Genomic DNA, 115343 nt, shown 5'->3' on the forward strand with positions numbered 1-115343 from the left:
TGGTGCCGTTCCTATCCCTAGTAATGCACAACCCAGGACAATAAATCCCATAGTCTGCGTTAAAGCAATAATACTCACAGCTCCAAAAGTAATGATGAGGCCAAGCATAATGGTGATCCGAAATCCAATACGTTCAATAAGCCATCCCGCAGGACTACGAAATACATTGTCCCCTATGTATTGGAGTGAAAAGGACAAGCCAATTGCAAATGCGCTTAATTTTAGAACCTCTCCCATATAGACAGGTAGGATGGCTACGATCAGCGCCCCCTTTACGAATTCCACCAAAAACATGATGATCCACAAACATATGAAGGTCGGAGTCAACAGTTTTCTACTTACTAGCGAGGAAGTCAATTCCATGGAAGTCACCCTCTCCTTCTTTTTTTGAGATCAGACCAACTCTATATAGTCTGTCCCTTTTTATCTGCCAACTTACACTTATTTACTATTAATTCTCGTTACTCTTCTGATTCTTTACTTGCATTCCGGTCTCTTTTTGCTATACTCAACCTTGTTTGTAAATTTAACCTAAGGAAGGGGACGGCCATTATGGACCATCAGCTCACCCCGTTATTTACCGCCCTCAAGCAGCATGCAGCTAGTAATCCCGTGCAATTTCATATTCCTGGACACAAAAAAGGTCTTGGTGCAGATCAAGAGTTTCATGATTTTTTGGGCGATAACGCTCTTTCTATCGATCTGATCAATATTGCACCACTAGATGACCTCCATCAGCCCTCAGGAGTGATTGAAGAGGCTCAGAAGCTCGCAGCGGATGCATTTGGTGCAGATCATACCTATTTCTCCGTTCAAGGCACAAGCGGAGCCATCATGACAATGATACTATCCATTTGTTCTCCCGGTGATAAAATTATTATCCCAAGAAATATTCATAAATCTATTATGTCTGCGATTATTTTTGCGGGTGCCAAACCTGTATTTGTGTCCCCAACGCAGGACGTCAATCTTGGCATCGACCATGGCATTACAACCTCCTCTGTAAGGAGAGCTTTGCAACGCCATCCGGATGCTAAAGCCGTATTAGTCATTAACCCAACTTATTTCGGAGTATGTGCCAATCTCAAAGAAATTGTTGATCTAGCACATAGTTTCCATGTCCCTGTCCTTGTTGACGAGGCTCACGGGGTGCATATTCATTTCCATGAAGATTTGCCTATGTCGGCGATGCAGGCCGGCGCTGATATGGCGGCCACCAGTGTACATAAATTAGGTGGTTCGATGACTCAAAGCTCAGTGCTCAACCTCAACACTAAAAACGGCTTTGTTAATCCACAACGGGTGCAGACCATCATCAGTATGTTAACGACAACATCAACTTCATATTTGCTCCTTGCATCACTCGATACCGCTCGTAGAAACCTCGCCCTTCATGGTCGGGAGCTCGCAAATCAGGTTATCGAGCTAGCACAATATACAAGAAGCGAAATTAATAAAATTGATGGCTTGTACTGTTTTGGCTCTGAAATACTAGGTAGCGAAGCCACCTTTGCTTATGATCCTACGAAAGTGACGATTCACGTCCGTCATTTGGCCATTACAGGGTACGAAACAGAGAATTGGCTAAGAGATCATTACAATATCGAAGTTGAACTTAGTGACATGTATAACATTCTCTGTATTATTACCCCAGGAGATTCCAAAGAAACTGTGGATACACTCCTATCAGCTTTGCGTGAACTATCCGCACTAAATTATATAGAGAATAACGCCAATGAACTTATTGTAAAAGTTCCAGAAATCCCGCAATTATCGCTCATTCCACGTGATGCCTTCTATGCTGATACTGAAGTGATTCCGTTCAAACAATCGGCAGGTCGAATCATTGCCGAATTCATTTATGTATACCCCCCAGGCATTCCGATCTTGCTACCTGGTGAGGTTATCTCTCAAGATAATATCGATTATATTATTGATCATGTTGAAGTTGGTCTACCTGTGAAGGGACCCGAAGATCGCTACATCAATCAGGTTAAGGTAATTGTCGAAGCTAATCCTATTTTCTAGTGTAAAATAGTTATTCTATATAAAAAAGCTCCCCATCAGGGGAGCTTTTTTGTATAGTTCGGACTCAATCTATTACACTTCGTCCTGTTTGGAAACAAGCTCGTTATAAGCTTCTTCCACTAGACGCCACTCTTCTTCGTCTTCGATATTGTAAAGCATCATTTCTTCGTTCTCTTCTTCCAGACGAAGGATGATACCGTCCGCTTCCGTGTTATTCCGCTCAAGCAGAAGCGCATATACCTTTTCAGCTACGTCAAACGTTTCGACAAGAACCATTTCCACATCATTGCCTTGTTCGTCCGTTAGCGTCAACACAAACTCTTCGTGCTCGTGCTCATGGTCATGGTCATGTCCACAGCCGCATGCTTCGCCGTGTTCGTGATTGTGATCGCTCATTGAAATACCTCGCTTTGAATTGATTTGTTAAACCTGTCGGTTTCTATCGTATCGTAACACTTTTACATAGGACAGGTCAATTTGAGAATGAACTCACTTCGAAGGATTGTCAACGTTACTTAAGTACGTTGACACCCTTTTCAGAGACTAGAACGTATTCTCCACCTGATGATGGTTTCATATAAAACCCAATCGTATATTTACCTGCGGACTTAAAATCATACGTGAAATCTTCCGTACGGAACCAAAAGTTATCACGTTGATCTTTGATATCCCCTGTTTGAATTACTTTGGAGGTACCATCCGGAGCGGTTATGGATATACGAACTGAGGAAATATCCGTTTTTAGATTATCAATTTGCGAAAATGCGTAAAATTTTAACTTACCTGTTTTCTCAATATCTCCAAATACCTTATCATCCGAGCTCGTAAACAAGAACATATGAACATTTGGTTTATAGTAACTCACTTTTTTGGACGTATCGTTGTATTCGACAATACCTTGAAGCTCACGCACAGCAACATAGGCTTTACCATCAACCACATACCCGCCGTCCTCCACTTCACTTCCGTTCAGCAGAAATTTAACCTTCTGAGTTGCTGCATCAGCGAATAACAACGAACCACCCATTAGTGAGAATGCAAATACAAGTAGCCCTACTCTTCTCCATTTCATAATAATAACCCTCCATATATATCATGTTGATGTAAATTTATACTCTGGAAGGTTGTTCAAGTTGCGGTCATCACACGTTATAGCTTAATTTTTTTGCATAAATATTCTGATATCTTTCGTTTGCTTTAGAATTAGTGTACATTATGCATACAATAAGAGGAGGGATCTCATGTCACTTCGCCTTCAAATGCTTGGTACTGGCGGTGCATTTGCCAAAAAATATTACAATAACAACGGACTACTCTACACAGGGGAATTCACGCTCTTGATCGATTGCGGAATAACTGCCCCCCTAGCGCTGCATCAGCTTGGTATATCACTTGATAGGGTTGATGCCATTCTAATTACGCATATTCACGGAGATCATGTGGGTGGACTAGAAGAACTCGCTTTTCGCATGAAATATACCATCGGTCGTAAACCTGTCCTATATATCGAAGAAAGATTAGTTAAACCCCTCTGGGAGAACACTTTAAAGGGCGGAATGGGACAAGATGGGGCCGACTCATTAGAGGACTATTTCGAGGTTCGGCGACTTACGGAGGGCCATCCAATTACCTTATGTCCTAATCTCACCATAGAGTTGATTCAAACTCCACATATTCCAGGGAAAAACAGCTTCTCGCTCTATATAAATGACGAAGTGTTCTATAGTGCCGATATGACGTTCCAGCCTGAGCTGTTACAACAACTTGTTTATAGAAGAGGATGCCGTAAAATCCTTCATGAAGTACAGCTTACAGGTCCAGGTGAAGTGCACACGACACTACAAGAGCTTCTCTCTTTGCCAAAGGATATCCGTGCAAAGATCTCCTTAATGCATTATGGAGATGAAATGGAGTTATTTGTCGGGCAAACTGGGGAAATGCAATTTCTGAAGCAGCATGAAATCTACATGCTATAAGTACATAAGCAGCCCCTCGGATAACAAAATCCGCGGGGCTGTTTCTTGTAACTAGATTCATTTATTGGAAGTTTGGTAACGAGTCGAGATTATTACTTGGATCTCCATCGGCGTCACCGCGAATATACATTTCTCCGTCTCTACCTTTAAACACATTAACACCGGCGATTGCTCCAGCCTTCACTTCTTGTAATGCCTGTTCATACTCGAGAACTCTTCCACTAGAAGTTTTAAAACGGGTCAAATCTCCGTCCCCATTTTTCTGAACCGCGATAAATGTTTCTCTGGTGTTAAGTGCCATATTATATCACATCTCCTCAGTTCTTAATGTCCCTGTTCGGGGATGTGTATAGCTTGTCCCTTTTTCCCATATTTATGTTATATTACAAAGGATATATAACATCTGCTGTTCAACTACTTAAAGAGGCTTCTCCATTCGCACATGGGGTATGCCTGCATCATCGAAAGGTTCAGTTGAGATCGTCACATAACCTAGTTTGCTATAGAATGATTCGGCTTGACATTGTGCATCAAGAACGGATTTGCTCAGTCCTAGTTCACGGGCAAGTTCTTCAAGTGCGAGTAGCAGTATTCTTCCAATGCCTTGAGAACGAAACGTTTGACGAACAGCGATTCTCTGCATTTTAGCCGAGTTATCCTTATAATAGGTCAGTCTCCCCGTAGCGGCATAAACTCCGTCCTGCTCGATCAACACATGATGTACGTCCGGGCTTAACACATCAAACTCGTCGATCTCCAGATCAATCGGAACCATCTGTTCCTTTACAAACACTTCCTTACGAATATCTAGGCATTTCTCCAATTGCTCATTATTTTCTACGTGTATAATTTTAGCAGCAGTCATCCCTACAGATTCCCCTCCATTGTTGTCTTTTATAACTTTATTCTAAGTCATATAAAGTACTCTTAAGTTGCATCATTATACAAAAAATCGGTTGTCATGTATAGTTAAACTGTCCAACTTTATTATAACTTTGGAGAGGAGTTGTCATGAATTATGATCTTTGGAGTGACCATTGCTGCATCTGTGTTAATTGCTGTAGTGTTAATCCTACTGATGTACTATACAACTAAAAAAGGCTATTCTCGCAAATGGGACGAAGATTGATTATGAAATAGAAAAAGTTACTCTTTTGAATATACATCTCCTATTATAGTTGGAGCATATACTCCGTCCGACACCGAAGGACTGGTGTCTATTAGTGTTTTTGATTGCCGCTGCAGGGTCTCAGAATCGGGCGATAAACTACATCCACTAATCAATAGAAGCGTTACACTTACACACCCCATAACTAAAACCATTCGGATATATACAACCCACTCTTGTCTACAATGACGAGATAGTTTAATGTTACGTATCATATCCACTCAACCTACTTTCTTTTATCGTCGTATATGACTCATTGTTGTCTCTGGTGAGTTGCTTTATACGCTTGTATAGACGGGAAGTTGTGCTGAAAATAGTTTGACATAACCCTATCATCCTGATAATATAAATTTTATCTTCGCTATATTCATGATCTGCTAGCTCAGCTGGGAGAGCACTATCTTGACAGGGTAGGGGTCAGTGGTTCGAACCCACTGCAGATCATACTAGGAAACCCTTGAGGCCATTGGCTTCAAGGGTTTTTGCTTGTTTATATATAATACTGCTTTTTGTGATTTGGGGGCGGGTTTTGTAAACCCATTAATAACCTTCCTACAAATAATTCAAAAATTTTATTTTGAATTTATATGTATCTTTTTCTTACATCAATGATCCTTTTTTATACACTAATCCCAACATCATTTTACATAATTTATCTATTTAGGAGGAATTAAGTAGTTTTTTATCGAATTATATATTATCACTATAGTCCTGGTGCGGACAGTACTATGGTGAGATCCGCAATCACGGACGCCTGTCGACAGCGAACGTCTAAAATAAATACTTTTTAGATTGGGAGCTGTTCAGTTTGGATTTATTCCGTAGAATTGAAGAACTCCGCTTGGAGTTAAACCAGCTATCGACCTATAAACGGTTGATCGATCAGGAAGTTATAAGAGTAAGTCAACAACTAGATGATGCATTAAATGAATACTATAAGTTGCATAAATAAAAAGTAATCAGTTGATCAAAGGGAGTCGCGAAAGCGGCTCCTTTAAGTAATGATATAAAAGGTGATTTTCAATAAACAAACTACGAGAATTAAGGTTTGCTATTAGATAGTTTCAGTTATATTAATTTTAAACGACAAAACTCCACCGACCGAAGTCAGCAGAGCTCTGTACAAATGGATTCCAAACTAATCAAATAAATGCACAGGAAACGATAACAAGAAGAATGAACAGAACCAAGATAACCCCAGTTGATGTAAATGCTCCACCAATGCCACAACCAATTCCACCTATTTCACCCATGTGTTTCCCTCCTTGTATTTTGCGTACATTTCATCATATTCTAATGTAGCTTAATCGACTGGGCTTATTGTACTACTCTAGGCTTATTATACTGTCTAAATTATCAGTGCTTGTATTACAAGTTTGGTGGTCTTACCTCTGAAGGTACGACCCTTTGTTTGTGTGCACCCTTTTTGTGCTCCCACCTGTAGCGTTGTCTCCACAAATAAAAAAGCACCCATTAAGATGCTTGGTACCTACAAATTTCTTCTTATCTCAGTACATCTGCTTGCTCCTCTATCGTATCTCCCCCTATCCTCATCACTATTCGACGAAAGAAGTATTTCCCTGCTACACAAAAAAGCCACCTATTGGTGACTATAGGCAGCCCAATTTATTTAGGTCAAGTGTCACTAATCCTGTCTAGACATAATATGAATTAACCATAGACGAAAGGAGAAAATCAATGAATCAGGAAAACTATAACGTACTAGGATCTCAGCAAAGGGATCCCCAACCATATCATCACGGACATGAACATATGCATCAACCTCATTTTCATACCCATGGTCAACAACAAGGCCAACACTTCATCCATCATCATCATCACCATCATTACCACTATCATCACATGATGAGAGAGCAAAATACCACTCAAAGAGAAGATTAAAAATAACCATTGCAGATCCTAATGAATAACCCTTGAGGCATTTTGCTTCAGGGGTTTTTGCTTTCTAAATCAGCATGATCCAAGTGGAAATCCGGTTATGGTATTTAAATCGTGGTTTTCCGTTAATAATCTCCAATGAGGATAAAATAACTCCAATGAAGCAAAATAGCTAAACATGTGATTAAACAGTATTTATATTGGAGGAAACGGTATCGATGCTTAAATTCAAAACTATGCTGATTCTGCTCGTAACCATGTCGATATACAGTGGGAATGCTGTTGCTTCGCCTACATCGCAGGTTGTTAAAGACAGGAGCTATTATGAGGAGCGAGGCGACATCGTTTGGGAGGTACCCACTCAGAAAAAGACGATTGCTTTTACGTTCGATGATGGTCCAGATCGTAAGCAAACGCCAAAAATCCTGGAGGTTTTGGACCAATATCAAGCAAAAGCTACCTTTTTTGTCGTTGGTGAGCGTGTCGAACGTTTCCCTGAAATCGTTAAGCTCGTACTAAGTAAAGGACATGAAGTTGGAAATCACTCTTTTTACCATCCATCTTTCCAGAATATTTCCAAGGAAAAAGCCGTGAACGAAATTGGAAAAACACAACAAGCCATACTTAAGGCAACAGGGCACACTGCGGTACTATTTCGACCACCAGGCGGTTCCTATGATCAAAACATCATTAATGTATCTAAGCAAAATAACTTACAGCTAATCTTATGGTCATGGCATCAGGATACCAAAGATTGGAGAGCTCCGGGTGTTCAGCGTATCGCCAATAAAGTCCTAAAAAATGTTCGAAATGGCGATATCATTCTTATGCATGATTATGTATATAATAGTTCGCAAACGTCGGAGGCTTTAAAAATTATATTACCTGAGCTTAAAAAACAAGGTTATTCATTTGTCACCGTGTCCCAATTGCTATCGCAAAAAGACAATCCAAATACTCATATTAAAGTAACTCAATAATTACCAAACCAACACATAAATATAGGGATGATCCTTCACATAAGGGTCATCCCTTTTTTTGAGGATACCATACTTACTATACTTTAATATTGACTAAGTAGCTAAAATTCACTACAATTCAGTAGAATCCAATATAGACAGGTGATAAATCATATGAGCAAACCAGCGTATCGCGTATTATTATTTTATAAATTCACAAATATTGCTTCGCCAGAGGTTTTTACGGCAGAGCATTTGCAATATTGTAAGGACCTCGGCGTTAAAGGACGTATTCTAATTGCCTCTGAGGGGATCAATGGAACCGTGTCGGGTACAGTAGAACAAACAGATCGTTATATGGCAGACCTTCTCGCTAATCCACTATTTACAGACACTGTATTTAAAATTGATGACGTAGAAGAACATGCCTTCAAAAAAATATTCGTAAGACATAAAAAGGAACTGGTTACTTTCCGCTATGAACAAGAGCTGGATCCTAATAAACTAAGTGGGAAGAGATTGTCCCCGACGGAGTTTTACGAACAGTTGCAACAAGAAGATGTCGTAGTTATTGACGGACGAAATGATTATGAATATGAGATCGGTCATTTCCGCGGGGCTATCCGTCCGGACGTAGAATCATTCCGTGAATTTCCGGATTGGATTCGCCAGAATATGAGTCAATATAAAGACAAGAAAGTACTCACTTATTGCACTGGAGGAATCCGCTGCGAGAAATTGACTGGGTTTCTGATCAATGAAGGGTTCTCGGATGTCGCGCAGCTTGAAGGTGGGATTGTGACTTACGGAAAAGACCCTGAAACTAAGGGGCGGTTGTTTGACGGAAAATGTTATGTGTTCGATGAACGTATCTCCGTTCCGATCAATCAAACCGAAGAGGATGTCGTCATTGCAAGCTGTCATCATTGCGGTGTGACACACGACCGCTATATAAATTGCCCAGTATGTAACCTGCAGTATGTATGCTGCGAAGAATGTGAAACGGAGCACCAAAGCTTCTGTTCCGATGCTTGCCATGACGCCATATTACCCGCTAAGCATGGCTAAATTCACCTCACGCCAAGGAAGTTAAGGGAGTGTCGATTATGAAGCCGTTAAATGAATTGTCCACTAGAGACCAGATTCTCCAAATGATGAAAACCTCTGGGCCTCTTAGCGCCAAAGATATAACAGATCGCCTGCAAATTACTGAAATGGCGGTTCGCCGCCATCTCGGAACAATGGAACGGGATGGATTGATTGAATCCAAAATGATTCGCCAAACTTTAGGTCGTCCTACTGCGGTATATGGGCTAACCGAACTTGCTCAGAGCTTATTTCCTAAGAACTATCATACGCTTACTCTAGACCTACTGGGAGAATTAGCCGAGGACGCCGGCGAAGATACAGTCAATCGACTCTTTGAGCGACGCAGAGATAAATTGAAGCATCAATATGAAGCCGAGCTGAAAGACAGACCATTCCCGGACAAAGTGCGTAGACTCGCAGAAATTCAAAATGATAATGGTTATATGACAGAACTTGAATCTAGTGGAGAGAACGAGTTTATTCTAAAAGAACACAACTGTCCTATTTCGCAAATTGCAGATCGCTACAATCATGCTTGTGAATGCGAACTAAATCTGTTTGAATCTCTTCTAGATGCACACGTTGAAAGAACTGAATGCCTCGCTCAGAACGGCAGAAGATGTCTATATATTATCCGTAAAGAAAAATAAACCTTCGGAACCGCATAGGGTTCCGAAGGTTTTTTATATATCAAAAGCTTGTAGCTCTTCTTCTATTCTTTCTTTAATCAAAGTTAAGCATTCTTCAGGGGTTTTGCCAAATACCCTCTTTGCGTTCACTAAGGCATACGGTCTTAGTTTGCATAAACCACATAAACTGAGGCACTCTGTACGTAGCACCGCTACTTCAGGATATTCTTGTTCTAAATCTTCTAACTCAAGTGCGCTCATCAGATTACTGTCGCAGATTTCAACAACTACGATACCGAGCCCCATCATGTCTCACTCCAAACTTAGGCAAAATTCTTTACGATCTATCATTATGATGAAAGACCTACGCATTGTCAATCCGTTTACGCCATATAACATACTTAACATACATTTATGTTGACTAAGTATACCATGAGGGCTATAATAATATATATCAAGTACAACAATCTACATATATTAGAGAGGATGAATTTAATAATGGCACATCAATTACCAGCTCTACCTTACGCTAACAACGCACTTGAACCGCATATCGATGAACAAACAATGACGATTCACCATGACCGTCACCACAATACCTATGTAACTAATCTAAATGCAGCTTTGGAATCTGCTCCTGAGCTTCAATCCAAATCTTTGGAAGATTTGATTGCTAACTTGGATAGCGTTCCTGAAGCAATCCGTACCGCAGTTCGTAACAACGGTGGCGGTCACGCGAACCACTCCTTGTTCTGGGAAATCATCGGACCAAATGGCGGTGGCCAACCTTCCGGTAAACTGGCTGATGCAATCAACAATGAACTAGGTGGTTTTGACAAATTCAAAGAAGATTTTGCTAAAGCTGCAACAACTCGCTTCGGTAGCGGTTGGGCGTTCCTTGCAGTTGATGCTGACGGCAAATTGTCCGTATACAGCCTCCCTAATCAAGATTCCCCAATCATGGAAGGCAAGACTCCAATTCTTGGCCTTGATGTATGGGAGCATGCTTACTACTTGAAATATCAAAACAAACGTCCTGATTATATTGCAGCATTCTTCAATGTAATTAACTGGGCTGAAGTTGAGAAACGTTACGAAGCAGCTACTAAGTAATAACGGACTGCATTGTACATTATAGAAGAAAGACGCTCTCCACGGAGAGCGTCTTTCTGTATTTAAAGTCATACTGCACACCTCATATATTCTTACTCTTTAAGGTTCTTCACCGAGCTCCTGACAACCAGTGTAGGTGCTACACTATGGCGGATAGACTCCCGAGAGTTACCTGTGAGCGTCAATAACATCGAAGCTGCTGCGTCGCACATCATTTCTTTTTCCACACGCATTGTAGTTAATGCTCTATCAACATGATCTCCATAATGAGTATCATCAAATCCAGCAATAGAAACTCTCTCTGGTATTGCAATCTCCCGTTCTTCTAAAAGCCCTCTCAGAATATAAGCAATTCGGTCATTTCCGCAAAAAAATGCAGTCGGTATTGCTCTCAATCCATCGAGAAATTGTGCGATTTCTGCTTCCGTTTGATTATAACCTTCTGAGGATGTCAGACAATATTCACGCTGAACCTCTAGGCCGTGCGTCTGCATCGCTTTCCAATAACCAAACCAACGCTCTTCATGGCTCGTCGTCAAATTTGTCGGACCGATAAACCCAATCTCTTCATGTCCACCATCGATAAGAAAAGACACTACTTCGTAAGCCCCTTCCATATTAGCGGAAGTGACGACGGGACAAGGTAAATCCCGATAATAAGAATCCAGCATAACAAGTGGAGTATCCATATCCCATATAAGCCGCGCATACGCTTTATCGATAATGCCAAACAAAATTACGCCACGGTAAGATATATCTGTAAATAGTCCAGGAAGCTTAAGCCCCGTCTCCATCTCTTGATCAATCGGTGCAATTACGGCGTTATATCCTTTTTTACGAATACTCTTCTCTAGTCCCCATATCATGTCATGATAAAACTGAAAATGATCGTTATCCTGATAACTCATAATACGTTCAGGGACAAGCACAAGGATGTTGGCTGCTGCAGACTCTTTGGTAGCAAATGGACCGTAACCCATCTCTCTAGCCGTGTGTAACACGAGTGCGCGCATTTCTTCACTGACACCCTTCTTGTTCATTAAAGCCAGCGATACCGCATTCTTTGATATTTCCAGTTTGCTGGCAATATCTTGCATGGATACTTTCTTTTTACGGCCCAATCTTTTCATTCCTTTCGAATCATGCTAAACTTAACCTAATATACTTTACAAAATAATTTTTTGTCAAGTTTGTCAAGTTAATCAAACATGAATAACTGGAGGAATAAACATTGAGTTACGCAGTTGGAATTGATATCGGTGGCACGAAAACTGCCATCGGACTGATAGACTCCTCCGGAGTCATCCTTGCTAAGACGTCCTTGCCGACAGATTTGTCTATTAAGCCTGATGAGATGGTTGACCGGATGGCTGAAGCAGTCAAGGATTTGATTACAGCTCAAGGTATTCAAGAATCCGATTTACTTGGTATTGGTGTTGGCGCACCGGGACCACTTAATTCGAAAACAGGTTACATTGTCAAACCACCCAATTTACCAACATGGTGGGACTTCCCTTTAGTGGACTCACTTCGTCGTCATTTTGAGCTTCCGATTTCTTTTGAGAATGACGCTACGGCTGCAGCCTTAGCTGAGAAATGGTTAGGAGCAGCGCAGGATGCTGAACATTTTGTATTCATTACAGTCAGCACAGGAATTGGTGCCGGTATCTATACCCATGGTAAACTACTCACAGGAGCTACTGGTAACGCTGGTGATGTAGGTCATTTCGTCATCGATGCCTCAGGTGATCAATGTGTCTGCGGACAGCATGGATGCTGGGAATATCTTGCTTCCGGGACGGCTATTGCAAGACAGGCTTCAGCTTTACTTGGCCGGGAAGTATCCTCCAAGGAAGCCTTTGATCTCGCAGCTGCCGGAGATGTTCCGATGAAGGACCTTATAGACGGTATCTTCCGCTATATCGGAATTGGCTGTGTAACACTTATCAATACATTTGATCCAGAAATGCTTGTTATTGGAGGCGGAGTTTCTCAAGTAGGTGCTCCACTATTTGACGCTGTGAAAGACTATGTATCCCAGTATGCATTAAACCCATCAGGACGAACTACTGCTATCGTACCCGCTGCCTTGCAGCAGGATGCAGGCTTGATCGGGGCAGCTGCTCTCGTTCATATGCCATACTAATAACTAAAATCATATAACAAAGGAGTCATACAAAATGAACGAACCTATTTTTTTAGCACCTGTTTTCCAAGAACGGATTTGGGGAGGAAGAAAGCTACAGGATCTTTTCGGTTACGATATTCCCAATGAACTAACTGGTGAATGCTGGGCCGTATCCGCTCATCCAAATGGACAAAGTATTGTAAAGAATGGCCCCTACCAAGGAGAGACTTTAGGCCAACTGTGGAGTTCACATCAAGAACTATTCCATTCGGATTCACCTGTATTCCCATTGCTCACCAAAATTCTAGATGCTTCTGACAACTTATCCGTTCAGGTTCATCCGGACGATGAATATGCTGGTAAGAACGAGAACGGAGAACTGGGAAAGACAGAATGCTGGTACATCGTTGATGCAGAACCAGGTGCTGAAATTATTTACGGGCATGAGGCACAATCTAAGGAACAATTGGTACAAATGATGGACGATGCTAAATGGGATGATCTTCTAACTAAAATTAAAGTTAAACGTGGCGATTTCTTCTATGTACCTAGCGGAACCATTCATGCACTTGGCAAAGGTATTGTCGTACTAGAGACACAACAAAGTTCAGATACTACTTACCGCGTTTATGATTATGACCGTAAGGATAAGGAGGGTAACGGGAGAGAACTTCATCTTCAAAAAGCCATTGATGTCTCTACCGTCCCACAATCCTATCAACCCGTTTCCTACGAAACCTTTAAACAAGATGGACTAACACTCACCCAACTTGTATCCAATGAATTTTTCACTGTTCAAAAGTGGAACGTTGATGGAACTGCTGATTTCACAGCAAATCCTAAATATACAATCTGCAGCGTAATTGATGGAAGCGGACAACTTATCGCCGGAGACAACGTTTACCCTATTTCCAAAGGGGAGCACTTTATTCTTCCTGTGGAGTTTGGTCCATATCAAATAACAGGTTCACTTGAGCTAATCATTTCCCGGGAATAGTTTATAACAAAAAGACTCGTTTCTCCTTCTATACCAAGGAAAAACGAGTCTTTTTCTATTTCAAAATCCGGTGCCACTTTATACTTCAAAATAACGCTCACGTATAATTTTAAAATGATGAAGTGCATGCCCATAAATGATATAAGCAAGTGCTCGCACTGAAACCGGTCCACCACTAGCAGTTCCGATACGTATCCAAGCTGAATCGTCTAAATTCTGAACCAATGATAATGTAGACTTTCTAACCACTACGAAATCCTGAAGTAGCTCAGTAACTGATCGCTGATCAAACTGTCCATTACTTACGAACAGCCCTTCCTCGAAACCCGGAAGTGGCGTAGTATCCCCTCTGGCGATCCGTAGTAGCCGATAACTCATGATTCGCTCCGTATCCGCGATATGCCCCAACACTTCCTTCAGAGACCATTTTCCTTCTGCATAGCGGAAGTTGGCTTGCTCATCCGAAATCACACTTAGTTCTTGTAACAATTGTTCAGGTTGTTGCTGAAATAAAACCAACAAATCTCCTTCTGGTACCTGATCAATATATACTTGGAAATGACTGAGGAATTCTCCCTCTTGCGGTCTAATTAACACGAATACACGCTCCTCGTAGTTTAAATATCAGTCTTCCCATAGGTCGTCCATTAGCTTCTGAATCTCTCTACTTCGCTCTTGCGTCAATTTCTGATTAATAATCCACTTGCTACCGTCCCACTCTACAACATCACCGGTTTTTGCACCTGTCTCTACTATGTTACGCAAGACATCTCTAGTTAGTCCATCTACTTCAATAACGCAATACTCTTCTTCAAATCTATCGATGATCCCTACCATAAGCAGTTCACCTTTCTTTACTAATTTGATAATTCTGACCATCGGAAGTGAACTCCACTGTTCCTTGCAGATCATTGCGATACACTTCAACATTTTTCTTACGCAGACGTTCCAGAATCGTCTCTTTCGGATGACCGTATGAATTTTCTCCAACTTGGATGACTGCATATTTAGGATTGACTTGATTCAAGAAGCGTAGCGATGTTGAGGTCTTGGAACCATGGTGCCCAACAAGCAAAACATCAGCCTGAAGATCTTCACCTGAATCAATCATCTCCTTCTCACTAATGCTTTCTGCATCACCTGTTAGCAAAAACGAAGTATCTCCATAGGTTACTTTAACAACAGCACTCATATTGTTATTGTCCAAACCCGTTAAGATCGGAGATAACATCGTTACGTCAACCTGATCATCCCAGTCCAGCTTAATGCCAGCCTTAGCGCTAGATACCTTAAGCCCTTTATTCTTAATCGATCTAAGCAGTGATTCAAACGTCTTCGTGTTATTAGACACTTTAGGCATATAAACCTTACCAACCTCAACATGATCGATAACCGCATCGAGTCCGCCGATGTGATCCGCATCAGGATGAGTACCTATAACGATGTCTAATCGATCTACACCATACTGCTGCAAATATTGCACCATATGCTCTTCCTGGTCGTTGTTACCTGCATCGATCAACATCGTTTTTCCGGATGGACTGATCAACAATTGAGATGCTCCCTGTCCAACATCCAAAAATACAACCTTAAGTAAATTCTCTACCTCGGCAGAAGTAGGAGCATTCTCAACTTCTCCCTGTGAATCAAATTCCAAGGAACAGCCGGAAATGAAAACTAACATCAAACATACGCTCAATAATACGGCCATTTTACTTGTTAAATGATGCCTTAACTTCGTAGTTATCCTATTCGTGATGTCCAAACTCCTTTATATGTAATATAACTAGAACGTTTGTTCCATTCTAATTATATTGTAATTAGTACTTGGAATCAATTGCTACCCTCGCCGTAATTTAGCTTTATATTGCTTGAATTGAAAGTAAACTGTGCATCCGATGCAATAACCACAGATAGCAGCAAAAGCAGCCACACCAAGCATCCAGCTAAATCCGTAACCAAGCCATTTCACTTGAACGGCAAAGCCCAACATAGAGCCCGTCAGGAACAGAACGGCAAGCACATTATTGAACCGTTGTAATTCTCCCGCTTGACGTGGTGCTGAATCCACTTTTAAAAAGGGCTTTACTAAAATAACAAATACATTTTTGCCGAACAACAGCCCCGTTATTTGAACCAGCCATAAGAACAACAGTACATAAGGCTCTCTAAATATAGAAGCTGCGATCACCGATAGCACAATACCTATTTGATTTACTTTTACATAAGGTTCCGGAATGTCCTTCATCACGCTCACCCGCCTTTATTATTTAGATAAAATATATCGCTTAATTCCATCTAAATCAATAGGAATTAAGCGATTTTCCACAAAAAAAACCGCCTATTAAATTAGGCGGCTTTAAAACTTTAAACTCTAATAATTAATTTACTTTTACAGTGATTGATACTGTTTTCCCATCGAATTTACCTTTAATGGTAGTAGTACCCTTAGCGATTGCTTCAATTTTACCGTTTGTGACTTTGGCAACAGAAGGTTTGGAGCTTGTCCAAACTGCACTACCTGTCACAGCAGAAGTTTTACCGGTATCATACAAAGCGGTCACTACCACAGTTTTAACTCCACCTGGAGCCAATACTAGCTTCTTCTCATCTACTGTAAGTGTCTTCAGTTTAGGTACTACGCTGACTTTAACACTAACCTTGATTCCTTGATAAGAACCATTCAAGGTTGCGGTGCCTTCAGCCACTGCTTTCACAGTGGTGGAGGTTATCGATGCCACCTCGACATTTGAAGATTCCCAGTTCACTTTACTACCCAGGTTTACCGTTTTACCATTTGTATAGTATCCAGTTACCTTGATAGCCTTAGACTTTTTGAGATTAAGCTCTATATTTTGTGGTTCAACCACAATCTTAGTAATCTTAGGTTCAATGACCACAGGAATACTTATCACTTTATTCGAATAAGTCCCTTTTAATGTCGCTGACCCTTTGAGTAGTCCTTTAATTACTTTTCCTGAAGCTGAATCTTTCAGAACTGCATTGGAGCCACTTAAGGTCCACTTCATTTCGTTAGTATAATTAGCAGCTTCACTTCCGTCCTCCCATACGACTGTAATGTCTGGAAGCGCGGTTTCTTCTCCAATAACCACATTTACATTATCAACATCAGTAAGAAGTGCAAGTACCTTCTCTTTAACGGTAAGCTTAATCGTTATTTCTGTATCACGAATCGGAAGTTCTGACGCGGATGATACAGCGGATTCTGGAAGTTTAGCCGTTAAGATAACTTCGCCTGCACCTTTAGCAATGATTTTACCGTCTTCCACAATTGCAATCTCATCGTTAGCAGAGGACCACTCAACCTCTTTACTGAAATCGAGTTCTTCATCGTCTAGCTTAGTCGCAGTCACTTTAGGAACGCTTAGTGACTCACCTTTCAAAAGCTCCAGCTCTGTCTTCTCCGTAGCTAGCTTTGTAATGGTAGGATAGACCGTGATGTTAATACTTTTGCTTACACCCTTATAACTAGTTTTCAAAGAGGAAGTTCCAGCAGCTTTGGCTATAACTTCCCCCTTACTCACCGTGAAGAGCAATGGATTTGCGGAAGTCCATTCTGCGGACGTTGTAACATCTTCTGTATGATTAGCACTATCTCTTACTCCAGCTGTCACTTGAAGCTTCTCACCAATAAACATAACCTGTTTCGTTGATGGCGTCATGATAATTGCCTCGTGTGCAGCCCGTACATAAACGTCAACAGTAGCCTTCGCTCCTAAGTATTCGGCGGTAATCGTAGTTTTACCTGTGCTAAGAGCTTTAACTTTACCTTCCTCTACTGTAGCCACACTACTATCGGAAGATGTCCACTTCGTTTCTTTAGACACATCATCTGCGCTTTTTGTTTTATCAGCAGCCAGAACCGGGATAGCTTGTAATGTAATTGCGTCATCACCAACAAGCAATTCGATATCACCTACGACTGGTGTACCTGAGCCTTCATTAACACGATTAATTTTCAACTCGGAATATGGCGAAGATACGGTAGCTTTAAAGGTCGCCGTCAAACCAGCGTATTTCGCAGTAATTGTCGCTGTTCCTTCACCGACCAAGGTGATTTTCCCTTTCTCGATCGTCAGGACTGAAGCATTAGAGGTACTCCACTCCGCTTTATCTGTCACATCCGTCTTCTTTGCTTCAGAAGTGTCGATTGTTGCATTAGCATAAACCCATAAATTCGTATCGCCCAGTTTATATTTACCTTCAGATCCGTAATCCAGACTTAACTCTTTATACGTATCAACAGCTTTAACTTCGATAGTTGATACAGATGAATTATTGTACATAGCCTTGATCGTTACAGTACCACTTTTTATAGCAGTTAGAAATCCATTCGTAACTTTGACAATACCATCATCTGTAGATGTCCAATCTACAGCCCCAGTCAAGTCGCTCTTTGAAGTGGATCCTTCAAGTGTTCCCCATACCTTTAGCTGCTTTGACTTACCTACATTGAGTTCCAATACACTACCAGATCCCTCGATATCAATCGAACGAACATCTCCAGTTGCCGCAAGAACACTAGTCGGAAATACTGCAGCAAGAAGCAGTGTTAGAGCCAGGAGCCATTTCATCATTTTCCTGTTTGCAATCATTTATTCCTCTCCTTTTGGTGTCACTTTTGCCAGAATTCGTTTCTAGCCCTTTGCGTTTTATATCGACATATAGGAGGAATTACGTAACCCTTTCAGCCAAATTAATCCCTAAGTCCTACAAAAAAGCTCAATTATCTTCCTCTATCTTCCACTCTATCGATTCTTGGTTCTGGGATTCTAAAAATTCATTAATTTGCGAAAATGGCCGACTTCCAAAGAAACCTCTTCTAGCAGCAAGCGGGCTTGGATGTACGGAAGCAATCACCTTGTGCTTACTCTCGTCAATCTTTGCCCCCTTCTTCTGGGCATGATTACCCCACAGGAGGAAGACCATGGGCTGTTCACGCTCATTTAACGCCTCGATCACGGCGTCCGTAAACTGCTCCCATCCTTTCCCTTGGTGAGAGCCCGCTAGACCGTCCTGCACAGTCAACACATTGTTGAGCAATAACACCCCACGTTCCGCCCATGACGTCAAATTGCCCGTAGTTGGAATATCTAACCCCAGGTCGCTGGATAGCTCTTTATATATATTCCGAAGGGAAGGTGGAATCTTAACACCTGGCAACACAGAGAAGCTTAATCCATGCGCCTGACCCGGTCCGTGATAGGGGTCTTGTCCTAAAATGACTACTTTTGTATCTGTATAACTTGTCAGCTTTAGTGCCTGAAACAAGTGATCCTGTGGTGGATACACAGTAAACTCTTGATATTCTTGATGGAGCCACTCCATTAATTTTATAAAATAGGGCTTTCTAACTTCCTCGTAAAGAATCTCATCCCAATCGTTTCCGAACATTACTGTTTTCCCTCTCTTTCATAAATAACAAAAAGCAAAAAGGAGTCCTAGGCCAGCTTCTCGCCGACTTAGAACTCCTTTCGATGTTACACCTTCAATGTTACTTCGTATGCCGAGAACCGGAATCGAACCGGTACGGTAGTCACCTACCGCAGGATTTTAAGTCCTGTGCGTCTGCCAATTCCGCCACCCCGGCACAGTATGGGGAATAAAAGTCCCGTATAAATGATTATATACGGAATCGTCCTCAGATTCAACATTTTTCTTAAATAAAGATCATTTTTGTAATGTTGAAGCTCAAAATCGGGAACAATACAACACAAATCTCATGTAATGGAGGAAACAAAAGATGAACATCAATACTGATAGTTATAAAATCGCTCCTCTGGATGGAACCACTCAGGCCTTAGCGATCATTAAAAATGCTGAATCTGAAATTGCCAAAATTACAGGGAATCATGTTACTTTAATCGCCTATGAAAAAAGCGAGAAGAAATAACCATTGCCTTCTATGTGTCCACTGACTATCTTTTGCTCGATATAACAAGAAAAAATGTAGCCAGTGGACCACATAATAGAGATAATAAAAACCAATTTAAGCCACTTCTATTTTTCCCTTGTGCAAGTCCCGCATTAATCAGAGCTAACGTGCCCCAACCAACATAGAATTCATTACCCATGATGCACCCCTCCTAAGGAAGTAATATAAGTATTATATCTTATTTTGATCGAGATAAATGAACTATGGACAAACGAACAATCAATTTTAGGATAATTGCGTATACTGCCTGTAAATCCACTATAGAGGAGATGAAGGAAATGTCGGAATTTTGCCCAACGTGCCCAACCGAAACCGTTGTTGACCCGCCTAAAGTTGTGTTTGAAGATTATTTCCACCCACAGATCGTTCAGGTCATTCATCCGATTGAAGTAGTTAGACGACATCATTGTGTTCCAGTGCCTCAGCATATTTGTACGTATTCAGAAAGAGATGAAATGTGTTTCGTATCTAGTGTCAAGAAGAGAAAGAAAAGAAAATAAACTGAATTAGGCGAGAAGAATTGCACGCTGGTTCAATCTTGTATTTATTGCGCCAGCAGCGCTACTTCATTCTCGCCTGGTTCCCTTTTAATATGAAGAGTACATAGATCAAAATGCCCCTTTTGATCGTATACATAAAGTTCGTCCATACAAAAATCCACCTCCCGAATAATATATCTTTAGAAAGGAGGTGGATTTAAATACCGAATAAATTAGTCGATAGCCAGTTATCCCAAAACGCTTCTAATTCAGGATCAATTTCCATTCCAACGACTGTTGCACCTGCGCTGTTTGGTACACTCGGTTTGAATACTGCGGCTGCAGGCAATAATCTTTCAGTTCATTTCTCTGCTACGATATCTTTTAGATCCGCAAATTTAGTAACAGTACCTGTAACTGTTGAGATTTTTAGAGTGATTGGCGCAACTTCCACGCTGGTTTATTCTTCCAGAGAAAGTCTGAAACTGGGCCAACTTTTGATTCCTTTAACTATAAGCGGTGTAGATTTCCAACCACCCAACCCAGGTTTTATTAATTTACCAAGCTTTTATCAGCAATGATGCAGGATTCCCTGCTTCACCAGTTCGTATTGGACCGGAGAGTTTCCAGGCTGTTGCATACTCTGATTAGTAATTCTACGAGAAACTAACTACATCAGTCTATCTCTATAGACAACAAAATAACCCTTACTAAGTAAGGGTTATTTGCATTATGGGCCCTGAGGGACTCGAACCCCCGACCAATCGGTTATGAGCCGACCGCTCTAACCAACTGAGCTAAGGGCCCAAACTCAAAAATATAAATTGCGGGGGCAGGATTTGAACCTGCGGCCTTCGGGTTATGAGCCCGACGAGCTACCGAGCTGCTCCACCCCGCGATAATAAACAGCGACAAGTAATAATATACATGATAATATAGGGCCCCGTCAAGCATTATTTTATGGAATAAATCTCACCCCATATTTTCCTCTCCGCGAACGAAAAATTTCAATCTCCCGCATTTCATCAAAACCATAAATCCATCCATCCTGTTCCAAACGTTTAGCTAAACAGCCCGCCTGAAACTTCGTTCTATATAACTTATTAAAGTATATCCAGCGCATGATACAATTCAGCTCTCTTTCCATTATAATGTCTAATCCTCTGCACCTATACCTTAGATTACCCAAGAACGACCAAAAAAAGCCGCCGAAAAAAAATCCGGCGACTTAACAATTACCACTTTATCCCCTAATACCCATCGCGTTTCCACTTTCATCTGGAATAAATGGGGTTCCATCATCTTGAAATTGCGTTTTCGGGTTATTTTTGATCTCTTGTAGCATTTTATTACCCTTTTCCGCCCATTCATTCAGTGCTTCCTCTGGAGTTTTCTTATTATCAAGTACCTCTTGGAAGAAAGTCCGACCACTATTTGTTATGCTATACAGCCCTGGTTTCTCAGACATCAATTTATCGTCCTTAGGGTTGCTTGGTGGGAATGGCTTCAGCAAATAGAATGCCTGAATGTTATAATCTAGCCCTTGTTTCGGTTGAATGTATGTCTTACGAGCTACCATTTCGTAGGTACTTGCCCGTGATCTAAGCTTCGCCCATTCTTCGCTACCGATGAATTTAATGAAATCCCAAGCTGTTTCAGGATTTGGAGCACTGCTGTTGATTGAGAATGTATTGTTCAGGTAGATATTCCCACCAATATCCGGTTTCTCCGGATGAATAGGAACGGTTACCACATCCCAATCAATAGGAGTAAAATTCTTGATCTTAGCGGCATTATTATTTGCATCAGCAATTTCATTGACGTAATTGCTTTCGCCAATCGTCATTGCTACTTTACCAGACAGGAACATATCACTGCTGATTGCAGTCCAAGGTTCATCACTACCCATTTGATTCGAATTATCAGGGATAATCTTATCTTTGGCTAGCTTACTAATAGTCTCCCAAATTTTTACCCATTGCGGGGAGTTAACAGTCATGTTCTCTGCTTTTTCGTCAAAAGTTCTCAATTGCAGAGCATTGGAGTAAGAATACTGCATATCCCAGAAAGGATCGCTACCTTTGTATCGATTGAAGGAAAATCCATATACCCGATCTTTCCCTTCTCCTTTTGCTAATCGACGGGCTATATTAAATATATCATCCCACGTCATTTTATCTGTTGGCAAATCGATACCGGCATCCGTAAACATCTTCTTGTTATAATATAGAGCAGAAGCACTAAACGTTGGTGTTAACGCATATAGCTTGCCATCGCCCAGATCTTTAATACCATCGATAACCGCTGGAACAAAATCGGCTGTATCGAACTTATCTTCCTGAATCATTGGATCTAATTGTTTTAGCGTGTTCTCTTGAATTAACTGTTTCAGTGTGCCTGTATCAGCTACTACAATATCAACAGGGTTACTTCCTGTCAGCAGTTTCTTCATACTTTCCAAATAATCTGGCTGAACATAAGGTTCGGTTCCATCGTTATAACGATATTGACTTTGGTCAATAGCGGGAACAATTTCTATTTTAATATTTTGATGAGTAAATTCATAAATATCGGTGTACTGCTGGCGGAAATAAGAGTCGTCACTACCACCATACATCATTCCGATTCGAAGCACCTTCTCTTCCTTACCTTCTGGAGCCTTGCCTGAATTACAGCCTGCAAGCAACCCTAACGCTAAGGTCGCTGTGAGAGAAACAGTCAACACCTTACGTAACTTTCCATTCTCCGCCATTATGATTTTTCCCCCTCCAATGATTTTGGTGCTGTAATAACAATCTTCTCCCCATCAAATTCCATACTTGCTCGGCCACCAATACCCACGGCTTCCAAATACTCCTTCGGAACTTGAAGTCGTCCAACCCGGTCAACAACGACAAACGCTTCATGAATCTCCTGAAGTCCACCTTCAGAGAAACCGTCCATTGTAGCCAAATCCAGATTAGGGTTCCGTTTCAAAAATTCCGTACTCGTCAAGCCGTCCCGAATAGCAACCACTCGGTCCACTTTACTTGCTAACGTTAAATCATGGGTAACGATAACTATCGTAATCCCCACCTCACGATTAACGTCACGGAAAATTTTCATAATCTGATCCGATGTTGCTGTATCAACAGATCCTGTTGGTTCATCAGCTAGTAGCATCTGCGGGCGGTTAGATAGGGATATTGCAATCGCTACACGCTGTTGTTCTCCTCCTGAAAGTTGATGCAGCTTATTGTGCATACGATCTTTTAGCCCAACCCATTCCAGCAATTGTTTGGCGTAAGCACGGTCTACTTTGCCTGTAAGCATCATCGGCATTTCCACATTTTCTAGTGCCGTCAAGTAAGGCAACAGGTTACGAGCATTGTTCTGCCACACGAAGCCCACGGTCTTACGTTTGTATTCAACCAATTGCTCATCTTGGATCTTAAGTAGATCCCATCCACCGACGGACACCTGACCGGCAGTAGGCCGGTCGAGTCCACCTAGAATATTTAGCAACGTCGATTTACCACTACCACTGTTACCAATAATCGCCATCATTTCCCCTTGTTCAACGGTCAAATTTAGTCCTTGGAGTGCTACGACTTCAATATCCTCGGATTTAAAAATTTTGACCAAACCCTCACAATGGATCATCTTAACGCTCCTCTCCCATTTTAACCGCTTGATGTACACGAAGACGGCGAATCTGCCAGAATAAAAGGCCAGCACCGAGCAACAGCATAACCAGTACGACTACATACAATTGGAGCGTATCCTGAGCGTTAAATACAATCCTGAATGGTGGTACCTGCGTTGTGACGTTATCGGCTGTCTGTAGGAATGGAAGGTATAGCTTACCAACTACCTTACCAATGACGATCCCCAGAATGATCGATAATCCTGCTGTTAAGATTTGTTCCGCCAGCAGCATGAGGGTTAATTGTCTACGCGATAACCCCATAGCCCGGAGGATACCAAATTGTACAACCCTACCAGATAAATTAAAGAACCAATAAAGAACGTATCCGATCAAGGAAACAATGACCGATACGAGGAAACCTAAACTCAAGATACCAAATACCCCACCTCGGGTCGGAAGTTTACTCTGTTTAACCAGCTCGCTACGTACATCCTTTACCGAGTACAGATCAACACCCTGTTCACTAAGTTTAGTCGCAAGTGGATTCACCTTTGCCCCAGGCTCCATTTTCAACCAAACTTCATAAGGAATTAAAGGACCCTGATCATAAATGTAATCTAAGTTAGCAATGATAAACGGTGTTTCATCGGGATATTGAGTAGGCCAATACGGCACAATGCCATAAACCGCTAAATCAATAGATGCTTCACCAACCGTAATTGTAAATATGTCGCCAACTTTTAGCTTATATTTCTCGGCAAGTTTTGTCGGTACTAGAGCAGCACTTTCATTCATGCCTAATAAATTTAAATACTCAAATGGATGTACCGGGAAAAGATCGTTCCGGAACCATGCCACTTTAGAGAAATCAACATTATCGATTCCCATAATGATACCTTGACCAGCAGAACGGCCGGACACGATGATGTTGCCCTTGGTTTGAAGAACCCGCGCGGCAGCTTCCACACCGTCTAGTTTACGGAATACTTCAAATGGAGGTTCCGAATAAATAAGTTTCGTTGGTTGAGAACCTTGACCGCCTCCTTGCCCCCCGCCTCCAGGATTTCCACCTGGTTGACCACCAGAGCCACCTTGGCCGCCTCCTTGACCATTACCGCTCTTAGAAGGCTTAGACACCTCCGCTGTCGATTCCCATACCGTCTGCATGACAACGTCCGCACCAAACTTATAAAGCGTTCGCTCTGTCGAGTTAAGGTCAATCGTCCGCGCAGCAGACGCATTATATACGCCAAGTCCTAGCGTTAGAACAAGCAAAATCATAAGCGGATAATAAGAAGATGCCGAACGTGATAACTGAGTTAAACTCAAATAATATGGAACCGGCAACCATTTTTTCCCTAGCCAACCGATTAACTTCAGCAACCACGGGAAAACACGTAAGAATAACAATCCAATCGCAAATATAGCGAGTGCTGGTACGAAGAAAAGGAATGGCTGAACTTGAAGCTCATCCGTTGTCATACCGGTCTGGAATGTCAGCATTTGACGTTCAACGAACAAATAATACCCATACCCCGCAACGCCCAATAGAACGATATCGAGGAACCAGCGCTGCCATCCTGGAAGACGATCGGATCGCGCTTGCTTCTGCTTGGCGTTGACGATCGACGACCTAGCATAAGCTATTGCAGGTATTAACGTAGCCAAAATAGCTATGACCACAGCCCCTACACCGAGTAGAAAGGCATCGAGATTAAAACCAACAGGAATTGACTTCCGATTAACGAACTCCAAGAACCCGTTGGCGGAACCTATGCTCTTAGACATAAACCACCCTAGAAGTGGTCCTAACACCAGAGCAACTACCCCTAGTAGTAACCCCTCTAACAGATATATTAAAATAATCTGCTTCGTTGACGCGCCTCTACTGCGAAGAACAGCGATATCACTTTGCTGTTTCTCCAGCGATTGGCGAGAGTTCATCACAATATAGTAGAACACCATGGCAATCATCGGTGCTGCCAATGTGAAGAGCATGGTTTGCATTTGTAAGCTTTGTTTACGGAATTTGTCTAGTAGGCTACCAAACGAAATATCCACTTTTGTATCTTTTAGCTTTTGGTACAGTTCAACATTGAGACGATCCAGTGTACTTGATAAAGGTGACAACTGTCCGGTTTTGATCTCACGGAGATCAAATGCGTAATACCACGTGGAGTTATGTAAGGGAACCGACAGTTGTTTTAGCAAATGATCATTCATAACTTTATCACTAATAAAAAAGCTATTCATCACGCTCTCAAAACCCTGATACCAATAAGGATCGGTATCCTTCTCAGGTTGAAAAGCGCCAACTATCTTTATCTTTAAAGTAATATCCAGCCCGCTGGACAAAGGATATTCAATGACATCACCCACATGTAAATCCTGTCTATACATTGCATCTTCCAACATCAACGCTTCAATATTTTCTCCATCTGCGCTGTCAGAGAACAATTTCCCACCAGAGATTGAAATGTGATCCTTCAAACCACTCATCGAGATGATCGACATGGTTCTTGTACGGCTGGCATCAACCTTAGTCGGATCCTGAGGATATACCTCAGTGCTTCGAATCGCCTGAGTGTTAACAAATGCCTCGTGTGGAAAACCGATATCATTAGGAATCTCATCCGAAATGTATTTATTGACAGCTTCAAGTCCTGCCAGATCTGTCTTGGAGCCCCCTGGTGCCTGATAACTCATAAGTAGGGAGCCTGCAGGAAGTCCTTCACTTTCTTCGATTAGTGTGCTTGATACTACACGCTTCAAGGCACCATCTGAATACATCGGAATACTAACCGTAAACGAAACAGCTACAATAAGTCCCAATAAGGTACTAATCGTTAGCCATTTCGTATTCCACATCTTACGAAACAAGAACCTTAATAGAGGTGTACCCATTAACGACCCACTACTTTCTGTCCTGGTGTGAGTCCTTTAACGATTTCCAAATCTGTCGCTGTTTGCATGCCAACCTCCACATCAACCTCGCGCTTCGAACCATCTTCCTCAATAACCTGAACATAAGTCCGAGATCCGATCGACCGCAGAACAGAAATAGGAATAACCACCGCATTTTCTTTCTTCTCGGTTACGATTTTAACGCCAAGCTGACGGCCACGTTCCATATCAGCTGGCCATTTATCCAGTTGAACAATGAGATATTGGTCAATGCTATCTTTCTTAGGAGGCGTTCCCCCACCGTTACCATTACCATTGCCAGAAGAAGTGTCGGTATTACTCGGCATTACCTTGACTTTGCCTTCAAATACCCCGACTGAGTTAATGTCTACCGTTGCTCTCATCCCAACAGAGAGCTTCTCCAGATCCTCTTTGGAAAAGGAAGCCGCCACGACCAGTGATGATGTATCCGAAATAATTCCTAGCGACTCGTAACTCTTCACGATTCCACCTTTCTCGGCACTCATCGAAACAATCGTACCTGAGAATGGGGCCGTAAGTGTTCCTTCCGCTATTTTCTTCTCCAAATCAACTAATGCTTGGCGTTGGTCCTCAAAGACGATAGACGCCTTCTCAAATTCAAAATCATCCATCTCTTCTCGCTTACGTAGCGTTTCTTTCATTGTGATCTCTTGCTGACGGAATTCTAGTTGTGCCTTACGAAGGTCCTTCTCAAGTGCTTCAACATCCAGCTCTACAAGCACAGCGCCTGCTTTAACCTTATCTCCTGCCTTGACAAGAACATTCTTAATATGTAGACCATCCGCTGTAAAATATAATGGTTCCTCACGCTGACTCATTAGCTTACCAACCGCAGAAACTGTCTTCTCTAAGGTATCTGTACGCACCACATATTCCGGTTTCTTAGAAACCGTCGGTGGGGTGATTACAGGAAGATCTTCTTCTTGTTCTTCATTTGGAAGCAAAGAACAACCTGCTGTCATAAGCAAAATAATAGATAATGATATAAGTACCAATGCACGGGTAATTCCCCGCTTTTTATTCAACAAATTTTCCATCCACCATTTCATAGACATGGTCCGCTACCTCCAAGATTGTAGGATCGTGTGTAGTCATACAAATCGTTACTTGCTCCGTATGTATGATGTTCTTAAATACAGCCATAACTTGAGCCCCCATCTGCGAATCCAGATTGGCCGTAGGTTCATCCGCTAGTAAGAGTTTTGGTCGGTGTGCAATTGCCTTGGCAATAGCTACCCGTTGCTGTTCTCCCCCAGACAATTCAGATGGACGGTGAAACATCCGTTTGCCGAGACCAACAATCTCTAAGCAATGGGTAACACGTTTCTTCCATTCGTGAGACGGAACACCCGCCATTCTGAGTGACAATTCAACATTCTCCCAAGCTGACAATAGAGGCAACAATGCATAAGCTTGGAAAATAAATCCAATTTGATCGCGTCTTAACTCTGTGCGATTGTCATCGCTAAGCTTGTGCAGCGGCTGTTCGGAGAAATATATTTCTCCAGAAGTCGGTTGATCAAGGCCACCTAGCATATTCAGAAGCGTCGTTTTACCCGAACCGGACCTGCCCCTAAGCATCACCAACTGGCCGGGAAGTACTTCCATATTGATTCCCTTTAGCACATGGATATCGCCTCCACCAACCGGGAAGGACCTATGTACATCTTTCACAGACAAAATAGGACCACTTGTCTCCACTGCTGTCGTGACTACTGGTTCTATGTCAGGGCTGGACAATTCCTCCATCGAATCGGGATCAACTGATATGCCGGTATCAACGGATTTCACAGGTTTTCGAAACCATTGTATCATCGTGTATCGGTCTCCTATTTCTCCTATTTTTTGCGCTCAATAAAAACCATCACGCCTAGCATTATAGACGAAATAGCATACCAAAAAGTTACAATAATTTTTACGATATTGATATTTATTTTCCATATTTTTTACACTGAATTCTAAAAGACATTCTGTTACGATAGCTGAAGCTATCATTATAGCTTGGAAAAGGAGCCTATCATTGAAAAAAATCAAAGTAATTACACTACTAGTCACTGCTGCGCTCACTTCCGCCATTTCTATGAATGCACTATCAGCAACAATAACAGAAAAGAAATCTAATGAGCCATTTAAGGATATACAAAATAGTTATGCTAAAGATTCCATTATCAATCTTCATTCGAAGGGAATTATGAACGGAACAACATCCGAGCTCTTCTCCCCAACAAAGAAGATTACCCGAGCAGAATTTATTACAACACTAGTGCGCTTGCTGCGTTTAGAACCTTCATCTTCTATGATTCCTGCATATAAAGATGTTGCTCCAACATCTTGGTACTACGGTTCTATCCAGACTGCTACTGAGCTCGCGTTGACCGAAGGTACAGGGGGAGCAATGTTTGAGCCTTCCAAACCGATCACACGGCAGGAGGCTGCCACCTGGATCATTCGAGCTTTGAAACAGAAAACTACTAATTCATCGTCCTCTACCGATTATACTGATAACTCGGCGATAGCTTCATGGGCACGTCCCTATGTATCTACCATTACAAAACTGGGTCTAATGAAAGGTAGTGAAGGGAAGTTTTATCCCAACCAAGATATTACTAGACAAGAGACTGCGGTACTCCTAGATCGATTACTTCAAAATAACAGTTGGTCTACCGTGCTTGAATCTACAACCCAAGCCTCAAAAATACAAATGGGCTGGCAGTATGGACAAACTAATGAGGAATATGAGCAATCGATTATGAAATCTAACGTGAATGTGCTATCCCCACGTTGGTTTTTTCTTGAGAGCGATAAGACCATAAAGGATTACACTAATTCCTCACTTGTTACCTGGGCGAAGAAGAATGGAAAGAAAATTTGGCCCTTGTTAGGCAACCGATCCTCTCAAGAAACAACTCATCAGTTCTTAAGCTCTTCTGAGCGAACTGCTGCGGCCATCCAAAAGATCAAATCTTTAGTAACAAAATATGATTTTGACGGGATTAATATAGATTTTGAAAATGTACTTCCCGCAGACCGCGAGAATTTTTCCAAATTCGTCTCAAGTTTGAGTGAGCAGTTACACTCAATAGGTGCTGTAGTGTCTGTTGACGTCTCCCCAGATCTGGGCTCAGACTGGACTGAGGCGTTCGACTATCGTTTATTAGGCCAGAAAGCGGACTATCTTGTTCTCATGGGATATGACGAGCACTGGTCAGGAGGTTCAACACCTGGTCCCGTAGCCTCCTTATCATGGGTGCAAAGTGGTCTAGACACCTTATTAAAGCAAGTTCCCGCAGAGAAGGTTATTTTGGCTCTGCCATTATATAATCGTGACTGGACGCTAAACCGCAATGGAACCGCAGTTTCTTCAGAAGATATTTCACTTGTAGACCAAGATGAAAAATTACAACGGCTGGGTGTAAGGGCGATTTGGGATAGTAAGCTTGGACAATATACCGGTGATTATAGCAAGAATGGTATCACACATCGAATCTGGCTGGAGGAAGCACGTTCTCTTTCTTTAAAATACCGGATGGCCACAGACCGCAAAATTGCTGGGTTTGCTTACTGGTCCATCGGTGGCGAGACCACAGATATTTGGACAAGTCTACGTAATACGGAAAGGTACGCTTCTTATAGCTTCAAATAAGTAAAAACGATTTTCATTTCAATATTTATTAAAAGAGCCAGTCCCATTCAAGATGGGACTGGCTTTCGTTACATCGCAGTATCTAGTTTAATTACCAAATGATGCTGGATCTTGCCGCCAAGACTTCAACAGCTCTAAATCCTCAGCCTTAATGACACCACGCTGAACCGCTACGTCAATCAATGCCGTATAATTGGACAACGTTTGAAGTGGAATACCTGCTTCAGCGAATGCATTCACTGCTTTATCCAACTGATAGCTAAATATAGCAAGTACAGCAAGTGGCTTAGCTTGGGCTGCTTCTACAGCAAGAGCAGCTTTAAGTGAGCTACCACCAGTTGAGATCAAATCTTCGATTACGACAACTTTTTGTCCTGGTTTGATAATTCCTTCAATTTGATTTTCTTTACCATGACCTTTGGCTTTATCACGGATATAAGCCATCGGCAACCCAAGCTTTTGGGCAACAAAAGCCGCATGTGGAATACCCGCCGTCGCTGTTCCCGCGATAACTTCTGCATCCGGATAAGACTCACGAATTACAGCCGCGAAAGATTCAGCGATCAAATCGCGAATTTCAGGGTAAGACATCGTCAGACGATTGTCACAATATATAGGGGACTTAATTCCCGATGTCCAAGTAAATGGTTCATGTGGCCGAAGTGCTACAGCCCCAATAGTTAATAGATTATCAGCGATTTGCTGTGCAATTTGATTAGAATTAATCACGATAACTTCATCTCCTCTATAATTTGTTCCAACGCTTCACGTGGGCTCGGAGCAGCGGTAATAGGACGACCTACAACAATAAAGTCCGTTCCTTGTCGCATTGCTTCTCCTGGTGTTAAAGTCCGAGATTGATCTCCTGCTGCACTGCCCTTCGGACGGATACCTGGAGTAACTGTCTGAAAATGCAGTCCACATCTTTCTTTTATCGACTTTACTTCCAACGGCGATGCAACAACACCGTCGAGACCTGCTTTTTTCGTGAGTTCTGCATAAGACACAACGGCATCTTCAACAGTACCTGGAATCCCGATTTCTTCGTTTAGCATGCCTTGATTCGTGCTAGTAAGTTGCGTCACTGCAATAATGAGTGGCATCTTGAGAGAGGAATTAGCCTCAAGTGCTTCCCTAGCACCCTCTCTAGCCGCTGACATCATCTTCAATCCACCTGCAGCATGAACATTGAACATATCCACTCCAAGCCGTGTGATACTGTTCGCGCCGCCTTTCACGGTGTTTGGGATGTCGTGCATTTTCAAATCCAGAAACACAGAATATCCTAGGTTTTTTAATTCACGTACAAAATCAGGACCAGCCGTATAATAGAGCTGCATACCGATCTTCATATAGCAAGGAATATCTTCAAGTGATTTGATCAGATTCCTTGCCTCATCCACAGCAGGATAATCTAAAGCCACCATTAAACGTCCAGCAGCTTGGTTAAAACTACTCGTCATTTATTCTCCTCCTGTCATGCTTGCGGCTCCGAAGCTTATTGCTTCCGGAGCCGCGCTCAAATATTTTTAATTTATATTACAGAGAAGGCATAGCTTGGGACGAGAAGTTGATCGTCTCGAGCATCGTTAGCAGTGCAGACACTGTATCCAACGAGGTCATGCAGACGATTCCGTTCTCTACCGCTTCACGGCGGATACGGAAGCCATCGCGCTGTGGTTCCTTACCTTTAGTCAAGGTATTAATCACGAAGTGAGCTTCGCCGTTACGAATCAAATCAAGAATATTCGGCGTACCATCACTAAGTTTGTTAACTGTGGTTACGTGAATTCCTGCTTCAGTAAGTGCAGTAGCCGTTCCGCCAGTCGCAATAATATGGTAGCCCATGTTATAGAAGCCACGAAGCAATCTAACCGCTTCATCCTTATCTTTATCAGCAATGGTAGCAATAATCGCTCCGGTTGTAGGAATCTTCATTCCTGCGCCGATCAGACCTTTATATAATGCCTTGGCATACTGTTTATCGCGTCCCATAACCTCACCAGTCGACTTCATCTCAGGACCAAGTGTTGGTTCAACACGACGAAGCTTCGCGAAGGAGAATACCGGAACTTTTACAGAGACATAATCACTCTCTGGCCACAAACCATCCACGTATCCTAAATCTTTAAGTTTTGTACCCAGAATACACTGAGTCGCTACATTTGCCATTGGAATATTCGTTACTTTACTTAAGAACGGTACGGTCCGTGAGGAACGTGGGTTAACCTCGATAACATACACTTCATCTTTATAAATAACGAATTGGATATTTACCAAACCAATCGTTTTCAATTCTTTAGCAATTTTTATGGTGATATCCACGATTTTCTCACTAAGCTCTGCAGACAAGTGCTGTGGTGGATATACCGCAATGGAATCACCAGAGTGAACTCCGGCACGTTCGACATGCTCCATAATGCCCGGAATAATTACTGTTTCACCATCACAGATTGCATCGACTTCTACTTCTTTACCCAGCATATAACGGTCGATCAATACCGGATGATCTGGATTGATGTTAACGGCCTCCGTCATATACTTCAACAATTCTTCATCCGTATATACAATTTCCATCGCGCGTCCACCAAGTACATAGGACGGACGAACAAGTACCGGATACCCAATTGCCTGAGCTGTCCCTACCGCTTCATCTACTGAGGTCACTGTCTTACCTGTCGGTTGGGCAATACTCAGTTTGGATAGAAGTGCTTCGAATTTTTTACGATCCTCAGCTTCATCGATGCTCTCCAGAGAAGTTCCTAGAATGCGCACACCCGCTGCTTCTAACGGTGCTGCCAAATTGATAGCCGTTTGACCACCGAATTGCACAATTACACCAACTGGCTTTTCTTCTTCAATAACATTCATAACATCTTCGAAGAATAACGGCTCGAAGTAGAGACGATCTGACGTATTGAAATCCGTAGATACCGTTTCCGGGTTATTGTTGATAATTACCGCTTCATAACCCGCTTTTTGAATTGCCCAAACCGCATGCACGGTAGAGTAGTCAAATTCAATACCTTGACCGATCCGGATTGGTCCGGAACCAAGGACAACGATTTTCTCTTTCTCTGTACGTAGAACCTCGTTCTCCGTCTCGTAAGTAGAATAGTAGTAAGGTGTAGATGCTTCAAACTCTGCCGCACAGGTATCAACCATTTTATATACTGGACGAAGGTTATTTTCTTTACGGAAGTTCGTTACACTCTCTTCGGTCAAATGACTGCCATTCGGTTGACTCTTAGCACGAAGCTCAGCTATCGCCCGATCTGTAAATCCAAGACGTTTAGCTTCATACAGTGTTTCATAGGATAACGAAGTTTCAGCCGCAATATCACTTTCGAACTTCACGAGTCGCTCGATCTTGTCTAAGAACCACCAATCGATTTGACTCAAATCCTGAATCTGTTGCAAAGAGTAACCACGGCGGAACGCTTCAGCAACTAAGAATAATCTTTCGTCGTCCGCTTGGATGAGGCGTCGATCTAATGTCTCTGTATCCAATTCTTCCGTACCTTTTAAGTAAAGGCGATGAGTACCAATTTCCAGGGAACGAACGGCTTTTTGAATTGATTCTTCAAATGTCCGTCCGATCGCCATCACTTCGCCAGTCGCTTTCATTTGTGTTCCGAGCTTACGATTAGCATGCACGAATTTGTCGAAAGGCCAACGAGGAATTTTGCTAACGATATAATCTAGTGTTGGTTCGAAACATGCATAAGTTTGTCCTGTTACTGGATTCACGATTTCGTCGAGCGTGTAGCCTAGTGCAATTTTTGCAGCCATTTTAGCGATCGGATATCCCGTTGCTTTGGAAGCTAGTGCAGAAGAACGGCTAACACGTGGGTTCACTTCAATGACATAGTATTGGAAGCTCTGAGGATCTAGAGCAAATTGTACGTTACAACCACCCTCGATATTCAGTGCACGGATGATCTTAAGTGATGCCGAGCGAAGCATTTGATACTCACGATCTGAAAGCGTCTGACTCGGTGCAACTACGATACTGTCACCGGTATGTACACCGACAGGATCAAAGTTTTCCATGTTACAAACAACGATACAGTTGTCATTCGCATCACGCATAACTTCATATTCTACTTCTTTCATACCTGCAATTGATTTCTCAATCAAGCACTGACCGATCGGACTGTAACGGATACCCGAAGCGACCGTTTCAAGCAATTCTTCTTCTGTTGCACAGATCCCGCCGCCAGTACCGCCAAGCGTATATGCCGGACGTACAATGACTGGATAACCAATCTCTTCAGCGAAACGCATAGCTTCATCCACTGTAGTAATGATCGTACTATCTGGCACAGGTTGTTCCAATTCACGCATCAAGTCACGGAACAAATCACGATCTTCCGCTTTCTCAATGGAATGAAGCTGTGTTCCTAAGAGCCTAACATTCTCACGTTCCAAGACACCAGCGCGTGCAAGTTCCACGGCCATGTTCAGTCCCGTTTGTCCGCCAAGTGTTGGTAGTAGACCATCAGGACGTTCTTGTCTAATAATTTGAGTAACAAAATCTAAAGTAATCGGCTCAATGTATACTTTATCCGCCATATTTGTGTCCGTCATAATTGTAGCAGGGTTGCTGTTAATGAGAACCACTTCAACGCCTTCTTCTTTCAGCGCCTGACAAGCCTGTGTTCCAGCGTAATCGAACTCAGCTGCTTGCCCAATGACAATCGGTCCAGAACCGATAACGAGGATCTTCTTTAGTTCTTTATTGATCGGCATATTATAGTTCTCCTTTCGAAGCGGCCATCAGTTCAGCCTGACGAGATCTTTGTGGATGATTCTGCTTATGTTCTCGAATCATTTCGAGGAAGCGGTCGAACAAATAACTGTTATCGTACGGTCCTGGTGCAGCTTCTGGGTGGTATTGTACCGAGAAAGCCGGATATTCACTATGTTTCAAACCTTCAATCGTTTTATCGTTATTATTGATGTGAGTTACTTCCAGCTTTGTACCAGCGATCGAGGATTCAGTTACTGTATACCCGTGGTTCTGTGAAGTAATATAGCAGCGTCCTGATTCCAATTCTTTTACCGGGTGGTTACCACCGCGATGACCAAACTTCAGCTTCTGCGTGTCAGCACCACAAGCAAGAGCAAACAACTGGTGGCCTAAGCAAATTCCGAAGATTGGATACTCTCCAAGCAGCTCGGATACCATCTTAGCTGCGTAAGGCACGTCTTTCGGATCCCCAGGGCCATTCGACAGTTGAATACCATCAGGTTTCAGACGACGGATTTCGTCAGCCGTAATATCATGCGGTACAACGACTACATCACAGTCACGTTTGTTTAATTCACGCAATATACCGCTTTTTGCACCAAAATCGACAAGGACGATACGTTCTTTCGATCCCGGACTTGTGTACATATGTTTAGTAGATGTTTGTGCCACTTGATTACGCAATTCTTCAATGCTAGTAGAAGCCATCATTTCTCTGAGCTCTTGATCCGACTTAGAGGAAGTTGTAATAATCCCCTTCATTGTCCCATGATGACGGATAATCCGAGTCAACATCCGTGTATCGATATCATGAATCCCTGGGATACCGTACTCTTTCAACAGGTCTCCCAGATTATATTGTGCGCGCCAATTACTTGGAGTCGGTTCATACCGACGTACAACAAACCCGTTAATTGATGGGGCGATGGATTCGAAATCGTCCCGAGTAATGCCGTAGTTGCCGATCAGTGGATAAGTCATTGTTACAATTTGTCCACAATAGGATGGATCAGACAATACTTCTTGGTAGCCTGTAATTCCTGTATTAAACACGACTTCTCCCGTCTTGTCGCCCTCTGCTCCGAATGACTTTCCGGTAAACAGTGTCCCGTCTTCCAACAACAATCTTGCCTGCATTTCGAAGCACTCCCTTTTCCCTTTATGTTCTACTTATAATTTTGATTTATGAATAAATTATTGCTCGGACCAAACTACATTACCGCGTACAATCGTCGCGACTGGCCAACCTTTAAGCTTCCAGCCCGTGAATGGCGTATTACGTCCCTTTGAAGCAAATGTTTCAGGATCAACAGCTTGTTCCTTCTCTAAATCTACGATGGTCAGATCAGCAGGGGCACCAGGAACAAGTTGCCCCGAGGAGAGCCCGAATACCCTGGCCGGATCAGCTGTCATACGCTGAATCAACATTGGAAGACTCCAACGGCCCTTCGCGACAAACTCAGTGTAAAGTAGTGGGAATGCCGTTTCGAAACCTACGATTCCGAACGGTGCAAGTTCCATTCCTTTTGCTTTCTCTTCCACGCTATGTGGTGCGTGGTCCGTAACGATGATATCAATCGTACCGTCTTCCAAAGCTTCGATGCATGCTTGCACATCTCTTTTGGAACGAAGCGGCGGATTCATTTTCCAGTTCGCATCCAGACCAGGGATATCTTCTTCCGAAAGAACAAGATGATGCGGGCAAACCTCAGCAGTAACATGGATGCCAATGGATTTAGCCAAACGGATCAATCTAATCGATTGCTCTGTGCTAACGTGACACACATGGTAATGAACCCCTGTTGCTTCAGCTAGCAGAATGTCTCGCCCAACATGAATCGCTTCTGATTCATTCGGAATTCCCTTCAAACCATGGCGTTTTGCGAACTCTCCTTCAGCCACTGGGGCACCTACCACTAATGAGTTGTCCTCACAGTGAGCGATGACAGGCATATCAAGTGAATGTGCCAGAGCCATGGCATCCTTCATCATTTGTGCACTTTGTACACCAACTCCATCATCGGTAAACCCGATAACTCCAGCTTCCTTCAAAGCTGCAAAATTCGTTAGCTCTCTACCTAACTCACTTTTTGTAATTGCCGCATAGGGCAATACATTTACTAGACCAGCAGCTTCAGCCTTCTCCTTGACCAAGTTCACAATCTCAGGAGTATCCATTACTGGCCGAGTATTCGGCATACAGGCAATCGTTGTGAACCCACCTTTAGCAGCAGATCTAGAGCCTGACTCTATTGTTTCTTTATGTTCAAAACCAGGTTCACGCAAATGCACATGCATATCGATGAACCCTGGTGTAACAAGTTTACCTGCGGCATCTATACTTGTAACTTCAGCATCGTTCCCTGAGAACGCAACAAGATCTTCTTCAATTGATTGAATTATTCCATCCTGCAAAATAATATGTCTTCGTACTAATTCACCATTGCTATCCAAAACACTTGCGTTCGAAATGATAAGTTGCATGAATAAACCCCCGCTCTTTATTGTGCAATTGCAATACATCCTGCAATTTTGTTGCTTATTTCATGGCGCGTTCCATTACCGCCATTCTAATAGGTACTCCATTTGCCATTTGTTTAAAAATTCTCGATTGAGGATGCTCTACAACGGCATCGTCAATCTCAACATTTCTGTTCACTGGAGCTGGGTGCATGATCATGACGTGTGGAGCAAGCTTTGAAGCTCTTTCCTCTGTCATGCCATATTGCAATCGATATTGATCCGCTGACTTCAAAATCCCATCAGCGTGGCGTTCTAGCTGTACTCGTAGCATCATAACTACATCAGCGCAAAGCGCCTCTTCCATAGATACATACGGTGCGTACGCTGCAAGTTCAGGTGCCTGCATACTTTCCGGTGCAGTCAGTTTAACTTCGGCTCCCATCTTCTGGAGCGCCCACAAGTTTGAGCGTGCCACTCGGCTATGTTTGATATCGCCAATAATCGACACTTTAAGACCTTTCAGTTCACCAAAATGTTGCTTCATGGTAAACATATCGAGAAGGGCTTGCGTTGGATGCTCATTGTTACCATCACCCGCGTTAACAAGCGGAACCGATACTTTCGTTGCAAGCTCTTCTAGTAGACCTATTGGTTTAAGCCGAATTACTCCGGCGTCGATTCCCATCGATTCCAAAGTACGAACCGTGTCATAAATCGACTCCCCCTTCTCCACGCTAGATACAGCCGCAGAGAAGTTTAATACTTCAGCACCTAATCGTTTCTGTGCCATTTCAAAAGAAAAGCGTGTACGAGTACTATTCTCAAAAAACATATTAGCAACGAATTTATCTTTTAAAACCGGAACGACCTTCTCACTCTGTCCTTCCCAGTAAGCAGCGCGATTGAGTATAGAGATGATCTCAGTCGCGCTTAAGTCTTTAAGTCCTAGTAAACTCCGTTCTTTTAATAAAGAAGAGGTCATAGTCATCATGTTAGTTATCCCCCCGAAATTGTAGAATTCTGACTTCGTCACGACCGTCAATTTCCTGAAGGAGGACTTCTATTTCTTCTGCCTTAGACGTTGGAACATTCTTACCAATGTAGTCCGGCCGAATAGGCAGTTCCCGATGTCCACGATCTGCAAGTACCGCAAGTTGAATCGATTCTGGTCGTCCACAATCCATAATTGCGTCCATTGCGGAACGAATCGTTCGCCCTGTATACAGAACATCGTCGAGTAATATCACTTTTTTGTCATGAATCGATATTGAAAAAGAAGAACGTTCCGTTCCCCTAATCGCTTCGATGCGATCATCGCGATAAGGAGTAACATCAAGCTCAAACCAAGGGATTGCTTTACCCTCAATTTCCTCTAGCCGTTCGGCCAATCGTTTGGCGAGAAATACTCCCCTCGTTTTGATCCCAGCTAGCACACACCCATCAATACCTTTGTTTCTCTCCAAAATCTCATGCGCAATTCTTGTAAGAGCCCGTCGAATTGCAGTTTCATCCATAATGATATGACTCTCGGTACTCATAGTCTTTTGCCTCCTCAGGACATTGACTTTACCCGGTTCCGTGATAGGCGCAAAAAAAGACTCCTTACCTGATCTAGGCAAGGAGTCTTTAGCCATAGTATATAACCATGACTGTCATGTGGATCCAAGGCAAGATCAACGCTATTATAAGCGTAGTCTTCCCTAAAAACCCATTCACGTTACCTTGCCAGCCTCACGGGACTGAATTAAAGGTTCTTATTGATTTACATGAATTATGACAGAATGCGCTATGCCTGTCAAGACAACGAACCTGGTAATTGATTGTAATTCCATGACAAGGAAAACTATACAAATCGTACCTCTGTCGATTCACAAATGATGTAGTACTTTTAATAATTATACATTATTATTTATATTTATGCAACGATGTAATCTGCTTATACTTTTACAAAAAAAACAAAAAGAGGATTCGAATTTCTTCGCATCCTCTTTGGCCTTCAGATTTTCAATTAAAACTGAAATTGAACCTTCCCTAAGCGTTTCTTAATTTCTGAAATAACAGCTCGTTCCGCAACCTCATCGCTTGCCATAAACGTCACAGAAAAACGAATAAAGCGGCCAGCATCATCCCATGGTACTGTTGAAATCAGATGTTCTCGAATAAGATACTGGGAAAAGTCTTCTGCCGACTGAAAAGTAGGTCCTCCCACGACAGCCTTCGGTGCTTCTACGTATAAGAAAAATGAACCTTTCGGCTTCTTCGCTGTAAATCCAAGTTCATTCAAAGCATGAACTAACATTTCGTGACGACGTGAATACTTGAGAGAAATGGATCTTGTAATTTCAGGGTGAGCTAATCCATATGCTGCTGCTTTTTGAATCGCGATAAATTGACCTGAATCATTATTATCTTTCACATCGCTAAATGCCTTCACAATGAGCGGATTACCTGCGACAAAACCTATTCTCCACCCTGTCATATTAAATGATTTCGACAATGAATGTAGTTCAACTCCAACATCTTTGGCACCAGGAACAGAAAGGAAGCTCAGTGGCTTTTGCCCATCATAGGTTAAAGCTGCGTAAGGGGCATCATGTATGATGACGACATTATATTTCTTCGCCCATTCAATCGCTTCCGCAAAAAATTCTCTCGTAGCACTAGCACCCGTTGGATTGTTTGGATAATTTAGATACAATAGTTTGGCTCTGAGAGCAATGTCGACCGGGATCGAATCCAGATCAGGCAGAAAGTTATTCTCTTCCGTTAGTTGTACTGTATACACTTCGCCGCCCAAATATTTTGTGTGTGTACCTAGAATTGGATAACCAGGAACGGTAAGAATCGTAATGTCGCCAGGATTAATAAAGCAGGTAGGAAGCATGGCTAATGCAGGTTTGGAGCCGATGGAATGCACGACTTCCGTAATGGGGTCAATCCCAGCTACTGAGAATACCTCTTCTAGATACTGCGTAGCTGCTTCTTTGAACTCCTGTATACCGTTGTCAGCATATCCCCGGTTCTCGAGCTTAGCTGCCTCTTCAGCCAGTTTGGACACAATGCCAGCATCCGCCATATCATCAGGCTCGCCGATTCCCATGTCGATCAGTTCCACATCAGGATAATTCTTTTTCGCCGCTGCTTTTGCCCGTTTGATCTTCTCAAATTTATATATTGCTGTATCTTTACCGTAATTCGCCCCACCGATACGGTCAGCAAATTGGCTCTGAATATAGGTATCTAGGTAATTCTCTATTGTCATATCATCCATCTCCTTCAAAGAAAATCTACTTTATTAAATATGCCGGAAGATGGAATTTTAGAGAATGGACTAATTACCACAACGTTTGTACTTTTTATTCCATAAGGCTAGCGCAAGAGCAACAAGACGCTACAGATTCGGATGATTCTTCCAATCGCTGTTAAATCCAGATTTCCTGAATGAATGGGGTCTAGGATGAAAATCAAGGACTTAAAGGCGACCGCTCCGCTTTTCCAGAATCATTTCGATCCTCCGCTACATTGCTCTAACAACTCTCATAAAAAACACCCCTTGTGTTAATTCGCTCAGAAGCGAAATAACATCAAGAGGTGTTTTATCATAGTGATTCTATAACTACCGATTACGAAGTGCATGAAGTAGTTCTTCCATATCCGTTGGTAATGGAGCGGTAAACTCCAAGTACTCTTCGCTAGAAGGATGAACAAATCCAAGAACTGCGGCATGCAAAGCTTGTCCGTCCATCTTAATGCCTTTACTTCGGCCATACATAGGATCACCCACTAGTGGATGACCTATAAATTTCATGTGAACACGAATTTGATGTGTTCTTCCCGTCTCGAGCTTTAACTCCAGAAGCGTATAATCACCGAAACGTTCCATAACTTGAAAATGCGTTATCGCATGCTTACTGTTACGATCAATGACCGTATACATTTTACGATCATGAGGATCTCGCCCAATCGGAGCATCCACAGTCCCCTGATCATGACTCAAGTTGCCATGAACAAGTGCAAAATATTTACGGGTTGCAGTGTGCTCTTTAAGCTGGGCAGCAAGTGAAGCATGTGCTTTATCATTCTTAGCGGCCATAATCAAACCAGAGGTATCTTTATCAATTCGATGAACAATACCTGGGCGTAATTCTCCGTTTATACCAGAAAGATCCTGGCAGTGATGCATCAATGCATTCACTAATGTACCTGTTGAATGCCCTGGAGCAGGATGCACAACCATGCCCCGCTTTTTGTTGACCACAATAACATCTTTATCTTCGAAGTAGACATCCAGTGGAATATTCTCAGGAACAATTTCAGCATATTCCGGTTCAGGGACAACTAACGTTACCGTGTCACCTTCAGCCACTTTATAATTCACTTTGACTTGTGCTCCATTAACTGTGATATCCCCATTTTGAATCCAAAGTTGAATTTGGCTACGAGAAATATCCTCGTCAAGTAGCGATTTAACATATTTATCAATCCGATCCTTGGCTGATGCAGCCTCTACCTTCCACTCCATCATTCCGTCTTCCGAATCAGCTAAGGGTTTATTCTCGTTCATACCTTCTCCTCTTGTTGTTCTTGTGCTGAAACGGCAGTCCGTTTCTCTCTGCGTATTTCAAGGAATGAATCCAGCACAATTAAGATCACTCCAACAACAATACATGAATCCGCCACGTTAAAAATCGGGAATGTATAGGTACCGAAATTAAACTGAAGGAAATCAACAACTTCACCACTTACAGCACGGTCCAAGAAGTTGCCTAGAGCTCCGCCCAATACAAGGGACAACGCTATAGGAAGCATTTTGTTAGGAGAGTGCTTCACTTTTTGTAAATACCACACAATGGCGACAACAACAACTGTTGTTATCACAATAAAGAACACCCGTCGGCCTTCCAATATTCCGAATGCCGCACCGCTGTTGCGGTGGGATGTAATGAGGAAGAAGTTTCCTATAATTGGAATTTGATCACCGTACTCCATTCCGGTTGCAATCAAATACTTCGTTCCTTGGTCAATAAGAAAAACAATCAATGCGATGAGAAAGTATACCACGCAGCTAGTCACCTCGTTTTTCGTCTTACTGCCAACACGTACGGCGGCAGAATTAACCACATATAAGCCTTGTATATTGTAGCACAGCGGGAATTAACCCGTCCATGCACGAAAGGATTTTCCTTAGGTAAATCGTCGCATTGTTGCGCAAAATACCATCATGACGAAATACCCACTGACACGTTTATTATGAGAGGAGTCTTTACATGCCACATCTGACGCAGTATCAGTTGACTGAACTTAAATCCAAGCTCCAAGCTGATCAAGAAAGTCTTAAAGAACGTCTCACACAAAATGATCATTACGGAGTCGGCCAATCCTTACGAGACAATACAAGTGAATTCAGTTCACTCGACAATCACCCCGCCGATATAGGAACGGAACTCTTTGAACGGGAAAAGGATCTTGCGCTCTGCGATCATGACGAATTGCAATTGACCCGAATTGAAGATGCTTTAGAGCGAATCGATAAGGGCAATTATGGGGTATGCGTAACCTGCGGTAATCCAATCAGCTTCCAACGGTTGAGTGCCATCCCCGAGACTGCTTACTGTAAAGAACACAGTCCTCAATCCGTTGTCTCAACCGATCGACCCGTAGAAGAGGAAATATTATCACCCCCGTTCGGACGCACCAGTATGGACGAATACGAGAATCCCGGATTTGACGGTGAGGACACCTGGCAAATTTTAGAGGCATATGGAACTTCTACTTCTCCCGCATATTCCGAAGATGCTGATATTGGCAGTTACGACGATATGGGAATTGAATCAGACCGTGAAATGGACGGATTTGTTGAATCTTATGAGAGTTACGTTGCCACAGATATTTATGGACAAAATGTATTCTTTTATCGTAATGGTCAATATCAAGAGTTAATGAGTTCTACAGAACATCTAGATAGTGAAGACTCTTTGGGAACTGGACCTAATACGTATTAAGATCAAGCTGTCGTTGGACGATCCGAACGATGTCGGCAATATAATCACCAATAATAGGGAGATTGAGCGCACCGAGCAGCTGCAGCACATAAATGATCGTCGCCGCAAAAAAAGTAAAGCCAACCGCGATTCCGACACCTTTGGCTACTCCAGAAAGGATATTAAGCCATATCAGGCGCCAGGGACGGTTTAACAGTTCGGTATATTCTGCAATGCGTGATCGTTCAAGCTGCCTAGTCCAAGTCAACGTCAAGCGGTACAGCGCACTAATCTGCTCTTCTGGAGTTCCAGGGATGGTCTCTTCTTCGGAATTGACGACTCCTGTTCCAGATACCTTTCCATTACGATGAATCATTCAATCATCCCATCCTCTTCTCTTGGAGGCACTTCATTCTGCTAAAATACAAACGAGCCAGGCCCCTTATTTCTAAGGATAAAGCCATAGCTCGTTTGTTTTTGAGTTTATTCTAGTATGACCTTCTAACGTTTTGGTCATTCAAAAAAACCCTTAAGTCTTAAGCTTCAATATAAATATCAATCTTCTTAGCACCTAGTTCAACGGTCGTTCCAGCGCCTTCACCTTTACCGAAGTCTAGATCAGTAATCAACACATTGTCACGGAGTACATCTTCAAAAGCAGTAATTGCCGCTTTCAGCTCATCATCTACATCCAAGCTGAGGCGAACTCTCTTTTCGATAGGTAAATCCAATTTTTTACGTGTATCCTGAACCGCACGAACAACCTCACGAACCCAGCCCTCCTGCTCCAATTCCGGAGTGATATCACTGTTCAATGCAACGGTGATACCGTAACCCGACGCCGAAGCGAATCCAGGTTTGGCTTGCTTCTCGATGAGGAGTTCTTCGGTTGTAACAACCAACTCTTCACCTTCAGGAGAGGTCACGTTGAATTGACCGTTAGCTACTACCTGAGCGGTTTCTTCAGCAGCTAGCCCCTTCATATAATTTTGCAAGAAGCCTACATTTTTACCGTATTTTTTCCCCGCTACTTTAAGATTTAACTTTAATGTGAAATCTACAAATCCGCTATCACTCGTCTCGATTTCAATCGTTTTAACATTGATTTCTTCCTTGATGATATCTTCATATTCAGCCACATTAAAATCTCGGTCCATGGATACAATCAGACTGGATAATGGTTGACGCGTCTTGATTCCAACCTCATTACGAACATTCCGGGCAAGCTCGACAATTTGACGCGCGCTTTCCATATCTCTTTCCAGCTCAAGATCGATCAGCGATTCATCAACTTTCGGATAATCCGCGAAATGTACACTTTCTCCGCCACCTAGGTTTGTAAAGATCTCCTCGGATAGCAGCGGTGTATATGGAGCCATTAGTTTGGATAACGTCAACAGCACAGATGTTAATGTGCCATAGGCGGACAATTTATCCTCACCAAGCCCACTTCCCCAGAACCGATCACGAGAACGACGGATATACCAGTTACTCAACTCATCAACGAAGACTTCAATCGCTTTAGCTGGATTGAGGAAATCGTTCACTTCAAGGCCCTTACTTACAACTTGAATCAAACTATTGAGGCGAGATAGAATCCAGCGATCCAGTTTATTATCCGACGGTTTGTATGGGTGCTCTTCCGGATTGTATCCATCAATAGAAGCATACAAAGTCAGAAATGCATGTGTATTTACCAATGTATCAATCACTTTAGATTTAGCTTCAGCTACAATTCCTTTAGAGAAACGTTTACTGTTCCACGGAGCACTATCCGCAAGCAACGCCCAACGGAAGGCATCCGTACCAAATTCATCAATGATCTCCCAAGGACTGATTACGTTACCTTTGGATTTGGACATCTTCTGACCATTCTCATCCAAGATGTGACCTGTCGATATAACAGCCTTGTACGGTGCTTTACCGTTATATAGTGTTGATACTGCAAGTAAGCTGTAGAACCAGCCACGCGTCTGGTCAATCCCTTCACAGATCATATCCGCAGGGTATTGATCCTCGAATGTTGCTTCGTTCTCAAAAGGATAGTGATGCTGTGCAAAAGGCATCGATCCACTGTCGAACCAAACGTCGATAACCTCAGGTGTCCGGGTCATCACTCCATCCTCACAGAATGGCGATTTCAGCTTAATCGCGTCAACATATGGCTTATGCAGCTCGATATCCTCCGGTACATCTCCAATCGCACGAGCGCGTAGATCCGCAATGCTACTTGGAGCATACTCTTTGCCCGTCTTATCACAAACCCAAACGTTTAGCGGAGTTCCCCAATAGCGATTACGGCTGATATTCCAATCTACAAGGTCTTCAAGGAACTTACCAAATCTGCCTTCGCGAATATGTCCTGGATACCAGTCAACCTCATTGTTATTAGCGATCAATTGATCCTTGACAGCAGTTGTCTTAATGAACCAGCTTTCAGTCGCATAGTAGAGCAGCGGTGTTTTGCAGCGCCAGCAGAATGGGTAACTGTGTTCATATTTTTCTTTGCTATATAACAATCCGCGATCAGCAAGCATTTTTACGATATCAACATCGCAATCTTTGACGAACTTGCCAGCAAGATCACTCACGATATCTTCATAACGACCTTGAAGGTTAACGACATTCTTAAATTCAATGTTGTTCTCACGGCAAGTTTTATAGTCATCCTCACCATGTGCAGGTGCAATATGAACAATCCCCGTTCCGCTTGCATCTGTAACGAAGTCCGCAGCCACAATAACTAGCCCGTTCTCCGGTTTGATGTAATTAAACGGTGCGTCATAAGTTTTACCTACTAAATCAGATCCCTTAATCGGTGAAAGCACCTCATATTCACCCTTCATTACACTTTCGACCAGATTTTCGGCAACGATATAAATACCATCTTCTTGTTTCACCCGTACATAGGTTAGAGCCGGATTTACTGCCAGTGCGGAGTGCCCAGGGAGGGTCCAAGGTGTAGTCGTCCAAGCTAGTACAAATTCACCGCTATCCTTAAGCTTAAATTTAGCCGTAGCACTTAAATCCTTAACATCCTCATAGCCTTGTGCAACTTCATGCGAGCTAAGTGTCGTCTCACAACTTGGACAGTAAGGACTGACGCGGTGTCCACGATACAGTAACCCTTTGCTATGAATCGTAGACAGCAAATGCCAAACCGTCTCAACATAGCTATTTTTCATCGTAATATAAGGATCATTTAGATCCGTCCAATATCCAATAGCTTCAGTAAGTTCTCTCCATTGTTTCTCATATTCAAATACACTAGCTTTACATTTCTCAATAAATTTTTCCACGCCGTAGGTTTCAATTTCATGCTTACCTGAAATCCCAAGCTGCTTCTCAACACCAAGTTCAACAGGTAGTCCATGTGTATCCCAACCCGCTTTACGCACAACGCGATAACCATTCATCGTTTGATAACGACCGATGAAATCCTTAATAACCCGGCCTAATACATGACCAATATGTGGGGCACCATTCGCAGTTGGAGGCCCTTCGTAAAATACATAGTTAGGGCGTCCTTCCCGATTTTCAATGCTTCGTTTGAACGTATTCTCCGTATTCCATTTTTCAAGTATGCGCTTGTCGCGAAGCCGCGCCGATTCTTTTACATCGACTTTTTTCATTTCATTCAACTTCCTTCCGTTTTTGAAAATTTCAGCAACTACAAAACAACAAAAAAAGCCTCATCCCTAAAGGGACGAGACTTCTGCTCGCGTTACCACCCTTGTTTCATATCCTCAAGTCATCTCTAAACTAATTAGAGCATAACAGAGCATATGACACTCTGATCCCATACGCTTCATATGGGGCCGGTATAACGGCCGACAGCCGACAAAGCTTACGCTTTCCTACGGAAATTCAGCTTTATTTCTCCGGGAGGATATTCCGTCTGCGTCTTTGACATTGGCTTTTCAGCATAACGCCAACTCTCTGAGGAACAAAAATCGCAACGTACTGGTTCCCATCATCAAATAGATATTTGTATGTTCTTATATTAATCTGCTATTAGTTATAACTTATTACTACGTAACATGTCAACCATGACAAAAGCTTAGTAAATTTCCTTAGCTTCACGATTGTTCTCCTGCAAACGATCACGATCTTCAAGGGATTCCCATCCATCGTGACTAAGCAAATCTAACTGTGCTTCGATCAAAGTCCGGAAGCGTGCCCGATATATCGAAGCCTGCTTCTTTAGTTCTTCTACTTCCATTGCAACTTTACGCGACTTCGATAGAGATTCATTAACGATCCGGTCAGCATTCTTCTCTGCTTCCTTCACAATCAACTGTGCTTCCTTCTTCGCATTGTTGCGGACTTCATCCGCAGCTTCTTGTGCTACGATAATCGTCTTACTTAGTGTTTCCTCAATGTTAGAGAAATGATCCAATTTTTCTTGCATCGTCAATAACTGATTCTGAAACTCTTTATTTTCTCGGATTACGATCTCATAATCTTTGATCACCTGGTCGAGAAATTCGTTGACTTCATCTTCGTCGTAACCGCGAATACGTCGGGAGAACTCCTTATTATGTATATCCAGCGGGGTTAATGGCATGGTCAGCACCTCCTATAGATTTTGAAACTCTCCACAGGGGAAGAGTATGTCTTCGGTGTATATTTTGTAGATTAATTCGACAGGAATCTGTGAATTCCTGCATAGCGTTCATACAAATTTACCGATTTTGACACGATGTCTTCCTTTTTTGGTTACTCCATCTATCTCAATGACTTTAAAACGGCCAAAACCCTGCAATGCTACAACATCCCCCGTCTTCAGGGATTTCGATGGGTCCTCTTCCGTTTTCCAGTTCACTCTACAACGTCCTGCCTTAATTGGAATTAGAACTTTGCTTCGGCTTAAACGAAATACATCGCTCACAATCCCATCCAAACGTAAAGAAGCCACCGTCAAATCCAGCGGCTGGAGCGTAGACTCTGTCGTTCTTAATGCCTCAAGCTCTAAAATATCGGTCATTACCCCGATTCGGTGCACTTGATGCAGATTCAAATCTAAAAACGAAGAGATCTCATCCGTCACAATTACGTGGCATCCGTCCTCCCGGACATGAATATCACCAATTTTGTCCCGTTTGAGCCCCAAACCGAGAATAGCACCCAAGTAATCACCATGCTGGAGTGAAATGAATTTCTGATCTCCTGAAGTTATACTAAGTACTTTCATGCCCATAGACTCACTGGAAATATCCCGATAATCCGGTGCAATAAGAGCCCGTCGTCTTTCGGCTCCTTCATACCCTCCATCCAAACGAAAAATAACGTCTGCATGACGGTTTGCCAGTGTCTCCAAAATAAAACACTGCCGGGGATCAAGGAAATCACTCCGTTTGACCTCATGATATTCCCCGGCATTTCTTATCCACTCCCAAGCCCGATCAGCAAACGGACGCTCTTCAGGCCTGAAATGTTCATAGATGTCTAAACTCATACAATATACGAAATTAAGGTCAACAAACCAACCCGAGCCAAATTAAGCACAAACAGCGCTACGATAGGGGAAATATCAATCATTCCCATGATTGGCGGGATAAAACGCCGGAACGGAGATAAATACGGTTCCACCAGTTTGCCAAGTAATTCACCTATAAAGCTGCCTCGAGCATTAGGAAGCCAAGACATCAATATATAGGCAAAAATCATGTAAAAATAAATGTTATACAGTAGATTAACTACGCTCACAAAAGTATAACTGCCCAAGCTGTCTTCACCTCATCCTGTTGTAATCTGGATCCTCAGTTAATATTTCTGTGATGGAACCCTGAATTTCCACAGTATCTGGAGTGCACAGAAAAATATTCCCACCAATTTTCGAAATGCTACCACTAAGCGCATATATTGTACCACTTAAAAAGTCGATTATACGCATAGCTTGATCATTTCTCACCCGCTGCAAATTAACGACAACGGTACGATGTGAACGGAGATGGTCTGCAATTTCCTGCGCTTCATCATATGAACGCGGCTCATTCAGGATCACTTTAACATTCTTCTGAGAATGTATACTAACTACATTATTTCCTCTTGTGTTCTTACGTGCTTCAAAGCTTGGGGTTTCAAAATCCAGTTCTTCCTGTCCAGGAAATTTCTCCCGTTCCACAATTTCCTCTTCTTCCTGCAGGCCCAGGAAATTCATAAACTTATTCATAACTCCCATTACGTCTCTTCCCCTTTCCCCACTAGAAGAGTTCCAAGGCGCACCCATGTCGCCCCCTCTTCAATCGCTATTTCAAAATCGTCAGACATTCCCATCGATAATTCCTTCAATGGTTCCTTACTCAATCCTTGAGCATTTAAGTCATCTCGCAGCTCACGTAAAGCCCGGAAGACGGGTCTTGTTTGCTCAGGATCATCTACAATTGGAGCCATAGTCATAAGTCCAATAATCTTCACATGGGGTAATCCTGCTGTCTCTTTCAAAAAAGCTGCTGCTTCATGAGGTTGTATACCTTGCTTGGAAGATTCACCAGATATATTGACTTGGAGAAATGCCAATACCTGAGTTCCCTTTGCTGCTGCTCTCTTCTCCAGCTCTCTCGCTAGAGAGAGTCGGTCAAGCGAATGAATATATTGAAATCTTCCAATAACGTCTTTGACTTTGTTACTTTGCAAATGTCCGATAAAGTGCCATGTTCCCCTGCCCCCAAGCGCTTCCCATTTAGGTAACGCATTCTGTGGCCTATTCTCACCAATGTGAGAGATCCCCTCATCCAATACGGAACGAGTTGTATCCAAAGATACATACTTGGTTACAGCAACGATATGGACCTCTTCAATGCTGCGTCCGCTCCGTTCACATGCTTCTTTGACGCGCTGCTCAATGTGCGCTATCCGTTCTTTAAGCGACAAAGAAGGTCACCTCTCTTTCATTCCAATAAAGCTTGCCATTCTCCCAGTTATGCCATTCTGCTCACGATATGAGAAAAATTTATCAGGGTGACAGCTTGTACACCATGTTGTACATTCGATATGAGTCGGCAATATTCCTGCTTCTATCATAATAATTCGATTTAATTCTTTCAAGTTCAGCATTGTTCTCCCGTCATTTAGAGAAGGTTCATACAAATTACGATCGATCTGGGCGTCTTCAGTTATCGTTATTGCATCCCGTACTTTCGACATAACAACCTCATCTACTTCATAGCAGCACTTGCCAATTGAAGGACCTATTGCAGTCAAAATATCACTTCTGCGGCTATCATATTCCGATTCCATCGTCGCAATTACTGCCTCCGCTATTCGTCCTACCGTTCCTTTCCATCCGGCATGTGCCAAGCCAACGACGCGATTAACCGGATCCAAGAAATAGAGTGGAACACAATCAGCATAAAAAGAAGTCAATAGAACGCCCTGAACATTTGTCACCAGTCCGTCCGTATTCTGAAACGCACTATTCCGATCTGCATAGCCTTTGCCGCGATCATTTTCTCTTACAACCGCAACCCTTGTACCATGAACTTGCTCTCCACATGTCCAAGATTCCGGATTGAAACCAAGTTCCTCCGATAGCTGACGTCTATTCTCAATAACTATGGCCGGATCATCTCCGACATGATAGGCCAAGTTCAAACTGTCATAAGGGAATTGTCCAATTCCTCCCTGCCTACCCGTAAAGCCTGCGCTTAATCCGGGTAAGTGTGTGTTCCAAGATTCGAGATCGAACCGCTCAGGGTGATCTTGTGTAGGTTTCCAAACAAACGGTTCCATCATGCATTTCTCCTTTTTGTGGTCTGGTCTCATCCCTCCCAAACCCTCCCTTACCATAAGGGAGGGCCCCAAGGGTTGCACCCTCTGGACTCCCGCTTCACGGAACATGAGAGGATGAGAGGCGCTCCTACTCGCTGTCCCCTACGGGGATGCGCTGTACATTGGGTGGGTGGAACGCTTTTCCCCCTTCGGGTACGTCTTACTTTTGGTGCTCCTGGGTTACCATGAAAACATTCTGCAGAAATCTACTACTATTGATGCACCTGGGTGAATACGTGCTGAAAGTCGCTTTTCTCCCCTACGGGGCACGCTTTACTTATGGTGCTCCTGCCATTTAAGCGTATGGAGATCCTGTTTAGAGTTATACTGCCACTTCGTGCTTTGAGACGCTGTCCCCTACGGGGATGCGCTTAGTTTTGTGTTAAAAAATTCTTGAGACACTACGCGTTTGAGACTTGTCACCTCTTTCCAGTTTAACACAAGATGAACGACAAGTCTTAGTTCCGGCGTTCTGAACGCTCTGCACGACCGTCTCGGTCGATATAGACGGTATTCTCATACTGCTGTTGGCCGATTCGGGGTTCTCTGATCTCATCCATTTTGACCAGGACCACATCCGAACCAATCTTAACAATATTCTTCCATGGGATGATAAGGTCACTACCTCCCCCAAATATCCCCATGAACTTCGTATTTACAGGAACAACAATGGCCTCTATCAAACCCTGCCGTAGGTCCAGCTCTAAATCACTGATTTGTCCAAGGCGCTTACCATCCACTACATTGATGACATCCTTCGTTTGGAAATCTGAAATTTTCATTTTACACCCACCACGTTATCCAAATTTCAGTCGCCCCCATCTTGCTTCGAATCATATCGCTTATATATATGTACCGTCACTGCAAATAAGATAGACCAATAAAAACCAGCTTAGAGAACTATTAGACTTCACATAATTATGCATACTGAATGTTTCATCAGCTCATTTCTTTAGGTAATCATTCAGCTTATTTTAAGCAAACTTTCAGAAATATCTGATATGTTTCATATAAATAATTCCAATACTGTATAGAGGAGAAAATAAATGAAAAAGATCGTTCCTTTTATTATTTCAGGGGGCCTTGTTGCTTCAATGTTACTAGGAGGTTGCAGTTCGAATCCAGAAAGCCAGTCAAACACAACAGCCCAGATAAATAGCTCACCAAATCAGCAGTCTCAAGTTCAGAATGGCCGTCCAAACATGTCCATGAATATTGGTAAAATTAAGAGCATTAATGACAATACGCTTACTATTTATACAGCGGACATGTCTAATCGTCCCACTCGTAATGATGGTGGTGAAGATATACAAAAGGGACAAGGTGACGTACCGAAAAAACCTGAAGGTGAGCAAGGGATAGCGAATGGAGTTCCCCCTGAAGAAGGAATGCCTATAGGCGGTAGACAAGGCAGCGGAATGAAGCAAAGCTTCTCTGAAGAAACAACTGACATTACAATTGATGCCGATACCAAAATTGTTACGATCACTTTCGATAATGGTACGCGGCAAGAGAGTCCGATCAGTCTAAGCGACTTGAAAACTGACGATGTTATCCAATATACGCTCAAGGCAGATACCCAGATAGCAGAGAGCATTACTTTAAATAATGGGAGACCTGAAGGAGTAGCACCAGAGGCTACTACTAACAACACTAATGGCAAGTAATTAATTATTTCCTGATCTTATAAAAAAAGGTCCCCGAAGGGACCCATAAAAATTCATATTCACGACTTTACATGTTTCTGCATTTGTACAATGGCGGATTTCTCAAGTCTGGAGACTTGGGCTTGGGAGATACCGATCTCATCGGCTACCTCCATCTGTGTTTTGCCTTCAAAAAAGCGCATTGACAAGATCATTTTTTCGCGGCGATTCAGTCGTTGCATTGCTTCACGCAGGGCGATTTCTTCAATCCATGATACGTCTTTGTTTCTCTCATCACCAATCTGATCCATGACATAAATCGGATCGCCACCATCATGATAGATCGGTTCAAACAAGGAGACTGGATCCTGAATCGCATCTAAAGCAAAAACAACATCTTCCTTCGGCAGTCCCAGTGCTTCAGCTATTTCAAAAACTGTTGGTTCTCGTGAGTTTCGATTCGTCAGGCTATCTCGCATTTGCAGGGCTTTATAGGCGATGTCCCGTAAACTACGGGATACCCTGATTGGGTTATTATCACGCAGATAACGCCTGATTTCCCCAATGATCATCGGTACAGCATACGTTGAAAATTTGACATTCTGCGATAAATCAAAATTATCAATAGCTTTCATGAGTCCGATGCAGCCGACTTGAAATAGGTCGTCCACATACTCCCCCCGATTATTGAAGCGCTGGATCACACTCAGTACAAGTCTGAGATTTCCATTCACCAACTTCTCTCTAGCTGATCTCACGTGGTCCTGTTGCAAGGAGTGGAACAATTCACGCATTTCCGTATTGTTTAGAACGGGCAATTTGGCGGTATCCACGCCACAAATCTCAACTTTATTTCGGGTCATCGTGTCTTACCTCCCAAGGAGAAACATTAATGATCAGTATCTCCCGGGGTTGTTTTTTTATTCCTGAAATCGTAACAATGCGATTCCACTTAGACCATCTTATTAAATTCCTTACGGAGCCGTTTTATAATTCGCTTCTCAAGACGTGAAATGTAAGATTGGGAGATGCCGAGAAGATCAGCTACATCTTTTTGGGTCTTTTCATCTCCATCTACAAGCCCGAATCGCAGCTCCATAATCATCCGTTCTCGTTCGCTAAGCTTATCGAGCGCTTTATGCAGAAGTTTGCGATCAACTTGTTCTTCAATATTACGGTAGATCGTATCATTCTCCGTTCCGAGTACATCTGATAGGAGCAATTCATTACCGTCCCAATCAATATTTAGCGGCTCATCAAATGAGACCTCTGTACGAATCTTACTGTTGCGCCGCAAGTACATTAAGATTTCATTTTCAATACAACGAGAGGCATAGGTAGCAAGTTTGATCTTTTTCTCCGGGTCAAACGTGTTTACTGCTTTGATGAGTCCTATTGCTCCGATCGACACCAAATCCTCGATATTAATCCCTGTATTCTCAAATTTTCTTGCAATATAAACAACAAGACGCAGGTTGCGTTCAATCAACATCGCCCGGATGGCAGAGTCTCCCGAAGGCAGTCGTAATAAAAGAAATTCCTCTTCTTCACGTGTCAATGGAGGAGGAAGTGCCTCACTTCCACCGATATAATATATTTCTTCGCTTTTTAATCCGAATAGAAATAACAACCGGTAGTACTGCAGCTGGAGCATCAGTTTCCACTTTACATACATCTTCTCTTTCCTCCCATTTTACGATCCCGCTTCATAGATGAAATCGGAACCCTGCTTTACTTCAGGAGCAACATGTAAGCTCACAGTTGCATCAGGTGGTTTCGTCCCACCTTCTCCCCCTTCGATCAACACCGGATGAATAATCGCCCGATATGTACCTTCTGTTGACAATGAACCCCCGTCTAATCCGACAAGTAACTTAGTGGAGCTGATAACCCTTCCTTCTAATACTACCTTTGCCTCATCCGGCTTCAATGCGATCATAAACTGCGTACCTTTGTTAATTCCCCGATAGGGTACCAACCGCAGTCGATCTCGCCACAGAAATGAATCTTCCTCCATCCATTTCATAATGAGGTTGTCCGCATGCTCCGCACCCAGTTTACCCTTCCATGAATCTGGAAGGAACTCCTGCCAGAGTGATGCTTCCATCACCATCACCGGCAAACGACTTAGTGGATCTGTAAGCTGGTTACCTGTATCGATTAGTCCAAGACAACTTACCTTGGTCTCACCGATTCGGACCTCAACTTCCGCCAAGAAAGAAGACACGCGTTCCAATCTGCGTCTTGAGCCAACGACGACCTTAAACCAAATCAAAACAACAAAAAATAAGATTAAAGTAAATAAAGAGCCTATTTTTAATGAAAATCCCAGTCCTCCAGATGCAGAATAGAAAATCCCACTCCAGACTTCCCCTGAGTTTTGCAACAAATAATGAACGCCTAGAATCCCGCCGGCTGCCGCAAAATTAACGATGTAAAATGCACCCATATTTCGCAAGTAGTTTTGCAGACTTCCAAAACCAAAAGCGATCCACAGCATGAGAACAGAGAATAGAAACTTAACCAGAAAGGTAAATAAGAAGGAAAGCTCAGGTAGGAACATCATCATGACATACAATGCACCAACTATCGCCGAGAGTGAGATTCTCCATATGATCACCCTCTGTTTCCTCATCCAGGCCGTTACCGCCAGCAGACTGGCATCGATAAGTAGATTCATTAAAAAAATCAAATCGATATAAACAATCAATTGATTTCACCTGCCTGCTCCCTATTAAGCTTCCTCTTTGCCGGACTATAAAATGGGTAAATGGCGGGGAGACTCTTATCAGTATAAAGACATCTATATGGGAAGTCTGTCTAAAATTGAATGAAGAACTACACTAATTTTGTCGAGGAAAGCAAAAAACCTCCATTCCACTATTTTGTGGAATGGAGGTTCTTCGGGAGAGAGTTCCCGCCCAATTACTCGTTATCGTTACGAGAACGGTTGCGCAGAAACGTTGGAATATCAAGCTGATCACCACTAGTTGGCTGGTTGCCAAAAGGTCTAAGTGTGGATGCCGATCTGTTATCCTGAGCATCAGAAACGCTAGACAACGGTTTACGACTAGGAACAGCCGAAGGCTTTTGTTCAAAGCCAGTCGCAATAACCGTAACTTTAATTTCTTCTTTCAAGCTATCATCAATAATTGCACCGAAGATCATATTCACTTCTGGATCGGATGCGGAAATTACAATCTCAGCTGCCTCATTCACTTCATAAAGTGATAAATTCGAGCCACCCGTAATGTTCATAATAACCCCTCGTGCACCTTCGATGGAAGTTTCAAGGAGTGGACTCATGATAGCTTTGCGTGCTGCTTCTGCTGCACGATTCTCACCTGAAGCCATACCAATTCCCATCAACGCAGAACCACGTTCAGTCATAATGGTTTTGACGTCTGCAAAGTCAAGGTTGATGAGACCCGGTACAGCAATCAGATCAGAAATACCTTGAACTGCTTGACGCAACACATTGTCCGCTTCACGGAATGCTTCTAACATTGGAGTCTTCTTATCCACAATCTCTAAGAGTCGATCATTTGGAATAACGATCAGCGTGTCGACTTTCTCTTTCAAACCTTCAATTCCAAGCTCCGCTTGAGAAGAACGTTTACGTCCTTCAAATGTAAATGGTCTCGTAACGACACCCACAGTGAGTGCTCCGCACTCACGCGCGATCTCAGCAATAACTGGAGCCGCACCAGTACCTGTGCCGCCTCCCATACCTGCTGTAACGAATACCATATCAGCACCTTTAAGCGTGCTAGCAATTAAATCACGAGATTCCTCAGCTGCCTTCTTACCTACATCAGGGTTAGCACCCGCACCGAGTCCACGTGTTAATTTATCCCCAATTTGTAATTTATGCTCTGACTTAGCCAAATGAAGAGCTTGGGCATCCGTGTTCACCGTAATGAACTCAACGCCCTGCACTCCGTTCTCGATCATTCGGTTTACGGCGTTACTTCCTCCGCCACCCACACCAATCACTTTTATTTGAGCCAAGCTTTCCATTTCGAAATCAAATTCCAACATACGCTTCCATCTCCCCCTCATTATGCATGGATGGCTCGTCCATCATCTTGAACCATTATATGAATTCACTAAAAATATTCTTGAGACGTTCCATAATACCGCCTGACTTTCTGACAGTCTCAGTCGTGCCAGAGGATTTACTTCTATTTGCTGTTTTCTTCGGACTCGCATTACGAATACGAATATTCTTAATTATTTTGTACAGTATTCCGACACCTCCGGTAAATCCCGGGTCACGAACACCGATATAATCAGGTACAGCTACCCTTACTGAAGCATTCAACTCCTGCTGGGCAATCTTTAGCAATCCCGGCATGGAGACAGTGCCACCAGTAAGTATATAACCACCAGGCAATTCATTGTAACCAAGTCTCTTCACTTCTTGAGAGATTAGCTGAAAGATTTCTTGAACCCGAGGTTCAGCAATTGCAGCAAGATCCTCCTGTGTGAATTCCTTGTCCACATTACTTCCGATTCTCGTCACTTTAAATGTAACGTCCGCAGCCGCATCTTCTATGGAAGCACAGCCATACTTCAACTTAACCTTTTCTGCTTGCTCAGTTAAAGTACGGAGACCATAAGCAATGTCATTCGTTATAAATTCTCCCCCTATCGGAAGCGTAGATGTCGCTACAATTGTGCCGCTTTCAAACACTGCGATCGTTATGGATCCTGCGCCAATGTCCACCAGCGCTGATCCCATTGTTTTCTCATCCTTAGATAAAGCAAGCTGACCCGCTCCCAGTGAAAGAAGAACTAGATCAGATACTTTAAGCCCAGATTTCTCCACACAGCGAAGTAAGTTATGTATCGCTGTTTTTGCTCCTGTAATAATGGTAGCTTCTACTTCCAGACGTACACCAATCATTCCTCGAGGGTCTTTAATCCCCTCAAGTCCATCAACTACATATTGCTTGGCTACGATATCGATAATTTCTCGTTCTGGTGGTAGCGCAATCACCTCAGCTGCTTTTAAGACACGATCGATATCATCTTCCCCGATCTCGCGGTCTTCATTCTGAACGGCTACAACCCCGTGGCTCGTTTGGAGTCCAATATGATTTCCTGAAATGCCGACATATACTTCCGATATTTGAATACCAACCATTCGCTCTGCATGATCCACAGCACTACGGATCGATTGAACAGTTTGGTCAATATCTACAATCGCACCTTTGCGAATACCTTCCGAGTCGGCAGATCCAACCCCAATAATATTAAAGGTTCCATTATTAATTTCCCCAATAATAGCACGAACTTTGGATGTACCGATGTCCAAACTAACAATGATGTCATTGTTGCTCAAGCCCCTGGCACCTCCTATTTCTCAATAGAAATATAATCTTAAAGTAAAATGTACTCTCTACTTATTCAACGTAGTTTAACCTTTCCCTCTTTTTTCTACAAATTTTTTACCTTCCAACATTTACAATAGAATAGGAGAGGGATTGCTAGATTTCGTTGTCTCACCTATTTACTATACGCAAAAATCAAAAGAAAAAAGAGAGAGAAAAGAAACTGCCCATAAATGGTATTTTACCATTGTTTTTCACTCATGAGTAGTATCATTTTGTCCTTCGTTATCTTCACCTGAGTCGTCACCTGAGAGACTAAACGGCACATAAGAATCAGCATCTAACATTTTAAGAGTACCTGGATCCTGAGCTTCCAGAATCATATTCATATATTCCGCTTTACTTGGAAGCAATGAAACCGCTGAGATCACCACAAAACGCGACCTCGTATACATTTTGATCCGATCTGGGTAAGACAGTGTTGGAGAAGGTGTGATCTCCGAGATTTCCGAAGTCAATTGATCTGGAATTTGCGCAAGTGCACTACACAGCTTGGCCAACATAGGATCATTTTCTTTCCACCCGGTCAAAATAGGTTTATCTATCGGTCTCGTACCGTCTCCCAAAACAATCTTCGTTCCATTTCCTAATAGCCCTTTAAGCTGTCCATCTGAATTGAGTTCGTAAGCGGCAAGAGGATACTCATGAACCGAAATTTCAATTAATCCCGGAAAAGACTTGTCCACTTCGACCTTCTCTATGGAAGGTACCTCCATTAACTTACTCTCAATCGTATCTGAGCTAACTCCAAAGAATGCTGCGCCAACTTGTAGTCCACTAATTTGGAGTAATTCAGCATTTGATGTATACGTATTACCTTGAAAACTAATTTTAGAAATCTTGCTTAGAGAAGAACGAAAAAAAAGCACACACAACAAAGAGAGAAATAATAGGATTAGAATCCCTATTATTTTCTTACTACTTTTCTTTTTGGGCTTAACCTCTTTCAAGATAGGGACATTTGCTTTTGGCATACCATTTCTCCGATATCTACTAGATATGTGACAAAGCCTTTATCCCCTCACAGGGAGGGGATGATTCAGGCATTGATCAGGCTAAATCCAATTGCTTCAATACAGGGGCTTCCCGATGCATAACGCCACCTAAACATTGGAACATCAATTCAATCCGGTCATAGCCGCGGTCGATATGATGAACCTGCTCAACAATCGTTCTTCCCTGTGCGGCTAACCCAGCAATAACAAGTGCAGCCCCTGCTCTCAGATCTGTCGCCTCCACCGTAGCACCATATAGCCTTGGCACACCACGAATGAAAGCTGAGTTTAAATCTACAGAAATGTCAGCACCCATACGAACTAATTCGTCCACATGTTTGAATCTGCCCTCGAATACCGTCTCTTTCATCAGACTAAATCCATCAGCCAATGATAGCAATACCATGACTTGAGATTGTAAATCGGTAGGAAAAGAAGGATAAGGTGAGGTTACGATGACCTCTACCGCTTTCGGTCGTCCAACACTACTTACGGTTATTATATCATTACATGCCCTGATTTGAACACCAACACGCCGTAGCACGTGAAGCAGTGAGACCAAATGCGATGGATTGCAATGGGATAACGTCACCGTTCCCCGGGTAGCTGCAGCAGCGATTAGCGCAGTTCCGGCTACAATCCGATCAGGAATGATTTCATATTCACAAGAATATAATCGTTTAACTCCCCGAATCTTAATCGTATCAGTACCACCACCCATAATACTGGCGCCCATTTTATTCAAGAAATTTTGCAAATCCTGAATTTCGGGTTCCCGTGCTGCATTGGTGATTACCGTGGTTCCCTCAGCAAGTGCCGCCGCCATCATAATATTCTCTGTGGCCCCTACACTTGGATAATCCAAATGGATATCGCTACCTGTCAATTTACTAGCTCTACACCAAATTTGATCATTATTCTCTTCAATACTTGCTCCGAGCGCCTGCAGCCCCCTCAGGTGCAGATCAATCTTTCGTTCTCCAATTGCACAACCACCCGGTTGGTAGATGCACACCTCACCGAATTTGGCCAATAAAGGTCCCATTAGAAAGATGGAAGATCTCATTTGCTTCATCAAATCTTCCGGCACATGATAGGAATCGGTGGAGCTCGCATCGATCATCACCGTATCGCCTTTGTGTGACGCTTTGCAGCCTAAGCGGCCCAGTATGCCCAACATTACATCAATATCGAGCAGTCGAGGAACATTTCTGAGCATCACATTGCCTTCGGACAGCAGGCTGGCTGCTAGAATCGGCAGTGCGGCATTTTTCGCTCCATGGATACGAATGGATCCTGATAGGGGTCTCCCACCTTCAATCACCAATTTGTCCAATGTATCACCTCCGAGTTTACCGTTCACCCACGAAGAAGACCTCCGGCACCAATGCAATTCCAAACTTCGATGCAATGATGTCCTTGATTTGCTCCATGAGCGTAAGAACGTCCTCTGCTGTCGCTTGCCCAGTATTCACAATGAAATTAGCATGTAACGTGGAGACCTCAGCTCCGCCTACTTTAAGACCTTTAAGCCCCGCAGCTTCGATCAGCCTCGCAGCATGTTCGCCCGATGGATTACGGAAGACACTGCCTGCGCACGGTTGCTTTAGCGGCTGTGTCTTACGCCGGCGGTCTTTGTAAGCCGCCATAGCAGCTCCGATCTCCAAGCGATCACCCTTGGTGAGTGAGAAGTAAGCTTTTGTTACAATACCGCGCTTTTCGTGCAGAATAGAGTGCCGATATGCAAACTCCATGTCCCCCGCAGTATAAGTTGCCAATTCACCGTTCTCCAGAACAATTTCAGCGGATTTGAATATACGTGACACATCAGACCCATGTGCGCCGGCGTTCATATATACGGCACCGCCAACAGAACCAGGAATTCCTCCGGCAAACTCAAGACCGGTCAATCCCTCTTTTCCCGCCATAATGCTGACTCTGACAAATGAAGCACCACCACCGGCTTTGACCTCGTTATCTGAGAATGAGATTTGTTCCAATTCCCCACTCAGCTTAATCACAGCGCCGCGGATTCCTTTATCAGATACAAGCATATTTGAACCTTTTCCGATGATCATCCAAGGAATTTGCTCTTCATAGAGCCGAGTAATAAGACCCGCAAGTTGACGACTGTTCTCTGGAACGATCAAGGCGTCAGCGGGTCCTCCTATTTTCCAAGTTGTATACTTTGACATCGGTTCATTTGGGATGACGGTTCCGACATCGAGCTCTGAAATTTTCGATATCCATTGCTGCATCGTAATATTCCTCCTTGACTAACGTACCGGAAATATCTTCTTGGCGTAGCGCCGTCATAAGTCCAGCGTACCTAGAATTCTCACCAGGCGCCCGGGTCCACGAAAGACGATGGAAAGAATCAGATTCAGCTCCTTCATCCTTCGCATGGATTGTCACGATTTATAGAGTATCTTATGCCTTCCTAGCGAAGAGTGTGACAATCGCCCAGACCGCGACCCTACGTTAACAAATTTGAATTCATTGCTGCGTTAGTCTAGTCATCTCTTCAACAATTAAATGGGCTGATTCTGGTTTACCTAACTGTTGTGAGGCAGCTGACATCGAGGTGTGTAGTGACGGATTCTTCATGATTCGTTCGATGGATGCAAAGAGCAATTCCCCCGTTAATGAGGGTTCTAATATGACTTCTGCCGCACCCGACTTCTCCAATGTTCTCGCATTTTTCTCCTGATGGTTGTTCGTCACATTCGGTGACGGAATCAGAATCGAGGGAATTCCCAACGATGTTATTTCTGCTAAAAAAGAAGCGCCCGCACGATTTACGATAAGTGAGGTGCATGCAAGTACCTCTGGCATGTTATGCACGTAAGGCAACACCTGTAAATTCGAGGGTAGCTGTCCTATCTCAGAGACGATGGCATCTAACGTAGGTTTATAATAGTTATCTCCTGTGACATAAACAAACCGGATATGATCTAGTGATTTCACATATGGGGCCATAGCAATCATCGCTTCATTAATCGCCTTTGCTCCACGGCTACCGCCAACTACAAGCACAACAGAGCTTCCTACCTGCAAGTCAAGAGAAGCATAACCTTTATTCTTATCGGCCTGATGAACCGTTGTTGCACGTGGATTTCCGGTATAAATAATATTTTTTGCTCCAGAAAAAGACGATTCCGTACCCTCAAAGCTTACGGCTACCGTAGAAACATATTTACTTAAGAAACGATTGGTCAAACCTGGAACCGCATTCTGCTCGTGGATAATACTCGGAATACCGAGTTTAGAAGCCGCATAAACTACCGGTCCACACACATATCCACCTGTACCAATTACAACGTCAGGTTTGAATTGACGCAGAAGTTTTTTGGAGGTAGACACACCTTTGAGAAAACGCACTATCGTTTTAATATTATCTATTGACAACTTCCTACGGAACCCGGAAATGTCGATCGCTTCAAATGGAATATTCTCCTTAGGAACTAGAGAACTTTCCAGTCCTTTTTGCCCGCCGATATACAAAAACTCAGCATCGGGATATTCAGCAGCACATTGACTGGCGACAGCAAGAGCAGGATAGATGTGTCCTCCCGTTCCACCACCGCTTAGTACGACGCGCATAATTCTCACCTCGCATAACGTGATAAATTTAGTAGAATGCCAAATGCTGTTAGCATTAGCGTTAATGAGGAGCCACCATAACTAATTAGCGGCAATGTAATTCCTGTGACAGGCATAAGGCCAATAACTACGCCGATATTGATCACCACTTGCACTCCTACCATACCGACAATACCCACGGCAAGTAGACTTCCAAAGGTATCATCTATCGTCATCGCGACTCTCATACCACGCCACACTAAGATCAGAAATAATACAAGAACAAGTAATCCGCCGATAAAACCAAGTTCCTCAGCTAGAATGGAAAATATAAAGTCCGTCTGGGGCTCCGGTACATAACTGAATTTTTGACGACTCATTCCAAGTCCCAGCCCAGCCAGACCGCCTGGCCCGATAGCATATAAAGACTGAATAATCTGATATCCTGCACCTAACGGGTCTGACCAGGGGTCAAGAAAAGCCGTGATTCGTTGAAGCCGATATGGCGCGGCAAGAATCAAACCTACAAACCCCATAGCCCCTACTGCTGCCAGTCCTGCCAGATGCTTAATCCGCGCCCCTGCAGTAAAGACGATCAGCATAGATGCGCCCAGCATGACAGTCCCTGTGCCTAAATCAGGTTGGAGCATAATCAAGCCAAATGCTAAACCAATTAAGCCTAACGGGGGCAGCAGTCCTTTGGCGAATGCGGTAATTCTATAATCCTCTTTACCGAGCCAGTACGATAGAAACAGAATCATACCTAACTTCATGAATTCGGAAGGCTGAATACCAAATGAACTGATACCAAGCCAGCTTCTTGCACCGCCACGGACAACACCAACGCCCGGAATAAGAACAACGATTAATAACCCGAAACATAGCAATAAGGTAACCTTTGCATATTTCTTCAACACACGATAATCCAAATTCATCGTAAAGAACATAGCAACCAAACCAAGCGTTGCGAATAGAAGCTGACGCTTCACAAAATAGAAGGAATCGCCATAATCGTGAAAAGCGAGTACTGAACCCGCGCTATAGACCATTACAATTCCAATGGCCAGCAGTCCTAGAATGCTGGCCAACAACCAAAAATCAGGTGCCGTACGGCTCTTTCCCATCGTGGAAGCCACCTCTTAACCAGGAAGTAGGGGCTTATCCACCCCCCTACTTAAAGGGTATGCACCACCTCTTTAAAAATGCGTCCACGCTCTTCATAGGAAGCAAACATATCCCAACTAGCACAAGCTGGAGAGAGTAACACTACATCCCCAGGTTCAGCTAAACTAGCAGCCTCTATAATTGCAGCACGCAAAACTTCAGTAGCGCTATCTCCAGTATCGACAAGCCTAATGTCGGTTAATCCGGCTAGAGCGGCGATATGTCCGATTTTCTCTTTTGTCTGTCCAATGGCAACAACCGCTTTGACTTTATCTTTAAACACAGGTAACAATTCCATATAATCTGAGCCACGATCAAGCCCACCTGCTATCAGTACGATTGGCGCAGATATAGCACCCAAAGCCATCGTTGTCGCCTTAGAATTAGTCGCTTTGGAATTGTTATAGTAGGTTACACCCTGCTTAACCTCAACGAATTCCAGACGATGTTCTACCCCACGGAAACTACGAAGTGGCTCTCTCAGAACCTCTGGGTCTGCTCCTGCGGCCAAAGACACTGCAATAGCTGCTAGAGCATTCTCCACGTTAAAGCGACCAGGAAGCGCGATTTCATCCACCTGGATGATGGTATGTAGCTGACCCGATGCATCTCGATAAAGTATACTACGTTGCAAGCCGTCCTCTACATTGGGAACAAAAGAAGGATGAATATATACTCCCTCTGACTGTAGTTCCTCCGTCATTGAGAATGGAATCAATCTACCCTTAATATAAGGAACCAACTCTCTACATACAGGGTCGTCCCAATTAATAACTGCGATGTCACTTTCACTTTGACCTGCGAACAGCTTGGATTTTGAAGCGATATAATCATCCATCGTCCCGTGATAATCAAGATGCGTCTCTGCAACATTGAGCAAACAACCGATCTTTGGGGTAAACTCCTGAGTTCCTTTTAATTGAAAACTACTTAGCTCTACGACCATCCAATTACGCGGTTCCGCATCCTTGCAAGCTTCACACAGTGGTGTGCCGATATTCCCCGCTACAATGGGATTTAGCCCAGCGGCCTCAAGAATATTGCCGATCCATGTCGTTGTTGTGGTCTTACCATTCGATCCAGTAACACCGATGATCGGAGCTTGACACAAATGATAAGCAACCTCGACTTCTGTCACCACATCGATTCCGAGCTCGATTGCTCTGACTACAGGAGGCGCTGTATACGGGATACCTGGATTCTTAACTACCAGTTTCACCTCAGAATGAATGAGCCCCTCTGGATGACCTCCGCAAATCACAGAAATTCCCAAAGCCTCTAATTGAGATGCTTCGGGACATTCCTGCCTATTCTTTCTATCATTAACTGTAACGATCGCCCCATGCTCATAAAGGGTTTTGGCGACTTGAACGCCGCTCTTTGCAAGACCGAGGACAACCACTTGTTGTCCTCGGTATTCTTCTGGATGATTCATCACTACAACCCCTTGTTCAAGTAAAGTCCGATAACCGCTAGTACGAGACCAACGGTCCAAAAAGTAACAACAACTCGCCATTCCGACCATCCTGACAACTCGAAGTGATGGTGAATAGGACTCATTTTAAATATACGCTTACCTCTTGTCTTAAAGGAAACCACCTGCAGCACAACGGACAACATCTCGATAACAAAGATACCGCCGATGATAAGAAACAGCAATTCACTCTTCGTTATTATAGCAATCGCCGAAATGGCACCACCGATCCCGAGTGAGCCCGTATCGCCCATGAACACCTTTGCTGGATGGGCATTAAAGACGAGGAATCCGAGTACAGCCCCAATCATCGCAGCAGCGCAGACCGCCGCTGGAATAGAGGTAGCCTGCATCGCAATCACCGCATATGCGCCAAAAGCAATCGCACTAACTCCGGATAACAATCCATCCAAGCCGTCAGTGAAATTAACCGCATTGGTCACAGCTAACATCATAATCACAATAAAAGGATAATAGAACCAACCGCCCCAATCAAAAGATATCCCGGTTCCCGGGATGCCGATTGCGGTACTATGTCCTTCAGAAATCAGCAGTGCACATATGATACCGGCGAAAAGAAGCTGTCCGAACAATTTCTGTTTGGGCGTTAGTCCCAAGGAACGTTTAAATATGATTTTGATATAATCATCCAAAAATCCAACAAGACCGAAGCCGAGTGTAGCTACCAGCAGAACATAAAAATCTGTATTTACAACTGAAAACTTCAGGAATGCAAGTGTAAACGCCAGTATGATGACAACTCCGCCCATTGTAGGCGTTCCAGCCTTCTTAAGATGCGACTGTGGTCCCTCGCCGCGAATTTGCTGTCCAAACTTCATTCTTCGCAACAACGGAATAAGCAGTGGAGCCGAAATAACCGCCAAAATAAATGATACGCCGATCGTTAATAGTATTAGTCCAAAATCCATGGGATCCCCCCCTCTCGCCGGTATTATTGTTGAAGGTTGAAGTCTTTGATTGCTTCAACGACTTCTTCCAGTTTCATTCCTCTTGAACCTTTAACAAGCACAGCGTCCTTCGGATGTAATATGGATCTCAACTTTTCAATAAGCTCGATTTTATCAGTATATGCATGAATGCTGCTGGCGTCCAAACTTTCAGCTGCTCCCTCCGCTATATACTCGGCTAAATGTCCGTAAGTAAATACTTGATCTACCTTATTGTTTGCTAGGAACTTACCAACTTCTCTGTGATAATCTGCCTCTAATTCCCCAAGCTCCAACATATCCCCGAGAATGGCAATCTTACGCCGAAAACCCTTCATCTTCTCAAGGACGCTAATCGCCGCTTTCATCGAAGTAGGACTTGCGTTGTAAGCATCATTGAGCACCGTAATTCCACTAACCCCGGTTACCATTTCAATTCGCATCCCAGTAAGTACTACATTCTGTAGTCCCTCCCGAATGGCATGGGCAGACACACCGTAGTGTATAGCTACAGTTATAGCAGCCAGGCAGTTTACAACATTATGCTCTCCGAGTAGGGATAGCTTAAATGGCGTGTCCCCCCCCTTGCTAGAAGTGAACACCGTACCATCCTCTATGAACATGATACCTGTTGGATAGTCATCGTTAGATGGTTGTAACCCAAAGGTGGCGGTACTAAACTCAGCTGGTTTTATTGTAGCTGGATCCTGTAATACTTCAGTTATTAAAGGTTCGTCCCCATTATAGATAAAAAGTCCACCAGATCTTAATCCAGCGAGAATTTCTAATTTAGCTCGGGCGATCTCTAACCTCGAACCGAGCTGTAGAAGATGGGATTCACCAATATTAGTTACAATAACACTCTCCGGTTCTGCGAGTCTTGAGAGCATTTCTATTTCGCCACGACCGCTCATACCCATTTCTAGCACGACGATTTCTGTGTACTCGGGCATTGCTAGAATAGTCAAAGGGAGTCCAATATGATTATTGAAATTGCCCTGGGTTTTATGCACTCTATACGTTGTAGAAAGTAAAGAGAATACAAGATCTTTTGTTGTTGTCTTCCCATTACTTCCTGTAATGCCAATTACTTTTGCCCCAGATTCAAGCAAGTAGTTCTTCGCGAGAAGCTGTAGTGCTATCAAAGTATCTTCTACAAGTATAGCCGGGCCAGGTGGCACTTCATCCCTGTTCGCCCATAACGTTGCACCTGCACCAGCCGCCAATGTATCAGCGGCAAAGACATGGCCGTCAAACCGTTCTCCCTTTATCGGGACAAACAGACATCCGGCCGAAATATTGCGGGAGTCCGTAGCGACTCCCTGTATGGATATGTCGGAATCGCCGACATTTACGACATGTCCGCCGCACATCACGGCAATTTCCGTTAAGCTTCTTTTTATCACTTTCCCAAACCCCTTATCGCTTCTTTGGCTACGACACGATCATCAAAATCGAGCACCGCGGTTCCGATCAATTGATAGGTTTCATGACCTTTCCCCGCAATCAATACTACATCTTCATGGCTTGCCATTTCAATAGCCTTTTGAATGGCTTCGCGCCGATCCACAATGAGTTCATATTGATCCGGACTAACATTAGCTTTCTCAAGTCCTGCCTGAATGTCTTTCAGGATCAATTCCGGTTGCTCCGTTCTTGGGTTATCCGATGTCACAATAACATGCTCCGAATAACGGGCAGCGATTTGCCCCATAATAGGCCGCTTCGTGCGATCACGATCTCCACCACAGCCGAAAACACAAATCACGCGACCCTTGGCAAACTCATTCACAGTACGAAGTACATTCTCCAGCCCATCAGGGCTATGCGCGTAGTCGACGATCACTGCGAAATCTTGGCCTTCATGTACCGCTTCTACCCGACCTTCTACACCTGGAATGGATTCCAAGCTAGCCTTAATATCTTCAAGTGAAATGCCCTCGAGTAGCGTCACCGCAATTGCAGCCAGCGCATTATATACATTAAACTTACCAACCATATGAAGAGAAATATCAGTACTTCCGAAAGGCGTTTCCACATGAAAAGAGGTTCCCTTTGAAGTTACTGAAATGTTCGAAGCAAATACATCCGCTTTATTCTCCACGCCATAAGTAATAATCTCAGCTGCTGTCTGTTTGGCATAATAGGTGGAAGCTTCATCGTCCAAATTTAAGATTGCGTAACTTCTTGATGCTGGGTCTGCAGCATAAGTGTTGCCCAAGCGAGAGAAGAACAGACCTTTTGCAGCGCGATATTCTTCCATTGTATTATGATAATCCAAGTGATCCTGCGTGAGATTAGTAAATACCGCAGTACGGAATTTTGTCCCTTTCACACGACCCTGTTCAAGCGCATGAGATGACACTTCCATTACACAATACTCGCAATTAGCTTCGGTCATCTCATGTAAGTATCTCTGTAAATCTAAAGATTCTGGCGTTGTACCGGACATCGGAAACTTCTGTCCATTGTATCTTCGTTCAATTGTCCCGATCAGCCCCGTGTTCTTGCCTTGATCCTGAAGAATTCGCTCAATCAAATAAGTTGTTGTCGTCTTTCCATTTGTTCCCGTCACACCAATCACTTTTAACCCAGCACTTGGTTCATTGAAAAATACATTTCCTAACACTGCCATAGCAAGCCGGCTATCTTTCACTTTGAGCTGAGGGAGTGATATGTCTTCCAACCATCTCTCCACTACTAAAGCCGCGGCTCCCTGTTCCTTAGCCCGTGCCGCATAATCATGACCGTCAACGGTATGACCCGGTAGACAAACAAATAAGTCGCCCGTCCCAACCTTCCGTGAATCAATCGCAATTCCGCTGCAGTCTGTCTCACTATCCCCCTGTATTTGGGAAGATATTAAATAAGTTGCTAAATCTTTAAGCAGCATAGGTTACCCCTCCGTCAAATTCTTTAAATCCCTCATTATATGAGGTGTTCAAAAAGCCATCTATTGATCACGAGTAAAAATCTCGGTGCCCATAGGTGACTTTTTGAACATACACTTTATATATATTATCACCAAGAAGCTGAAATTTCAGGATTATTACTCATTATGATCGTGACCCTGCTCTGCTTCAGACTCACTGCCCATATAAATTCGAATGGTTGAGCCCTTTTCTACCCTTGCACCAGCCTTAGGTGCCTGATTAATGACTACAGATCCTGCACCCGATTTAGCAAGGTTAAAGTTCATATTCATATCCTCATAGATATCCGAGGCCGTCTCACCTATTAAATTAGGAACCGTAACAATCGGTGTCTCCCCATATTTATACTTCTTAACTACCTGGTCCTGGCGAGCCGGAACTTTCATATACTCTAGGGCATCCGCAAGTATGTTACGAACGATAGGAGCAGCGACTACACCACCAAATTGAATTCCTTGTGGATTATCCACAGCCGTATAAACGACGATTTGTGGATCATCGGCAGGTGCAAAGCCGATAAATGAAACGATATGTTCATTGGGTGAATACCGTCCGTTTATAACTTTCTGAGCCGTACCTGTTTTCCCACCAACTCGATATCCATCAATAAATGCATTTCCTCCGGTTCCATTAGCCACCACGCTCTCCAATGCGGTACGAACTTGCTTGGATGTCTCCTCGGAAATAACCTGACGGACTAACTGTGGCTCCATACTCTCGACCACTTCGCCCGTATCCGTATTAGTCCAAGACTTCGCAACATATGGTTTATATAACTTCCCACCATTAATTGCTGCGGAGACAGCAGTGATTTGTTGAATTGGGGTCACAGACACACCTTGCCCAAACGCAGTCGTTGCTAATTCCACAGGTCCCACTTGAGATAATTTAAATAGGATCCCATTCTCTTCACCGGAGAGATCAATCCCTGTTTTCGTACCAAAGCCGAAATCTTTGATATATTTGAACAGAGTCTCCTTACCCAAACGTTGACCGAGTGCCACAAATCCTGGATTGCAGGAGTTCTCTACGACTTGAAGAAATGTCTGGCTACCATGACCACCTTTTTTCCAGCATCGCAGTGTCGCCCCACCTACCTTTGTATATCCCGGATCAAAAAATTGATCATGAAGCAAATCAACTTTCTTCTCCTCTAGAGCAGCAGCAAGTGTAATGATCTTGAAAGTTGACCCTGGCTCATAGGTCATCCAAATCGGCAAGTTACGATTGTATACTTCAGATGAGTACTCTTGATATTGCGCAGGCTCATATCCCGGTCTAGATGCCATCCCGAGTATTTCTCCCGTCTTCGGATTCATAGCAATAGAGAGTGCTGAATTCGCTTGTAGTCTAGCCATCGCGTCATCTAGCTCACGTTCTATAATACTCTGAATCGATTTATCAATCGTCAGTTGTAGACTTAGTCCATCCTTCGGTTCCTCATACTTCTCCGAAGTTCCTGGCATAAGTCTTCCACCTGCATCTGATAAATAGGACACACTTCCATTCATACCACTGAGCTGACTATTATATTTGCTCTCTAGACCTGTTAATCCCTGATTGTAGCTACCCGTAAATCCGAGAATATGAGCAGCAAGCCCTCCATAAGGATAATACCTTTTGTTATCTTCGGCAACAACAATACCCGGAAGATTCAAATCACGAATTTTTTGCGCTTTTTCCATCGTAATTTTGCGTCCGCCGGGTTGTAACCTGACTATAGATTGTCTCTTTGTAATACTTTTCAATATTGCTTCTTCGCTCATACCTAATAGTGGTGCAAGACTCCGGGCTGTTGTTTCCGGAGACTTAATCTGCACAGGAATGGCCATGACTGTTGGTGTAGTTATATTATAAGCAAGCGTAATGCCGTTTCGATCGCTAATCTCTCCCCGTTTTGCAGAGAAAGGAATGTTACGGCGCCATGAATCCTCCGCTTTAGCAGACAATTCAGCGCCTTTTCCTAGCTGTACATACGCAAGACGCACGGCAAGAGCTACAAACAGTAAACTTAGCAACAGCAGAAGCCACAGCAGCCTCCGTCTGAGTATAACCTTGGAATTCTTCATAGATTGCCCTCCCTTTGTTACTTCCTGATACATGACTGTTGTCATATCAAGAATATTCAGGACAAGGAGGTGTTAGAACAAGCTATGGAGAGTCCCCAGTTACATCCTCAGGGGCTCCTGACGAATCACTTTCCTCGGTTTTCTCATTCTGATCAGGTGGTTCCAAGATTAGAGTGACTACCCTTTGACCATTCTCCTCACTCAAAGTTTGGGAAGCAACAAACCCTTCTCCCTCAGCCTTAACCGAAACTTGCAGAACGGATAATAGCTCCATTGCATCACGCAACGATTCACCCTTCAAATCCGGTATTTTCATATTTTTTCCTTCTTCAGTTAGCAGATACATATGTTGCCCTGCCTTTAGCAACGTCCCGGCTTTTGGAAATTGAGAGACAAGATCCGAGCCTTTGCCTAAAGTTGCATACGATATCCCTTTGCTTGAAAGTACTTTTTTAGCTTCAATTACGGAAAGACCTTTTAAATCCGGTGCTTTTTGCCCTGCGCTTTGTTCATTCTTTTTAGCTGAATCATCCAGTTTCTTAGGTACTCCCATATATTGTAGGGATTGATTTACAATCTTCTTGAACACAGGTGCTGCAATTGCTCCACCACCAAGATCCGAATTTTTGGGTTCATCGATTACAACAATTACAGCAATTTTTGGATCATCTACTGGAGCGTAACCGATAAAAGAAACTACCTGTTTCGTGTAGTCATATACTCCTTTAACCGGTTTCACGGCGGTACCTGTTTTACCAGCAACACGGTACCCATCGATATAAGCATGTCGACCTGTTCCGATCTTCTGGTCCGATACGACCTGTTCCAATATTCCACTAACTTCCTTAGCCGTCTCAGGCGTGATCACCTGGCGGACGACATTTGTTTGGGTCTCTATTTTTTCCCCCGTCAGCGGGTCGGTAATTGACTTCACAAGATGTGGTTCCAGTAGTTTGCCGCCATTAGCTACAGCAGACACCCCAACGATTTGTTGCAGCGGGGTTACCAGCAATTTCCCGTGACCATAGGACATCGCCGCAAAGTCAGCCTGCTGGACTGGATCAACTGTTCCTTTTAACTCTCCTGGTAACTCAATCCCCGTCTTTTGTCCAAAACCGAAGTTATCGACATACTCCTTTAACCGATCAGGGCCGAGCATTTCATATCCTAATTTTACAAAAGCAACGTTACTGGAGCGCTTAACTCCCTCTAAATAACTTATAGGTCCCCAACCTGACCTTTTAACATCATGGATGGTCTGCCCTGGCACTCGAATACTACCTGACATAAACGTCGCATTAGGTTCAAATAATCCCTCTTGCACCGCGCCAGCCAATGTCACGATCTTGAACGTGGAGCCTGGCTCGTACACGGATTTAATCGCATGATTATAAAAGTTCTTCTGATCGACATTTACCCAGAATTCATTAGGATTATAAGTAGGTAAATTGGCCATGCCAAGAATTTCCATTGTATTCGGATCAGCAGCAATTACTGTCATACTTATGGGATCAAGCTCATCATATGCTTCCTTCATAGCTTGCTCTATATAATATTGAATCGTATCGTCAATAGTTAATTGCAAAGTCTTCCCGTTCTTAGCAGGTGTATAGACCTCACTCGCTTTGGGAATCTCAATGCCTCTGCCATCACTTTTATATTCAATCGAGCCATTCTGACCCTTTAGTTCTTCATCATAATACGCTTCAAGCCCTGACACCGCATTGCCTTCACGATCCGTATAGCCCAATATATGAGCAGCTAGACTGTTCTTCGGGTAATATCGCTTCTGTTCCTTAATCAACGTAATACCAACGTCTTCTAACTTATGAGCCTCCATGAGCTCGTTTTTGAACTTTTCTACCTGATCTCTTAAATCTTGATCAATCTTCCATCCCTCTTTACGAACTTCTCGTTGAGGATAGAATTCACCATTCTCTTTCTTTGCATTAACTAGTGTTCTTAACTCATCTTCCTTTTTACCTAAGATTTCACTAAGCCCTTTCACAATTTCATCCTGAAGATTGTATTGATTAATAACCTTCGGATTCACTGCTACGGTATATGCTGGTGCATCAAGGGCAAGGACATCTCCATTTCGATCCATGATTACCCCACGTGAAGCAGGTAATACTTTCTTCTTAGACCAAAGCTCCTCCGCATGTTCCTGCCAAAAATCAGCCTGAACGATTTGGATCACAAACACTTTTCCTACTAGCAATGCAAAAAAGAGGGTTATTATTCCCCCTATTAGCAGCGTACGAAGTTTAATTCTCTTAATCATATTAGAACCTCACCAATTCTTTATTTACGAACCGTAGTTGAAATGCCCTTACTGTCTATGGTTCAAGGCAAAGTTGGAATCGTTACGTGTAAGCCTTCTTCAAGTGGTTCTACATAACCAAGCTTGGCGGCTTCCTGTGGAATTTGTTGTTCTAATACTTCCTTCTGTATGGACAATTCTTTAATTTGAACGTTCATTTTCGAAATTTCTGCGTCCATGTTAAACATTTGTCTTTTAATATTGTAAAGCCCCGAATTTTGTAATAACAAACCACCCATCACCGCTACACAGATGAGAACCGTCAGCAAATAAAGGAGCTTCTCTCCGACCGGAAGCTGTGTCCGGCGTGTTACAACTTTGGTCGTCTCGCGATAACGCTCGGGTTGATAACCCCGCTCTGCGGACTTTTGTTTGACTGCCAAATTCCCCCGTGTATACGCCATATCACTGTTCCTCCGCTAATAATTGCAATTTCTCCGCCACACGCAATTTTGCTGAACGTGCCCGGGAATTCTGTTCCAGTTCCTCTTCGGATGGGACTAACGGTTTGCGATTAATCAATTTAACTTGACCCTTGCTTCCACAAACACACATAGGAAAATCAGGTGGACAAGTACATTTCTCTACATAACTCGCAAAAATTTGCTTGCAAATGCGATCCTCTAACGAATGGAACGTAATAACGGATACCCGGCCTCCTGGTGCAAGACACTTTATTGCTGCATGTAGTGCATCTTCAAATGCCCCTAGCTCATCATTCACAGCAATACGCAATGCTTGAAAGCTCCGTTTAGCAGGATGTCCACCCGTTCGACGAGCAGCTGCAGGTATGCCTTCTTTAATTAACTCAACGAGTTGTCCCGTAGTTTCTATAGGACCCTCTTCACGCTTTGTCACAATAACCTTCGCAATACGCCTTGAAAATTTCTCTTCACCATATTGAAATAATATCTTAGCAATTTCACGTTCTGGCCATTCATTAATGATCTCTTTCGCCGTGAGCTCAGCTGTCTGATCCATCCTCATATCCAAAGGTGCATCAGCATTATAACTAAATCCACGTTCTCCTTCATCAAATTGCGGTGAAGATACACCAAGATCAAACAATATACCATCCACCTGAGGAATGCCTTGTACCTTGGGTACGCCCTCCAGCTTGGCTAGCTGCTCCTCTAGATAACGGAAATTACTTCTCACCAATGTTAAACGTTCACCAAACGATGACAAATGCTCTTTGGCATTATCAAGTGCCCAGTCATCCTGATCGAAGGCTATTAACCGACCTTCCGCTCCAAGCTTAGATAGAATAACGGCACTATGGCCGCCACCTCCAAGGGTGCAATCTACATAAATACCATTAGGCTTGATGTGCAGCCCTTCTGTCGCTTCTTTTTTAAGCACCGTGATGTGATGAAACAAGCTGCAACCCTCCAGACCAAATTATAAATCAAAATTAAAATCAACTAACTTCTCAGCAATCTCGTTAAACGTATCTTCTGACTGTTGGAAATATTGTTCCCAAGTATCCCGGCTCCAAATCTCCACACGGTTCGACACACCGAGTACGACACAATCTTTCTCAAGTTTTGCATAATCCCTTAAACTTCCCGGTAAATTTACCCTTCCCTGTTTATCCCACTCGCATTCTGTCGCCCCAGAGAAAAAAAAGCGAGTAAACGCACGCGCATCGGATTTCATCAAGGGTAGGGCTTTGAGCTTCTGCTCAAGTACTTCCCATTCTTGCAGTGGGTAGACAAACAGACATTTGTCCAAGCCGCGAGTAACAACAAAAGAGGATCCAAGGAGGTCACGAAACTTAGCCGGTATAATTATCCGACCCTTATCGTCAATGCTATGTTGAAATTCCCCCATAAACATCGGATAACTCACCCCTTACCTCTTTCCCCCACTTTACACCACTTTTCACCACTTATAAATAGTTATTATTCGATACAGGTGTAAAAACTCCTTCTAAAGTTCACAAATTATTTTATTGGTAATTTAAGGGGAGGAGGAAAAGACAGGTGAAAGAAGGATGAAAGACGGCGAGAAATCAACAAACTACGCACCTCGTTTGGTCCTTCGATCGTTGTTGCAGCGGGATAATTTAGATTCTATTGAAACTGAAAAGGTAATTATCCCGCTGCAAAGACGAACGTAGCTTTCTTAAGAAAGCTTATAGCTTCTCCAGACTCAAACGCGCCGCTCCGCTAGCTTTCACCTATCTTTTCGGGTAGGAACGGCAGTAAAAACCCTTTCCTCAGATACTCGGAAAGGGTTTTAGAAAAATCACCATGTAAACATTTTTACGAAACTACTACTCCTGCCAGCTATCCAGATACACCCGTTGTTCCTCTGTTAGGACATCAATACCGAGACCAAGGCTCTCTAGTTTATAACGTGCTACTTGTTCATCCAACTCGTAAGGTACATTTACTACGGTTTTGCCAATGGATTCATATTGTTCATTTACATATTTCAATGACAATGCCTGCAAAGCAAAGGTCATGTCCATAATCTCAGCGGGGTGACCATCACCAGCTGCAAGGTTAACTAACCGCCCCTCTGCAAGTACGTATATCTTACGGCCATCATTCAGTTGATATTCCTCAATATTACGGCGTACCGTACGAACAGAGCTTGAACGTTCCTTTAGTTCCGGTTTATTGAATTCTACATCAAAATGACCTGCATTCGACAAAATCGCGCCGTCCTTCATTACATCGTAGTGCTCACCACGAATAACATCACGATTACCTGTTACGGTTACGAAGAACTCTCCTAATTTGGCTGCTTCCATCATCGGCATAACTTTGAAACCATCCATGTAAGCTTCAACTGCTCTGATGGCATCGATTTCAGTGACGATAACGTTAGCGCCTAACCCTTTTGCTCGCATAGCTACACCTTTACCGCACCAACCGTATCCAACGACAACGACTGTTTTACCTGCTACAACTAGATTGGTTGTACGATTGATACCGTCCCATACCGATTGCCCAGTACCATAACGGTTATCGAACAAATATTTACAATAGGCATCGTTTACAGCGACCATTGGGAATTTCAGCTGGTTCTCTTTATCCATCGCTTTCAAACGCAGGATCCCCGTTGTTGTCTCCTCAGCTCCACCGCGGATATTCTCCAACAAGTCAGGACGTTCAGAATGCAAGATGCCAACCAAATCTCCACCATCATCGATAATTAGATCTGGTTTGTTCTCCAGGGCACGAACTATGAGTTCTTTATACTCCGCAGGTTCTGGATTGTATTTCGCAAATACAGTTACTCCGTCTTCCACAAGAGCCGCACAAACATCGTCCTGAGTGGATAGCGGGTTACTTCCCGTAATCGTCACTTCAGCTCCACCAGCTTGAACAACTTTGGCTAAATAAGCCGTTTTTGCTTCAAGATGAAGTGAAATAGTTACTTTCAAGCCTTTAAACGGTTGTTCAGCTTCAAATTGTTTGCGGATACGTCCAAGTACCGGCATATGGGCTTCTACCCAGTCGATCTTCAAATGTCCTTCTGGAGCCAACTTCAAATCCGTGACAATACTGTTCTGAATAGACTGTGAACTCATAATAATACCCTCCTAAAATACGATTCACCATAAATTACTTCGAAAGCAGAACCTACAAGTAGATAACTCTGTGATTCCCCTCTATGTCATACGGAATCTCCATCAGATCATCGATCCATTCCATTCCGTAACGGTTCAAATAATAGAAAACATTATACACTCTCTCTTGTGGTTTATGCTGAGGGAACAGCGAGAGTTCAATCCGTTCAAAATGTCGCAAACCTACTTCATTAGCTTTCTCCAAGGCGTCTTTAGCCCGCCCCCGTAAATATTCGATCTGATCCAGTATTTTATCCTTATTCGCATTGCCTAATTTCAAAAGTCCATTTTGAATACCGCCAAGTTCATCAATTAATGGTTCATATAACCCACCAAAAGTTGATTTGATCTCGTCAAAGCGCGAGTCCAGCTGTACCTTATCCTGTGCAACGAGCCAAGACTCCCGTTTATTTCGGAAAATATCTCGGTCCTTTACGTCTTCCCAAGTAAGCTTATACTTCTCCATTTGCTTCTGCAGTGTACCCTCTACAACCGTAAAAGACATACGCGGGAGTAAAATCGGCATTTTGAGTCCCAATAGGTCAAATGCTCTGCGAGTCAGTCCCCAGTATGCGATCTCTCCAGCACCCAGCACGGAACCTAACACAGGCAGCAGGCTATCCTGCATGAGAGGACGAGTCAACACGTTGTTGCTGAAACGCTCTGGATGTGAAGTCAATTCGGAAAGAAGTTCTTCCTTAGTAAAAGAAATTTTCCCTTTACGATCAGCGAAATGACCATCTCGTTTAAATAGAAGTAGGCGCTCACCCTCGTGAATGTAAAACAGATTTGCTCCACCATCAGCTACATCGGCTTGAGGTGTGCCACCAAGCCTAACAATGTCCTCAGCGGCAGTTTTATAAGCGGCCTCTAGCTCATCATTTCTATTAATGATAGTCTGGAACACCGGAACTTCAAGTTTTCTTAAATAAGGATCAGCAGAATCTAATAAAACTAATCCATACTTACCAAACCAGGTTCCCATCAGCTTTGCGAAACCTTCACTTAAAGTTGATGAATCCGCAGCAATCTGTCTCAAATGCTCCATGAGTCCGATTTTAAATTCGCTATCCGGTAACAAACACTCTAACTCATCAATAGCCGTCTTCCAATCTTCCTGATTGACATCCGTCATACTAACAGGCGAACGTTTCTCTTCCTCTTTAAGAACACGAATTCGGCTGATCTGCATGTCAGAAGATAACAAATACGTATGATTCACTTCATCCCAATCATGGTCTTCTCCTGCAATCCAGAATACCGGAACAACCGGTCGTCCCAATACAGTTGAGGTATGTTCTGCTGCTTTAATGATGCTCACAGCTTTATAAATAACAAGCAATGGACCTGAGAACAGACCGCTTTGTTGTCCTCCAACGATGACAGTAGTCCCTGGCTGCTCTAATTTATTCAGCGACTCCATCACTGCCTCATTAGGATTATGTACCAGGTTGTATTCCCGCAAACGGCTTACTAGCGCCGCTCGCTGGACACGTAAATGTTCACTGCTGTCCAGCCACATACATCGTTTCGACCATTCCCCTTTATCAAGAGGATTACTTTCATATAAATGTCCTACCGAGGGAAAATCCCGAATTAGGGCTTCCGCCAACGGCTGACCGGATATTAATGGTTTATGGGCAACATTCATTTCCTTCTGTCCCTCCTTTTCATCCCTAAAGCCTTATTTGATTGTACCGAATATCCCTCGCGCTCGTCAAAACAAACATGCTAAACAATCTAAAAAAGCACCCACAACTAAATCATGTCGTGAGTGCTTCTATCGCCGTAAATGTTACAATCCTATTTTTTAGGCATGGATACCCAATGACCTTTGGACACTTCCACAAGTTCCGAGTTCTCTAGGTCGAAGGCACCACCATCCGATGAGTCTCCTTTTGCCGAGCCAATTGGACCACTGGAATTATCCTCAAGGATTAGACGCTTCTTGTTCGCTTCAATCTCCGGATCTGGAATTGGAATCGCCGAAAGAAGTGTTTTGGTATATGGGTGCATTGGGTTAGCGTAAAGCTCTTCGCTTTCAGCAAGCTCAACAATCCGACCCAAGTACATTACAGCAACACGATCACTAATATGTTTAACCATGGAAAGATCATGTGCGATAAATAAATAGGTCAATCCAAGACGATTCTGTAAATCCTTCAGTAAGTTTACCACCTGCGCCTGAATAGATACGTCAAGGGCAGAAATCGGTTCGTCACAAATAATGAATTTAGGATTTACAGCTAACGCACGCGCTATACCGATACGTTGACGTTGACCACCAGAGAACTCATGCGGATAACGAGTGGCGTGGTCTGGATTAAGTCCAACCATATCTAGCAAATCTTCTACACGTTTTTTCCGCTCTTTCTTAGACCCAGCCATGCCATGAATATCAAGTGCTTCACCGATAATATCGGTTACCGTAAACCGCGGATTAAGTGAAGCGTATGGATCTTGAAATATCATTTGCATATCACGGCGCATTGCCTTCATTTTTGAAGGGGACAGCTTGTAGATATCTGTTCCTTCAAACTTGACACTACCAGCTGTAGGTTCATACAAGCGAAGCACCGTACGTCCCGCAGTAGATTTACCGCAACCAGACTCACCTACAAGACCTAAGGTTTCACCTTTGGCAATGGAGAAGCTAATATCGTTGACAGCTTTTAGTACATTGCCTCCGCCCACGTCGAAATATTTCTTGAGGCCTGATACTTCAATCAAGTTTTCGCTCATGAAGATTGCCCCTCCTTCGCCATCGGATGTAGATCCCAACAACGCGCAGTGTGCGTTTCGCTAAACTTAGTAGCAGCAGGATCTATTCTCTCACAGATTGCCATCGCCTGATCACAACGAGCGGCGAATGGACAACCGATTGGTGGTTTGATCAAATCAGGCGGTGTACCGATAATCGGAATTAGCGGCTCGCCTTTCTTCTGATCCAATCGTGGCATAGAACGAAGTAATCCCTTCGTGTAAGGATGCTGAGGATTTTTGAAAATCTCCCATTTGTCACCGGTTTCTACCACTTCACCTGCATACATAACGATGACGCGGTCACACATACCAGCTACAACACCCAAATCATGAGTAATCAGAATAATGGATGTACCGAGACGTTCTTGCATTTCCTTCATAACTTCCATAATCTGAGCTTGAATGGTTACATCGAGTGCTGTTGTAGGTTCATCGGCAATAAGTAGTGCCGGACGACAAGCAAGAGCGATCGCAATCATAACACGTTGACGCATACCACCGGAGAACTCATGCGGATATTGATAAAAACGGGCTTCAGCGTTTTTAATACCAACAAGCTTCAACATTTCAATCGCTGCTTCTTTCGCTTCGCCCGCTGACATTTTCTGATGTTTGATTAGTACTTCAGTTATTTGTTTACCCACTTTAATCGTAGGATTCAAAGAAGTCATCGGATCTTGAAATATCATACCAATATCTTTACCGCGAATAGCTTCAATCTCTCTCATACTCTTCTTCAAAATGTCCTGCCCTTGGAACAGTATCTCACCTTTAGTGATTTTACTTGGAGGGGACGGAATCAGACGCATGATCGTTTGGGCAGTAACGCTTTTGCCGCTTCCGGATTCACCGACGATCGCAACCGTCTCCCCTTTCCCAACTTCGAAATTCATGCCACGAACGGCCTTCACTTCTCCACCTTTAACTTGAAAGGAGACATGCAAATCTTTGATTTGTAAAATCGGCTCCATCATCTTCACCTCCTATTTCTTCAGTTTTGGATCAAGCGCGTCACGTAGACCATCGCCGAATATATTAAACGAAAGCATAATTAAGCTGATTAGTATGGCTGGGAACAACATCCGCCATGGATAATACAACCAACCTGTAAGTGCATCATTAATCATAGAACCTAGAGAAGCAACTGGTGCCTGTACACCCAGACCTAGGAAACTCAAGAAGGCCTCAGCAAATATCGCATTTGGTACAGACAATGTTACGGTTACGATAATGGGTCCCATGGCATTTGGTAACAAGTGACGGAATAACAATCTACCCCAACCTGCACCCATGGAACGCGAAGCTAGAACAAACTCCCGACCTTTAAGCTGCATAATCTCGCCCCGTACAATCCAGGACATGTTAATCCAACCTGTAATGGTTAGAGCCAAAATAATCGTTGGTAAGCTTGGTTCCATAACAACAAGCAACAAAATCGTTACAAGTAGATATGGAATTGCATATAAAATTTCAGAAAATTTATTCATAATATTGTCTACTCGACCGCCGAAGTATCCCATGATACCTCCATAAATAACACCGATAAATAAATCGATCATTGCGGCAGCCAAACCAACAATTAAGGAAATTCGCGCCCCATACCATGTACGGACAAACATATCTCTTCCTAAATCATCCGTTCCAAACCAGTGCTCAAGAGAGGGCTTTTGATTCGTATTGAGCAAATCATTGGAATAGTAATTATATTTCGAAATCCAAGGTCCGACTATCGCCGCTAGCGTAATCAGCCCTAGAACAACAAGTGCTGCCATAGCCATCTTGTTCATACGTAGCCTTTGCCAAGCATCACGCCAAGCTGATAAACTTTCACGTTGGATGACTTCGGCTTGCTTCTCGTCCATCCCAATCTTTCTGAAATCTTCAGGCTTCAGATCAACTGGCGATGACATGACGGTAATATCATTATGATCCAATTTTTAGTCCTCCCTTCCACCACTAAGTTTGATACGCGGATCAACAAATACGTAAGAAACGTCCGTCAGGAAACGAGCTAACATCAATAGTGCCCCATAAAAGATCGTAATTCCCATAATGACAGGATAATCACGAACATTAATAGCCTGAACAAACTGCTTACCTATACCACCAATACCGAATATTTGCTCGATAACGACGGAACCCGTAACGATATTTGCAGTCATTGGACCTAAATAGGTGACTACAGGAAGAATACCGTTGCGAATGACGTGCTTGAACAAGATTGCGTACCAACGCAAACCCTTAGCTCGCGCTGTCTTGATATAATCCGCATTCAATACTTCAAGCATGCTTGAACGTGTTAGACGAGCAATAAAAGCAATTGGTTGTGCCGAAAGGGCCGCAACAGGAAGAACATAATACATTGGGCCTTTAAAGCCCATTGTCGGGAACATGTGTAGCTTAGTGGAGAATATATATTGAAGTATACTTGCTATGACAAAGCTGGGAACCGCGATCCCAAGTACCGCGACTACCATCGCTATATTATCGATCATCCTACGATGATACAGTGCTGCCAAGAGCCCAAGAAGAACACCAACAATCAGAGAAACAACAATCGCTACAAGCCCTAGTTTCAGTGAAGCAGCAAAGGTTTGTCCGATAATACTGGATACATCCTGGTTAATCTTCTTCATCGAAATACCAAAATCACCTTGTACGATATCCCCCAGATACTTAAAGTACTGCTGGTAAACGGGCTTATCGAGTCCATATTGTTCGTATAGACGCTCTTGAATCGCTTGCGGAACTTTCTTCTCCGACATAAAAGGGTCACCTGGTATTGCTTTCATAAGAAAGAAGGTGGCAGAGATCAAGATAAACAGCGATATCAAAGTATAGAACAGTTTGTTTGCAATATAACGTGCCATGCCCGTTAGCACCTCCTCTTATAAAATTTTCGACATTAATCGACTTTTCGACATAAATCGATTTTAGGATAAAGCAATTCATTTGTCTATTCCGTAATATTTCCAAATAGCATTTAGCTAGCGAATTCACACATAAAAAAAACGGGATATATATGGAATACCCACATATATATCCCGTGTTGCCTTATTCAATTGAATAATCTACAAGTAATTAATGTTCTAGTAGGTATGCACGAGAGTATTCAACTGCACCGCTATAGTCAACAATTACATTTTTCAAATAAGGTTTCACAAGTGAAACATTTGTATAGTAGTACAACGGCATTACTGCCATGTTGTCTTTAATAAGGAGAGTCTCTGCTTTGGCAAAGTTATCATCACGCAATTTAACGTCGTCAGTAGCCTTAGCCTCAGCGATCAATTTATCAAACTCTTCATTCTTAAAGCCAATATCGTTGTTTCCGCTTGTGGAAGTCCATAGATCCAAGAATGACATCGGATCACTGTAATCCGCAGTCCATCCACCACGAGCAACTTGATAGTTCAAGTTACGACGGTTTTCCAAATAAACGCCCCACTCTTGGTTTTCTGTTTTCACATCAACACCAAGGTTGTTTTTCCACATATCAGCAATAGCCAATGCAATTTTCTTATGGCCTTCACTTGTGTTATAGATCAATGTAACTTCAGGAAGTTTAGTGTAACCTTCTTCCTTCATACCTTCTTCAAGAAGCTTTTTAGCTTCGTCATAGTTTTCTTGGAAATATTCGCTGTCCTTATGCTCAGTACGGAATTCACCGTCTGCACCAGCAATACCTGGAGGTACAAAACCATAGGCAGGAATTTGACCACCCAAGGTTACCTTGTCTACAAGGTCTTGACGACTAATCGCCATTGCGAATGCTTTACGAATCTTCGCGTTATCAAAAGGCTTAGCTGTTACGTTAAATTGATAAAAATACATACTAGCAATACCTTTAGAATTGAATTCATCTTTAAGTTCATTTTTTACAATTGGAATTTGGTCCGTTGGGATTTCGCCGTTTGGTTGACCCGCACGATCCAATTCACCATTTCTGTAACTGGTAAGTTCAGTAGCACCACTGTCAACTAAAGACATAACGATACTAGTCAACTTAATGCTTTCGTTGTCCCAGTATTTGTCATTCTTAGCTACTACAATTTCTTGACCTTTAGTCCAAGTTTGTAGAGTAAATGGTCCATTTACGATCATTTTATCTTTATTAACTGCCCATTTAGGATCTTCTTTAACCGATTGATGTACTGGGAAGTACGTATAGAAAGAAGTTAGTCCCAAGAAATAAGGTGTTGGAGCAGCAAGTTTAACTTCCAACGTGTTATCATCAATTGCTTTAACGCCTACTTCACTAAAATCTTTAATTGTTCCTTCATTGAAGGCTTGAGCATTTTCAATATAATACAATTGATAAGCATAAGGAGCTGCTGGAGTTGTATTAGGACTGAGAACGCGTTCCCATGCAAATACGAAATCGTTCGCTGTTACAGGATCACCATTACTCCAAGTTGCACCTTGACGAAGGTGGAACGTATAAGTTGTTCCATCTATTTCCCATTTCTCTGCTGCTGCAGGAATCGGTTGACCAGATTCGTCCATACGTGTAAGACCTTCATACATCATATTGAGTACTGTATGAGCTTGACTGTCTTGTGCTTGAGCAGGATCAAATGTTGGTGGTTCTGCAGCCAAGTTAATTCTGAGTGTTTGGTCAGCCGCCAATACTTCCTCGACATTGCCATTACTTCCTGCATTTGTGCCACCGTTTGCTGAATTACCCTTGTCATTAGATCCACAAGCTGAGAGCAGCGTGCCGACCGCAAGAACAAGAGTCAACAAAAGCAATAAACTTTTATTCTTCTTCATCTTAACCGGTTCCCCCTACGAAGTTTTGTGTATATGGTTTAAGATTATACAACCAGTGGTCAAAAAAATCCAATAAAAATTTTACACGATCGGACAAAATCCTCCAAAATGCGACATTTTTTTTAACAAAAATGTCTAATCTACATTATTGACTTTTTGGGATCACTTAACAAAGGTTAATGTTATTCGATATTCAAATGTGTTCTTCACTTTCTTTATTATGTTTAACTAAGAAGTCCCTAAATATGTAATATAGCTGCAATAAAACCGATTAAAAATAAAACCACGTACGCCACACCTGTGCCCGCAAATGCTAACCTCCATACAACTCTAAGCAGTTTTCTTACATTCACTTTTCCTTTTAGACGATTCTGCGCACCACCGATTAAACCACCAATAATCAGCAGAATGAGTACGATAAGATAAATACCAAAACCCGAATTAAATACGTTATTGAACAAAGCGGATACCGAAAAAATCAGAAAAAACGTTGTCACATCCATCGCAAGCTTTATAGCGACCTTCTTGTCCCGTTTCAGATGGTAATGAATGAAATAGACCAACAAAAAAGGGATAACGGGCATAATAGACAGAACAATAAAAGGAGTAACTACAAGACCCATGTTCCACCTCCTAAAAGTTTTGTGAGCAATACCTCTTTGAATAAAAACTTCGAGCAAAACTCACCTCGTAAGCATATGCTTAGTTTTGTGAGCAATACTTCTTTGAATAAAAACTTCGAGCAAAACTCACCTCGTAAGCATATGCTTAGTTTTGTGAGCAATACCTCTTTGGATAATCTTCGAATGAAACTTGCTTCAAAAGCATACGCTTAGTTTTATGAACAAAGCATGTTCTATTTTCTAACTTGATCTGTTGATGTTAAGCCTCGAATTAACCGCCATACCATTTCATGTCCTGGTGCAGGAACACCTTTTGAACGGGCCATTTCTACCAAGCGGCCATTGATAAAATCCACCTCAGTTGGCGCGCCTTGAAGGACATCATTTAGCATCGAAGAAACATTACTTGCAGTGGAGCGGCACACCTCTAATATTTGCTCGTATAAAGCAGGATCATATAATATGCCGTTTGCCCGGTAAATAGCTTCGCCTTCAACACAAAGCTGTCTGAGCAAGTCTCTTCGCTCGTCAGTATCCAATAATTCACCGTTAGGAATTCTCCATAATGCAGTCAATGGATTGATCACCGCATTAATCATTAGTTTCCTAAAAATTTCCCTATCGATGTCTTTCGACAAAAAGGCGGGGAATCCTGCATTTACTAGGATTTTTACTAAACTTTCTCCGTTTATGACCCCGTTCAGTTCCAGATTTTCATCATTTTGGAGATGGGTATGACTACTGCGTCCAACAACTCCTATTGTCGTCTTCCCTACTCCTGATCGAATTACACTTTGAGCACCGATTCGTGTGGCCCCTTCAGTTGTAACTGCTGCATGTATTTCTTTTCCATCTAATAACATGGATATTTTTTTAAGATGACCTATCCCATTTTGAAAACAAACCGTCTCTGATTTTGGTCCGTGTAGCGTCTTAATCAAAGTTAATAATTCTTCATCAATATGCCGTTGTTTTGTTGTGATGAATACCCAATCTGCTGCTTGGTTCTTACGCAAAGCTAACTCTGCTTGGCCTTGGTATACGCAGAATTTATTAGAATTAATCACTTTGGGATGACCACCTTTTTCCCCCAGCGAAATACCATCTTTTATCAGCAGTTCTGCTTGCTCTAATGTTCTTGTCCAAAAAGTAACTTCATGACCCGCCTCTACAAGTTTCGCTCCAAAAAGTAAGCCTAACGCTCCCGCTCCAACAATCTCGAATTTCATGCCCAGCCCACCTTTTCCAAGCTTTGTAAATCCATAAAACACCATACTTCCTTTATACCAAACATTCTTATACAAACACAAAAAAATCCTGCCGAGATTGGCAGAATTTATTTTGTCTAGTTAGTCTATTCAATTCGTTCTAAGTTACCATTTGCATCCATCTTAAATCTTGTCTTTGATTCATCTTCCTCTTCATTCAGAAAAGCAAGACGGCGAGCCCGGTCCATAATTTGAATTAGCGCTTTATAGTCGTCATTAACAACCCTATAATCCGTCTGCACTTCGTTCACTTGAGCCGATAGCCTAGTATTATGTTTGCGTAGTAGGTCTAGCTCCTCTTCCCTCTCACGCAATTCTTTCTCTAAAGATTTCATATGCCGATTCGTTTCTTGCACTGTATTCTTCCATCCCCGCAAAAACCGGATAACAGCATCGATGGAAATCGTTTCTTCCGTTACCCCTTCACTTCTATAGATTCCTTCTTCCAGTTCAACCGAAGCTAAGGAAGCGATTGCCGAATTGCCCGCGATTGAGCCTTGTTTCTTTAGATAATTACGTTTTTGTCTTTGTGCCTTAGCGATCCCGATAGCAGCGTCATATTTTTTACGAATACAACTGTTCCAGCGGAAACCACAGGCTGCGGCAGTCCTACCGATTCGTTCACCTACTTCTTCAAACGCAGTAAGTTGTGTACTACCCTCTCGTATATGCCGCAAGGTTACTTCTGCCAATATCAAATCATCTTCCGTACTCCAAGCATCTTGTCTCACAGCTGTCATGCTATAAATACCTCCTAACGACATCTAATTACCGTCTTCTAATACCGTCATGCAGCCGGCGGTCTCCGGCGGGCTTATGCTCAAAAGATCTTCTTACTCCATTTCTATGCCTCTGAAAGAGTTCATAGAATCTATTTGATACTATTTTGTATATCCAAAAAAAGTTAATGGCATACATCCATAAGATGAGATGTACACAATAGTGGACAAAACTATTACAAAAATCACATTTTCATGTCGTGAATATGGTTTTTATTGACTTTTCGTTTACACTTATTGGGGATACGGGTATAATAATATCCAGAGGTTTAAAACGTGTATACATATGAAGGGGGTACTTATTCGTGGCACGCATGTTCCGCGTCCTTGGTTTTTTCACACTCGTCATTGGTCTCATGGCCTTCGCAGGTGACTTAATTGAAATGGCCCTGTTATTTTTCTTACAAACAGCTTTTTTCGTTCTTTTTGGATACCTAAAGTTTACAGAGAGAACCTATATCCTGCTATTCTGGGGATACATGATTGTTGCATTTACAGGCTTTAGCTATTGGACGATTTTTCAAATGGGCTTACCGCTCTAAGTGCCAACGAAGGCAAGTACATCCCTACTTAAACAATGTATTTTAAGACGATCCGACATCATGTTGGATCGTCTTTTCGTTACGTCCAAAAAGACATGCTGATATTTCCTGTCCTACCATCATATATATACTTACATCAACTTAGGGGAGAGGATCGCTCTTGATCAGACGAATCATATCCTTATTAGTTCTGCTCCCACTTCTGACCTTATTTTGTTTCCCCACTCCATCACTTGCAACTACTCTATCCGTAGAAGAACAAGCCATATTAGAAAAAAGTTTATCTATCATAGAAATTGACAGAGAAATCGCTCGGATCGAAATCAGTCAACAGGAGACAGAAAGATCCGTTAACGTGCTCTCACAACAGCTTGCAGAGAAGGACAAACAAATTACGGTCAGCCGGGAACAAGCGGGAAACAGGATCAAAGCATACTACATGGGAGAACGAGAAACCTTGCTAGATGCCCTCCTATCGGTGGACAGCTTAAGAGACTTCTTCGATGTCTTAGATTATTATCAAATTATCACCGAGAGGGACAAAGACATCCTAGGGAGCTACAAAGCTGAATACAAAACCCTAAAGAAAACAAAGGAAAAATTGAATTCACAATCGGAGGAACTAGCAAAATCGAAGGACAATTTACTTAAGCAGAGAGAACGTGTAGCTTCCCTTCAACAAAGCGTTGACAGTTCACTTAACCTAAGTGCAGATCCAGAGAAATTAAAGACCTTGATCCAGGAACTCACAACTTATTGGGAAAATGAAGGTTTGAATGAAGTACGTCGTTATTTCAAAGCACTTTCTTCAGCGATGTCAGACTTCCCTGATTTTTTGCAGGATCATAAGGACAGCTTAACCTCTGTTAATGGAGGGTACACTCTACTTGTGCGGGAAGAGGAGTTGAACAACTTCCTCCATGAGAAACAGGAATTATTAAGTAATATGTCTTTTCAATTTGGAGATTCAAAAATTGTTGTACAAGGGAGTAGAGAGGGGTTTGACCTTAAGGTAGAAGGACATTATACAATAGAAAATGAGCCTATGAATTCCATCAGTTTTCATGTTGATCGGCTTGTGTTCAATGGACTTGAGCTCCCTGACACAACTTGCCGGGAACTCGAGAATGACTTTGATCTTGGTTTTTATCCCAAAAAAATAGTTCCCTTTATAGAAGCCACCGACGTGACAATTACAAAAGGAACTTTAAGTGTAAAATTAAAGATATCTTTAAAAACATAAGCTCATTTATTCGGAATGTCTTCTAGTGTCTCTTCAAGTGTATCTTCATGTGTCTCTTCAGGTGTATCTTTTTCAATTTGAGATAATCGATCTTTATATAGCTTTGAATTTATTGTACCTCTTAAAAATTGTTCAGTAATTCCTGCGAATTCATTCATCTGAACAGGAAGTGTAGCTCCCACAGGCAGGGTTCCTCCCTGCCTATTCACCAATGTGGCCGGAATCCATTCCGGTAGATTATTCTTGGAAGAGTCATAGTAAAGAGATTTAAGCACTGGAAGATGCCTAGTTGTCTCATACCAATTCCGCTGCCCCGCTTGATTAGTCATTTCCGAAATCCATACCCCTGCGGCCTCTGCATTATCAGTCTGGGCTGAAACTACAAAGCTTCGTCCGCTAATCCACATCGTTCTTCCAGTATCCATCTGCTCTGAGAAGGATATTTCCATTCTCGGATGTTCATGTTGGGTGGCTTCCGATGCACGGGTTAGCACAACAGCCACCTCTCCGTTATATAGCATCCTCCAGATGTCTCCACTAGTTTCCGTAGGGTCTTTCTTATTCAACAGATAAGTTCTTGATGCATCAACTTGATCAATGGCAGCCTTCATTTCCTCAGTAAGTTTAAAAGGAGACCGCGCATTATCCTCTTGCTTCTCTCCTCCTAATTGCCAAAGCAAAGACAGAGTAGCGTATGGATCATCATAATCTAATCCCAAGAGATGAGGGACAACCGTTTGATTCTTGAAATTTGAGATTAATAATGCCCATTCCTCTGTCGATTTCGGAAGCTTCTCTACACCCAGTTTTTTAAGCGTATCCGGATTATATATTAATACATAGGGATCTACATCGAGTGGAACCCCCCAAACGTAACTATTCCATTCATTTTGCGCCAATGAACCACTAAGTACTTCACCAGTCAAGGATCCAAAATAATAGCTTTCTGTCGGTAATAAATAACCTTCAGCAGCGAACCGACGAACCAAAACATTGTCTAACAAGAAAATATCTGGCGACTCCCCTAGCTCAAGCTGAAGCCTGACAGATGAATAGGTGGCTTCACGGGGTTCATTTACTAGATCGACTTTAAGAGGATGTACATTCATAAAGGATTGATTCATTTGCTGTAGCCGGAGAAACGCAGCCTCACCCATTTGAACTACAACTTTAATATATCCTTCTTCTTGAACCTTCTCCTGACTCGGAGGGCGGACCAGTTCAGGATTTTTATTTTCTTCAGGATTGATACTGGCCGAGTGTTTACTCGGCGACAGGCTAATCAACGCCAACAGAAGGATGGCAAACAGCAACCAGTGGTTTCTACGCTTCACATCCATTCTTCCTCTCCGCAATTATAAGACCTTAGCTAAGCGCTATCATTATCACTAATCATAACAAATCAACTAGATACTTGTCCTGCTATTCTTTAATTTATAAGCCAGATAAAAAACGCCGATTCAATATATCGGCGTTTTTTATGAATTAATCGTAAATTATTATACTTATAATAGGTCAGCAGCCAATTGAGCAAGCTTGGAACGTTCGCCCTTCTCCAGCGTGATATGACCACTGATCCCTTGCTCCTTGAAACGCTCTACCAAATAGGTAAGCCCATTGCTCGCCGAATCGAGATATGGATGATCGATCTGTTCTGGATCGCCCATAACAATAATCTTACTTCCTTCTCCGACCCGAGAGACAATCGTCTTCACCTCATGACGCGATAAATTTTGGGCTTCATCCACGATGATGAACTGACCCGGAATAGAACGACCACGGATATATGTCAGAGCCTCAACTTGAATACTACCTAGGCCCATCAATATTTTATCAATATCGCCTGATTTTTTCGTATCGAATAAATACTCTAAATTATCATAGATTGGCTGCATCCACGGCCGAAGCTTCTCTTCCTTCTCACCCGGTAAATACCCAATATCTTTCCCCATTGGGACTACGGGGCGAGCGATCAACAATTTCTTATATTTGTGTTCATCTTCTACCTTTAACAAACCGGCTGCCAATGCCAGTAGAGTCTTACCGGTTCCTGCCTTCCCTGTAATAGTTACCAGTGGTATATCATCATTCAGAAGTAGCTCCAATGCCATACGTTGCTGTGCATTACGAGCACTTATTCCCCATACCGATTCGTTGCTCAAATATAGCGGTTCCAGTTTTAAACCATCGTCATTAACTTTGAGCAAAGCTGATTTACCACTACCCATCTCATCTTTCAGGATAATAAATTCATGTGGATATAAGGAGTATGATAGCCCCAATGGTTTCACAGGTAACGAGCGATAGGAGTAGAATTCATCGATGATTGAAGGATGTACCTTGAGTGTGGAGTGACCTGCATATAATTCACTAGGACCTGCTGTCCGGTCGGTCATATAATCTTGGGCAGTGATTCCTAGTACATCTGCTTTGATTCTTAAGAGTACATCTTTGCTGACGAGCACTACTGGACGCGTATCGTCGCGCTCGTTCTCTTCTAGATGATAGTTTAACGCTACCGCCAAAATCCGGTTATCATTCGTAATCTCTCCGAACATTTCCTGGACTTTAACAAAGCTCCGATGATTTAATTCAACCTTAAGAGTTCCACCGTTATTCAATGGGACACCGTCATGTAAATGCCCCTCCTCACGAAGTGCATCCAATAACCGCGACACGCCCCGTGCATTCCGTCCGATTTCATCGGGATTCCGTTTCTTAGAGTCTATTTCTTCCAGCACCACAGCCGGTATGACCACTTCATGTTCTTCAAAAGCAAAAATCGCATTGGGATCATGCAATAATACATTCGTATCCAATACAAATATTTTCTTCATCGATATCCCCTCCACTGTGGTCATTGCAGCCTATTATTCCAAATACATAATATTGTCCGCCTTGGGAAATCTAAATAACAGAAAATATTACCCTAGATCAGATCATCTCCGAAAGGACGGATCCAACATGCGAATATGGCTGTGTTTGTTATTGACGGCTGTTATGCTTACTGGCTGCAGTACTAATACAAAAAAGGCATCACCCTCTCCTCAGAATCATATGGAGAATGCTCCCCGGGCTCAAAGCACGAGACAACAGAGCAATACTGGCAACATAACAGGCCTTAGCAAAAATGAACAAATCAGCAAACAGGCTCATTTAGAGGAATTAGTCAAACATGTGCCCGGTGTTAAAGGTGCTCACTGTGTAGTTATGGGCAACACTGCAGTTGTTGCCATTGACGTAGAAGGAAATTTAGAACGAGCACGTGTCGGTAGCATCAAATATACAGTTGCCGAAGCGCTCCGTAAAGATCCTCAAGGTGCTGGGGCAATCGTAACGGCTGATCTTGATCTCTCGCATCGCATCTCAGAAATCGGTCAGAAGATCAAAGAAGGCCATCCAATCTCTGCCTTCACTACGGAGCTAGCGGATATTATTGGTCGTATCGTTCCGCAATTACCATCAGATACCGGTATTAAAGGAACAACGAATCAACCAACGAACAAAGGGACAGTTGAGCAAAAATCGACAACACCAAAATATAAAGGCCAAAAGACTAAAAAAATGAAAATGGCTCCTGGACAACAACCATAAAAATGATGTCGTAAAATACAGAAAAAGCCTAGCGAATACTCGCTAGGCTTTTTTCATTGCGGAGAATACTTGAGCATCCAGCATGTCCGCAGCACGCTGGTCGTATACTTTAGCATATTGTGGCTGTGATGCAAGTTGTGCCCCATAGAAAAGAGCATTACGTACCGCATCAATATGAACCTCAAAGCAGCACATTGGGAAGGGTACATCCTGAAGTGGATCTTGCACGATATCAGCTTTACCATTAATGGCATAAATCGTGTTCTCGCCAAACACCGTTACCGTGACACGAGGATTGGCTTTAATATTACCGACCAATCTGGAACGATGATCTAACGCAAGACGAAGCGTGGAATAATCCGCCGCATAGATCCAGGAGATAGCACTGGAAGTTGGCCCCCCGGACTCCTGATCTACTGTATTCAATAATACAAACGTCTCGGACTGAAAAGTGGAAAATAATGATTCCGATAATTGAGTAACGACTTCGGACACGGTATCAGCCCTCCTGTGAAGTACAATTACACTTCTTAATCGTATTATAGCATGTCGCAAAACTTACATACAATCCTCATTTACCCTCGTCTGAAGAACTCTCTGTCTGGGCAGGTGATTTAGTGCCCGCAAGTTCATCTTTAAGAGCCTGCTTAGCCTTTGCAAATTCAGCATCGCTTAGGTACACATAAGGACTCTTCCACTCACCGGTCACCGGCATAAAATCAACGTTGTCCTTGGAGATGTTCCAATAGGTCGTGATCAAATTTTTCATTTGCTTCGACTCTAGATCGGTCTCCATATTGTTGCCGACAGACTTGATCACATCTCCAGCACCTAGAACACCATTCAACGACTTAGCCTGATCGATCAGAGCATGCAGCACTTCATTCTGCCGCCGGTTACGATCAAAATCATCAGAGGCTTTGGTCTTAGGCTTACAATTCGATTTACGGTAACGAACATAATCAAGGGCCTTACCACCATCGAGATGCTGTTCACCCTTCTTCAAATTGATATCTGTGCCATCCGCTCGATCGCGATAACACATGTCGGCATCTACATTAACGTTAACGCCGCCTAGTGCATCTACAACATCACGGAACCCTTGAAAGTTTAATACAACCGCATAATCAATAGTTAGATCAAAATACTTACTCATCATCGTCTTCATTTCCTGCTCAGCGGAGATACCCGATTTCTTCTCCTTCGCTAGGAAATTAGGATAAAATGCATTTATTTTATTGGTCTTATAACCATCCAACTGTAATTTGGTATCCCTTGGTAGTGAAACCATGGTGGCAGATTTCGTCTCAGGATTCATCGCAATAACCATCATAACGTCGGTAAGATGGGTTCCCGTCTCTGGACGGTAATCCGTACCTAATAATAACATCGTAAGTGGTTTTACCTTAGCCGAGTTCTCAGGAGCGACGTCGCCGGAAGTACCGGTATCATCAATAACTTTATCTAGCGTAAGAACCATAGAGCCTAAATAAATACCCACACCAATTACAAGCAAAATAATTAAAGTAAGTAGTATTTTAAAAAACTTTTTCGGACCACTCGTCTGTTTCTTCTTCTTTTTTGAACCCTTTGAGACTCGTCTTTGACTTTTCTCACGGGGAGGCAAGCCGTTGCGGTTAGAACTCATGAATTCAAACACCTATTTTCATGTAATATAGTCACATTAATAATTTGAATTATTGCATTTTATCTTTGGCGATTGGAGCAGAATTTTGACCCTTGTTCCGACGGCCTTCCACAAAATAACGTATGCGAACCATAAGCATAAGAATGACGGCAACCAGAAGACACTGAATAATCGGCAATTTATCAATTTGAAAAATAAGCAGAAGGAAGGAGCCGATCGCCATCAACACATAGAGAATCACTTCTTTCAAAAGCGGGAGCTTTTGACCAACGCGAAACACTTTGTTGTATACAAAGAACACTAGCACCAGAATTATTACATAAGAAATTACTGGATGGTTAGCAAACCAATGTTGCATTATCGTTCCCTCCTTCATGGATATAACAGTTTATTTATTAGATACTTGCCTCAGCATTTTTACGTTGTTTCTCAGCACGTTCACGTTCGCTCTTATTAAGAATCTTCTTACGAATACGTACTGATTTCGGTGTAATTTCACAATACTCGTCATCGTTAATGTATTCAAGAGCTTGTTCAAGAGAATGAAGTCGCGGTGTTTTCATTTTGACAGTATCCTCTTTATTGGCTGAACGAATGTTATTGACTTGTTTCTCTTTACAGATGTTAACGATAATATCGTTATCACGAGTATGCTCACCAACAACCATACCCTCATAGATTTCTTCCCCTGGTTCCAAGAAAAGAATACCACGATCTTCAATAGACAAGATACCATACAAAGTGGAAACACCATTCTCACTAGATATCAATACACCTTCGTGACGTCCACCAACTTGACCACTCGCGACTGGTCCATAGCTATCATAAGCATGATTCAACACACCATATCCACGTGTCAAAGTCAGGAAGTTAGTAGCGTATCCAATCAAGCCACGAGCTGGAATGAGGAATTCAAGTCGAACATTCCCAGTTCCGTTGTTGATCATATTCACCATCTCAGCTTTACGCGAGCCTAGGCTTTCCATTACAGCGCCCATGCTTTCCTCTGGTACGTCAATCATCAAACGTTCAATCGGTTCCATTTTAACTCCATCAATTTCCTTGATGATAACTTCAGGTTTCGAAACTTGCAATTCGTAGCCTTCACGACGCATGTTCTCAATCAGAATGCCTAGGTGAAGTTCTCCACGACCAGATACGATAAAGGCATCCGGACTATCTGTATCATCAACGCGCAGTGATACATCCGTTTCAAGCTCTTTATACAGACGCTCACGCAATTTACGGGAAGTAACCCATTTACCTTCGCGTCCAGCAAACGGACTGTTATTAACAAGGAATGTCATTTGCAAAGTAGGCTCGTCAATTTTTAGTACAGGAAGTGCTTCGGGTTGATTTGGATCTGCAATTGTTTCACCAATATTAATATCTTTAATACCAGCAATAGCTACGATGTCACCAGCGCCAGCCTCAGGAATTTCCACACGACGTAGTCCTTGGAAACCAAACAATTTCTCGATACGAGCTGTCTTTTTACCACCGTCGCGTGTCATAACCGTTACAGGCTGACCTTGACGAATAATACCGCGATTTACACGACCGACAGCAATACGTCCCATATACTCGTTATAATCCATTAATGTAACTAGGAATTGTAGTGGTTCATCAACTTTTTCTGTAGGTGCCGGAATATGTTCGATAATCGTATTGTAAAGGGCAAGCATGTTTTCATCTTGCTTCTCAGGATCCAAACTTGAAGTTCCGTTTAGTGCAGATGCATATACTACGGGGAATTCCAACTGTTCATCGGTTGCTTCAAGTTCAATAAATAGATCAAGAACTTCATCAATGACTTCAGCCGGTCTTGCAGCAGGGCGGTCAATTTTATTAACTACCACAATTGGAGTAAGTTTTTGCTCTAGTGCTTTGCGAAGTACGAATTTGGTCTGAGGCATACAACCTTCATAGGCGTCAACGACGAGCAGTACGCCATCAACCATTTTCATAATCCGTTCTACTTCTCCACCAAAGTCGGCGTGTCCTGGAGTATCAACGATATTGATCAAATAATCTTTATACGTGATTGCTGTATTTTTGGCCAAAATGGTAATACCACGTTCCCGCTCAATATCGTTGGAATCCATCGCGCGCTCGTGCACTGCCTCGTTCTCGCGGAAAATCCCCGATTGTTGTAACAATTTATCAACTAGTGTTGTTTTACCATGGTCTACGTGTGCAATTATTGCAATATTCCGAATCTCATTTCTTTCATGCATAGTCTTTTCTCCATATCCTTTCGTCTCTGTGTATTTAGTTTTTTCTCCCTTAAGCCGGGAGCGGCGTAGTTCACCACAAAAGAAGCGTCGGACGAATAAATGCCGACGCTTGACATATCCCTTATATTATACGCAAAATTTCGAATAATTCAAGAACTTTCCAGACATCACCAAAGTCGCCGACTCTTACCACGGGCCGTAATCAAGATGATTCCCCCGATAATAAGTATGAAAGCTATGATATAAATGATGTTTAGAGAGAACAGCGTCCATCCGAGCAGTATAACAGACAACAAACCTAATACCAGTGCGGGAACAAATATACCTGGTTGACGACGTGAAGAGGCTGAATCGTACTCAAACAAACCAACGGCGATTCCTAAGATAAACAGCGGCCAAGTATATTTAATGGTACCTACTCCCCAGAAATTACTGACGAAGAACAAAATACTGTACACAATCAGTACTCCACCAGGTAGTAACAGTTCAGCGGGCCCTCTCCTTGAATAATACAACAGGTGGAGCACAATGCCAGGAACTAGTAGAAGCAATGGCCAAAGCGCTTTACCTAGAAAACTGAAAAACCCTAGTTTCCCAAGCAAGATGATGATCCCGGCAGCCAGAATCACAATCCCCGTAGTTAGCTTATTGTTGTCGGACATTTCATCACACACCTTCCAAGAAGACAATAGAGGACAAGCCGCCACAAAATACGACATTCCCTTCTTTCCTTCAGTTTATATGAAATTGAGTAAAAAAACCACTCTCCCCTTGCAAAAAAATCCAATGTTTCCCTGTGCTAGGGACTTCTTTGAACCACACAAAAAAACACGGCGCGAATCATCCGCCGTCTTTTTCTTGATTTAATCTATCTCGTAGACGGACTTGGATCATCCGCGTTTAACGTTATAATTTTTATACCAACCAAATATTATAACCACCGCTGCCAATAGAAGTGGCACAATACTTGAAATCATTGGAATTACCTTGGTAATCAATGATCCAAGCTTCGGATCATGCAATAGCATTTTTCCAGCTGTGTATCCTAAAATTCCAGCTCCTACATATTTGAGCAATGGTAGTCGATCCAGCCAATCTGCTATAAGGTTGCTTCCCCAAACAACTATAGGGATACTAATAGCAATCCCGATAACCAACACGGCAAGATCACCATTTGCTAATGCTGCGATCGCTAGTACATTGTCTAAACTCATAATGATATCCGCTACAAGAATGGTTTGTACCGCCCGCCACATCGTACTAGCTCCCTCAGTCCGGGTATCTTCCTCATGTGGAAGAAGTAGTTTAAAGGCAATACCTGCGAGCAGGATTCCTCCAGCAGCTTGTATAAATGGAATTTTCAAGAGAACGACAGCAGCCCATGTTAACAAGCAACGCAGTAGGACTGCACCTAGAGCCCCCCACCACACTGCCTGCTTGCGTTGTTTGATTGGTAAGTTGTTACTGGCCAAAGCAATAACAACAGCATTATCACCACTTAACACCAGATTAATGATCAATATCTCTGATAACAGAAGCAAATGTTCCACACTCATCCCTCCCTTACACTATTATGTAAGAAAAAGCCAAGCTATGACTTCATCACAAAATCTCCTTGGACAAATGACTCCCTTTTGTTATTTAATACGTATATAGCTATTAGAGGAAGTGACACAAGTGGAATTATTCAGTGCGGCATTTTTTATCTCTTTAATCAACATTATTTTTATTGATCTCATCTTAGCAGGAGACAATGCAATCGTGATTGGAATGGCAGCTAAGAAACTGCCTCAAACGGTGCAGAAAAAAGCGATTTTATACGGAACAGCCGGTGCCGTAATCCTTCGGATTATTGCAACTTTGATCGTAGTCTGGCTGCTCAATATTCCATGGCTGCTTGCAGTCGGTGGTGCTATGCTAATATTTATCGCCTACAAGGTATTAGCTGATGAAGGAGATCATGACTCAATAGACGCCAAAAGCTCACTCTGGCCTGCAGTACGAACCATCGTTATTGCCGATGCAGCTATGGGTCTTGATAATGTCATCGCTGTCGCAGGTGCATCTCAGCAACACATGGTTCTCGTTGTCATTGGATTACTCATCAGTGTTCCAATCGTCGTGTGGGGAAGTACATTATTTATTAAGCTATTGACCTTATTCCCTTGGATTTCTTATGTCGGCGCTGCAGTGTTAGCTTATACTGCCGCTCATATGATTACAATGGAACCCCATTTCCTCCCTTTCTTTGAGGACAAGCCTATACTACGCTACTTATTGATCGCAATTGTGATGGCTTCTGTACTCTTACTGGGGTACCGTAAGAAACGGCAAATTCGAGATACTAAAAAGCATCAATCTCGTGCAGCAACTCACTAATAACTTAGTAAATCAAAAAAGGAATCTTTCCCCAAGGGAAGGATTCCTTTCTTTTGATTTAGAACCATTTTTCCTGTACAACCGGCTCTTCTTCTGAATCTCTATTGATGGCTTCACCCGGCTGAATCAGGAGTGTTTCAGTACCTTTTACAGCCTCCTCAATCAATCCATCCAGTTGTGTTAACGACGATTCGATCCTCTCTACAACATTCAAGTTCGGATTCGTTGCAGGTGATTTGGGAACAAACAACGTACAACAATCTTCGTATGGAAGGATTGATAAATCATAGGTTCCGATTTGATGTGCTGTATTAATAATCTCTTCTTTATCACTCATGACAAGTGGCCGTAAGAGCGGTAAATTAGTTGCTCGTCCAATAACATTCATGCTCGATAAGGTTTGGCTTGCTACTTGTCCTAGACTATCTCCAGTTACCAGCGCTAATGCACCATTATTCTCGGCTAGTCGAGTAGCGATGCGCAGCATAGACCTCCTCATCAAGGTGATGATCAAGTTGTCATGACCACTCTGAGCCAATACAGTCTGAATTTCCGTAAAAGGAACCAAATGAATCTTGATCTTCCCCGCATATCCTGATAGAACCCGAGCTAAATCAATGACTTTTTCTTCCGCTTTTTTACTTGTAAAAGGATAACTATGGAAATGAACACATTCAATTTCTAACCCTCGCCGCATGGCTGACCAGCCTGCCACCGGACTATCAATACCTCCAGAGAGCAGCAACATCGCTTTACCGTTCGTTCCAAGAGGGAACCCCCCAGCCGCTCGAATAACTTCTGAATAGAGGTAAGTTTCCTCTTCACGAATCTCCACACGTAGATCGACAGCAGGATGATGTACGTCAACCGTGAGTCCAGGTACTGATTCCAAGATCGGCTTGCTAACGAGTTTATTCATCTCAAGAGAAGAGTAAGGGAAACCCTTCCATACCCGGCGGGCACTAACTTTGAACGTTGTCTCACGTATTTCAGGTCTATCTTGAATGAAAGAGGTAGCTGCAGCTATAATGTCATCCAATTGTGAAGGTACGATTTTCACCGGACAAATGGACATCACACCAAATACATTTTTGAGCACTTGAATGATCTGCTGTGCAGGTTCCCCATTTAATACAACATAAATTCGGCCATAATCCTTCCAAGCTTCAGTCCGTGGGAAAGCGTGTAATAACGCCTTCACATGAGACAAAGCCGCTTTCTCAAATCGTGATCTATTTCTGCCTTTGAGCGTAATTTCTCCGAACCGGAGCAGCAGCAAATCATAATCCGGCATTATGAAGGTTCCCCTTTCAATTTCTGCAATTTATTAATTATCTTGGTCAGCGAATTCAGCAGCTTGTTGATGTGGTCTTCTGTATGCTCTGAACCAAGACTGACACGAATGCCCGAAGAGGCCGTAGCTGCATCCTTACCCATGGCAAGCAGAATGCGGCTTGGCTCTAAGTACTTGGAGGAGCAGGCAGATTGAGTGGATACAATGAACCCTTCCTCTTCCAGCATATGCAGTATAACCTCAGCCTTCATTCCAGGATAAGAGAAATGAACAATATGTGGGGCACCATCTCTTCCTGAGTTCAAAACCAGCTGGGGTAAATCCTGAATACCGTGGACCAGAATTTCCTTAAGTCTGGACATTTCTTGGGACTTCGCTGTAACATTCTCACTCGCAAGTCTGATGGCCTTAGCCATTCCCACGATACTCGGAACATTCTCCGTACCAGGGCGAAGCCCCCCTTCTTGACCTCCCCCTGCCATAAGAGGGGATAAGACTAAACCGTCCCGAACATATAATAGTCCTACGCCCTTAGGTCCTCTCCATTTATGAGCTGACAGGCTATATAGATCAATTCCACAATCCGATATAGACAGCGGGATCTTACCAAATCCTTGTACACCATCGACATGGAACAGTACACGTGGATAATTGTTCTTCAGCATTGCACCAATTTCAGCGATAGGCTGAACTGTACCTATTTCATTATTTACATGCATCACGGATACCACAATCGTATCTTCACGGATCGCATCGGAAACCTGTTTCACAGTCACTTGCCCAGACGCGTTTACAGGTAGATAGGTAACCTCCCAACCTAGACCTTGAAGCTGTTCGCAACATTCAAAAACAGAAGGATGTTCGATCGTGGTTGTTACGATATGCTTTCCTCGGTTTATATACTGCCATGCAGCACCTTTCAGCGCAAGATTGTTACTCTCCGTAGCCCCTGAAGTGAAGACGATTTCGCTAGGCTTCACCTTCAGTGCATCAGCGCAAACTTCACGTGCTTTTTTTAACAATTTCCCACTTTCATCTCCCAAACGATGCAGCGAAGATGGATTACCATAATGCTGGGCCATAACCTCAGCCATCGTTCGAGTTACGTCCTCAAGAGGAGGAGATGTTGCTGCATGATCAAAATAAATCACTCTGTCTCACCTCCAAAATATAAACAAATATAAATCCAAACTTGTACCTTCATATTACCTCAAAAAAAGACCAAAAGAAAAAACGCGAAAATCCGGGTTCCCGGAGCGTTTTCCCATTTTGATCTCACTTAGAGTGCGTGTTCAAAAAGTCAGCTTCAACTATAGCACATTAACTCTCATATTTGGAACGGGCAGTTTCAATCTTCCGAATATAATTTTGCGTCTCTAGGGGTAACAAATCCAACTTGTCCATTAATTGCTGATCATTACTAATACCAAGTCGTTGTATTCGTCCCGGTCCTGCATTGTATGCAGCAAGGGCTGTCTTCTCATTTCCGTTGAAACGTTGAAGTTGATAAGATAAATAACGAGTTCCCCCATCAATGTTCTGAGCAGGATCAAATGAATCGCTCACTCCGAGGCCCCTTGCTGTACCATCCATCAGCTGCATCAAGCCCTTCGCACCTGCAGAAGATACCGTTGAGGCATTAAATGATGATTCCGTCTCAATGACCGCTTTAATTAAGCTTTCCGATACACCGTATGACCGACTAGCCTGAGATATCAGTTCATCGATTTCCTTCCCAGCACCTGTAGATCTCGATGTTGAAGCTCCATTTGAGATTGAGAATGAATTCAGGACACTGGATATCTCGTTACTCAAACCATTTTCCTCAATGGACTGAAGTGTCTGCCACATCTCTCCACTGATCAAATCAGATAAGTCCAAACCTGCTGAAGTTTGACCATTCTGCTCTGCTCTATTTTGTAAAGCATCGGCATTTTTACCTTCAGAGATCATCAGCTCTTTCAGCAATATATCAAATAGTGAATCTCCCTTATTGCTGGTCTGCGTACCAACTGGGGTTCCTTGTAAGTCGATATTATTCGTCATTTGTGATTTAATCAGTTGCCCCATTGTACGTGAATCTATTTGCATAGGTCAGATACTCCTTTTCTTTTCCGAAGGGTAGATGACTTTATTTTACACTTGAACAACGACAATAACTACCCATTTTTCGCAAAAATCGTCATGATCAACAAAAATAAGACCAACGTCCCAGAGGGACGAAGGCCTGTAGCAGTAAATACCCAATAACCTTTTTAAACTAACGCATCAATGGGATGAGGATAAAATAACTTAATGTCGCTAGCACACCTAAGCCCATCGCCCATGCACCTGTCGTTTTTCTATCTTGGCTATAAGCATAAAACCCCATGATCGCTGCAATCGGACCTAAAACAATGGACCACATAAACAGTGACAGGATACCCAGCCCAATGCCGATGTAACCCACCGTAGTTCCCATTGAACTATCCATAACATCACTATCTACGGTATCATCACTTCGATCATGGCGTTCTTCCCGCGTATTATTTCCTCTAAGGACTTCTCTAGGAACAACCTCAGCAGAATATTCCTCCTGATGAGATTTACGCGGATAATCCGTACGTTGTTTATTTCCACTTTTTGCTGCCGGAGAAAAATTCTTCGGGTTATAACTGCCTTTCGAATGATTGTGTTTATGATCAGACATCGCCAGCACCTCCGTGATTTGTATTAACAGATATTTACGATGATTTCGGCCTAAATGTGTGACAGCATGTTGCAGATGACGTACCCGCCTTGTCCTGATGATCGCTATCAAAGGATTCCCCAGCAAATTCTGCATTGTATTGCTTGTTTGCATGTTGATCAATGTCGATCATGATTGCATCGGCTTGACAGAGATTGTGTTCTCCCCAATAGGTGCAATTCGATACACTACATTTGACAATGGGTTTATTCCCATTTGGCATAATGATCACCTCACATATCATTTTCCCCTCACAGTGGAATCACTATGCGAATCGCGTGTTGTTAAATCGATGCAAAAAAAATGCCCCTTAGAGGGACATCTTCACAAAATTCAAAAGGATGCTAAGAATTCATACGTTGCATCCGAATTTGCGTTAAATAATCACTTTCATAATATGTTAATTCGTCGCGCAGCTCTTCGAATATGGATGTAAGATCCAGTACAACATCCCGTGCAGGACGAACAGGTTTCTTACGGAATCTTATGGAATCCTGACCAGTATAAGCATAACGACCATCTTCAGAGTAACTTTCATGTTTCGGATAAAAGAAATGGTTCACGCAGTCGTGATACACATGATACAACGCCTTTTCAGCGCTATTCGTATCAAATGTACCTCGTCTTAGCACGATGCCCAGCTTTTCGTAACTGACTTCGGAGAATACAAGCAAATGGCGAAGGTCAGCCAAGAATCCTTGATAAAAGGTGTTCGCTTCCTCATCATGACCCTCAATTAGCTGGGGCAGCGAGTAATGGTTCAAAAAAGATTCAATCCTTTGCACAATGATCTTTAGCTTATTGCTTGCATTCTGACACAGTTGCTGGATATTGGCTTCTGGCATTGTAACATTTCTCCTTCTCTGTAGAGATGCATTCGTTTGGCAAATCTTATGACATCGTTAATCGTTAACCGAAATTATCGTATCACAAAATGATTCCATGCGGAATTATTTTCCTCCAATAATCTAACTCTTAATGAACCTATTCACGCATAAAAAATGGACGTTCACCTAAGGCTATTCTTATCTACGATAATGAACATTAAAGGAGGCAATACACTCATGAAGTGGCGAAACTGGGTCGCTTTAGGATTAACGGGAGCTGCAGCCGTAGCAGTCATCTCATTTTTCCCCTCTACACCAAGTAGCACTCCTCAACAGAATGCCAGCTACACGAGTAAAAGTAATAATAGTAAATCACCTGTTCCGAGTCCGGCTCAAGAGCAACAACTAAAACAAAGCATGCTTAAACGAGATGTAATCGCAACCGAACGTCTGTCACGTCTGGATGCCAAAGGACATCTACGTTCACTTGCAATAGAGTTAGGAAACATGTCAGCCCAACAGCAAAAATCATTTATAAGTAACATGCAAAAGGATCATAAGCATTTCCAATCCATCTTTTGGGTTGATATTCCCAGTGGCAAAGAGCAACAATTCCGTCGACCACAATTTAAAACTACTGCGCTAGAGCAGAAACAACTAGGAACTTATATAAGCTTTGCCCGTAAAGCATTAACCCAATCTAAGTCATATGAATCTCCTTCTTTTCCCGAAGACGACCCGAAATATTTTGTTGCAGCGGAGCCAACAAGCAATCACAAACATGGAGTCATTGCGGTAATGGATGCGACGATTCTCAATCGGGTAAAAGATCATCAGAATAAGAACCTTCGGCTGATCCCATATCCCAAAGAAGGAAAGTACAAGGTGGAGTCGATACACGCTGATACGCTACGTGATATGACAGTTAAGACAGGCCATGACAATGAAAATGCCAGTCATTATTATGAGAATGAGATTGTAGTGGTCTTTGAACAAAATCCATCTGCTCATGAAATGAAGCAAATTGAATCCGAAATTAATTGTAAACCTCCACGCAGAATAGCCAACACCTATATTTTTCAATCTAAGGACAAAAGCATGGAGCAAATGAAACAATATTTCACAGCTAAATGGAAACCTAAATATATTGAACCTCATTATTTGTACATGACCAATGAAACGGATGTTCTTAATGATGGGACAGTGGAGATACCCAATGATGTATTATTCGAGGAATACCAGTGGAATCTACCGATTATCGAGACGAACCGTGGCTGGAACCTGACCAAAGGCAATAATGATGTGATTGTTGCTGTAGTGGATACCGGAGTCGATCTGAATCACCCTGACCTTCAAGGTCGACTTCTACCAGGTTATAATGCGGTCGCACCAGATGATAAACCGATGGATGATGTGGGACACGGTACCCATGTAGCGGGTATCATTTCTGCGAACGTTAATAATCATGAGGGTATTGCCGGAATGATGTGGGGCGGTAAAATTCTACCCGTAAAAGCGCTAGATAGCTCCGGATCGGGGACAAGCTATTCCGTTGCCGAAGGGATCATATGGGCTGCTGACCATGGGGCTCAGGTTATTAACCTAAGCCTAGGAAATTACGCAGATGCAAACTTCCTTCATGAAGCGATTAAGTATGCTTATGATCGGGATATCGTCATTGTAGCTGCCACTGGCAACGATAATACGGAACGTCCAGGATATCCAGCGGCTTACCCAGAAGTGCTATCTGTATCTGCTACAGATACCAATCTCGGTAGAGCTTCATTCTCCAATTATGGCGATTACATTGATGTGATGGCTCCAGGTGAAAGTATCGCTAGTACCTATCCAGATAATCAATATGCCGCATTGTCTGGAACATCCATGGCCAGCCCTCATGTAGCAGCACTTGCCGCGTTGATTCGCTCCATCAACCCGACCCTAAAAAACACGGAAGTCATGGACATCATCCGCAATAATGTCATTGATCTCGGAGAGAAGGGGCGAGACAAATATTTCGGATATGGGCAAATAGATGTCTATTCGGCGCTACAAGCCGCAGGCGGTGCAGGTTCTCCCCTACAGTTCTGGCCGCAATTTTATCAGCGCAAAATAAACAAAATTCTAGAAGGGCGTTGAACATAACAAGTTAGTTATTTAACTGTGATTAGGCTACGATAGCGAAAAGTTCCTCCGATCGCTGTTGTCCCCAAATTTCTTCATTGAATGTTTAAAAGGTTGAAATTCGGGGACAAAGGCGAACGCTTCGCTTCTTCAGAATCATTTCGCTCTCTCCGCTTAATCACGTTTTAAAAAATTAACGTAACAACTTATTCAATCCCCCTTCTAGGTACAACAAAACAAAAGCCTCCATACCAGAGATAAGCTACTTAAGCAGCTATCCCTTCGGTATGGAGGCTTTATTTGTTCTATGTAGCGAGGCAATCGCCTCATAAGTGTGTTGCAGCGTTGAAAGCCTGCCGTAAGCCGGGTTCTGTACTCTTCGCGGTATGAACGGGAACAACCCTCCCGCATCGAGTGACAATCATCTATCTAGGCCGTACATTACTATACGGCTCCAGCGACCAACCCAGACGCGCCTCGGGCAAAGGCTGTCTCTTCCTAGGAAGAAACTGCGTCCCATTAGGTCTTGCTCCAAGTGGGGTTTACCAGGAACGAAGTCACCAGCGTTCCTCGGGGTCTCTTACACCTCGGTTCCATCCTTGCCTGTGCTCACCTTGCGGGAGCCATCGGCGGTCCATTTCTGTGGCACTATCCTTCGGCTCGCGCCGACTGGACATTATCCAGCACCCTGCCCTACGGAGCCCGGACTTTCCTCCCGTGGCCAAAAGCCACCGGCGATTGTCTGTCAAACTTTCGAGCAACACTTGATAGTATACAGGCATTGCCGAGGAATCACAAGCATGAATAAGCGGTAATATTGCCTCTTACAGGAAAGTGAATGGTTCAGTATCAATTGCGGATGCATGAACCTTCGTCTCGTATTTGTCTCCTTGTAGCTTCTCAGTCAGCCAAGAAGCCACTCTAGGCTTCATAATCTTCTCTGCGTTATGACCAGGGTCAATGATCGTCATACCAGCCATATGGGCATCCTGCGCCGTGTGATAATCAACATCCCCAGTTACGAGTACATCCGCACCGCGAAATAATGCATGCTTCCAATATCGACCACCTGAACCGCCAAGTACAGCTACTTTCTTAATCTGAGTATGCAAATCACCCACTACACGAACCGCTGGTACGTCGAATTTGTCTTTTACTCGCTGCACAAAGGATTCCAAACTAACTGGTTCTTTAAGCTTACCAACCCGCCCTAATCCTAAGGTCCGTCCTTTTAAATCCATCCCGTATAAGTCATAAGCAACCTCTTCGTATGGATGACTCTTCAGCATCGCCTGAATAACTTTATTGCGAGCGCTTTGAGGTACAATCGTTTCAATTCTAATCTCTTCAACCTTCTCCATCTTCCCTTGTGTCCCGAGGTATGGATCTGTTCCTTCTCTCGGCACAAATGTGCCATATCCTTCGATATTGAAACTACAATGACTATAATTTCCGATCCAGCCTGCACCTGCATTTAGAATAGCGTCCAGGACGCGCTGATGATGTTCCTTTGGCACAAAGACAACAAGCTTGTATAGTTTGTCTGTATGAATGTCCTCTAACGGACTAACATCCTGAACGTCAAGCACTTCAGCCATCCAATCATTCATACCACCATCAGTTACATCAAGATTCGTATGACTGATATAGACAGCAATATCGTTCTTGATTAGCTTTTCGTACACTTTGCCCATTGGGGTATCACTTTGTAAATTAGCAAGCGGTCTAAAGATTATAGCATGGTGAGCCACAATCAAATTAGCCCCTAAAGAAATCGCCTCATCCACCACAGCTTCATTTACATCGAGGGCCACCAGAACTCCCGTAATTTCTTTCTGTAGGCTTCCAAGCTGCAATCCGATCTTATCGTTTTCCATAGCAACATGTTTAGGAGCTAATTGCTCCATGTATTGAATTACGGTTTGACCTTTTGCAAACATTTCAGCGCCTCCTCCAATTGAACATATTCACGATTTATTTCCATTTCCTTTTCTCTAGAAGACTCTAGCTTAGATGTTGCGATGGATTGACGAATTCTGTCCAGCTTAAGAAGTTCTGAATCCCATTTATAAAAGAAGACCTCATTTGGTTCTTCCGTTAACCGCGGTCCCATGGTCAAAAGAATTTCTTTTGTCAAAACTGTTCCCCCAGGCAATGTGCGTTCGCTATATAACTTTTCATTTAATTGCATGGCATCAGGATGGGCATCCGCTGTGAGGATCTCGTAAATTTTACCGTCTTCCTGCAAAATCACTTCCTCAGAGAGAAACCAGCCATGTTCAAATAGCCAACGCCGAACCAACTCCTCTGCCACATTAGGTTGAAGCACCAATCGCTTCACACCGACGAGTTTGTCCTCTCCTGCCGACAAAATAGAAACGATTAAGGCCCCGCCCATTCCGGCGATTGTGACCGTATCCACCTCTCCCGCAGTAATAACTTCCAAACCATTTCCTTTACGAACGGAAATTCGATGCCCTTCGCCAGCTTCAGCAACCTGTCGTCTAGCTGCATCTAACGGGCCATCAGATACCTCACCAGCTACAGCAAAAGAAGCTTTACCACTTTTCACAGCTGATACTGGTAGCAGTGCGTGGTCTGAACCGATATCTGCCAATCGACACCCTTCAGGCAAGCGCTCGGCAATTTGCTGTAATCTTGACGATATTTTCATAAAGAGCTCACACCCCTATTTTGTAGTATGACTAGAATTTGCATTGATCCATAAAAAAAGCTAAAATAAAAACCAGTAAATATAAAAATAGGAAATGAATCCAAAAGAAAGAAAATATGACGATATTCTCTTTTTATTGATAACGGATGTTGTCTCTTCCAAAAAAAAGACCTTGCTGCATAGATGCAGAAGGTCCGATTCCTACGCTTACTCGAGAAAGTCCTTTAACCGTTTACTACGGCTTGGATGGCGCAGCTTACGGAGCGCCTTCGCTTCGATCTGACGAATTCTTTCCCTTGTTACGCCGAACACTTTACCGACTTCTTCCAAAGTTCTCGTCCGGCCGTCATCGAGTCCGAAACGTAGACGAAGTACATTCTCCTCACGTTCCGTGAGTGTATCAAGTACGTCTTCTAATTGTTCCTTCAGCAGCTCATATGCAGCTGCATCAGCAGGTGCCAAAGCTTCCTGGTCTTCAATAAAGTCACCTAAATGCGAATCATCTTCTTCACCAATCGGCGTTTCTAACGAAACAGGCTCTTGAGCGATCTTCATGATTTCGCGGACCTTTTCCACGCTTAATTCCATCTCGGCCGCAATTTCTTCCGGCGCTGGTTCACGGCCTAGCTCCTGTAGCAATTGACGAGATACACGGATTAGCTTATTAATGGTTTCCACCATATGCACTGGGATACGAATGGTTCTTGCCTGATCGGCAATCGCACGAGTAATGGCTTGGCGGATCCACCATGTGGCATACGTACTAAATTTAAATCCTTTTTTGTAATCGAATTTCTCAACGGCCTTGATCAAGCCCATGTTACCTTCTTGAATCAAGTCTAAGAACAGCATGCCGCGACCTACATAACGTTTGGCAATACTGACCACGAGCCGTAGATTGGCTTCAGCGAGTCGACGTTTCGCTTCTTCATCGCCGTTCTCAATTCGGTTAGCCAGTTCTATTTCATCATCTCCGGACAACAAAGGGACCCGACCAATTTCCTTGAGATACATCCGTACGGGATCATTAATTTTGATTCCTGGTGGAAGTGTTAAGTCATCCTCGTAATTTAACTCGTCATGATCACCACGACCGCCCTCTTCATCACGTCCACGAACGGTAAGCTCTTCATCACTATCATTTGAAACGTCAATTCCCAAATCACCCAAATGTTCAAAAAACTCGTCCATTTGTTCAGGGTCTTGGTCGAAAGGCGAAAGCTTCTCCATAATCTCTTTATAAGTCAATGAAGACCTCTTCTTACCTTTTTCAACCAATTGGTCTTTCACCTGATCCAGCGTAAGTTCTGTTTCTAGTTCAGTATGCTGATCATTCGCCATATTCGACTCCCTCCTCCCTAGAAACATCTCCGAAACTCCATCGTTCTACTGTCTCTCTAGGGCAATAATCTCACTTGCAATTTGTGCAGCACGTAAGAAATCTCCGGCCCGTTCAGCCGATACCATCTCTTCTTTCTTACGCTTAATTTGATCTTGCAGCGGTACCCTCCGGATTTCACGAATACAATCATCCAGTTCCTGGGTGCTCCATTCTCTAGGAGTTTCCATCATAGCGATTGAAATCAGTGTTTGTTCAAGCCGCTCATCTTGAAGCGACGAGATGAATCGACTTGCATCTGGAGACTTTCCCTGCGCGTAATACGCGTATAGATAAGCAGCAATAGCTACATGATCCTCGATGTTAAAATCGTCTCCAAGACGCTCCCATACATAACGTGATACTTCTTCATCTTGAAGCATGAAGGAGAGCAATCTTCGTTCCGCAACATGGTAAGCAGGCAGCAGAGCCGGCATGGACGTTTGCCCCTTTTTATGCCTACCATTATTCCACCTTTTGTCGTTATTATCCCCAAGCGGTGCCTTTTTTTGCATGGCTATACGAAATTGGTTGCATTCCTGTTTCAAACTTTCGAACGAAACTTGAAGATCGGTAGATAATTCTTTCAAATAAATCTCACGTTCGGTTGGCGACGGCAGGGGAGCAATAACCCCTAAAGCATCTCTAATATAAGCAACCTTTCCGTCCTCTTCTAGCAGTATATGGTTTTTCTTCAGATATATAAGCCTAAATTTAACGGATGAAACGGCTCCGTCCAAAATCTGATGCTTAAATCTTTCGCCCCCGTGCTTTTGAATGAACTCATCAGGGTCCATTCCTTCGCTAAGTAAAGCGATTTTGATTACAAAACCTACAGCTTCAAGGATAGGAATACTTTTCAGTGCAGCAGCTTGTCCTGCAGAATCTCCGTCATAGCACACAATAATTTCGTCTGCGAGTCCTCTCATCATACTCGCATGACCCTCAGTAAGGGCTGTCCCCATTGTGGCTACTCCGTTATGAACACCGGACTCCCAAGCACTAATTACATCCCCATATCCTTCAAACAACACAATCTGTCTTGATTTACGGATCTCTGTCTTCGCTTGATGAAGATTGTAGAGCGTCCTACTCTTGCTGAAAAGCCTACTTTCAGGAGAGTTCAAATACTTCGGTCCACCCTCGCCGAGCGTTCTCCCCGCAAATGCGATCACTTTACCACTCCGATTATGCAGTGGAAAAATAACCCGATCACGGAATCGGTCCACAAATCCTGAACCATCCTGCTTAGACGATAAAAGTCCACCCTTCTCCATTGCCGCAAGATCAAAGGATCTTTTGTCTAGAAACTGGACAAGTGTATCCCAGCGTGCCGGAGCATAACCAATTTGAAACGTATCAATCGCTTTGTCACTAAATCCTCTGGACTTTAGATAGTCCATTGCGGGTTTACCATGTTCCGTATTTTTCAGAAGAAAATGATACAACTTAGAGGTCCATTCATGGGCCTGCAGCAGTTGCTCCATCTCCCGGCTCTGCGGGGTCTCTCCTAATCGGCGTGCTCCGTCTTCATAAGGGATATGAGCTTCTTCTGCCATGATTCTGACAGCTTCGGGGAAGGTTAATCCTTCGATTTCCATCCTAAATTTGATGGCGTTACCACCCTTGCCACAGCCATAACAGTGGAAGATCTGCCGTTCGGGCGTCACCGTAAATGACGGTGTTTTCTCCGAATGGAAGGGACAAAGCCCTTTCATGTACTTACCCTGCTTAGTTAGATGAACGTGCTTGCCAACCGTATCAACGATATCATGTTGCTGTAAGACCGCCTCGATGACTTCCTCCGGAATATTTCCTCGCCCGGTACTCATCAAACCACCTTCATCTCTATTAACACGTAGATAGTAATTCGCTAAAATTGTACATTCTCCTGCATATCCTGCAAAAGTTTTAATAACATATCTTTGAAATGATTCCGGTCCTCGTCCGTAAAAGGCTTGGGACCCTTGGAATAACGCCCGCCCCGCCGCGCTTTTGCGTTATAATGACGACGTTCGAGCAAATAATCAATATTACCAGTATGAAAAAGTTCGCCACGGGGAGAAATCGCCTGGCATGACTTAGCAAGAACTAATGCGGCAAGCCCATAATCTTGCGTTACGACAATATCTCCCTTAGCGATATGATTTGCAATATATATATCAGCGCTTTCCTGACCGCGGTCCACCTGAATGACCGAAACTCCCTCCGATTTCTGTAGCACATGATCGTAAGAAGAAACCATCAACACATGAATCCCAAACCTGGAAGCAAGTTCAATAATCTCTGTTTTAACAGGACAGGAGTCCCCGTCCACCACAATTGAGATGCTCACGCTTCCCCTGTCCTCCTCTCATCTAACTACAATGTTATGCCCAAACCACTTTACCAAAATCAGCAAAAGCCTTGAGATCATGATCAATCGCTTCTAGTAATGCCAAACGGTTGATCCGAATCGCTTCGTCTTTAGACATAACCATAACTTCATCGAAGAATATTGTAATGCTTCCCTTTAATTCACTAATTAATTCTAGTGCCTCAGTCGCATTCCGTTCTTTCAAAAGTTGATTGTATTTACCTGTAATTGACTTCCATGATTCATAAAGTTGTTGCTCAGCCGGTTCAATAAGTAAATCGAATCTAACCTTCTCAGAAGATGCTTTGGCCGCCAAATTGCTTACCCGACCGAAAGATTCCGCAGTCAGTTTGAAATCTGGATTGTTAACGGCATCCATCAAGGCTGTTCCCCGTGCCACTACTAGAACTACATCATCATAACCAGCAGCCATCACAGCATCAACAACGTCGTAACGCAAACTGTCGGACAATGTCTTTCTCACACGAAGACCAAAGAAATCAGACAAGTCTTTGATGATCTCGTCTTCCGAACGTTTCAAACCACGGAAATGTTGATGTGTATCCAGCGCAATTTTGAAAATATCGCTTAATTTCACCGACAATTTATGCTCAAGCAAAATTTGCACAATTCCCGCTGCCTGACGACGTAAGCCATATGGATCTTGTGAACCAGTTGGTATAATACCGATAGAGAAACATCCCGTAATCGTATCAATTTTGTCCGCAATGCTGACAATAGAACCTACTTCAGAACTTGGAACTGCATCACCAGCGAAACGCGGTTGATAATGTTCGAACACACCTCTCGCTACAGCTTCTGCTTCTCCAGCTTTACGTGCATAATCTTCTCCCATAACGCCTTGCAGCTCAGGGAATTCATACACCATTTGCGTAACTAAATCGAATTTGCAAATTTCTGCGGTACGGCTAACTGATTCAGCTGTGCCAGTATCGGTACCTAAAAGCTCCGATAACTTATCACTATTCATGCGAATTCGCCGCACTTTATCCCCAACGGTTCCCAGCTCTTCGTGGAACACAATGCTCTCCAGTTTGGATAGAGCTTCCTTAATCGGATGTTTTTGATCTTCTTCGTAGAAGAACTTCGCATCGGAAAGACGTGCACGCAGCACCTTCTCATTTCCTTTTGCAATAACATCGAGCGAATCAGCATTACCGTTACGAACGGTTACGAAGAATGGAAGTAACGCACCTTGAGCATTAAGCACCGGGAAATACCGTTGATGTTCACGCATAGAAGTAATAAGAACCTCTTGTGGAATGCGTAAGAATGATTCTTCGAATGTTCCAAATAACACGGTTGGTGTCTCGACTAGGAACAATACTTCCTCCAACAAATCCTCTTTTACAGCGATATTCCAGCCTTTCTCTTTAGCAAGAGAATCAATCTGCTCTATAATTAATTGTTTACGCTCATTAACATCAGCGATAACATGTCCTGCGCGTAGTGCTTCTACATAGGCTACAGGCTCCGTAATGACAATTTCTCCACCCAGAAAGCGGTGACCTCTTGTTACATTGCCCGATTTCACTCCGGCAATCTCGATATCAATGATCTCATTACCGAACAAAGCCACCATCCAACGGATTGGACGAACAAATTTGAAGTCATAACTACCCCAACGCATGTTCTTTGGAAAGTTCATCGCGTGCAGAATACCCAGAAGTCCTTCTGCTACAATCTTCGAAGTCTCAATACCAATACTATTTTTGCTGACATAGATGTATTCTGTGCCACCAAGTTCTTTAAATGTAAATTGGTCCGGACTAGCGCCTTGACTACGTGCAAAGCCTAGTGCTGCTTTGCTCCATTGTCCATTTTCATCCAAAGCGATCTTGCGCGATGGCCCTTTAACTTCCTCATGAACATCCTCTTGTTTCTCAGCCACACCACGAACAAGAACGGCAAGACGACGAGGAGTACCGTAACTCTCGATCGACTCAAATTTAATGACTGATTCTTCTAGCCACTTGACCGTCCGATCTTGTAGCTGCTCCATTGCCGCGCGAATAAACCGTGCCGGCATTTCCTCTAAACCAATTTCAAACAGCAAATCTTTAGCCACGGTCAGCACCCCCTTTTTGAAGCATCGGGAATCCTAGCTTCTCTCTCTCCTCCAAATATGTCGCCGCCACTTGACGTGCCAAATTCCGCACACGAGTAATATAACCTGTTCGTTCTGTTACACTAATTGCCCCTCTTGCATCAAGCAAGTTAAATGCGTGGGAGCATTTTAGAACGTAATCGTAGGCTGGGAATACGAGATGCTGCTTGAGGGCTTCTCCCGCTTCATCTTCATACATATTAAATAACGTGAATAACATCTTAACGTCCGATACCTCAAATGTATATTTGGAGTGTTCAAATTC

Annotated in this window: 112 protein-coding genes, 4 tRNA genes, 1 other RNA gene and 1 other annotated feature (2 of these 118 cut by a window edge); of the genes, 22 read left to right on the forward strand and 95 right to left on the reverse strand. The window is 43.0% G+C overall.

Annotated elements, in window-relative coordinates:
• Positions 1-363, reverse strand: partial view of an MFS transporter gene (locus IEW05_RS13225; RefSeq protein WP_188539444.1) — the 5' end (the start) only. 891 nt of this gene lie to the left of the window's left edge; 363 of the gene's 1254 nt are visible here — the first part of the coding sequence; it begins with the start codon at positions 361-363; its stop codon lies off the left edge, out of view.
• 189 nt (positions 364-552) lie between these two features.
• On the opposite strand from IEW05_RS13225, the gene IEW05_RS13230 reads away from it, so the two are divergent.
• Positions 553-2028 (forward strand): aminotransferase class I/II-fold pyridoxal phosphate-dependent enzyme, encoded by a 1476-nt coding sequence (locus IEW05_RS13230; RefSeq protein WP_188539446.1) that lies wholly within the window; start codon positions 553-555, stop codon positions 2026-2028.
• A 72-nt stretch (positions 2029-2100) separates the two neighbouring features.
• Here IEW05_RS13230 and IEW05_RS13235 read toward each other — a convergent pair whose 3' ends face one another.
• Together IEW05_RS13235 and IEW05_RS13240 are read right to left on the reverse strand one after the other, a co-directional pair.
• Complete coding sequence (locus IEW05_RS13235; protein WP_188539448.1) at positions 2101-2424, reverse strand: DUF1292 domain-containing protein; 324 nt, start codon at positions 2422-2424, stop codon at positions 2101-2103.
• A gap of 115 nt (positions 2425-2539) precedes the next feature.
• A complete protein-coding gene (locus tag IEW05_RS13240; protein ID WP_188539450.1) occupies positions 2540-3100 on the reverse strand; it encodes a copper amine oxidase in 561 nt (186 codons plus the stop codon).
• A 169-nt stretch (positions 3101-3269) separates the two neighbouring features.
• Between IEW05_RS13240 and IEW05_RS13245 the strand changes: the two genes are divergently transcribed.
• Complete coding sequence (locus IEW05_RS13245; RefSeq protein WP_188539452.1) at positions 3270-4004, forward strand: MBL fold metallo-hydrolase; 735 nt, start codon at positions 3270-3272, stop codon at positions 4002-4004.
• A gap of 61 nt (positions 4005-4065) precedes the next feature.
• Here IEW05_RS13245 and IEW05_RS13250 read toward each other — a convergent pair whose 3' ends face one another.
• On the reverse strand, positions 4066-4305 hold the full coding sequence (locus IEW05_RS13250; RefSeq protein ID WP_188539454.1) for a DUF3892 domain-containing protein: 240 nt from the start codon (positions 4303-4305) through the stop codon (positions 4066-4068).
• Between the two features lie 117 nt (positions 4306-4422).
• Positions 4423-4869, reverse strand: coding sequence for a GNAT family N-acetyltransferase (locus IEW05_RS13255; RefSeq protein WP_188539456.1), 447 nt, complete (start codon positions 4867-4869; stop codon positions 4423-4425).
• A 674-nt stretch (positions 4870-5543) separates the two neighbouring features.
• Between IEW05_RS13255 and IEW05_RS13260 the strand changes: the two genes are divergently transcribed.
• Both IEW05_RS13260 and IEW05_RS13265 read left to right on the forward strand, forming a co-directional pair.
• Positions 5544-5616: transfer RNA gene (locus IEW05_RS13260), tRNA-Val, on the forward strand.
• 364 nt (positions 5617-5980) lie between these two features.
• Positions 5981-6124, forward strand: coding sequence for an aspartyl-phosphate phosphatase Spo0E family protein (locus tag IEW05_RS13265; protein WP_229753360.1), 144 nt, complete (start codon positions 5981-5983; stop codon positions 6122-6124).
• Positions 6125-6314: 190 nt separating this feature from the next.
• Here IEW05_RS13265 and IEW05_RS13270 read toward each other — a convergent pair whose 3' ends face one another.
• A complete protein-coding gene (locus IEW05_RS13270) occupies positions 6315-6425 on the reverse strand; it encodes a sporulation protein YjcZ (protein ID WP_188539458.1) in 111 nt (36 codons plus the stop codon).
• A gap of 445 nt (positions 6426-6870) precedes the next feature.
• On the opposite strand from IEW05_RS13270, the gene IEW05_RS13275 reads away from it, so the two are divergent.
• The 4 genes from IEW05_RS13275 to IEW05_RS13290 all read left to right on the forward strand — a co-directional run bounded on the left by IEW05_RS13275 (position 6871) and on the right by IEW05_RS13290 (position 9769).
• The gene (locus tag IEW05_RS13275; protein ID WP_188539460.1) at positions 6871-7074 is read left to right on the forward strand and encodes a hypothetical protein; all 204 of its coding nucleotides are present in this window, start codon (positions 6871-6873) and stop codon (positions 7072-7074) included.
• Between the two features lie 233 nt (positions 7075-7307).
• On the forward strand, positions 7308-8051 hold the full coding sequence (locus tag IEW05_RS13280; RefSeq protein WP_373285832.1) for a polysaccharide deacetylase family protein: 744 nt from the start codon (positions 7308-7310) through the stop codon (positions 8049-8051).
• Positions 8052-8204: 153 nt separating this feature from the next.
• A complete protein-coding gene (trhO, locus tag IEW05_RS13285; RefSeq protein ID WP_188539464.1) occupies positions 8205-9098 on the forward strand; it encodes an oxygen-dependent tRNA uridine(34) hydroxylase TrhO in 894 nt (297 codons plus the stop codon).
• A gap of 38 nt (positions 9099-9136) precedes the next feature.
• The gene (locus tag IEW05_RS13290; protein WP_188539466.1) at positions 9137-9769 is read left to right on the forward strand and encodes a helix-turn-helix transcriptional regulator; all 633 of its coding nucleotides are present in this window, start codon (positions 9137-9139) and stop codon (positions 9767-9769) included.
• Between the two features lie 33 nt (positions 9770-9802).
• On the opposite strand, the gene IEW05_RS13295 is transcribed toward IEW05_RS13290, so the two are convergent.
• Positions 9803-10054 carry a YuzB family protein gene (locus tag IEW05_RS13295; protein ID WP_188540863.1) on the reverse strand — a complete coding sequence of 84 codons (252 nt, stop codon included), beginning with the start codon at positions 10052-10054 and terminating at the stop codon, positions 9803-9805.
• A 192-nt stretch (positions 10055-10246) separates the two neighbouring features.
• On the opposite strand from IEW05_RS13295, the gene IEW05_RS13300 reads away from it, so the two are divergent.
• The gene (locus IEW05_RS13300; protein WP_229753361.1) at positions 10247-10861 is read left to right on the forward strand and encodes a superoxide dismutase; all 615 of its coding nucleotides are present in this window, start codon (positions 10247-10249) and stop codon (positions 10859-10861) included.
• A 92-nt stretch (positions 10862-10953) separates the two neighbouring features.
• Here the strand turns inward: IEW05_RS13300 and IEW05_RS13305 are convergent, their stop codons facing one another.
• Positions 10954-11991 (reverse strand): LacI family DNA-binding transcriptional regulator, encoded by a 1038-nt coding sequence (locus IEW05_RS13305; RefSeq protein WP_229753362.1) that lies wholly within the window; start codon positions 11989-11991, stop codon positions 10954-10956.
• A 101-nt stretch (positions 11992-12092) separates the two neighbouring features.
• Between IEW05_RS13305 and IEW05_RS13310 the strand changes: the two genes are divergently transcribed.
• Both IEW05_RS13310 and manA read left to right on the forward strand, forming a co-directional pair.
• The gene (locus IEW05_RS13310; RefSeq protein WP_188539470.1) at positions 12093-13007 is read left to right on the forward strand and encodes an ROK family protein; all 915 of its coding nucleotides are present in this window, start codon (positions 12093-12095) and stop codon (positions 13005-13007) included.
• A 34-nt stretch (positions 13008-13041) separates the two neighbouring features.
• Positions 13042-13986 carry a mannose-6-phosphate isomerase, class I gene (gene manA, locus IEW05_RS13315; protein ID WP_188539472.1) on the forward strand — a complete coding sequence of 315 codons (945 nt, stop codon included), beginning with the start codon at positions 13042-13044 and terminating at the stop codon, positions 13984-13986.
• A gap of 78 nt (positions 13987-14064) precedes the next feature.
• On the opposite strand, the gene IEW05_RS13320 is transcribed toward manA, so the two are convergent.
• From IEW05_RS13320 to IEW05_RS13350, 7 genes are all read right to left on the reverse strand, one after another.
• On the reverse strand, positions 14065-14583 hold the full coding sequence (locus IEW05_RS13320) for a DinB family protein (protein ID WP_188539474.1): 519 nt from the start codon (positions 14581-14583) through the stop codon (positions 14065-14067).
• Positions 14584-14610: 27 nt separating this feature from the next.
• Entirely contained in the window at positions 14611-14865 is a 255-nt protein-coding gene (locus tag IEW05_RS13325; protein WP_188539476.1) for a DUF3006 domain-containing protein, read from the reverse strand.
• A complete protein-coding gene (locus IEW05_RS13330; protein ID WP_229753363.1) occupies positions 14831-15670 on the reverse strand; it encodes a ComEC/Rec2 family competence protein in 840 nt (279 codons plus the stop codon). The genes IEW05_RS13325 and IEW05_RS13330 overlap by 35 nt, the downstream gene beginning before the upstream one ends.
• Positions 15671-15826: 156 nt before the next feature.
• Entirely contained in the window at positions 15827-16234 is a 408-nt protein-coding gene (locus tag IEW05_RS13335; RefSeq protein ID WP_188539478.1) for a DUF4395 domain-containing protein, read from the reverse strand.
• A 133-nt stretch (positions 16235-16367) separates the two neighbouring features.
• Positions 16368-18602 carry an Ig-like domain-containing protein gene (locus tag IEW05_RS13340; RefSeq protein WP_188539480.1) on the reverse strand — a complete coding sequence of 745 codons (2235 nt, stop codon included), beginning with the start codon at positions 18600-18602 and terminating at the stop codon, positions 16368-16370.
• Positions 18603-18729: 127 nt separating this feature from the next.
• Positions 18730-19401 (reverse strand): uracil-DNA glycosylase, encoded by a 672-nt coding sequence (locus IEW05_RS13345; RefSeq protein ID WP_188539482.1) that lies wholly within the window; start codon positions 19399-19401, stop codon positions 18730-18732.
• 110 nt (positions 19402-19511) lie between these two features.
• Positions 19512-19597: transfer RNA gene (locus IEW05_RS13350), tRNA-Leu, on the reverse strand.
• Positions 19598-19750: 153 nt separating this feature from the next.
• Between IEW05_RS13350 and IEW05_RS13355 the strand changes: the two genes are divergently transcribed.
• A complete protein-coding gene (locus tag IEW05_RS13355) occupies positions 19751-19900 on the forward strand; it encodes a hypothetical protein (protein WP_188539484.1) in 150 nt (49 codons plus the stop codon).
• A 25-nt stretch (positions 19901-19925) separates the two neighbouring features.
• Here the strand turns inward: IEW05_RS13355 and IEW05_RS13360 are convergent, their stop codons facing one another.
• The gene (locus IEW05_RS13360) at positions 19926-20081 is read right to left on the reverse strand and encodes a hypothetical protein (protein ID WP_188539486.1); all 156 of its coding nucleotides are present in this window, start codon (positions 20079-20081) and stop codon (positions 19926-19928) included.
• 139 nt (positions 20082-20220) lie between these two features.
• Between IEW05_RS13360 and IEW05_RS13365 the strand changes: the two genes are divergently transcribed.
• Positions 20221-20442 carry a hypothetical protein gene (locus IEW05_RS13365; protein ID WP_229753364.1) on the forward strand — a complete coding sequence of 74 codons (222 nt, stop codon included), beginning with the start codon at positions 20221-20223 and terminating at the stop codon, positions 20440-20442.
• Between the two features lie 196 nt (positions 20443-20638).
• On the opposite strand, the gene IEW05_RS25935 is transcribed toward IEW05_RS13365, so the two are convergent.
• From IEW05_RS25935 to IEW05_RS13400, 8 genes are all read right to left on the reverse strand, one after another.
• Positions 20639-20770: a hypothetical protein gene (locus IEW05_RS25935; RefSeq protein ID WP_268238729.1), complete on the reverse strand. Its 132-nt coding sequence runs from the start codon at positions 20768-20770 to the stop codon at positions 20639-20641.
• Positions 20771-21154: 384 nt separating this feature from the next.
• A tRNA-Ile gene (locus IEW05_RS13370) sits at positions 21155-21228 on the reverse strand.
• A gap of 17 nt (positions 21229-21245) precedes the next feature.
• Positions 21246-21319: transfer RNA gene (locus IEW05_RS13375), tRNA-Met, on the reverse strand.
• A 345-nt stretch (positions 21320-21664) separates the two neighbouring features.
• Positions 21665-23173 (reverse strand): ABC transporter substrate-binding protein, encoded by a 1509-nt coding sequence (locus tag IEW05_RS13380; protein WP_188539488.1) that lies wholly within the window; start codon positions 23171-23173, stop codon positions 21665-21667.
• A complete protein-coding gene (locus IEW05_RS13385; RefSeq protein WP_188539490.1) occupies positions 23173-24063 on the reverse strand; it encodes an ABC transporter ATP-binding protein in 891 nt (296 codons plus the stop codon). The genes IEW05_RS13380 and IEW05_RS13385 overlap by 1 nt, the downstream gene beginning before the upstream one ends.
• Before the next feature lies 1 nt (position 24064).
• Positions 24065-26953 carry an ABC transporter permease gene (locus IEW05_RS13390; RefSeq protein WP_188539493.1) on the reverse strand — a complete coding sequence of 963 codons (2889 nt, stop codon included), beginning with the start codon at positions 26951-26953 and terminating at the stop codon, positions 24065-24067.
• Positions 26953-28050, reverse strand: coding sequence for an efflux RND transporter periplasmic adaptor subunit (locus IEW05_RS13395; protein WP_188539495.1), 1098 nt, complete (start codon positions 28048-28050; stop codon positions 26953-26955). Before IEW05_RS13395 ends, IEW05_RS13390 begins: the two co-directional genes overlap by 1 nt.
• Entirely contained in the window at positions 28013-28744 is a 732-nt protein-coding gene (locus tag IEW05_RS13400) for an ABC transporter ATP-binding protein (RefSeq protein WP_229753440.1), read from the reverse strand. The genes IEW05_RS13395 and IEW05_RS13400 overlap by 38 nt, the downstream gene beginning before the upstream one ends.
• A 271-nt stretch (positions 28745-29015) precedes the next feature.
• Here IEW05_RS13400 and IEW05_RS13405 point away from each other — a divergent pair, with 271 nt between their 5' ends.
• Positions 29016-30638 carry an S-layer homology domain-containing protein gene (locus tag IEW05_RS13405; RefSeq protein WP_229753365.1) on the forward strand — a complete coding sequence of 541 codons (1623 nt, stop codon included), beginning with the start codon at positions 29016-29018 and terminating at the stop codon, positions 30636-30638.
• An 87-nt stretch (positions 30639-30725) separates the two neighbouring features.
• Here the strand turns inward: IEW05_RS13405 and pyrE are convergent, their stop codons facing one another.
• The 10 genes from pyrE to lspA all read right to left on the reverse strand — a co-directional run bounded on the left by pyrE (position 30726) and on the right by lspA (position 42915).
• Positions 30726-31367 carry an orotate phosphoribosyltransferase gene (gene pyrE, locus IEW05_RS13410; RefSeq protein WP_308420405.1) on the reverse strand — a complete coding sequence of 214 codons (642 nt, stop codon included), beginning with the start codon at positions 31365-31367 and terminating at the stop codon, positions 30726-30728.
• A complete protein-coding gene (gene pyrF, locus IEW05_RS13415) occupies positions 31364-32101 on the reverse strand; it encodes an orotidine-5'-phosphate decarboxylase (protein ID WP_188539499.1) in 738 nt (245 codons plus the stop codon). Before pyrF ends, pyrE begins: the two co-directional genes overlap by 4 nt.
• A 76-nt stretch (positions 32102-32177) precedes the next feature.
• Positions 32178-35390 (reverse strand): carbamoyl-phosphate synthase large subunit, encoded by a 3213-nt coding sequence (carB, locus tag IEW05_RS13420; RefSeq protein ID WP_188539506.1) that lies wholly within the window; start codon positions 35388-35390, stop codon positions 32178-32180.
• 1 nt (position 35391) lies between these two features.
• Positions 35392-36528: a glutamine-hydrolyzing carbamoyl-phosphate synthase small subunit gene (gene carA, locus IEW05_RS13425; RefSeq protein ID WP_188539514.1), complete on the reverse strand. Its 1137-nt coding sequence runs from the start codon at positions 36526-36528 to the stop codon at positions 35392-35394.
• A 57-nt stretch (positions 36529-36585) separates the two neighbouring features.
• Positions 36586-37875, reverse strand: coding sequence for a dihydroorotase (gene pyrC, locus IEW05_RS13430; protein ID WP_188539516.1), 1290 nt, complete (start codon positions 37873-37875; stop codon positions 36586-36588).
• Between the two features lie 55 nt (positions 37876-37930).
• Positions 37931-38842 carry an aspartate carbamoyltransferase catalytic subunit gene (locus IEW05_RS13435; RefSeq protein ID WP_188540869.1) on the reverse strand — a complete coding sequence of 304 codons (912 nt, stop codon included), beginning with the start codon at positions 38840-38842 and terminating at the stop codon, positions 37931-37933.
• A 4-nt stretch (positions 38843-38846) separates the two neighbouring features.
• Positions 38847-39392: a bifunctional pyr operon transcriptional regulator/uracil phosphoribosyltransferase PyrR gene (gene pyrR / locus IEW05_RS13440; RefSeq protein ID WP_188539517.1), complete on the reverse strand. Its 546-nt coding sequence runs from the start codon at positions 39390-39392 to the stop codon at positions 38847-38849.
• Positions 39393-39862: 470 nt separating this feature from the next.
• The gene (locus IEW05_RS13445; RefSeq protein WP_188539519.1) at positions 39863-41116 is read right to left on the reverse strand and encodes an LL-diaminopimelate aminotransferase; all 1254 of its coding nucleotides are present in this window, start codon (positions 41114-41116) and stop codon (positions 39863-39865) included.
• Positions 41117-41470: 354 nt separating this feature from the next.
• Positions 41471-42379 carry an RluA family pseudouridine synthase gene (locus IEW05_RS13450; RefSeq protein ID WP_373285833.1) on the reverse strand — a complete coding sequence of 303 codons (909 nt, stop codon included), beginning with the start codon at positions 42377-42379 and terminating at the stop codon, positions 41471-41473.
• A 35-nt stretch (positions 42380-42414) separates the two neighbouring features.
• Positions 42415-42915 carry a signal peptidase II gene (gene lspA, locus IEW05_RS13455; protein ID WP_188539524.1) on the reverse strand — a complete coding sequence of 167 codons (501 nt, stop codon included), beginning with the start codon at positions 42913-42915 and terminating at the stop codon, positions 42415-42417.
• Positions 42916-43121: 206 nt separating this feature from the next.
• On the opposite strand from lspA, the gene IEW05_RS13460 reads away from it, so the two are divergent.
• Entirely contained in the window at positions 43122-43856 is a 735-nt protein-coding gene (locus IEW05_RS13460) for a TraR/DksA C4-type zinc finger protein (protein WP_188539526.1), read from the forward strand.
• On the opposite strand, the gene IEW05_RS13465 is transcribed toward IEW05_RS13460, so the two are convergent.
• From IEW05_RS13465 to IEW05_RS13505, 9 genes are all read right to left on the reverse strand, one after another.
• Complete coding sequence (locus IEW05_RS13465; protein WP_229753366.1) at positions 43843-44211, reverse strand: DUF5665 domain-containing protein; 369 nt, start codon at positions 44209-44211, stop codon at positions 43843-43845. The genes IEW05_RS13460 and IEW05_RS13465 overlap by 14 nt on opposite strands.
• A gap of 160 nt (positions 44212-44371) precedes the next feature.
• Entirely contained in the window at positions 44372-47467 is a 3096-nt protein-coding gene (ileS, locus tag IEW05_RS13470; RefSeq protein ID WP_188539528.1) for an isoleucine--tRNA ligase, read from the reverse strand.
• Between the two features lie 67 nt (positions 47468-47534).
• Positions 47535-47821, reverse strand: a binding site (T-box leader).
• A 74-nt stretch (positions 47822-47895) separates the two neighbouring features.
• Positions 47896-48402, reverse strand: coding sequence for a DivIVA domain-containing protein (locus tag IEW05_RS13475; protein WP_188539530.1), 507 nt, complete (start codon positions 48400-48402; stop codon positions 47896-47898).
• Between the two features lie 108 nt (positions 48403-48510).
• A complete protein-coding gene (locus IEW05_RS13480; protein WP_188539532.1) occupies positions 48511-49293 on the reverse strand; it encodes a YlmH family RNA-binding protein in 783 nt (260 codons plus the stop codon).
• On the reverse strand, positions 49290-49562 hold the full coding sequence (locus tag IEW05_RS13485) for a YggT family protein (RefSeq protein ID WP_268238730.1): 273 nt from the start codon (positions 49560-49562) through the stop codon (positions 49290-49292). The genes IEW05_RS13480 and IEW05_RS13485 overlap by 4 nt, the downstream gene beginning before the upstream one ends.
• A 7-nt stretch (positions 49563-49569) precedes the next feature.
• Entirely contained in the window at positions 49570-50019 is a 450-nt protein-coding gene (locus IEW05_RS13490) for a cell division protein SepF (RefSeq protein ID WP_188539534.1), read from the reverse strand.
• The gene (locus IEW05_RS13495; protein ID WP_188539536.1) at positions 50019-50711 is read right to left on the reverse strand and encodes a YggS family pyridoxal phosphate-dependent enzyme; all 693 of its coding nucleotides are present in this window, start codon (positions 50709-50711) and stop codon (positions 50019-50021) included. The genes IEW05_RS13490 and IEW05_RS13495 overlap by 1 nt, the downstream gene beginning before the upstream one ends.
• A gap of 6 nt (positions 50712-50717) precedes the next feature.
• Positions 50718-51569 (reverse strand): peptidoglycan editing factor PgeF, encoded by an 852-nt coding sequence (pgeF, locus tag IEW05_RS13500; protein ID WP_188540872.1) that lies wholly within the window; start codon positions 51567-51569, stop codon positions 50718-50720.
• 497 nt (positions 51570-52066) lie between these two features.
• Positions 52067-52390 carry a YlmC/YmxH family sporulation protein gene (locus IEW05_RS13505; RefSeq protein ID WP_188539538.1) on the reverse strand — a complete coding sequence of 108 codons (324 nt, stop codon included), beginning with the start codon at positions 52388-52390 and terminating at the stop codon, positions 52067-52069.
• A gap of 264 nt (positions 52391-52654) precedes the next feature.
• On the opposite strand from IEW05_RS13505, the gene IEW05_RS13510 reads away from it, so the two are divergent.
• Positions 52655-53275, forward strand: coding sequence for a hypothetical protein (locus IEW05_RS13510; protein WP_188539540.1), 621 nt, complete (start codon positions 52655-52657; stop codon positions 53273-53275).
• Positions 53276-53334: 59 nt separating this feature from the next.
• On the opposite strand, the gene sigG is transcribed toward IEW05_RS13510, so the two are convergent.
• From sigG to mraZ, 20 genes are all read right to left on the reverse strand, one after another.
• Positions 53335-54117: an RNA polymerase sporulation sigma factor SigG gene (gene sigG, locus IEW05_RS13515; RefSeq protein ID WP_188539542.1), complete on the reverse strand. Its 783-nt coding sequence runs from the start codon at positions 54115-54117 to the stop codon at positions 53335-53337.
• A gap of 89 nt (positions 54118-54206) precedes the next feature.
• Positions 54207-54929, reverse strand: a complete 723-nt coding sequence (gene sigE / locus IEW05_RS13520) for an RNA polymerase sporulation sigma factor SigE (RefSeq protein WP_188539544.1) — start codon at positions 54927-54929, stop codon at positions 54207-54209.
• Between the two features lie 18 nt (positions 54930-54947).
• Complete coding sequence (gene spoIIGA, locus IEW05_RS13525) at positions 54948-55964, reverse strand: sigma-E processing peptidase SpoIIGA (RefSeq protein WP_188539546.1); 1017 nt, start codon at positions 55962-55964, stop codon at positions 54948-54950.
• A 215-nt stretch (positions 55965-56179) separates the two neighbouring features.
• Positions 56180-57295: a cell division protein FtsZ gene (gene ftsZ / locus IEW05_RS13530; protein WP_188539548.1), complete on the reverse strand. Its 1116-nt coding sequence runs from the start codon at positions 57293-57295 to the stop codon at positions 56180-56182.
• A 55-nt stretch (positions 57296-57350) separates the two neighbouring features.
• The gene (gene ftsA / locus IEW05_RS13535) at positions 57351-58601 is read right to left on the reverse strand and encodes a cell division protein FtsA (RefSeq protein ID WP_188539551.1); all 1251 of its coding nucleotides are present in this window, start codon (positions 58599-58601) and stop codon (positions 57351-57353) included.
• 243 nt (positions 58602-58844) lie between these two features.
• Entirely contained in the window at positions 58845-59624 is a 780-nt protein-coding gene (locus IEW05_RS13540; protein ID WP_188539553.1) for a cell division protein FtsQ/DivIB, read from the reverse strand.
• Positions 59625-59700: 76 nt separating this feature from the next.
• Complete coding sequence (murA, locus tag IEW05_RS13545) at positions 59701-60981, reverse strand: UDP-N-acetylglucosamine 1-carboxyvinyltransferase (protein ID WP_188539555.1); 1281 nt, start codon at positions 60979-60981, stop codon at positions 59701-59703.
• Between the two features lie 16 nt (positions 60982-60997).
• A complete protein-coding gene (gene murB, locus IEW05_RS13550) occupies positions 60998-61903 on the reverse strand; it encodes a UDP-N-acetylmuramate dehydrogenase (protein ID WP_188539557.1) in 906 nt (301 codons plus the stop codon).
• Positions 61845-62060 (reverse strand): hypothetical protein, encoded by a 216-nt coding sequence (locus IEW05_RS25615; protein ID WP_194434120.1) that lies wholly within the window; start codon positions 62058-62060, stop codon positions 61845-61847. The genes murB and IEW05_RS25615 overlap by 59 nt, the downstream gene beginning before the upstream one ends.
• Positions 62061-62141: 81 nt before the next feature.
• On the reverse strand, positions 62142-63248 hold the full coding sequence (gene murG / locus IEW05_RS13555) for an undecaprenyldiphospho-muramoylpentapeptide beta-N-acetylglucosaminyltransferase (RefSeq protein ID WP_188539559.1): 1107 nt from the start codon (positions 63246-63248) through the stop codon (positions 62142-62144).
• A 5-nt stretch (positions 63249-63253) separates the two neighbouring features.
• On the reverse strand, positions 63254-64351 hold the full coding sequence (spoVE, locus tag IEW05_RS13560; RefSeq protein ID WP_188539561.1) for a stage V sporulation protein E: 1098 nt from the start codon (positions 64349-64351) through the stop codon (positions 63254-63256).
• A gap of 50 nt (positions 64352-64401) precedes the next feature.
• Complete coding sequence (murD, locus tag IEW05_RS13565; RefSeq protein WP_188539563.1) at positions 64402-65826, reverse strand: UDP-N-acetylmuramoyl-L-alanine--D-glutamate ligase; 1425 nt, start codon at positions 65824-65826, stop codon at positions 64402-64404.
• A 2-nt stretch (positions 65827-65828) separates the two neighbouring features.
• Positions 65829-66794, reverse strand: coding sequence for a phospho-N-acetylmuramoyl-pentapeptide-transferase (gene mraY / locus IEW05_RS13570; RefSeq protein WP_188539565.1), 966 nt, complete (start codon positions 66792-66794; stop codon positions 65829-65831).
• Positions 66795-66817: 23 nt separating this feature from the next.
• Positions 66818-68215, reverse strand: a complete 1398-nt coding sequence (locus IEW05_RS13575) for a UDP-N-acetylmuramoyl-tripeptide--D-alanyl-D-alanine ligase (RefSeq protein WP_229753442.1) — start codon at positions 68213-68215, stop codon at positions 66818-66820.
• Positions 68215-69705 (reverse strand): UDP-N-acetylmuramoyl-L-alanyl-D-glutamate--2,6-diaminopimelate ligase, encoded by a 1491-nt coding sequence (locus IEW05_RS13580; RefSeq protein ID WP_188539567.1) that lies wholly within the window; start codon positions 69703-69705, stop codon positions 68215-68217. The genes IEW05_RS13575 and IEW05_RS13580 overlap by 1 nt, the downstream gene beginning before the upstream one ends.
• A gap of 156 nt (positions 69706-69861) precedes the next feature.
• The gene (locus IEW05_RS13585; RefSeq protein WP_188539569.1) at positions 69862-71814 is read right to left on the reverse strand and encodes a stage V sporulation protein D; all 1953 of its coding nucleotides are present in this window, start codon (positions 71812-71814) and stop codon (positions 69862-69864) included.
• An 82-nt stretch (positions 71815-71896) separates the two neighbouring features.
• Positions 71897-74098, reverse strand: a complete 2202-nt coding sequence (locus tag IEW05_RS13590; protein ID WP_188539571.1) for a penicillin-binding transpeptidase domain-containing protein — start codon at positions 74096-74098, stop codon at positions 71897-71899.
• A gap of 62 nt (positions 74099-74160) precedes the next feature.
• Positions 74161-74541: a hypothetical protein gene (locus tag IEW05_RS13595; protein WP_188539573.1), complete on the reverse strand. Its 381-nt coding sequence runs from the start codon at positions 74539-74541 to the stop codon at positions 74161-74163.
• 1 nt (position 74542) lies between these two features.
• The gene (gene rsmH, locus IEW05_RS13600) at positions 74543-75517 is read right to left on the reverse strand and encodes a 16S rRNA (cytosine(1402)-N(4))-methyltransferase RsmH (protein ID WP_188539575.1); all 975 of its coding nucleotides are present in this window, start codon (positions 75515-75517) and stop codon (positions 74543-74545) included.
• Positions 75518-75538: 21 nt separating this feature from the next.
• Positions 75539-75976, reverse strand: a complete 438-nt coding sequence (gene mraZ / locus IEW05_RS13605; protein WP_188540874.1) for a division/cell wall cluster transcriptional repressor MraZ — start codon at positions 75974-75976, stop codon at positions 75539-75541.
• A gap of 157 nt (positions 75977-76133) precedes the next feature.
• Between mraZ and IEW05_RS25940 the strand changes: the two genes are divergently transcribed.
• On the forward strand, positions 76134-76259 hold the full coding sequence (locus IEW05_RS25940) for a hypothetical protein (RefSeq protein ID WP_268238731.1): 126 nt from the start codon (positions 76134-76136) through the stop codon (positions 76257-76259).
• Positions 76260-76415: 156 nt separating this feature from the next.
• Here IEW05_RS25940 and IEW05_RS13610 read toward each other — a convergent pair whose 3' ends face one another.
• The 10 genes from IEW05_RS13610 to IEW05_RS13655 form a co-directional block, all read right to left on the reverse strand.
• Positions 76416-77681 carry an adenosylhomocysteinase gene (locus tag IEW05_RS13610; protein WP_188539577.1) on the reverse strand — a complete coding sequence of 422 codons (1266 nt, stop codon included), beginning with the start codon at positions 77679-77681 and terminating at the stop codon, positions 76416-76418.
• 52 nt (positions 77682-77733) lie between these two features.
• A complete protein-coding gene (gene bshC / locus IEW05_RS13615) occupies positions 77734-79371 on the reverse strand; it encodes a bacillithiol biosynthesis cysteine-adding enzyme BshC (protein ID WP_188539579.1) in 1638 nt (545 codons plus the stop codon).
• Positions 79372-79523: 152 nt separating this feature from the next.
• Positions 79524-80462 (reverse strand): ABC transporter ATP-binding protein, encoded by a 939-nt coding sequence (locus tag IEW05_RS13620; RefSeq protein WP_188539581.1) that lies wholly within the window; start codon positions 80460-80462, stop codon positions 79524-79526.
• Positions 80459-81454: an ABC transporter ATP-binding protein gene (locus IEW05_RS13625; RefSeq protein ID WP_188540875.1), complete on the reverse strand. Its 996-nt coding sequence runs from the start codon at positions 81452-81454 to the stop codon at positions 80459-80461. Before IEW05_RS13625 ends, IEW05_RS13620 begins: the two co-directional genes overlap by 4 nt.
• A 12-nt stretch (positions 81455-81466) precedes the next feature.
• Entirely contained in the window at positions 81467-82393 is a 927-nt protein-coding gene (locus IEW05_RS13630; RefSeq protein WP_188540876.1) for an ABC transporter permease, read from the reverse strand.
• Positions 82394-82420: 27 nt separating this feature from the next.
• Positions 82421-83353, reverse strand: coding sequence for an ABC transporter permease (locus IEW05_RS13635; RefSeq protein ID WP_188539583.1), 933 nt, complete (start codon positions 83351-83353; stop codon positions 82421-82423).
• Positions 83354-83564: 211 nt separating this feature from the next.
• A complete protein-coding gene (locus tag IEW05_RS13640) occupies positions 83565-85256 on the reverse strand; it encodes a peptide ABC transporter substrate-binding protein (RefSeq protein ID WP_188539585.1) in 1692 nt (563 codons plus the stop codon).
• A gap of 239 nt (positions 85257-85495) precedes the next feature.
• Positions 85496-85879 carry a DUF3397 domain-containing protein gene (locus IEW05_RS13645; RefSeq protein ID WP_188539587.1) on the reverse strand — a complete coding sequence of 128 codons (384 nt, stop codon included), beginning with the start codon at positions 85877-85879 and terminating at the stop codon, positions 85496-85498.
• Positions 85880-86112: 233 nt separating this feature from the next.
• The gene (locus IEW05_RS13650; protein ID WP_188539589.1) at positions 86113-87108 is read right to left on the reverse strand and encodes a ketopantoate reductase family protein; all 996 of its coding nucleotides are present in this window, start codon (positions 87106-87108) and stop codon (positions 86113-86115) included.
• Positions 87109-87233: 125 nt separating this feature from the next.
• Positions 87234-87887, reverse strand: coding sequence for an RsfA family transcriptional regulator (locus IEW05_RS13655; RefSeq protein ID WP_188539591.1), 654 nt, complete (start codon positions 87885-87887; stop codon positions 87234-87236).
• A 344-nt stretch (positions 87888-88231) separates the two neighbouring features.
• Between IEW05_RS13655 and IEW05_RS13660 the strand changes: the two genes are divergently transcribed.
• Together IEW05_RS13660 and IEW05_RS13665 are read left to right on the forward strand one after the other, a co-directional pair.
• Complete coding sequence (locus IEW05_RS13660; protein WP_188539593.1) at positions 88232-88468, forward strand: DUF2626 domain-containing protein; 237 nt, start codon at positions 88232-88234, stop codon at positions 88466-88468.
• A gap of 160 nt (positions 88469-88628) precedes the next feature.
• A complete protein-coding gene (locus tag IEW05_RS13665; protein WP_188539595.1) occupies positions 88629-89711 on the forward strand; it encodes a coiled-coil domain-containing protein in 1083 nt (360 codons plus the stop codon).
• 2 nt (positions 89712-89713) lie between these two features.
• Here the strand turns inward: IEW05_RS13665 and IEW05_RS13670 are convergent, their stop codons facing one another.
• Together IEW05_RS13670 and IEW05_RS13675 are read right to left on the reverse strand one after the other, a co-directional pair.
• On the reverse strand, positions 89714-91045 hold the full coding sequence (locus IEW05_RS13670; RefSeq protein WP_188539597.1) for an ABC transporter substrate-binding protein: 1332 nt from the start codon (positions 91043-91045) through the stop codon (positions 89714-89716).
• 171 nt (positions 91046-91216) lie between these two features.
• Entirely contained in the window at positions 91217-92548 is a 1332-nt protein-coding gene (locus IEW05_RS13675) for a PhoH family protein (protein ID WP_188539599.1), read from the reverse strand.
• Positions 92549-92675: 127 nt separating this feature from the next.
• Between IEW05_RS13675 and IEW05_RS13680 the strand changes: the two genes are divergently transcribed.
• Entirely contained in the window at positions 92676-93305 is a 630-nt protein-coding gene (locus IEW05_RS13680; protein WP_188539602.1) for a YhcN/YlaJ family sporulation lipoprotein, read from the forward strand.
• 42 nt (positions 93306-93347) lie between these two features.
• On the opposite strand, the gene IEW05_RS13685 is transcribed toward IEW05_RS13680, so the two are convergent.
• The 6 genes from IEW05_RS13685 to IEW05_RS13710 all read right to left on the reverse strand — a co-directional run bounded on the left by IEW05_RS13685 (position 93348) and on the right by IEW05_RS13710 (position 98740).
• On the reverse strand, positions 93348-93800 hold the full coding sequence (locus IEW05_RS13685) for a pyridoxamine 5'-phosphate oxidase family protein (RefSeq protein WP_188539604.1): 453 nt from the start codon (positions 93798-93800) through the stop codon (positions 93348-93350).
• Positions 93801-93876: 76 nt separating this feature from the next.
• The gene (locus tag IEW05_RS13690; protein ID WP_188539606.1) at positions 93877-94953 is read right to left on the reverse strand and encodes an LCP family protein; all 1077 of its coding nucleotides are present in this window, start codon (positions 94951-94953) and stop codon (positions 93877-93879) included.
• A 49-nt stretch (positions 94954-95002) separates the two neighbouring features.
• The gene (locus IEW05_RS13695) at positions 95003-95311 is read right to left on the reverse strand and encodes a YlaH-like family protein (protein WP_188539608.1); all 309 of its coding nucleotides are present in this window, start codon (positions 95309-95311) and stop codon (positions 95003-95005) included.
• Between the two features lie 37 nt (positions 95312-95348).
• A complete protein-coding gene (gene typA / locus IEW05_RS13700; protein WP_188539610.1) occupies positions 95349-97190 on the reverse strand; it encodes a translational GTPase TypA in 1842 nt (613 codons plus the stop codon).
• 167 nt (positions 97191-97357) lie between these two features.
• Entirely contained in the window at positions 97358-97909 is a 552-nt protein-coding gene (locus IEW05_RS13705) for a hypothetical protein (RefSeq protein ID WP_373285800.1), read from the reverse strand.
• A gap of 171 nt (positions 97910-98080) precedes the next feature.
• Complete coding sequence (locus IEW05_RS13710; RefSeq protein WP_188539612.1) at positions 98081-98740, reverse strand: TerC family protein; 660 nt, start codon at positions 98738-98740, stop codon at positions 98081-98083.
• A gap of 127 nt (positions 98741-98867) precedes the next feature.
• Between IEW05_RS13710 and IEW05_RS13715 the strand changes: the two genes are divergently transcribed.
• Complete coding sequence (locus tag IEW05_RS13715; protein WP_188539614.1) at positions 98868-99569, forward strand: TerC family protein; 702 nt, start codon at positions 98868-98870, stop codon at positions 99567-99569.
• A 58-nt stretch (positions 99570-99627) separates the two neighbouring features.
• On the opposite strand, the gene thiI is transcribed toward IEW05_RS13715, so the two are convergent.
• The 6 genes from thiI to IEW05_RS13745 all read right to left on the reverse strand — a co-directional run bounded on the left by thiI (position 99628) and on the right by IEW05_RS13745 (position 104436).
• Entirely contained in the window at positions 99628-100863 is a 1236-nt protein-coding gene (gene thiI / locus IEW05_RS13720; RefSeq protein ID WP_188539616.1) for a tRNA uracil 4-sulfurtransferase ThiI, read from the reverse strand.
• The gene (locus IEW05_RS13725; protein WP_188539618.1) at positions 100863-102014 is read right to left on the reverse strand and encodes a cysteine desulfurase family protein; all 1152 of its coding nucleotides are present in this window, start codon (positions 102012-102014) and stop codon (positions 100863-100865) included. The genes thiI and IEW05_RS13725 overlap by 1 nt, the downstream gene beginning before the upstream one ends.
• A 169-nt stretch (positions 102015-102183) precedes the next feature.
• Complete coding sequence (locus IEW05_RS13730; protein WP_188539620.1) at positions 102184-102954, reverse strand: lytic transglycosylase domain-containing protein; 771 nt, start codon at positions 102952-102954, stop codon at positions 102184-102186.
• A 169-nt stretch (positions 102955-103123) separates the two neighbouring features.
• Positions 103124-103552, reverse strand: a complete 429-nt coding sequence (locus IEW05_RS13735; RefSeq protein WP_229753367.1) for a DUF5353 domain-containing protein — start codon at positions 103550-103552, stop codon at positions 103124-103126.
• 34 nt (positions 103553-103586) lie between these two features.
• Positions 103587-103814 carry a DUF1540 domain-containing protein gene (locus tag IEW05_RS13740; RefSeq protein WP_188539623.1) on the reverse strand — a complete coding sequence of 76 codons (228 nt, stop codon included), beginning with the start codon at positions 103812-103814 and terminating at the stop codon, positions 103587-103589.
• A 121-nt stretch (positions 103815-103935) separates the two neighbouring features.
• A complete protein-coding gene (locus tag IEW05_RS13745) occupies positions 103936-104436 on the reverse strand; it encodes a YpuI family protein (RefSeq protein WP_188539624.1) in 501 nt (166 codons plus the stop codon).
• A gap of 219 nt (positions 104437-104655) precedes the next feature.
• On the opposite strand from IEW05_RS13745, the gene IEW05_RS13750 reads away from it, so the two are divergent.
• Positions 104656-106557, forward strand: a complete 1902-nt coding sequence (locus tag IEW05_RS13750; RefSeq protein ID WP_188539626.1) for a S8 family peptidase — start codon at positions 104656-104658, stop codon at positions 106555-106557.
• 329 nt (positions 106558-106886) lie between these two features.
• Here the strand turns inward: IEW05_RS13750 and rnpB are convergent.
• The 8 genes from rnpB to glyQ form a co-directional block, all read right to left on the reverse strand.
• An RNA gene (gene rnpB, locus IEW05_RS13755) (RNase P RNA component class A) lies at positions 106887-107296 on the reverse strand.
• A 70-nt stretch (positions 107297-107366) separates the two neighbouring features.
• Positions 107367-108482, reverse strand: a complete 1116-nt coding sequence (locus IEW05_RS13760) for a Nif3-like dinuclear metal center hexameric protein (protein WP_188539636.1) — start codon at positions 108480-108482, stop codon at positions 107367-107369.
• Entirely contained in the window at positions 108458-109216 is a 759-nt protein-coding gene (locus tag IEW05_RS13765; protein ID WP_188539638.1) for a tRNA (adenine(22)-N(1))-methyltransferase, read from the reverse strand. The genes IEW05_RS13760 and IEW05_RS13765 overlap by 25 nt, the downstream gene beginning before the upstream one ends.
• A gap of 207 nt (positions 109217-109423) precedes the next feature.
• Positions 109424-110557 (reverse strand): RNA polymerase sigma factor RpoD, encoded by a 1134-nt coding sequence (rpoD, locus tag IEW05_RS13770; protein WP_188539641.1) that lies wholly within the window; start codon positions 110555-110557, stop codon positions 109424-109426.
• Positions 110558-110602: 45 nt separating this feature from the next.
• Positions 110603-112426 carry a DNA primase gene (dnaG, locus tag IEW05_RS13775; protein WP_188539643.1) on the reverse strand — a complete coding sequence of 608 codons (1824 nt, stop codon included), beginning with the start codon at positions 112424-112426 and terminating at the stop codon, positions 110603-110605.
• Between the two features lie 41 nt (positions 112427-112467).
• Positions 112468-112929 (reverse strand): YaiI/YqxD family protein, encoded by a 462-nt coding sequence (locus tag IEW05_RS13780; protein WP_188539646.1) that lies wholly within the window; start codon positions 112927-112929, stop codon positions 112468-112470.
• Between the two features lie 34 nt (positions 112930-112963).
• Entirely contained in the window at positions 112964-115039 is a 2076-nt protein-coding gene (gene glyS / locus IEW05_RS13785; protein WP_188539648.1) for a glycine--tRNA ligase subunit beta, read from the reverse strand.
• A protein-coding gene (gene glyQ / locus IEW05_RS13790) for a glycine--tRNA ligase subunit alpha (protein WP_188539650.1) crosses the window boundary here: on the reverse strand, positions 115032-115343 show its end. 576 nt of this gene lie beyond the right edge of the window; only the last 312 of its 888 coding nucleotides appear in the window; the start codon falls outside the window, past its right edge; its stop codon occupies positions 115032-115034. The genes glyS and glyQ overlap by 8 nt, the downstream gene beginning before the upstream one ends.

The organism is Paenibacillus segetis (assembly GCF_014639155.1).
Classification (GTDB): domain Bacteria; phylum Bacillota; class Bacilli; order Paenibacillales; family Paenibacillaceae; genus Fontibacillus; species Fontibacillus segetis.

Bases quoted from the DNA above. Each gene is read 5' to 3' on its own strand.
- IEW05_RS13645 (WP_188539587.1), bottom strand. From the start codon at position 85,879: ATGGGTCTTGTAGTTACTCCTTTTATTGTTCTGTCTATTATGCCCGTT.
- dnaG (WP_188539643.1), bottom strand. From the start codon at position 112,426: ATGAGTACCGGGCGAGGAAATATTCCGGAGGAAGTCATCGAGGCGGTC.
- IEW05_RS13690 (WP_188539606.1), bottom strand. From the start codon at position 94,953: ATGAGTTCTAACCGCAACGGCTTGCCTCCCCGTGAGAAAAGTCAAAGA.
- IEW05_RS13305 (WP_229753362.1), bottom strand. From the start codon at position 11,991: ATGAAAAGATTGGGCCGTAAAAAGAAAGTATCCATGCAAGATATTGCC.
- IEW05_RS13480 (WP_188539532.1), bottom strand. From the start codon at position 49,293: ATGAGTTTAGACATCTATGAACATTTCAGGCCTGAAGAGCGTCCGTTT.
- IEW05_RS13245 (WP_188539452.1), top strand. From the start codon at position 3,270: ATGTCACTTCGCCTTCAAATGCTTGGTACTGGCGGTGCATTTGCCAAA.
- ftsZ (WP_188539548.1), bottom strand. From the start codon at position 57,295: ATGTTGGAATTTGATTTCGAAATGGAAAGCTTGGCTCAAATAAAAGTG.
- IEW05_RS13635 (WP_188539583.1), bottom strand. From the start codon at position 83,353: ATGGCACGTTATATTGCAAACAAACTGTTCTATACTTTGATATCGCTG.
- IEW05_RS13460 (WP_188539526.1), top strand. From the start codon at position 43,122: ATGCCACATCTGACGCAGTATCAGTTGACTGAACTTAAATCCAAGCTC.
- pyrR (WP_188539517.1), bottom strand. From the start codon at position 39,392: ATGAGTACCGAGAGTCATATCATTATGGATGAAACTGCAATTCGACGG.
- manA (WP_188539472.1), top strand. From the start codon at position 13,042: ATGAACGAACCTATTTTTTTAGCACCTGTTTTCCAAGAACGGATTTGG.
- IEW05_RS25940 (WP_268238731.1), top strand. From the start codon at position 76,134: ATGAAAGACGGCGAGAAATCAACAAACTACGCACCTCGTTTGGTCCTT.
- IEW05_RS13400 (WP_229753440.1), bottom strand. From the start codon at position 28,744: ATGGAGGAATTGTCCAGCCCTGACATAGAACCAGTAGTCACGACAGCA.
- IEW05_RS13620 (WP_188539581.1), bottom strand. From the start codon at position 80,462: ATGAGCGAAAACTTGATTGAAGTATCAGGCCTCAAGAAATATTTCGAC.
- IEW05_RS13740 (WP_188539623.1), bottom strand. From the start codon at position 103,814: ATGCCAAATGGGAATAAACCCATTGTCAAATGTAGTGTATCGAATTGC.
- IEW05_RS13650 (WP_188539589.1), bottom strand. From the start codon at position 87,108: ATGAAATTCGAGATTGTTGGAGCGGGAGCGTTAGGCTTACTTTTTGGA.
- IEW05_RS13380 (WP_188539488.1), bottom strand. From the start codon at position 23,173: ATGGCGGAGAATGGAAAGTTACGTAAGGTGTTGACTGTTTCTCTCACA.
- sigE (WP_188539544.1), bottom strand. From the start codon at position 54,929: ATGTATGTAAAGTGGAAACTGATGCTCCAGCTGCAGTACTACCGGTTG.
- IEW05_RS13625 (WP_188540875.1), bottom strand. From the start codon at position 81,454: ATGGAGCCGATTTTACAAATCAAAGATTTGCATGTCTCCTTTCAAGTT.
- IEW05_RS13450 (WP_373285833.1), bottom strand. From the start codon at position 42,379: ATGATGGAGTGGAAGGTAGAGGCTGCATCAGCCAAGGATCGGATTGAT.
- pgeF (WP_188540872.1), bottom strand. From the start codon at position 51,569: ATGGAACCGTTTGTTTGGAAACCTACACAAGATCACCCTGAGCGGTTC.
- mraY (WP_188539565.1), bottom strand. From the start codon at position 66,794: ATGGATTTTGGACTAATACTATTAACGATCGGCGTATCATTTATTTTG.
- IEW05_RS13655 (WP_188539591.1), bottom strand. From the start codon at position 87,887: ATGACAGCTGTGAGACAAGATGCTTGGAGTACGGAAGATGATTTGATA.
- IEW05_RS13490 (WP_188539534.1), bottom strand. From the start codon at position 50,019: ATGGGAGTTATGAATAAGTTTATGAATTTCCTGGGCCTGCAGGAAGAA.
- typA (WP_188539610.1), bottom strand. From the start codon at position 97,190: ATGCATGAAAGAAATGAGATTCGGAATATTGCAATAATTGCACACGTA.
- IEW05_RS13395 (WP_188539495.1), bottom strand. From the start codon at position 28,050: ATGTCTATGAAATGGTGGATGGAAAATTTGTTGAATAAAAAGCGGGGA.
- pyrF (WP_188539499.1), bottom strand. From the start codon at position 32,101: ATGACGAGTAGTTTTAACCAAGCTGCTGGACGTTTAATGGTGGCTTTA.
- IEW05_RS13330 (WP_229753363.1), bottom strand. From the start codon at position 15,670: ATGTTAGTTTTCATTTCCGGCTGTTCCTTGGAATTTGATTCACAGGGA.
- IEW05_RS13735 (WP_229753367.1), bottom strand. From the start codon at position 103,552: ATGTCTGATCATAAACACAATCATTCGAAAGGCAGTTATAACCCGAAG.
- IEW05_RS13360 (WP_188539486.1), bottom strand. From the start codon at position 20,081: ATGGGTAATGAATTCTATGTTGGTTGGGGCACGTTAGCTCTGATTAAT.
- IEW05_RS13505 (WP_188539538.1), bottom strand. From the start codon at position 52,390: ATGAAAATTTCAGATTTCCAAACGAAGGATGTCATCAATGTAGTGGAT.
- carB (WP_188539506.1), bottom strand. From the start codon at position 35,390: ATGCCGATCAATAAAGAACTAAAGAAGATCCTCGTTATCGGTTCTGGA.
- murG (WP_188539559.1), bottom strand. From the start codon at position 63,248: ATGCGCGTCGTACTAAGCGGTGGTGGAACGGGAGGACACATCTATCCT.
- IEW05_RS13595 (WP_188539573.1), bottom strand. From the start codon at position 74,541: ATGGCGTATACACGGGGGAATTTGGCAGTCAAACAAAAGTCCGCAGAG.
- IEW05_RS13275 (WP_188539460.1), top strand. From the start codon at position 6,871: ATGAATCAGGAAAACTATAACGTACTAGGATCTCAGCAAAGGGATCCC.
- sigG (WP_188539542.1), bottom strand. From the start codon at position 54,117: ATGACCCGAAATAAAGTTGAGATTTGTGGCGTGGATACCGCCAAATTG.
- pyrC (WP_188539516.1), bottom strand. From the start codon at position 37,875: ATGCAACTTATCATTTCGAACGCAAGTGTTTTGGATAGCAATGGTGAA.
- IEW05_RS13235 (WP_188539448.1), bottom strand. From the start codon at position 2,424: ATGAGCGATCACAATCACGAACACGGCGAAGCATGCGGCTGTGGACAT.
- IEW05_RS13610 (WP_188539577.1), bottom strand. From the start codon at position 77,681: ATGAGTTCACAGTCTATTCAGAACAGTATTGTCACGGATTTGAAGTTG.
- IEW05_RS13580 (WP_188539567.1), bottom strand. From the start codon at position 69,705: ATGCTGCTTAAAGATTTAGCAACTTATTTAATATCTTCCCAAATACAG.
- IEW05_RS13325 (WP_188539476.1), bottom strand. From the start codon at position 14,865: ATGGTCAGAATTATCAAATTAGTAAAGAAAGGTGAACTGCTTATGGTA.
- IEW05_RS13680 (WP_188539602.1), top strand. From the start codon at position 92,676: ATGCGAATATGGCTGTGTTTGTTATTGACGGCTGTTATGCTTACTGGC.
- rpoD (WP_188539641.1), bottom strand. From the start codon at position 110,557: ATGGCGAATGATCAGCATACTGAACTAGAAACAGAACTTACGCTGGAT.
- IEW05_RS13270 (WP_188539458.1), bottom strand. From the start codon at position 6,425: ATGGGTGAAATAGGTGGAATTGGTTGTGGCATTGGTGGAGCATTTACA.
- murB (WP_188539557.1), bottom strand. From the start codon at position 61,903: ATGCAGCAATGGATATCGAAAATTTCAGAGCTCGATGTCGGAACCGTC.
- IEW05_RS13435 (WP_188540869.1), bottom strand. From the start codon at position 38,842: ATGACTATGACCTCTTCTTTATTAAAAGAACGGAGTTTACTAGGACTT.
- trhO (WP_188539464.1), top strand. From the start codon at position 8,205: ATGAGCAAACCAGCGTATCGCGTATTATTATTTTATAAATTCACAAAT.
- IEW05_RS13675 (WP_188539599.1), bottom strand. From the start codon at position 92,548: ATGAAGAAAATATTTGTATTGGATACGAATGTATTATTGCATGATCCC.
- murD (WP_188539563.1), bottom strand. From the start codon at position 65,826: ATGAATCATCCAGAAGAATACCGAGGACAACAAGTGGTTGTCCTCGGT.
- IEW05_RS13300 (WP_229753361.1), top strand. From the start codon at position 10,247: ATGGCACATCAATTACCAGCTCTACCTTACGCTAACAACGCACTTGAA.
- IEW05_RS13760 (WP_188539636.1), bottom strand. From the start codon at position 108,482: ATGTTTGCAAAAGGTCAAACCGTAATTCAATACATGGAGCAATTAGCT.
- IEW05_RS13475 (WP_188539530.1), bottom strand. From the start codon at position 48,402: ATGCCATTAACCCCGCTGGATATACATAATAAGGAGTTCTCCCGACGT.
- mraZ (WP_188540874.1), bottom strand. From the start codon at position 75,976: ATGTTTATGGGGGAATTTCAACATAGCATTGACGATAAGGGTCGGATA.
- IEW05_RS13585 (WP_188539569.1), bottom strand. From the start codon at position 71,814: ATGAAGAATTCCAAGGTTATACTCAGACGGAGGCTGCTGTGGCTTCTG.
- IEW05_RS13250 (WP_188539454.1), bottom strand. From the start codon at position 4,305: ATGGCACTTAACACCAGAGAAACATTTATCGCGGTTCAGAAAAATGGG.
- IEW05_RS13445 (WP_188539519.1), bottom strand. From the start codon at position 41,116: ATGACAATAGAGAATTACCTAGATACCTATATTCAGAGCCAATTTGCT.
- IEW05_RS13240 (WP_188539450.1), bottom strand. From the start codon at position 3,100: ATGAAATGGAGAAGAGTAGGGCTACTTGTATTTGCATTCTCACTAATG.
- IEW05_RS13345 (WP_188539482.1), bottom strand. From the start codon at position 19,401: ATGTTCGGAAACGATTGGGATGAGATTCTTTACGAGGAAGTTAGAAAG.
- IEW05_RS13695 (WP_188539608.1), bottom strand. From the start codon at position 95,311: ATGCAACATTGGTTTGCTAACCATCCAGTAATTTCTTATGTAATAATT.
- IEW05_RS13590 (WP_188539571.1), bottom strand. From the start codon at position 74,098: ATGATTAAGAGAATTAAACTTCGTACGCTGCTAATAGGGGGAATAATA.
- IEW05_RS13765 (WP_188539638.1), bottom strand. From the start codon at position 109,216: ATGAAAATATCGTCAAGATTACAGCAAATTGCCGAGCGCTTGCCTGAA.
- IEW05_RS13540 (WP_188539553.1), bottom strand. From the start codon at position 59,624: ATGCCAAAAGCAAATGTCCCTATCTTGAAAGAGGTTAAGCCCAAAAAG.
- IEW05_RS13705 (WP_373285800.1), bottom strand. From the start codon at position 97,909: ATGTCGTATTTTGTGGCGGCTTGTCCTCTATTGTCTTCTTGGAAGGTG.
- IEW05_RS13385 (WP_188539490.1), bottom strand. From the start codon at position 24,063: ATGATCCATTGTGAGGGTTTGGTCAAAATTTTTAAATCCGAGGATATT.
- IEW05_RS13290 (WP_188539466.1), top strand. From the start codon at position 9,137: ATGAAGCCGTTAAATGAATTGTCCACTAGAGACCAGATTCTCCAAATG.
- bshC (WP_188539579.1), bottom strand. From the start codon at position 79,371: ATGAATGTTGCCCATAAACCATTAATATCCGGTCAGCCGTTGGCGGAA.
- carA (WP_188539514.1), bottom strand. From the start codon at position 36,528: ATGCAGGCAAGATTGTTGTTGGAAGACGGGACACTGTTTACCGGAAAG.
- IEW05_RS13745 (WP_188539624.1), bottom strand. From the start codon at position 104,436: ATGCCAGAAGCCAATATCCAGCAACTGTGTCAGAATGCAAGCAATAAG.
- thiI (WP_188539616.1), bottom strand. From the start codon at position 100,863: ATGCCGGATTATGATTTGCTGCTGCTCCGGTTCGGAGAAATTACGCTC.
- IEW05_RS13255 (WP_188539456.1), bottom strand. From the start codon at position 4,869: ATGACTGCTGCTAAAATTATACACGTAGAAAATAATGAGCAATTGGAG.
- IEW05_RS13730 (WP_188539620.1), bottom strand. From the start codon at position 102,954: ATGCAAATAGATTCACGTACAATGGGGCAACTGATTAAATCACAAATG.
- IEW05_RS13355 (WP_188539484.1), top strand. From the start codon at position 19,751: ATGAACATCAATACTGATAGTTATAAAATCGCTCCTCTGGATGGAACC.
- IEW05_RS13295 (WP_188540863.1), bottom strand. From the start codon at position 10,054: ATGGGGCTCGGTATCGTAGTTGTTGAAATCTGCGACAGTAATCTGATG.
- IEW05_RS13280 (WP_373285832.1), top strand. From the start codon at position 7,308: ATGCTGATTCTGCTCGTAACCATGTCGATATACAGTGGGAATGCTGTT.
- ileS (WP_188539528.1), bottom strand. From the start codon at position 47,467: ATGAAAAAAGTCGATGTAAAAGAATCGGCGCGGCTTCGCGACAAGCGC.
- spoVE (WP_188539561.1), bottom strand. From the start codon at position 64,351: ATGGGAAAGAGCCGTACGGCACCTGATTTTTGGTTGTTGGCCAGCATT.
- IEW05_RS13365 (WP_229753364.1), top strand. From the start codon at position 20,221: ATGTCGGAATTTTGCCCAACGTGCCCAACCGAAACCGTTGTTGACCCG.
- IEW05_RS13230 (WP_188539446.1), top strand. From the start codon at position 553: ATGGACCATCAGCTCACCCCGTTATTTACCGCCCTCAAGCAGCATGCA.
- IEW05_RS13630 (WP_188540876.1), bottom strand. From the start codon at position 82,393: ATGTCATCGCCAGTTGATCTGAAGCCTGAAGATTTCAGAAAGATTGGG.
- IEW05_RS13335 (WP_188539478.1), bottom strand. From the start codon at position 16,234: ATGAAGGACATTCCGGAACCTTATGTAAAAGTAAATCAAATAGGTATT.
- IEW05_RS13510 (WP_188539540.1), top strand. From the start codon at position 52,655: ATGAAAAAGATCGTTCCTTTTATTATTTCAGGGGGCCTTGTTGCTTCA.
- IEW05_RS13750 (WP_188539626.1), top strand. From the start codon at position 104,656: ATGAAGTGGCGAAACTGGGTCGCTTTAGGATTAACGGGAGCTGCAGCC.
- IEW05_RS13340 (WP_188539480.1), bottom strand. From the start codon at position 18,602: ATGATTGCAAACAGGAAAATGATGAAATGGCTCCTGGCTCTAACACTG.
- IEW05_RS13465 (WP_229753366.1), bottom strand. From the start codon at position 44,211: ATGATTCATCGTAATGGAAAGGTATCTGGAACAGGAGTCGTCAATTCC.
- IEW05_RS13640 (WP_188539585.1), bottom strand. From the start codon at position 85,256: ATGAAGAAGAATAAAAGTTTATTGCTTTTGTTGACTCTTGTTCTTGCG.
- IEW05_RS13390 (WP_188539493.1), bottom strand. From the start codon at position 26,953: ATGGGTACACCTCTATTAAGGTTCTTGTTTCGTAAGATGTGGAATACG.